Source organism: Oceanobacter sp. 5_MG-2023 (genome assembly GCF_030548165.1).
Lineage (GTDB): Bacteria > Pseudomonadota > Gammaproteobacteria > Pseudomonadales > Oceanobacteraceae > Oceanobacter.
In genome coordinates, this window is the sequence record NZ_JAUORS010000001.1 from 173,015 (window position 1) to 288,357 (window position 115,343).

The 115,343-nt window shown below is 53.2% G+C and carries 113 protein-coding genes (2 of these 113 running past the window's edge); 38 read left to right on the plus strand and 75 right to left on the minus strand.

Annotated features, from left to right (window positions below):
* The 3 genes from Q4551_RS00795 to Q4551_RS00805 all read left to right on the plus strand — a co-directional run.
* A protein-coding gene (locus Q4551_RS00795; RefSeq protein ID WP_303431201.1) for a 2Fe-2S iron-sulfur cluster-binding protein crosses the window boundary here: on the plus strand, positions 1-519 show its final stretch. It extends 549 nt beyond the left edge of the window; the window shows 519 of its 1,068 coding nt (coding positions 550-1,068); the start codon falls outside the window, past its left edge; its stop codon occupies positions 517-519.
* 122 nt (positions 520-641) lie between these two features.
* A complete protein-coding gene (locus Q4551_RS00800) occupies positions 642-1,478 on the plus strand; it encodes a mechanosensitive ion channel family protein (RefSeq protein ID WP_303431202.1) in 837 nt (278 codons plus the stop codon).
* A gap of 106 nt (positions 1,479-1,584) precedes the next feature.
* Complete coding sequence (locus tag Q4551_RS00805) at positions 1,585-2,829, plus strand: ABC transporter substrate-binding protein (RefSeq protein ID WP_303431203.1); 1,245 nt, start codon at positions 1,585-1,587, stop codon at positions 2,827-2,829.
* 53 nt (positions 2,830-2,882) lie between these two features.
* Here Q4551_RS00805 and Q4551_RS00810 read toward each other — a convergent pair whose 3' ends face one another.
* From Q4551_RS00810 to Q4551_RS00835, 6 genes are all read right to left on the minus strand, one after another.
* Positions 2,883-4,097, minus strand: coding sequence for a heme biosynthesis HemY N-terminal domain-containing protein (locus Q4551_RS00810; protein ID WP_303431204.1), 1,215 nt, complete (start codon positions 4,095-4,097; stop codon positions 2,883-2,885).
* Entirely contained in the window at positions 4,094-5,350 is a 1,257-nt protein-coding gene (locus Q4551_RS00815) for a uroporphyrinogen-III C-methyltransferase (protein ID WP_303431205.1), read from the minus strand. The genes Q4551_RS00810 and Q4551_RS00815 overlap by 4 nt, the downstream gene beginning before the upstream one ends.
* A gap of 45 nt (positions 5,351-5,395) precedes the next feature.
* Positions 5,396-6,139 carry a uroporphyrinogen-III synthase gene (locus Q4551_RS00820; protein WP_303431206.1) on the minus strand — a complete coding sequence of 248 codons (744 nt, stop codon included), beginning with the start codon at positions 6,137-6,139 and terminating at the stop codon, positions 5,396-5,398.
* 3 nt (positions 6,140-6,142) lie between these two features.
* The gene (gene hemC / locus Q4551_RS00825; protein ID WP_303431207.1) at positions 6,143-7,084 is read right to left on the minus strand and encodes a hydroxymethylbilane synthase; all 942 of its coding nucleotides are present in this window, start codon (positions 7,082-7,084) and stop codon (positions 6,143-6,145) included.
* A gap of 139 nt (positions 7,085-7,223) precedes the next feature.
* On the minus strand, positions 7,224-7,988 hold the full coding sequence (locus tag Q4551_RS00830; protein WP_303431208.1) for a LytTR family DNA-binding domain-containing protein: 765 nt from the start codon (positions 7,986-7,988) through the stop codon (positions 7,224-7,226).
* Positions 7,963-9,048, minus strand: coding sequence for a sensor histidine kinase (locus Q4551_RS00835; protein ID WP_303431209.1), 1,086 nt, complete (start codon positions 9,046-9,048; stop codon positions 7,963-7,965). The genes Q4551_RS00830 and Q4551_RS00835 overlap by 26 nt, the downstream gene beginning before the upstream one ends.
* 190 nt (positions 9,049-9,238) lie before the next feature.
* Between Q4551_RS00835 and argH the strand changes: the two genes are divergently transcribed.
* Together argH and Q4551_RS00845 are read left to right on the plus strand one after the other, a co-directional pair.
* Positions 9,239-10,636, plus strand: coding sequence for an argininosuccinate lyase (gene argH, locus Q4551_RS00840; protein WP_303431210.1), 1,398 nt, complete (start codon positions 9,239-9,241; stop codon positions 10,634-10,636).
* Between the two features lie 30 nt (positions 10,637-10,666).
* On the plus strand, positions 10,667-11,500 hold the full coding sequence (locus Q4551_RS00845; RefSeq protein ID WP_303431211.1) for a putative nucleotide-diphospho-sugar transferase: 834 nt from the start codon (positions 10,667-10,669) through the stop codon (positions 11,498-11,500).
* A 93-nt stretch (positions 11,501-11,593) separates the two neighbouring features.
* Here the strand turns inward: Q4551_RS00845 and Q4551_RS00850 are convergent, their stop codons facing one another.
* The gene (locus Q4551_RS00850) at positions 11,594-11,932 is read right to left on the minus strand and encodes a hypothetical protein (protein WP_303431212.1); all 339 of its coding nucleotides are present in this window, start codon (positions 11,930-11,932) and stop codon (positions 11,594-11,596) included.
* Positions 11,933-12,130: 198 nt separating this feature from the next.
* Between Q4551_RS00850 and Q4551_RS00855 the strand changes: the two genes are divergently transcribed.
* Entirely contained in the window at positions 12,131-13,039 is a 909-nt protein-coding gene (locus Q4551_RS00855; RefSeq protein ID WP_303431213.1) for a histone deacetylase, read from the plus strand.
* Positions 13,040-13,151: 112 nt separating this feature from the next.
* Here Q4551_RS00855 and Q4551_RS00860 read toward each other — a convergent pair whose 3' ends face one another.
* The 15 genes from Q4551_RS00860 to Q4551_RS00930 form a co-directional block, all read right to left on the minus strand.
* Positions 13,152-13,736 carry an outer membrane beta-barrel protein gene (locus Q4551_RS00860; RefSeq protein WP_303431215.1) on the minus strand — a complete coding sequence of 195 codons (585 nt, stop codon included), beginning with the start codon at positions 13,734-13,736 and terminating at the stop codon, positions 13,152-13,154.
* Between the two features lie 150 nt (positions 13,737-13,886).
* A complete protein-coding gene (locus Q4551_RS00865; protein ID WP_303431216.1) occupies positions 13,887-14,315 on the minus strand; it encodes a F0F1 ATP synthase subunit epsilon in 429 nt (142 codons plus the stop codon).
* Positions 14,316-14,373: 58 nt separating this feature from the next.
* On the minus strand, positions 14,374-15,768 hold the full coding sequence (atpD, locus tag Q4551_RS00870) for a F0F1 ATP synthase subunit beta (protein ID WP_303431218.1): 1,395 nt from the start codon (positions 15,766-15,768) through the stop codon (positions 14,374-14,376).
* A gap of 39 nt (positions 15,769-15,807) precedes the next feature.
* On the minus strand, positions 15,808-16,668 hold the full coding sequence (gene atpG, locus Q4551_RS00875) for a F0F1 ATP synthase subunit gamma (RefSeq protein ID WP_303431219.1): 861 nt from the start codon (positions 16,666-16,668) through the stop codon (positions 15,808-15,810).
* Positions 16,669-16,734: 66 nt separating this feature from the next.
* Entirely contained in the window at positions 16,735-18,273 is a 1,539-nt protein-coding gene (gene atpA, locus Q4551_RS00880) for a F0F1 ATP synthase subunit alpha (protein WP_303431220.1), read from the minus strand.
* A gap of 15 nt (positions 18,274-18,288) precedes the next feature.
* On the minus strand, positions 18,289-18,825 hold the full coding sequence (locus tag Q4551_RS00885; protein WP_303431222.1) for a F0F1 ATP synthase subunit delta: 537 nt from the start codon (positions 18,823-18,825) through the stop codon (positions 18,289-18,291).
* An 11-nt stretch (positions 18,826-18,836) separates the two neighbouring features.
* The gene (locus tag Q4551_RS00890) at positions 18,837-19,307 is read right to left on the minus strand and encodes a F0F1 ATP synthase subunit B (RefSeq protein ID WP_303431223.1); all 471 of its coding nucleotides are present in this window, start codon (positions 19,305-19,307) and stop codon (positions 18,837-18,839) included.
* A 67-nt stretch (positions 19,308-19,374) separates the two neighbouring features.
* Positions 19,375-19,602 (minus strand): F0F1 ATP synthase subunit C, encoded by a 228-nt coding sequence (atpE, locus tag Q4551_RS00895; protein ID WP_303431224.1) that lies wholly within the window; start codon positions 19,600-19,602, stop codon positions 19,375-19,377.
* Positions 19,603-19,670: 68 nt separating this feature from the next.
* The gene (gene atpB / locus Q4551_RS00900; protein WP_303431226.1) at positions 19,671-20,534 is read right to left on the minus strand and encodes a F0F1 ATP synthase subunit A; all 864 of its coding nucleotides are present in this window, start codon (positions 20,532-20,534) and stop codon (positions 19,671-19,673) included.
* 21 nt (positions 20,535-20,555) lie between these two features.
* Positions 20,556-20,924, minus strand: a complete 369-nt coding sequence (locus tag Q4551_RS00905) for a F0F1 ATP synthase subunit I (protein ID WP_303431227.1) — start codon at positions 20,922-20,924, stop codon at positions 20,556-20,558.
* A gap of 268 nt (positions 20,925-21,192) precedes the next feature.
* The gene (locus Q4551_RS00910; RefSeq protein WP_303431228.1) at positions 21,193-22,098 is read right to left on the minus strand and encodes a ParB/RepB/Spo0J family partition protein; all 906 of its coding nucleotides are present in this window, start codon (positions 22,096-22,098) and stop codon (positions 21,193-21,195) included.
* Between the two features lie 38 nt (positions 22,099-22,136).
* On the minus strand, positions 22,137-22,907 hold the full coding sequence (locus tag Q4551_RS00915) for a ParA family protein (protein ID WP_303431230.1): 771 nt from the start codon (positions 22,905-22,907) through the stop codon (positions 22,137-22,139).
* A 21-nt stretch (positions 22,908-22,928) separates the two neighbouring features.
* The gene (gene rsmG, locus Q4551_RS00920; RefSeq protein ID WP_368501342.1) at positions 22,929-23,609 is read right to left on the minus strand and encodes a 16S rRNA (guanine(527)-N(7))-methyltransferase RsmG; all 681 of its coding nucleotides are present in this window, start codon (positions 23,607-23,609) and stop codon (positions 22,929-22,931) included.
* A gap of 129 nt (positions 23,610-23,738) precedes the next feature.
* Positions 23,739-25,640, minus strand: a complete 1,902-nt coding sequence (mnmG, locus tag Q4551_RS00925; protein ID WP_303431231.1) for a tRNA uridine-5-carboxymethylaminomethyl(34) synthesis enzyme MnmG — start codon at positions 25,638-25,640, stop codon at positions 23,739-23,741.
* Between the two features lie 508 nt (positions 25,641-26,148).
* Positions 26,149-26,751: a hypothetical protein gene (locus tag Q4551_RS00930; RefSeq protein WP_303431232.1), complete on the minus strand. Its 603-nt coding sequence runs from the start codon at positions 26,749-26,751 to the stop codon at positions 26,149-26,151.
* A 613-nt stretch (positions 26,752-27,364) separates the two neighbouring features.
* On the opposite strand from Q4551_RS00930, the gene Q4551_RS00935 reads away from it, so the two are divergent.
* Positions 27,365-27,913, plus strand: a complete 549-nt coding sequence (locus Q4551_RS00935; protein WP_303431233.1) for a TetR/AcrR family transcriptional regulator — start codon at positions 27,365-27,367, stop codon at positions 27,911-27,913.
* Between the two features lie 292 nt (positions 27,914-28,205).
* Here Q4551_RS00935 and Q4551_RS16215 read toward each other — a convergent pair whose 3' ends face one another.
* From Q4551_RS16215 to rpmH, 6 genes are all read right to left on the minus strand, one after another.
* The gene (locus Q4551_RS16215; RefSeq protein WP_368501347.1) at positions 28,206-28,376 is read right to left on the minus strand and encodes an AAA family ATPase; all 171 of its coding nucleotides are present in this window, start codon (positions 28,374-28,376) and stop codon (positions 28,206-28,208) included.
* Positions 28,377-28,476: 100 nt separating this feature from the next.
* Entirely contained in the window at positions 28,477-29,871 is a 1,395-nt protein-coding gene (gene mnmE / locus Q4551_RS00940; protein ID WP_303431234.1) for a tRNA uridine-5-carboxymethylaminomethyl(34) synthesis GTPase MnmE, read from the minus strand.
* A gap of 93 nt (positions 29,872-29,964) precedes the next feature.
* On the minus strand, positions 29,965-31,614 hold the full coding sequence (yidC, locus tag Q4551_RS00945; protein ID WP_303431235.1) for a membrane protein insertase YidC: 1,650 nt from the start codon (positions 31,612-31,614) through the stop codon (positions 29,965-29,967).
* Positions 31,615-31,616: 2 nt separating this feature from the next.
* Complete coding sequence (yidD, locus tag Q4551_RS00950; RefSeq protein WP_303431236.1) at positions 31,617-31,913, minus strand: membrane protein insertion efficiency factor YidD; 297 nt, start codon at positions 31,911-31,913, stop codon at positions 31,617-31,619.
* A complete protein-coding gene (gene rnpA, locus Q4551_RS00955; protein ID WP_303431237.1) occupies positions 31,873-32,265 on the minus strand; it encodes a ribonuclease P protein component in 393 nt (130 codons plus the stop codon). Before rnpA ends, yidD begins: the two co-directional genes overlap by 41 nt.
* A 32-nt stretch (positions 32,266-32,297) precedes the next feature.
* The gene (rpmH, locus tag Q4551_RS00960) at positions 32,298-32,432 is read right to left on the minus strand and encodes a 50S ribosomal protein L34 (RefSeq protein ID WP_303431238.1); all 135 of its coding nucleotides are present in this window, start codon (positions 32,430-32,432) and stop codon (positions 32,298-32,300) included.
* A 522-nt stretch (positions 32,433-32,954) separates the two neighbouring features.
* Between rpmH and dnaA the strand changes: the two genes are divergently transcribed.
* The 5 genes from dnaA (at position 32,955) to fabV (ending at position 40,635) form a co-directional block, all read left to right on the plus strand.
* Positions 32,955-34,460: a chromosomal replication initiator protein DnaA gene (dnaA, locus tag Q4551_RS00965; RefSeq protein ID WP_303431239.1), complete on the plus strand. Its 1,506-nt coding sequence runs from the start codon at positions 32,955-32,957 to the stop codon at positions 34,458-34,460.
* A 16-nt stretch (positions 34,461-34,476) separates the two neighbouring features.
* The gene (gene dnaN, locus Q4551_RS00970; RefSeq protein WP_303431241.1) at positions 34,477-35,577 is read left to right on the plus strand and encodes a DNA polymerase III subunit beta; all 1,101 of its coding nucleotides are present in this window, start codon (positions 34,477-34,479) and stop codon (positions 35,575-35,577) included.
* A 6-nt stretch (positions 35,578-35,583) separates the two neighbouring features.
* Positions 35,584-36,675: a DNA replication/repair protein RecF gene (gene recF / locus Q4551_RS00975; protein WP_303431242.1), complete on the plus strand. Its 1,092-nt coding sequence runs from the start codon at positions 35,584-35,586 to the stop codon at positions 36,673-36,675.
* Between the two features lie 55 nt (positions 36,676-36,730).
* Positions 36,731-39,148 carry a DNA topoisomerase (ATP-hydrolyzing) subunit B gene (gyrB, locus tag Q4551_RS00980; RefSeq protein ID WP_303431243.1) on the plus strand — a complete coding sequence of 806 codons (2,418 nt, stop codon included), beginning with the start codon at positions 36,731-36,733 and terminating at the stop codon, positions 39,146-39,148.
* Positions 39,149-39,444: 296 nt separating this feature from the next.
* Positions 39,445-40,635, plus strand: coding sequence for an enoyl-ACP reductase FabV (gene fabV / locus Q4551_RS00985; protein ID WP_303431245.1), 1,191 nt, complete (start codon positions 39,445-39,447; stop codon positions 40,633-40,635).
* Positions 40,636-41,152: 517 nt separating this feature from the next.
* On the opposite strand, the gene Q4551_RS00990 is transcribed toward fabV, so the two are convergent.
* From Q4551_RS00990 to Q4551_RS01010, 5 genes are all read right to left on the minus strand, one after another.
* Entirely contained in the window at positions 41,153-41,977 is an 825-nt protein-coding gene (locus tag Q4551_RS00990; RefSeq protein ID WP_303431247.1) for a 1-acyl-sn-glycerol-3-phosphate acyltransferase, read from the minus strand.
* 207 nt (positions 41,978-42,184) lie between these two features.
* Positions 42,185-42,760 (minus strand): D-glycero-beta-D-manno-heptose 1,7-bisphosphate 7-phosphatase, encoded by a 576-nt coding sequence (gene gmhB / locus Q4551_RS00995; protein ID WP_303431248.1) that lies wholly within the window; start codon positions 42,758-42,760, stop codon positions 42,185-42,187.
* Between the two features lie 157 nt (positions 42,761-42,917).
* Entirely contained in the window at positions 42,918-44,996 is a 2,079-nt protein-coding gene (gene glyS, locus Q4551_RS01000) for a glycine--tRNA ligase subunit beta (protein WP_303431250.1), read from the minus strand.
* Positions 44,996-46,015, minus strand: a complete 1,020-nt coding sequence (glyQ, locus tag Q4551_RS01005; protein WP_303431252.1) for a glycine--tRNA ligase subunit alpha — start codon at positions 46,013-46,015, stop codon at positions 44,996-44,998. The genes glyS and glyQ overlap by 1 nt, the downstream gene beginning before the upstream one ends.
* A 208-nt stretch (positions 46,016-46,223) precedes the next feature.
* Entirely contained in the window at positions 46,224-46,877 is a 654-nt protein-coding gene (locus Q4551_RS01010; protein WP_303431253.1) for a sensor histidine kinase KdpD, read from the minus strand.
* A gap of 427 nt (positions 46,878-47,304) precedes the next feature.
* On the opposite strand from Q4551_RS01010, the gene Q4551_RS01015 reads away from it, so the two are divergent.
* On the plus strand, positions 47,305-48,186 hold the full coding sequence (locus Q4551_RS01015; protein WP_303431254.1) for a lysophospholipid acyltransferase family protein: 882 nt from the start codon (positions 47,305-47,307) through the stop codon (positions 48,184-48,186).
* Between the two features lie 26 nt (positions 48,187-48,212).
* Here the strand turns inward: Q4551_RS01015 and Q4551_RS01020 are convergent, their stop codons facing one another.
* From Q4551_RS01020 to def, 5 genes are read right to left on the minus strand one after another with little or no spacing between them, the layout of a single operon-like run.
* Positions 48,213-49,661: a TrkH family potassium uptake protein gene (locus Q4551_RS01020; RefSeq protein ID WP_303431255.1), complete on the minus strand. Its 1,449-nt coding sequence runs from the start codon at positions 49,659-49,661 to the stop codon at positions 48,213-48,215.
* A 30-nt stretch (positions 49,662-49,691) separates the two neighbouring features.
* On the minus strand, positions 49,692-51,065 hold the full coding sequence (gene trkA, locus Q4551_RS01025; protein ID WP_303431256.1) for a Trk system potassium transporter TrkA: 1,374 nt from the start codon (positions 51,063-51,065) through the stop codon (positions 49,692-49,694).
* Between the two features lie 2 nt (positions 51,066-51,067).
* Positions 51,068-52,444 (minus strand): 16S rRNA (cytosine(967)-C(5))-methyltransferase RsmB, encoded by a 1,377-nt coding sequence (gene rsmB / locus Q4551_RS01030; protein ID WP_303431257.1) that lies wholly within the window; start codon positions 52,442-52,444, stop codon positions 51,068-51,070.
* The gene (gene fmt, locus Q4551_RS01035) at positions 52,441-53,418 is read right to left on the minus strand and encodes a methionyl-tRNA formyltransferase (RefSeq protein ID WP_303431258.1); all 978 of its coding nucleotides are present in this window, start codon (positions 53,416-53,418) and stop codon (positions 52,441-52,443) included. Before fmt ends, rsmB begins: the two co-directional genes overlap by 4 nt.
* Positions 53,418-53,939: a peptide deformylase gene (gene def / locus Q4551_RS01040; protein ID WP_303431259.1), complete on the minus strand. Its 522-nt coding sequence runs from the start codon at positions 53,937-53,939 to the stop codon at positions 53,418-53,420. The genes fmt and def overlap by 1 nt, the downstream gene beginning before the upstream one ends.
* A 159-nt stretch (positions 53,940-54,098) precedes the next feature.
* Between def and Q4551_RS01045 the strand changes: the two genes are divergently transcribed.
* The 8 genes from Q4551_RS01045 to aroE all read left to right on the plus strand — a co-directional run bounded on the left by Q4551_RS01045 (position 54,099) and on the right by aroE (position 60,392).
* A complete protein-coding gene (locus Q4551_RS01045) occupies positions 54,099-55,157 on the plus strand; it encodes a LysM peptidoglycan-binding domain-containing protein (RefSeq protein ID WP_303431260.1) in 1,059 nt (352 codons plus the stop codon).
* A gap of 65 nt (positions 55,158-55,222) precedes the next feature.
* Complete coding sequence (dprA, locus tag Q4551_RS01050) at positions 55,223-56,332, plus strand: DNA-processing protein DprA (RefSeq protein WP_303431262.1); 1,110 nt, start codon at positions 55,223-55,225, stop codon at positions 56,330-56,332.
* A gap of 49 nt (positions 56,333-56,381) precedes the next feature.
* A complete protein-coding gene (locus Q4551_RS01055; RefSeq protein ID WP_303431263.1) occupies positions 56,382-56,831 on the plus strand; it encodes a hypothetical protein in 450 nt (149 codons plus the stop codon).
* 105 nt (positions 56,832-56,936) lie between these two features.
* A complete protein-coding gene (locus Q4551_RS01060) occupies positions 56,937-57,248 on the plus strand; it encodes a transcriptional regulator (RefSeq protein ID WP_303431264.1) in 312 nt (103 codons plus the stop codon).
* A complete protein-coding gene (locus Q4551_RS01065; protein ID WP_303431265.1) occupies positions 57,241-57,528 on the plus strand; it encodes a DNA-binding transcriptional regulator in 288 nt (95 codons plus the stop codon). The genes Q4551_RS01060 and Q4551_RS01065 overlap by 8 nt, the downstream gene beginning before the upstream one ends.
* 456 nt (positions 57,529-57,984) lie before the next feature.
* Positions 57,985-58,542, plus strand: a complete 558-nt coding sequence (locus tag Q4551_RS01070; protein WP_303431267.1) for an L-threonylcarbamoyladenylate synthase — start codon at positions 57,985-57,987, stop codon at positions 58,540-58,542.
* Positions 58,543-58,571: 29 nt separating this feature from the next.
* Positions 58,572-59,522, plus strand: a complete 951-nt coding sequence (hemF, locus tag Q4551_RS01075) for an oxygen-dependent coproporphyrinogen oxidase (protein WP_303431268.1) — start codon at positions 58,572-58,574, stop codon at positions 59,520-59,522.
* Between the two features lie 45 nt (positions 59,523-59,567).
* The gene (aroE, locus tag Q4551_RS01080; RefSeq protein WP_303431269.1) at positions 59,568-60,392 is read left to right on the plus strand and encodes a shikimate dehydrogenase; all 825 of its coding nucleotides are present in this window, start codon (positions 59,568-59,570) and stop codon (positions 60,390-60,392) included.
* A gap of 73 nt (positions 60,393-60,465) precedes the next feature.
* On the opposite strand, the gene Q4551_RS01085 is transcribed toward aroE, so the two are convergent.
* From Q4551_RS01085 to Q4551_RS01105, 5 genes are all read right to left on the minus strand, one after another.
* Positions 60,466-61,242, minus strand: a complete 777-nt coding sequence (locus Q4551_RS01085) for an HIRAN domain-containing protein (protein WP_303431270.1) — start codon at positions 61,240-61,242, stop codon at positions 60,466-60,468.
* 1 nt (position 61,243) lies between these two features.
* Positions 61,244-62,236, minus strand: coding sequence for a hypothetical protein (locus tag Q4551_RS01090; RefSeq protein ID WP_303431271.1), 993 nt, complete (start codon positions 62,234-62,236; stop codon positions 61,244-61,246).
* Between the two features lie 220 nt (positions 62,237-62,456).
* Entirely contained in the window at positions 62,457-64,220 is a 1,764-nt protein-coding gene (locus tag Q4551_RS01095) for a choice-of-anchor I family protein (protein ID WP_303431272.1), read from the minus strand.
* Between the two features lie 311 nt (positions 64,221-64,531).
* A complete protein-coding gene (locus tag Q4551_RS01100) occupies positions 64,532-65,254 on the minus strand; it encodes a YebC/PmpR family DNA-binding transcriptional regulator (protein WP_303431273.1) in 723 nt (240 codons plus the stop codon).
* Positions 65,255-65,456: 202 nt separating this feature from the next.
* The gene (locus Q4551_RS01105; protein WP_303431275.1) at positions 65,457-66,164 is read right to left on the minus strand and encodes a tRNA-uridine aminocarboxypropyltransferase; all 708 of its coding nucleotides are present in this window, start codon (positions 66,162-66,164) and stop codon (positions 65,457-65,459) included.
* 415 nt (positions 66,165-66,579) lie between these two features.
* On the opposite strand from Q4551_RS01105, the gene Q4551_RS01110 reads away from it, so the two are divergent.
* Both Q4551_RS01110 and Q4551_RS01115 read left to right on the plus strand, forming a co-directional pair.
* Positions 66,580-66,858, plus strand: a complete 279-nt coding sequence (locus Q4551_RS01110; protein ID WP_303431276.1) for a hypothetical protein — start codon at positions 66,580-66,582, stop codon at positions 66,856-66,858.
* A gap of 78 nt (positions 66,859-66,936) precedes the next feature.
* Positions 66,937-67,725: an HNH endonuclease gene (locus Q4551_RS01115; RefSeq protein ID WP_303431277.1), complete on the plus strand. Its 789-nt coding sequence runs from the start codon at positions 66,937-66,939 to the stop codon at positions 67,723-67,725.
* A gap of 367 nt (positions 67,726-68,092) precedes the next feature.
* Here Q4551_RS01115 and Q4551_RS01120 read toward each other — a convergent pair whose 3' ends face one another.
* From Q4551_RS01120 to Q4551_RS01190, 15 genes are all read right to left on the minus strand, one after another.
* On the minus strand, positions 68,093-68,983 hold the full coding sequence (locus Q4551_RS01120; protein WP_303431278.1) for an IS110 family transposase: 891 nt from the start codon (positions 68,981-68,983) through the stop codon (positions 68,093-68,095).
* Between the two features lie 3 nt (positions 68,984-68,986).
* Complete coding sequence (locus Q4551_RS01125; RefSeq protein ID WP_303431279.1) at positions 68,987-69,112, minus strand: hypothetical protein; 126 nt, start codon at positions 69,110-69,112, stop codon at positions 68,987-68,989.
* A gap of 456 nt (positions 69,113-69,568) precedes the next feature.
* Positions 69,569-70,081: a hypothetical protein gene (locus Q4551_RS01130; protein ID WP_303431280.1), complete on the minus strand. Its 513-nt coding sequence runs from the start codon at positions 70,079-70,081 to the stop codon at positions 69,569-69,571.
* A 2-nt stretch (positions 70,082-70,083) separates the two neighbouring features.
* Positions 70,084-70,782, minus strand: a complete 699-nt coding sequence (locus Q4551_RS01135) for a DUF3800 domain-containing protein (RefSeq protein WP_303431281.1) — start codon at positions 70,780-70,782, stop codon at positions 70,084-70,086.
* A gap of 9 nt (positions 70,783-70,791) precedes the next feature.
* Positions 70,792-72,543 carry an ATP-binding protein gene (locus Q4551_RS01140; protein ID WP_303431282.1) on the minus strand — a complete coding sequence of 584 codons (1,752 nt, stop codon included), beginning with the start codon at positions 72,541-72,543 and terminating at the stop codon, positions 70,792-70,794.
* A gap of 1 nt (position 72,544) precedes the next feature.
* Entirely contained in the window at positions 72,545-73,687 is a 1,143-nt protein-coding gene (locus Q4551_RS01145) for an SIR2 family protein (protein WP_303431283.1), read from the minus strand.
* A 209-nt stretch (positions 73,688-73,896) separates the two neighbouring features.
* Positions 73,897-74,703, minus strand: coding sequence for a sterol desaturase family protein (locus Q4551_RS01150; protein WP_303431284.1), 807 nt, complete (start codon positions 74,701-74,703; stop codon positions 73,897-73,899).
* A 41-nt stretch (positions 74,704-74,744) separates the two neighbouring features.
* Complete coding sequence (locus tag Q4551_RS01155; RefSeq protein ID WP_303431286.1) at positions 74,745-75,773, minus strand: methyltransferase domain-containing protein; 1,029 nt, start codon at positions 75,771-75,773, stop codon at positions 74,745-74,747.
* Between the two features lie 44 nt (positions 75,774-75,817).
* The gene (locus Q4551_RS01160; RefSeq protein WP_303431287.1) at positions 75,818-76,462 is read right to left on the minus strand and encodes a TIGR04282 family arsenosugar biosynthesis glycosyltransferase; all 645 of its coding nucleotides are present in this window, start codon (positions 76,460-76,462) and stop codon (positions 75,818-75,820) included.
* A complete protein-coding gene (locus Q4551_RS01165) occupies positions 76,459-77,208 on the minus strand; it encodes a TIGR04283 family arsenosugar biosynthesis glycosyltransferase (RefSeq protein WP_303431289.1) in 750 nt (249 codons plus the stop codon). The genes Q4551_RS01160 and Q4551_RS01165 overlap by 4 nt, the downstream gene beginning before the upstream one ends.
* Complete coding sequence (locus Q4551_RS01170; protein ID WP_303431290.1) at positions 77,177-78,202, minus strand: DUF547 domain-containing protein; 1,026 nt, start codon at positions 78,200-78,202, stop codon at positions 77,177-77,179. The genes Q4551_RS01165 and Q4551_RS01170 overlap by 32 nt, the downstream gene beginning before the upstream one ends.
* On the minus strand, positions 78,195-80,417 hold the full coding sequence (locus Q4551_RS01175) for an FAD-dependent oxidoreductase (RefSeq protein ID WP_303431291.1): 2,223 nt from the start codon (positions 80,415-80,417) through the stop codon (positions 78,195-78,197). The genes Q4551_RS01170 and Q4551_RS01175 overlap by 8 nt, the downstream gene beginning before the upstream one ends.
* Before the next feature lie 18 nt (positions 80,418-80,435).
* Complete coding sequence (gene arsS, locus Q4551_RS01180; protein WP_303431293.1) at positions 80,436-81,389, minus strand: arsenosugar biosynthesis radical SAM (seleno)protein ArsS; 954 nt, start codon at positions 81,387-81,389, stop codon at positions 80,436-80,438.
* Between the two features lie 458 nt (positions 81,390-81,847).
* Positions 81,848-82,489 (minus strand): LON peptidase substrate-binding domain-containing protein, encoded by a 642-nt coding sequence (locus Q4551_RS01185; protein WP_303431294.1) that lies wholly within the window; start codon positions 82,487-82,489, stop codon positions 81,848-81,850.
* A 127-nt stretch (positions 82,490-82,616) separates the two neighbouring features.
* Entirely contained in the window at positions 82,617-83,204 is a 588-nt protein-coding gene (locus Q4551_RS01190) for a gamma carbonic anhydrase family protein (protein WP_303431295.1), read from the minus strand.
* A gap of 146 nt (positions 83,205-83,350) precedes the next feature.
* On the opposite strand from Q4551_RS01190, the gene Q4551_RS01195 reads away from it, so the two are divergent.
* From Q4551_RS01195 to Q4551_RS01220, 6 genes are all read left to right on the plus strand, one after another.
* On the plus strand, positions 83,351-84,424 hold the full coding sequence (locus tag Q4551_RS01195; protein WP_303431296.1) for an alkene reductase: 1,074 nt from the start codon (positions 83,351-83,353) through the stop codon (positions 84,422-84,424).
* Between the two features lie 151 nt (positions 84,425-84,575).
* On the plus strand, positions 84,576-86,651 hold the full coding sequence (prlC, locus tag Q4551_RS01200; RefSeq protein WP_303431297.1) for an oligopeptidase A: 2,076 nt from the start codon (positions 84,576-84,578) through the stop codon (positions 86,649-86,651).
* Positions 86,651-86,932: a YheV family putative zinc ribbon protein gene (locus Q4551_RS01205; protein ID WP_303431298.1), complete on the plus strand. Its 282-nt coding sequence runs from the start codon at positions 86,651-86,653 to the stop codon at positions 86,930-86,932. Before prlC ends, Q4551_RS01205 begins: the two co-directional genes overlap by 1 nt.
* A gap of 126 nt (positions 86,933-87,058) precedes the next feature.
* Positions 87,059-88,744: a hypothetical protein gene (locus Q4551_RS01210; RefSeq protein ID WP_303431299.1), complete on the plus strand. Its 1,686-nt coding sequence runs from the start codon at positions 87,059-87,061 to the stop codon at positions 88,742-88,744.
* 79 nt (positions 88,745-88,823) lie between these two features.
* Positions 88,824-89,456 carry a penicillin-binding protein activator LpoB gene (locus tag Q4551_RS01215; RefSeq protein ID WP_303431301.1) on the plus strand — a complete coding sequence of 211 codons (633 nt, stop codon included), beginning with the start codon at positions 88,824-88,826 and terminating at the stop codon, positions 89,454-89,456.
* Between the two features lie 3 nt (positions 89,457-89,459).
* Complete coding sequence (locus tag Q4551_RS01220; protein WP_303431303.1) at positions 89,460-90,527, plus strand: hypothetical protein; 1,068 nt, start codon at positions 89,460-89,462, stop codon at positions 90,525-90,527.
* Between the two features lie 43 nt (positions 90,528-90,570).
* Here Q4551_RS01220 and Q4551_RS01225 read toward each other — a convergent pair whose 3' ends face one another.
* Positions 90,571-91,140, minus strand: coding sequence for a YceI family protein (locus Q4551_RS01225; protein WP_303431304.1), 570 nt, complete (start codon positions 91,138-91,140; stop codon positions 90,571-90,573).
* 77 nt (positions 91,141-91,217) lie between these two features.
* Positions 91,218-91,757 (minus strand): cytochrome b, encoded by a 540-nt coding sequence (locus Q4551_RS01230; RefSeq protein WP_303431305.1) that lies wholly within the window; start codon positions 91,755-91,757, stop codon positions 91,218-91,220.
* A gap of 180 nt (positions 91,758-91,937) precedes the next feature.
* On the opposite strand from Q4551_RS01230, the gene Q4551_RS01235 reads away from it, so the two are divergent.
* On the plus strand, positions 91,938-92,855 hold the full coding sequence (locus Q4551_RS01235; RefSeq protein WP_303431306.1) for a LysR family transcriptional regulator: 918 nt from the start codon (positions 91,938-91,940) through the stop codon (positions 92,853-92,855).
* On the opposite strand, the gene Q4551_RS01240 is transcribed toward Q4551_RS01235, so the two are convergent.
* The gene (locus Q4551_RS01240) at positions 92,852-93,442 is read right to left on the minus strand and encodes a hypothetical protein (protein ID WP_303431307.1); all 591 of its coding nucleotides are present in this window, start codon (positions 93,440-93,442) and stop codon (positions 92,852-92,854) included. The genes Q4551_RS01235 and Q4551_RS01240 overlap by 4 nt on opposite strands.
* Before the next feature lie 97 nt (positions 93,443-93,539).
* Positions 93,540-94,958 (minus strand): MATE family efflux transporter, encoded by a 1,419-nt coding sequence (locus tag Q4551_RS01245; RefSeq protein ID WP_303431308.1) that lies wholly within the window; start codon positions 94,956-94,958, stop codon positions 93,540-93,542.
* Positions 94,959-94,996: 38 nt separating this feature from the next.
* Here Q4551_RS01245 and Q4551_RS01250 point away from each other — a divergent pair, with 38 nt between their 5' ends.
* On the plus strand, positions 94,997-95,635 hold the full coding sequence (locus Q4551_RS01250; RefSeq protein ID WP_303431309.1) for an SCO family protein: 639 nt from the start codon (positions 94,997-94,999) through the stop codon (positions 95,633-95,635).
* A gap of 56 nt (positions 95,636-95,691) precedes the next feature.
* Here the strand turns inward: Q4551_RS01250 and znuB are convergent, their stop codons facing one another.
* Genes znuB through Q4551_RS01265 form a run of 3 tightly spaced genes read right to left on the minus strand, consistent with a single transcriptional unit; the run spans position 95,692 to position 97,749 of the window.
* Entirely contained in the window at positions 95,692-96,489 is a 798-nt protein-coding gene (gene znuB, locus Q4551_RS01255) for a zinc ABC transporter permease subunit ZnuB (RefSeq protein WP_303431310.1), read from the minus strand.
* On the minus strand, positions 96,486-97,253 hold the full coding sequence (locus tag Q4551_RS01260) for an ATP-binding cassette domain-containing protein (RefSeq protein ID WP_303431311.1): 768 nt from the start codon (positions 97,251-97,253) through the stop codon (positions 96,486-96,488). Before Q4551_RS01260 ends, znuB begins: the two co-directional genes overlap by 4 nt.
* Positions 97,246-97,749: a Fur family transcriptional regulator gene (locus Q4551_RS01265; RefSeq protein WP_303431312.1), complete on the minus strand. Its 504-nt coding sequence runs from the start codon at positions 97,747-97,749 to the stop codon at positions 97,246-97,248. The genes Q4551_RS01260 and Q4551_RS01265 overlap by 8 nt, the downstream gene beginning before the upstream one ends.
* 57 nt (positions 97,750-97,806) lie before the next feature.
* Between Q4551_RS01265 and Q4551_RS01270 the strand changes: the two genes are divergently transcribed.
* Both Q4551_RS01270 and glmU read left to right on the plus strand, forming a co-directional pair.
* Positions 97,807-98,781 (plus strand): metal ABC transporter solute-binding protein, Zn/Mn family, encoded by a 975-nt coding sequence (locus Q4551_RS01270; protein ID WP_303431313.1) that lies wholly within the window; start codon positions 97,807-97,809, stop codon positions 98,779-98,781.
* A gap of 187 nt (positions 98,782-98,968) precedes the next feature.
* Positions 98,969-100,372 carry a bifunctional UDP-N-acetylglucosamine diphosphorylase/glucosamine-1-phosphate N-acetyltransferase GlmU gene (gene glmU / locus Q4551_RS01275; RefSeq protein ID WP_303431314.1) on the plus strand — a complete coding sequence of 468 codons (1,404 nt, stop codon included), beginning with the start codon at positions 98,969-98,971 and terminating at the stop codon, positions 100,370-100,372.
* 122 nt (positions 100,373-100,494) lie between these two features.
* Here the strand turns inward: glmU and Q4551_RS01280 are convergent, their stop codons facing one another.
* Entirely contained in the window at positions 100,495-101,841 is a 1,347-nt protein-coding gene (locus Q4551_RS01280) for a TolC family outer membrane protein (RefSeq protein ID WP_303431315.1), read from the minus strand.
* A gap of 154 nt (positions 101,842-101,995) precedes the next feature.
* On the opposite strand from Q4551_RS01280, the gene Q4551_RS01285 reads away from it, so the two are divergent.
* The 5 genes from Q4551_RS01285 (at position 101,996) to parE (ending at position 106,633) form a co-directional block, all read left to right on the plus strand.
* Entirely contained in the window at positions 101,996-102,610 is a 615-nt protein-coding gene (locus Q4551_RS01285) for an NUDIX domain-containing protein (RefSeq protein WP_303431316.1), read from the plus strand.
* 42 nt (positions 102,611-102,652) lie between these two features.
* Positions 102,653-103,138, plus strand: coding sequence for a DUF1249 domain-containing protein (locus tag Q4551_RS01290; RefSeq protein WP_303431317.1), 486 nt, complete (start codon positions 102,653-102,655; stop codon positions 103,136-103,138).
* Between the two features lie 45 nt (positions 103,139-103,183).
* Positions 103,184-103,990, plus strand: coding sequence for a 3',5'-cyclic-AMP phosphodiesterase (gene cpdA, locus Q4551_RS01295; RefSeq protein ID WP_303431318.1), 807 nt, complete (start codon positions 103,184-103,186; stop codon positions 103,988-103,990).
* A 31-nt stretch (positions 103,991-104,021) separates the two neighbouring features.
* Complete coding sequence (locus Q4551_RS01300) at positions 104,022-104,630, plus strand: YqiA/YcfP family alpha/beta fold hydrolase (protein WP_303431394.1); 609 nt, start codon at positions 104,022-104,024, stop codon at positions 104,628-104,630.
* A 68-nt stretch (positions 104,631-104,698) separates the two neighbouring features.
* Complete coding sequence (gene parE, locus Q4551_RS01305; protein ID WP_303431319.1) at positions 104,699-106,633, plus strand: DNA topoisomerase IV subunit B; 1,935 nt, start codon at positions 104,699-104,701, stop codon at positions 106,631-106,633.
* A gap of 122 nt (positions 106,634-106,755) precedes the next feature.
* Here the strand turns inward: parE and Q4551_RS01310 are convergent, their stop codons facing one another.
* The 9 genes from Q4551_RS01310 to Q4551_RS01350 all read right to left on the minus strand — a co-directional run.
* The gene (locus Q4551_RS01310) at positions 106,756-107,694 is read right to left on the minus strand and encodes a TonB family protein (protein WP_303431321.1); all 939 of its coding nucleotides are present in this window, start codon (positions 107,692-107,694) and stop codon (positions 106,756-106,758) included.
* Entirely contained in the window at positions 107,691-108,194 is a 504-nt protein-coding gene (locus Q4551_RS01315; RefSeq protein ID WP_303431322.1) for a biopolymer transporter ExbD, read from the minus strand. The genes Q4551_RS01310 and Q4551_RS01315 overlap by 4 nt, the downstream gene beginning before the upstream one ends.
* On the minus strand, positions 108,191-108,712 hold the full coding sequence (locus Q4551_RS01320) for a biopolymer transporter ExbD (RefSeq protein ID WP_303431323.1): 522 nt from the start codon (positions 108,710-108,712) through the stop codon (positions 108,191-108,193). The genes Q4551_RS01315 and Q4551_RS01320 overlap by 4 nt, the downstream gene beginning before the upstream one ends.
* A gap of 13 nt (positions 108,713-108,725) precedes the next feature.
* Entirely contained in the window at positions 108,726-109,376 is a 651-nt protein-coding gene (locus tag Q4551_RS01325; RefSeq protein ID WP_303431324.1) for a MotA/TolQ/ExbB proton channel family protein, read from the minus strand.
* Positions 109,377-109,539: 163 nt separating this feature from the next.
* A complete protein-coding gene (locus Q4551_RS01330) occupies positions 109,540-109,836 on the minus strand; it encodes a hypothetical protein (protein WP_303431325.1) in 297 nt (98 codons plus the stop codon).
* Entirely contained in the window at positions 109,836-110,597 is a 762-nt protein-coding gene (locus tag Q4551_RS01335) for a tetratricopeptide repeat protein (protein ID WP_303431326.1), read from the minus strand. Before Q4551_RS01335 ends, Q4551_RS01330 begins: the two co-directional genes overlap by 1 nt.
* On the minus strand, positions 110,578-113,289 hold the full coding sequence (locus Q4551_RS01340) for a tetratricopeptide repeat protein (RefSeq protein WP_303431327.1): 2,712 nt from the start codon (positions 113,287-113,289) through the stop codon (positions 110,578-110,580). Before Q4551_RS01340 ends, Q4551_RS01335 begins: the two co-directional genes overlap by 20 nt.
* Positions 113,290-113,401: 112 nt before the next feature.
* Positions 113,402-115,333, minus strand: coding sequence for a hypothetical protein (locus Q4551_RS01345; RefSeq protein WP_303431328.1), 1,932 nt, complete (start codon positions 115,331-115,333; stop codon positions 113,402-113,404).
* Positions 115,334-115,336: 3 nt separating this feature from the next.
* Positions 115,337-115,343, minus strand: the end of a protein-coding gene (locus tag Q4551_RS01350; RefSeq protein ID WP_303431329.1) for a hypothetical protein. It continues 500 nt past the right edge of the window; 7 of the gene's 507 nt are visible here — the last part of the coding sequence; its start codon lies beyond the right edge, outside the window; its stop codon occupies positions 115,337-115,339.

Below are 115,343 nucleotides of genomic sequence, written 5' to 3' on the forward strand. Positions count from 1 at the left end.
GACACCGCCGCACAGGTGATCAAACAGCTGCAAACCCAGCCAACGATTTCAGCCACCTTGCCGATGGGTGACTGCTTTATCTCCCCCACCCAGCTGCGGGCCTGTGCTGGCAAACCGATCCTGCTGCTTGCGGCGGGCACCGGTTTTGCCCAGATCAAGGCACTGGCAGAAGGTATTCTGGCGCTGGCTCCGGCACAAGAAACCCACCTGTATTGGTCCAACCGCAGCGCTGACGGCTTCTATATGGCCGATTTACCCCAACAATGGGCACATGATCATCCCAATCTGCATTTCCATCCTATACTGGAAGAACAGGCCGATGGCTGGCACGGACGGGCTGGCTGGATCTATCAGGTGATACAGCACGACTTCAAAGACCTCTCCGGGGTCCATGTCTTTGCTTGCGGTTCCCCTAATATGGTCTACGGTACTCTAGAGCAATTGGAACCGCTGGGTCTTGGCGAGACCAATCTGCACTCCGATGTACTGGCTTATGCGCCACGGCCTCCCAAAGCCTGACCGACAAGACAGCCACATCAGCCGAGAATACACGCCGTTCTATTATTGACCGGCAATCACCGACCAGCGATGGCAAACCAGGCGAGGCTTTCCAGGCATCGCCAATCTATTGAGGAATATTTGTGGACTGGCTAAATCAATTCGGAAGTTCATTATCTACGGAAAACATCTGGGCAGAATATCTGCTGCCATGGGGTACCCAGATTGTTCTGGCGTTACTGATATTTTTTGCCGGCCGCATGGTCGCCAATCTGGTGCTGAAAGCCATCACCGGCATGATGGTCAAGGCCCGGGTTGAACCGATCCTGACAGATTTTGTAAGCACGGTACTGCGGGCACTGCTGATGGTGCTGGTGGTGGTGATCTCGCTGTCGCAGCTGGGTCTGGATACAACCTCACTGATCACCTTGCTGGGTGCCGCCGGCCTGGCAGTTGGTCTGGCCCTGAAGGATTCACTGTCGCATTTTGCTGCGGGTGTCATGCTGATTGTTTTCCGCCCGTTCAAGCTGGGGGATTACGTTGAAGTCGGTGGTGTCGCCGGTTCCGTCAACAAGATCACCATTTTCAGTACTCGTTTGAAAACTCCGGACAACCGGGTAGTCACCGTGCCCAACGCCAATGTTTTTGGTAACACCATGGTGAACTATTCGGAAGAACCAACCCGCCGTCTGGATATGGTCGTGGGTATTTCCTACGGCAGCGACCTGCTGCTGGCCAAAAAGATCATGACCGAGATGCTGGGTAATGACGAGCGTATCCTGAAAGACCCGGCCTTCACCGTAGCGGTGTCCGAGCTGGCCGATTCCTCCGTTAATTTTGTTGTACGCCCATGGGTAAAAGCAGCCGATTACTGGGTGGTTAAATGGGAACTGACGGAAGCCATCAAATTACGTTTTGACGCCGAAGGAATTGAAATTCCGTTCCCGCAAATGGACGTTCATCTCAACAAAGTCGATTAAGCAAGTTTCCCGCCTCTACACCCGCTCGATTATGCGACCAATGGCGTAACGCCTTGGTCGCTGAAAAGACTCAAGATGTAATAACAATAATAAGAAGGTTATCGCCATGTATCGTTGCTTTGTGCTCACCGCACTTGCGTTGTCTGCGCTCACCGCTCAGGCCGCCGACTCCATCAAACTGGGGTTGAACTACCCCTCGACTGGCCCCTATAAAGAACAGGGAATCGCCCAGGCCCGTGGTGCCTTGCTGGCCGTTGAGGAAATCAACGCCGCAGGTGGTGTGTTGGGCCGTCCACTGGAACTGATTACGGCCAATACCGCATCCAAGCCGGATAAAGCTGTCGAAAACGTCAAGCGGCTGTCGTCCCAAGGGGTCTCGATGCTGTTTGGTGGCTCTTCCAGTGCCGTGGCCATTGCCGCCGGTAAAGAGGCTGCCCGTCAGGGTCTGATCTATTTTGGCACCCTGACCTATGCCAACGAAACCACAGACGAGGAAGGCCATCGTTATATGTTTCGTGAAACCTACAACGCCTGGATGGCCGCCAAAGCACTGGCGTTTTATCTGAACCAGAGTCTGGCCGGTAAAAAAGTGTTTTATCTGACCGCCGACTACAGCTGGGGCCATTCCACCGAAGGCTCCCTGCGCACCTTCACCAATACCCAGGATAAAAACAAATACCCCGGCGTTCTGGTACCTTTTCCACGCCCGAAGCAGGCAGATATTGAAAGTGCTCTGGAAGCAGCAGAACGCGCCAATGCGGATGTGCTGATGCTGGTTCAGTTTGGTGACGATATGGCCAGCACGTTGAAGGCAGCCTATCGCATGGGCCTGAAAGACAAGATGACCATTGTGGTGCCCAACCTGACGCTGGGTATGGCCATCTCCGCCGGTGCTGGCATTCTGGAAGACGTTATTGGTGCCGTGCCCTGGACCTGGCAGGTGCCTTATCTGTACGGCTTTGAAAAGGGCCAGCAATTTGTTGAGCGCTTTGCCGATCGCTTCCAGAAATACCCTTCCAGCTCCGCTGCCTCGGCTTACAATATTGTCTATGAATTCAAAGCGGCGGTAGAACGCACCGGTAGCCTGAGTAGCAGCCGTCTGATTTCCGCTCTGGAAAACCACACCTATACCGGCGTCAAGGACCCACAGACCTGGCGCGATTTTGACCACCAGAGCGTACAGTCCGTGTATGTCGTCAAAGGCAAACACCGGGCGACGGTACTGGCAGACAAGTTTAATGAAGACTACTTTGAAGTCCTGCTGAGTATTCCGGGTAAGACGGCGGCCAAAACCTATGAAGAATGGTCAGCCACCCGACAGGCAGCGGGCAAGTCGCTCACGCTGAAATGATCGTATGATCGATCCGCTCAAGGGAGCGGATCGGGTTTGACCAGAGGTAAACACTAGCCGGACTGGCAGTCCTGCTGCGCCAGGGCTTGCTGGAAGTATCGGCTGGCACCAACATGATCCTGTTCTTGCACCAGTAACTTGCCCATTTCGGCGTTTAGTCCGGGCAGGTTTTTCAGCTTCAATCCCATCAGCAAAAACTCTCTGGCCCGCTCCGGTTGCTCAAGACGCAGCGCCAGGCGCGCCAGAATCAATAACAGTACCGGATCATTCGGCCGTTCCTGCAGTTGTTTTTCTGCAAAGAGGAAACGTCTGCGGGCATCCGCACCATTAAGTCTGGCGTAGGCCAGCAGCAAGTCATCACGCCAAACGTACGCCAGCCCGTTACGCAAATCCACTTCGGCCTGCTCATCCTCTCCCAGCTCATGCAGGGTATCGGTGTAGTGCAACAGAATATCCCCCTGACGGCGGCAGTGTCGGGGCATCGACTGATACAGTTTCTTCAAGGCCGCTACCGGGTCCTTGCTTTGCTGCGCCTTGGCTGTACGGTCGATCAGCTGCAAATAGACTTTTTCTTCCAGTTCCTTGAGCTTGCTTTCCGGAATTTTTCCGGCTTTGCCAGCCTTGCCCAGAATCGGCAGTAATTCGTGTAACGCCACCCAGTCTTCCAGATCCTGATACAGCCGCACCAGCAATTTAAGCAAGTAGCTATGACGGGGATAACGGTCGCGCAAGCTGACCAGAACCGCCAGGGCCTGCTCTTTGTGGCCGCGCGAGATCAGCAACTGGGCATGGGAAATACCAACCGCCAAATCAGCCCCGCGGGTGCTTTTACTGGCAGCACTCAAGAGCTCATCGGTGGTGTCGTGCTTGCCTTGTTCATACGCCGCACGGGCGGCGGCCAGATAGTTGATCAGCGGCATATCGGTATCAGTTGCCGAACGTGTCAGCAAACGTTCAGCCCTTGGCCACTGCCCCAATGCCAGCGACAACAGACCACGGGTGGTTTGCTTGCGGGCACGGGCGGTACGGCGACTGCGCCGCCATTCATTAAAACGCCAGTCGGAACCCAGCATCACCAGGCTGAAACGGAATAAGAAATACACCGCCACCAGCATGACGCCAAGCAGTAACAAAAAGAACCACAAGCTGGTTTCAAGGCTGTAATGATGCCAGCTCAGCAGGACATAACCTGAATCCTGCCCCGCCAGAGACCCTGCCCCCAGAGCCACCACCAGGGTAATTACAAAAAACAGCAACCAGCGCTTCATGGCTGTGCTCCTTGCGGCTCAGTGGTCGCCTTGGCAGCAGGAGCCACTGGCTGTTGCTCCGGGCTGTATTCTGTTTCATCCAGAACCATACGTGCACGCAGAGCCTGCAAGGATGCACTGATATCCGGTACCGCCGGACTCACCTGCCATTGTTGCAGCTCGCCCAGCAACTGGCGTAATGCCAGCACCGCCTGATCTTGCTTGGGCAAATAACGTTCAACCCAGCCTTTAACGCGGCCAAGGCTGTTGTCGTACAGGTTCTGATCGCCACGCAACATCGCTAGCTGGGCCTGTTCCAGCATCAGGTGGGCATTCTGTTGCAGGTAATAAGCCTGCTCCGGTGCCATGGGAATATCGACAGGGCTGTCCTGACGACGTATCCGTACCACCTGGGCAAGTCCTTGTTTCAGCTCATCAAACAGCTGCTGGTACCAGGCTTGAGCGGCTCCGGCCAGGGTTGTATTGGCGTCGGAGGCTGTTGATGGCAACCGCACTTGTGGCAACCAGTCAACCTGATCCAAAGAATCCTGCATCGCCTGCAAGCGGGCAATCGCACCGACCTTGTCGACACCGGGCACCCGGCGCAGCTGTTGGATCTCGCTGGCTATTTTAGTCCGGACGTTATCGTAGGCCGGGTTGTTGATTTCCAGCAGCACCTTGTCGGCAGCCACCAGCATGGCGGCCGCTCCGGTAACATCACGCTCCAGGTTCAGGCGTTGATTCGCCAATCGCAGCAGGTATTCCACTTCGGCCAGGAGCCAGTCCTGACGATCGGAACCGGCCAGCCCGGCCAGCCGTTGTTCATTATGCTGCGCCTGACGGGATACCGTGGCCAGCTGGTCTTGCAAAGCCCGATCACCGCTATCCTGTTGCTGCTGGCGCTGACCCAGTGTATTCAGGGTTTGGCGATCAGCCTGCGTCTGTTGTGCCATGCCTTGCAACTGCTGTTGCAGCTGGCCCAGCTGTTGATGCTGTTGCAACCCATACCAAACCACAGCCGCCGAGACGGCCAGTGACAGTAACACCAGAATAACCAGCAGCCAGATTGCCAATGACGATCGCCGTCCAGGGGTGTTTTCCTTGTCGGGTTTGCCTGCTTGCGCATCCGGTCGGGTCTTTTTCGACGCCGCTTTTTTATCCGTCGACGCCGTCGTTCTGTCGCTCGAGGCTGCGGGAGCTTGCTCTTTGTCCAGCGTTACCTGGGCGTCAGCACCCGCATCGTCTGTTGTTTGCTTGTCTTTGTTGTTGTCCACGTCTGTTTTCCTGTCACCGCCGCCGCTAGCGACCTGATTATCGGGTTACAGCTGCGCCGCCAGGCAGCTGAGCATGTCGTCATCCCTGGCACTGGCGGGAACCAATACCGGATCGTAGCCTTTGGCCCGTGCCTGTTCGGCAATCCGCTCACTGGGCAGTATCAGCCCGGCAATCCGGTTAGCCAACGTGGGCACCTGCCTTTCTATAATATCCAAGGCCTGGCCACTGCTGAGCAGCAGCCATGGACGGGTACCGAGTGTCACGTCCCAATCGTGACTGCTGTACTGCCGCGGTCGCCGTTCATACAGCTCGGCATAGTCGACACAAGCGCCACGCGCACGTAATGTCGTCGCCAGTGTTTCCCGACCACCAACACCCCGCCAGATCAGAATGCGTTGTTCTGCCACTTGCTGCAAGGCAGGTAATGCAAGCAGTCCTTCACTGTCATATCGGCTGGCCGGACAGCTGGCCTCCAGACCGTACTGCCAGAAGGGTTCGGTACTGGCTGGGCCAACACCATACCAGTGCACTCCCAGCGGTGGCTGGGGCCAATACGTATCCAGCCATTCCAGCCCCGACCGGGCTGCGTTGGCGCTGATGGCAATCACGTGCTGGTAGAGGTCGAGATCGAGCATCCGGGCACGGGCCAAACGCGCGTGCTCACTGTGCTCGGCCACCGCCTCAATCGCCATCAATGGCCGATGCAGACAGTAATAACCGGCCTGCTCCAGAGCGGCGATCAGGTGATCGGCCTGACCCTCGGGGCGGGTCACCAGAATCGTTGTCAAAGCCTAGCGTACCTCACGACCGTAGACTTCGGTCAGGATCTCGCCAGCCCCTTGGGCCAGCAGATGTTCTGCTGCCAGGATACCCAGTATCTCTGCATCGGCCCTGTTGCCCTGCTGTTCCGTGGTCAGCACCTTGCTGCCATCGACGGAGCCCACCAGCCCCCGCAAGGTCAGCTGGTCGCCTTGTAATTCTGCATAGGCGGCAATGGGCACCTGACAACCACCTTGCAAACGACGGTTCAAGGCCCGTTCGGCCAGCACACAGTCGGTGGTATCGGCATGGGCCAAAGGAGCGATCAGTGTCTGGGCAATCTCATCATCACAACGCCACTCAACCCCCAATGCGCCCTGGCCACCGGCAGGTAAGGACTGCTCGGCCGAGAGGGATGCCGTCAAGCGATCACCCATTTCCATCCGCAGCAGTCCGGCAGAAGCCAGAATAATGGCATCAAATTCACCGGCATCGAGTTTGCCCAGGCGCGTCTGGACGTTGCCACGCAGGGAGCGAATCTGTAAATCCGGCCGCTGTTGTTGCAACTGGCACTGACGCCGCAGGCTTGAGGTACCAACGACTGCCCCTTGTGGCAGTTCGTCGACACTGCTGTAGTTATTGGAGACAAAAGCGTCCAGAGGGGTTTCCCGCTCACAAATCACGCCCAGCTCCAGCCCTTCCGGAAATTCCATCGGCACGTCTTTCATTGAGTGCACGGCAATATCGGCACGGCCGTCCAGCATGGCGACTTCCAATTCCTTGACGAACAATCCTTTACCGCCAATTTTGGCCAGCGGTGTATCGAGAATCTTGTCACCCTGGGTGGAGAAGGTCACCAGTTCTACTTCCAGATCTTTATGCAAGGCCATCAAGCGGGCCTTGATATGTTCAGCCTGCCACAGGGCCAAAGGACTTTTACGGGTGGCAATACGGAGCAGACGAGCTGATGACATGATGATCCTTATTCGACGGGAAGTATGGTGGCCTGGCTGGCAGACCACCGATATGAGACATTTGCAAATCATACCAGTGCTGGCGCGTCAGCTGAAATTACCCGGATCAGCTAACCAGCAGGAAATACCGTGTTCAAGGCTAAAATGACTTCATTACCTTGCGCACATCCGGTAAATGGCGGCGACTAACCGCAACACCGTCTTTGATACCGTTCAGGTATACCACATGGCCTCGACCTTCCTGCGCTTCCAGTCGCACGATACGATCCCGCGCCACCAACGCACTGCGGTGGACCCGGACAAAGCGGTCGCCAAATTCTTCTTCGAGCTGACGCAGGCTATCATCGATCAATGTTTCGCCTTGTTCCTGAATGGCATTGACGTATTTCTGATCAGCCAGAAAGTAGCATATGTCTTCCAGCGGGATACGTTGCAAGCCCATATGAGTGCGGGCAGTCAGGTGCGTGCGTATTTTAGCTGTACCTTCGTCGTGCTCCGGTTTTTCTTCTGACAGATCCCGGCTTGCCAGTTCCCGGGCCTCCAGCCGCTCCCTGACCCGCTCCAATGCCCGCTGCAAATCCGCCGGACGTACCGGCTTGAGCAAGTAATCGATGGCGCTGACACCGAAGGCATCCAGAGCATGTTCATCAAATGCCGTACAAAAAACCACCAGCGGAGGCGTGTCATATTGCTGCAATGCCTGGGCGGTTTCCAGCCCGCTGCGGCCAGGCATCTGGATATCCAGCAGCAATACATCGGCACGGTGGTGCTCCAGCCATTGCAAGGTGGCATCCCCGCTCTCCAGTTCGACCACCAGTTCAAAATCCGGGTACTCTTTTAACAGACGTGCCAACCGGCCACGAGCCAGCGGCTCATCATCAACCAGCGCCAGGCGATAACTCATGGGTACGCTCTCCAGAATACAGTGGAATCATGATCCGCGCCTGGTACTCATCCGCCAGCTCCAGTGTCTGTAGCCGGGCAGAATCACCAAACAGGGTGTCCAGTCGGGCACGGATATTACGTTGGGCAATGCCATTACCCGGCTTGCTGCTGCCGGGAACCCGGGCATTCGCGACCATCAGCTCCCAGCCTCCCGTCACCGGGGTCAGCGAAATACGAATCCAGCCGCCGCCGACCAGGGGCTGAATGCCGTGGTAAACCGCATTTTCAAGCAATGGCTGGAGAATCAGGGTTGGCATAATAATCTCCGGCAAAGGGTCGGGGAGTTGCCACTCGATCGTCAGCCGTGCCCCCAGCCGGGTATGTTCGATATCCAGATAACGCTGGCCAAATTCAATTTCCTGCTCCAACGTCGATGGCGTGTCGTCGGCTTTCAGAACCACCCGGAACAATTGCGCCAGATCCAGCAGCATGTTTTCGGCTTTTTCCGGATCAATCACAATCAGCGCAGCGACGGTATTCAGTGTATTAAAAAAGAAATGCGGCCGAATATTGGCCTGTAACGCTGACAGCCGCGCCTTGAGCTCTGCCTGCGCCTGAATCCGCCACTGGCTCTGCACATAAAAGTAGCGTAATGCCAATGCAGTCACCAGGGCACTGACCAGCGCATTCCGGGCCAGCCAGAGCCAGTCGATGCTTCTCACACTGGTTGGCCACAACCAGTCCGCCATCAACCCCACACCCAGTGTCACCAGCTGCACCAATAACAGCGCCAGCACCGAAACCAGCATGACGTTCACCTGCACCAGCACAAATCGCAGCTGACACAACACCGCCACCGACAGCAAGGCCACCCACTGCACAAACAGCGAGACCAGGCCAAAACGTTCCCAGGAAAACGCCGCCAGCGACGATTCCATCAAGGTCAGAATCGCTACCAGGCCTTCACTGACCGCCAGCAAAAACAGGATTGCCCGGGTGTTACACAAATCGGGCAGGAAAAACGCATCCAGTAAACTGCGATCATGCTGATGGCTGACAGCGGATACGGTATCTGACATAGCTGATCCTCTGACCGTAAGGTAAAAACAGTACTAGTCTCGCTTTAGTCTCGGACGACAACAAGTATCTGCTCCACATTCCGGTTAAACCGTTGCCACGCCACAGGTATACTCTGCGGCTGGAAATTTTCTGTTGTGGCTGGCCAACGCCAATAGAGCCACAACATTTGCGTTTATTGAGGGGGAGTACATGACTGATCAATCCACCAATGCCTCGTGGGGCGGCCGTTTTTCTGAGCCAACCGATGCATTTGTTGCCCGTTACACTGCGTCAGTGGACTTTGACCAGCGCATGTACCGCCACGACATCCAGGGCTCGGTTGCCCACGCCCGCATGCTGGCCCACGTCGGAGTGCTGAGTAACGACGAGCGCGACGATATCATTCGTGGCCTGGAAGAAGTACGTATCGAGATTGAGCGCGGTGATTTCGACTGGTCGATCGCACTGGAAGACGTGCACATGAACATCGAGGCCGCACTGACTGCCAAGATCGGTATCACCGGCAAAAAACTGCACACCGGCCGCTCCCGTAACGATCAGGTTGCCACCGATATCCGCCTGTACTTGCGTGATGAAATCGATCTGATCAGTGCCGAACTGACCCGCCTGCAACAAGGCCTGATTGAACTGGCCAAGCGGGAAGCCGACACCATCATGCCGGGCTTCACCCACCTGCAAACCGCACAGCCAGTCACCTTTGGTCATCACCTGCTGGCCTGGAATGCGATGCTGGAACGGGACTACGCCCGCCTGCAGGATTGCCGCAAGCGGGTTAACCAGTTGCCTTTGGGTGCTGCAGCGCTGGCCGGTACGACTTACCCGATTGACCGTTGCTATACTGCCGAATTGCTCGGCTTTGACGCTCCCACTGAAAACAGTCTGGATTCTGTCTCCGATCGCGACTTCGCCATCGAATTCACCAGTGCCGCAGCGCTGATCATGATGCATATGTCACGCTTCTCGGAAGAGCTGGTGCTGTGGGCATCGGCGCAATTCCGCTTTATTGATTTGCCAGACCGCTTTTGCACCGGCTCATCCATCATGCCGCAGAAAAAGAACCCCGACGTTCCTGAACTGGTACGGGGCAAAACCGGCCGGGTCTATGGTCATCTGGTCAGCCTGCTGACACTGATGAAGTCCCAGCCACTGGCCTACAACAAGGACAATCAGGAAGACAAGGAACCCCTGTTCGATACCGTCGATACCTTGCGCGACAGCCTGCGAGCCTTCGCAGATATGGCTCCTCACCTGCAAGCACGTCGGGATGATATGCGGGATGCTGCCAAGCGGGGGTTCTCGACCGCCACCGATCTCGCCGATTACGTGGTACGCAAGGGTATTCCCTTCCGTGATGCCCACGAAATTGTTGGTAAAGCGGTGGCTTATGGCCTGGAGCAAGGCAAGGATCTCAGTGACATGACGCTGGAAGAACTGCAGCAGTTTTCCGATGAAATTACTGTCGATGTCTTTGATGTACTGACCCTGGAAGGCTCTGTTGCCGCTCGCGATCATATCGGCGGTACTGCGCCAGATCAGGTACGGGCAGCTGCGGTGCGGGCGCAGAATATGCTAGCATCCAGACCTTAGGTGTCCTGTTAGCAGGGAAGCGATATATTGATGAATGGATTTGTCTATGCAGCAACGGGCGATATTGGCTACACACAGCTAGCCATTCGCTCGGCTCGCAGTCTCAAGGCACAGTGCCCCGATTACCCGATCGACTTGTTCACAGATCAACCATGCGATGACGATGTTTTCGATCAGGTTCATGTGTATGAAGACTCCTGGTTTCGCGCCAAAATTGACGCGTTGCAGGATTCCCGCTTTGAAAAAACGGTTTATATCGATGCCGATACTTTTGTAATCGACGATATATCTGATGTGTTCTTTATCCTTGACCGTTTTGATATCGCGGCGGTACACGATCAGGCGCGAGCCAGTCACCATGGCCAGAGAATACATAAACTATCATTTCCTGAATCGTTTCCAGCCTTGAATAGTGGCGTTGTCGGAATACGAAAAACGGAAGAAACAACGGCCTTTCTCAATACCTGGAAGCGGTTAATGCAAGAGACTGGCAGTAATGCTGACCAGCCACTTTTTCGGGAGCTGATTTGGCTCTCTAACCTCCATGTACATATATTACCTACCGAATACAATGTCATGCACTTGCACTGGTTACGTATCACTAACCAGGCGCGAGGATTTCCGAAAATTATTCATAGCCCCAGCCTGCATCACTTTATTGATAAAGATGGCGAGGCCTGTCCGTCCTTGCTGAGCCTGCTGGGTTACAGAACCATGCGCAACCTGATTAAAACCTTTCGGGCCAAAGGTACTCACAATCTCGAAAAAGTCCCACAGGAATTTTTTCTCGGCAATCCATCAGACTACTCTTTGATCAACAAGATAAAGTACTTTGTCCTGTCCGATTATTTTTCAAAAAAATAGCATCGACGGTGACCAAGCAGCATAGCGGCACCTTTGTGTAGTCCCAGCCTAAGTCATGTTTTCTACCGGTACCCAGGTAGGCACCGGCGCATCTCAGACTTGTTGCTGCCGCTTTTTGAACCAGCCTTCCTGCCCGGCAATCGTGACCAGACGGAACACCAGCACGGCATGCATAACGCCGATCAACCCTGCCGGAGCATAGTCGTTGACGCTGAACATCTCCCATACTAGGGCCGGTAACACCAGAATCGGAAACCAGGCGATATAGCGGTAAAAGAATTTCTCAAAGCTGGAGATCGCTTGATTCTCTGTGGCTGTTTTCTTGTTTTTATTATCTTTTTTCACATCAACCTCGGAAAAATAGACGTTGCATCGCTGACTAAACAGTATGCTGGCAGACTGACAAAAGCCTGCTCTGGCGCTGCGTTGCACGTTCAGGAGCAAATCCTGACAGGCTTCTAATGGACCATACAAGCTATCAAATTGCCACTCGCCCTTGGTCGTAGGTCTGTTTAAAGGTCACGCATTGCCGGACAATATGCTAGTTTCTGATGCAGTACGGCGGCATAGTCCCACCGTTGGTTCAGCTACCCTACAGACTCTCTGCCGTTGGAACTCTGCCGGTTCATCATGAAATTGCCTATTGTTTATCACACCAACTATTCTTGCCCGTTCCCGGACAACCATCGCTTTGTCATGTCCAAGTTTGTGCGCCTGCACGACCATCTGTTACAGCAGGGTTATATCCACGATAATCTCTATCGGCCTGCCGCGGCTTCCATCGCCGACCTCGCCATTACCCACAGTCCGGTTTACCTGCAGGCTCTGGTTGACGATGCCATTGAGATGAAAGCCTGGCGACGCCTGGGCTTACCCTGGAGCCAGGGTTTGATAGACCGGACCCTGACCGCACCCAATGGCACCTTGCTGGCCGCCCGGCTGGCACTCCAGCATGGCATGGCCAGCCATCTCGCTGGCGGCACCCACCATGCTCATTATGATTTTGGCTCTGGTTTTTGCCTGGTCAACGATCTCGCCTATACCGCCCTGACTCTGCTGCAACGGCGAGAAGTCCAGCGTTTGCTGATTTTTGATCTGGATGTGCATCAGGGGGATGGCACTGCGGCTCTGCTGGAGCATGAGCCACGGGCATTTACTTGCTCGATTCACTGCGAGAAGAATTTTCCTTTCCGTAAACACCGCAGTGATCTTGATATTGGCCTTGGGCAATATCTCGATGATGCTGCCTATCTTACAGTTGTCAGGGACACCTTCGAACGCCTGATTCATGAACAGCAGCCAGAGCTGGTGATTTACGATGCCGGAGTTGATGTCTGGGAAGGGGATGAGCTCGGCCACCTGAATATAACCCTGGAGGGTATTCAGCAACGGGACCGCTGGGTGCTGGCATACTGCCAACAGCGCGGCATACCGGTTGTGACGGTCATTGGAGGTGGCTATGACAAGGATCACCAGCGCCTGGCAGAACGCCATGCCAGTGTGGTGAAAACCGCTTCCATACTGTTTGCTGAACAATAAGCAAACCCGCAGGTGTGTATGTACAGGTGTGATATTGATTGAACGCATAACAGATTAACAGATACAAAAACAGGCGCCATGGCGCCTGTTGCACATCATCTTCTGTCGTCAATCAGAACAGTATATGCGCCGCAAGATCGAAACCGCCCTGGGTAGATTGGGTTTCGTAGATGTGGTGGCCATCCTCCGCATCCTGCCAGCCAATCGACTTGAAGCCGTAACCCAGGTCAACATCCAGATGTTCATGGAACTGCCAGATTACGCCTGCGCCAAAGTTGAATGCAACGCCGGACAAGTCCTCACCATCGGCATAGTACTCTCCTGAATCATCGTAGGTGTACAACCCAAAGCCAATCAGCAGATAGGGTCTGACGACTTCGTAACGCCAAACAAACGAATAATCCACATCAAGGCCAGAGTATGATTCATCATCATAAAAATCGTTGTCATATTCTACATCAATGGTCGCCAAAGAGACTTCCAGGCGGTTGTCGTTATCAAACTGATAACCCAACCCGATCGATTGTTGCGAATACTCATAATCATAGGTAACAGAGTAACGACCTGATGTGTATTCCTCTTCTCCACTGCCGATAAAACCGGCTATTCCCACACCGGCATAAAACTGGCCAGCCATCACAGAGGATGAGGCAGCGACCATCAAGGGCAACAAGGCCCTGGAAAATACTTTGGACATAAGGACGCTCTCCTGAGCTTTGGGAACACGATATCGTATAAAATCGCACGAACAGGAGACAGAAAAATATTAACGGCCATCTGACATCCTGTCGGCAGAAAATAAAAAGCCCCCGAAGATTCGAGGGCTGCCGTCAAAAACAGGCGAAGCTTAGCGCTTGCCCAGTTTTTCACGGATTTGCTGAATGGTGCGCAGCTGGGCTGCGGCTTCAGCAAGCTGGGACAGAGCGCGGGAATAATCAAAGTCGGAACCTTGATTTGCCAGTGCTTGTTCAGCGTGTTTCTTGGCTTCCAGAGCGGCGGCTTCGTCAATATCGTGCGCACGAACTGCCGTATCAGCCAACACAGTCACCCGGTTTGGTTGAACTTCCAGATAACCACCAGAGACGTAAACAACCTCTTCGCTACCGCCTTGTCTGACGATACGAACCGGACCTGGTTTCAACGGGGTCAGCAAGGGCGCGTGGCCTGGTTCAATACCAAGCTCACCCATCAGGCCCGCAGCAATAACGCGCTCGACCAGACCGGAGAAGAGATTCTCTTCGGCACTGACAATATCGCAATGTACAGTGATCGCCATAAGGTATTCCTCAGGTTGAGGAGGTAAAGCCGGATGATTCCGGCCTTACCAGCCCGAATTACATGTTTTTGGCTTTTTCGACAGCTTCGTCGATCGTACCAACCATGTAGAAGGCTTGCTCTGGCAGGTCGTCGTAATCACCATTCAGGATACCCTGGAAACCACGGATGGTTTCTTTCAGTGATACATACTTGCCTGGCGCACCAGTAAACACTTCTGCCACATGGAATGGCTGGGACAGGAAGCGTTCGATTTTACGTGCACGAGCAACCAGCTGCTTGTCTTCGTCGGACAGTTCGTCCATACCCAGAATCGCAATGATGTCCTTCAGCTCTTTGTAGCGCTGCAGTACACCCTGAACGCCACGAGCGATGTCGTAGTGTTCGTTACCGATAACCAGTGGGTCCAGCTGACGGGAAGTAGAGTCCAGTGGATCGATCGCAGGGTAAATACCCTTGGATGCGATATCACGGCTCAGTACCACGGTGGAGTCCAAGTGGGCAAAGGTGGTTGCTGGCGATGGGTCAGTCAAGTCATCCGCAGGTACGTATACCGCCTGGATAGAAGTAATGGAACCGTTCTTGGTGGAGGTAATACGCTCCTGCAGAACACCCATTTCTTCAGCCAGAGTCGGCTGGTAACCTACTGCGGAAGGCATACGGCCCAGCAGTGCAGATACTTCGGTTCCCGCCAGGGTATAACGATAGATGTTGTCAACAAACAACAGTACGTCTTTACCTTCGTCACGGAATTTCTCTGCCATGGTCAGACCTGTCAGAGCCACACGCAGACGGTTGCCTGGGGGTTCGTTCATCTGGCCATAAACCATTGCTACTTTGGAAGCCGCTTTGTCATCCAGGTTTACAACCCCGGATTCCGCCATTTCGTAGTAGAAATCGTTACCTTCACGAGTCCGCTCACCAACACCTGCGAATACAGACAAACCGGAGTGAGCCTTTGCAATGTTGTTGATCAGTTCCATCATGTTTACGGTTTTACCAACACCGGCACCACCGAACAGTCCAACTTTACCACCCTTGGCGAACGGACAAACAAGGTCAATTACCTTGATGCCGGTTTCCAGCAGGTCAGTGGAGTTGGCTTGTTCGTCGAAGCCAGGTGCAGCACGGTGAATCGAATAACGTTCTTTCTCACCGATCTCGCCGCATTCATCAATAGGACGGCCAAGGACGTCCATGATGCGTCCCAATGTCTCAATACCAACCGGTACAGAGATTGGAGCGCCAGAGTTTGTTACCTGAAGGCCACGCTTGAGACCTTCTGTGGAGCCCATCGCAATAGTACGCACTACGCCATCACCCAGCTGTTGCTGAACTTCCAGAGTAGTTTCAGTACCATCAACGGTCAGGGCGTCGTAGACTTTGGGTACGCTGTCGCGTGGGAATTCCACGTCGATAACGGCACCGATAATCTGTACGATACGTCCGCTCATATTCGGTTCCTCTTAACCTTAAAACCTTCGTTCCCCGGCTTATACAGCCGCGGCGCCGCTAACGATTTCCGAAATTTCCTGGGTGATCGCTGCCTGACGAGCCTTGTTGTACAACAAATTCAGCTCGTTAATCATGTCGCCGGCGTTATCGGTGGCGTTCTTCATTGCCAACATACGCGCGGCCTGTTCACAGGCGTTGTTCTCAACCACACTCTGATACACTTGGGATTCGATGAAACGAACCAGCAAGCTGTCGATGATTTCCTCGGCAGCAGGTTCGTAGATATAATCCCATGAGTGATCCCGAGCGAATTCTTCATCTGCCTTCAGCGGCAATATTTGTTCCGCAACAGGTTGTTGGGTCATGGTGTTTACAAAACGATTGTGGACGATAAACAGACGATCAATCTTGCCTTCGTCAAATGCGTCCAGCATCACTTTTACCGAGCCGATCAGGCTGGCCAGTTCCGGCGCGTCACCCAAATGGGATTTTGCAGCCACAACATTGCCACCAAAACTGGAGAAAAACAGCGATGCCTTGGCACCGATAGAGCAGAAATCAACATCCACTCCTTCTCCTCTCCAGTTTTTTGTTTCCCGAGCAAGCAGCTTGAACAGATTATTGTTCAAACCACCACACAGGCCACGGTCGGAAGACACAACGATATAACCAACCCGTTTGACATCACGATCTTGCAGATAACGATGGCGGTATTCAGAAGTCGCGTTGGCCAGATGGCCAATTACGTTACGGATTTTTTCCGCGTAAGGGCGGCTTTTTTCCATACGCAGCTGAGCGCGACGCATTTTACTAACAGCCACTTTTTCCATGGCTGAAGTAATTTTCTGCGTGCTTTTTACACTCGTAATCTGCTCTTTAATTTCTTTACCGACTGCCATAACCAAGCTGCCTCACGTTGAAGGTTGAATCCTGCTGGCAACCATTACTGGTCGCCAGCGCCGGACTTACCAAGTCTGGGAGTTCTTGAAAGTTTCAATACACTCTTTCAGACTGGCCGCGATTTCGTTATTGAAGTCGCCCTTCACGTTGATCTTCGCCATCAGTTCAGCAAATTCGCTGTTGGCGTAGCTCAGCAGAGCAGCTTCAAAAGACTTGATCTTGGATACTTCAACGTCTTCCAGGAAGCCTTCGGTAGCAGCGTAAATCGACAATCCCATTTCTGCAGTGGACATCGGTGCATACTGACCTTGCTTCATCAGCTCGGTAACGGCTTTACCATGTTCCAGCTGTTTGCGAGTCGCTTCATCCAGGTCAGATGCGAACTGGGCGAATGCCGCCAATTCACGATACTGAGCCAAAGCCAGACGAATACCACCGCCCAGTTTCTTGATGATTTTGGTCTGCGCTGCACCACCAACACGAGAAACCGAAATACCGGCGTTCATCGCTGGACGTACGCCAGAGTTGAACAGGTTGGTTTCCAGGAAGATCTGACCATCGGTGATCGAAATCACGTTGGTTGGTACGAATGCCGAGACGTCACCGCCCTGGGTTTCAATGATTGGCAGAGCCGTCAGAGAACCGGTTTTGCCTTCAACACCGCTTACGCTTTTCACGTAATCAGGGTTAACGCGACAAGCACGTTCCAGCAAACGGGAGTGCAAATAGAAAACGTCACCAGGATATGCTTCACGACCCGGAGGACGTTTCAGCAACAATGAGATCTGACGGTAAGCCCAGGCTTGTTTGGTCAGGTCATCGTATACAATCAGGGCGTCTTCACCACGATCGAGGAAGTATTCTCCCATCGCACAGCCGGAATAGGGCGCCAGGAACTGCATTGCTGCAGGATCGGCAGCACCAGCAGCAACGATGATGGTATGTTCCATCGCGCCGTGCTCTTCCAGTTTACGAACGACGTTCGCAATGGAAGATTGCTTCTGGCCAATTGCAACGTAAACACATTTAACGCCGCTGCCTTTCTGGTTGATGATGGCATCAATCGCCATCGCTGACTTACCAGTCTGACGGTCACCAATGATCAGCTCACGCTGGCCACGGCCAACCGGCACCATGGAGTCAACCGCCTTGTAGCCTGTTGGCAGCGGCTGATCAACACCCTGACGAGCAATTACGCCAGGCGCAACGCGTTCAACAGGTGCCGAGGTGCTGGTCTCAATAGGACCTTTTCCGTCAATTGGGTGTCCCAGTGTGTTCACAACGCGACCCAGCATGGCTTCGCCGGTTGGAACTTCCAGGATACGGCCGGTACATTTCGCTTTCTGGCCTTCAGCCAGCGATTTGTATTCGCCCAGAATAACCGCGCCTACAGAGTCGCGTTCCAGGTTCATGGCCAGGCCGTATACACCGCCTTCAAATTCAATCATCTCACCGTACATTACGTCGGCAAGACCATGGATACGAACGATACCGTCGGATACGGATACAACGGTGCCCTCGTTCTGGGCTTGTGAAGTCACATCGAGACTTTCGATGCGCTTTTTGATGACTTCACTGATCTCGGATGGATTCAGTTGCTGCATGCATCGTCCCTCAAACTAGGATTTCATCGCTTCGGCCAACTTTGACAGCTTGCCTGTGAGTGAGCCGTCAATAACCAGGTCGCCTGCACGAATAATAGCGCCGCCGATGAGGGTCTCATCAACTTCGCTGGTCATGCGGACATCACGTTGCAGTTTGGCTTTAAGTGCCTGAGCGAGCTTGTTCGACTGTGCTTCGGTCAGTGCGTACGCAGAGGTCACTACGACATCTACTGCATTTTGCAGCTGGGCCTTCAGCTCTTCATAAAGAGCTGTAATTTCAGTCAACAGCGTCAGGCGCTTGTTTTCTGCCAGAACGTTTACCAGGTTTTTGGCTGCGTCATTAAGCTTTTCGCCACATACGTCAATCAAGGCTTGTGCTTGCTGTGCCGCAGTCAGAGAAGGATGTACCAGCACTTTCGCCATCTCGGCGTCGGATGCATATAAAGACAGCAGGGCCAGATCTTCTGACCATGCGTCCAGGGTTTTCTTCTCTTTTGCTTCAGCAAACACGGCCTTGGCGTATGGCCGAGCGAGAGTGGTTAATTCAGCCATGGCAACCTCGCTTAGAGTTCTTCAGTCAGTTGATTAAGCAGATCAGCATGAGCTGACGCATCGACTGACTTGCTCAGGATCTTGGTAGCGCCGGCAACAGCCAGCTCAGATACCTGTTTGCGCAGAACTTCTTTGGCACGGTTAACCTCTTGCTCAACTTCTGCTTGAGCAGCGGCTACCAGACGGTCACCCTCAGCGCGAGCGGTTTCTTTCGCTTCGTCGATGATTTGGTTGGCACGTTTGTTAGCCTGTTCGATGATTTCAGCCGCTTTTTCTTTGCTTTCACGCAGCTCGGAAATGGCTTTTTCCTGCGCCAGTTCCAGGTCACGTTCTGCACGGTTTGCTGCGTCCAGACCATCGGCAATTTTCTTTACACGTTCCTGCATTGCACTGGTCAAAGGCGGCCAGACAAATTTCATGCAGAACCAGACGAAAATCGCGAAGGCAATCAATTGACCGAGCATGGTCAGATTCATGTTCACGACGATTTACCTCTTACGAATTCGTTGGACAGGTTTCTTTCAAGACGATCAGGGATCGCTTGGATGATTAACCTGCTACAACGAAGATCAGGTACATCGCGATACCAACACCAATCATTGGAACAGCGTCCAGCAAACCAGCCATCAGGAAGGTTTTGGTCTGTAACTGAGGGCCCAGCTCAGGCTGACGGGCAGTACCTTCGATCAATTTACCACCCAGCAGGGCGAAACCGATACCAGTGCCGAGGGCACCCATACCAATCATGATTGAAGCAGCAATGTATACGAGTTCCATTAAAGACTCCTAAAGTTTAGTTACGTAGTTTGTTAAGGGTTAAATTTAAAATTGTCGGTCGATTCGCACTAGTGATCTTCGTGTGCCTGACTCAGGTAAACAATCGTCAGAACCATGAAGATAAATGCCTGTAGCGGAATCACCAGGATATGGAAGATTGCCCATGGCACGTTCAATACCCACTGCATATAGAACGGTAACAAGGCGATCAGAATAAACACAACCTCACCGGCGTACATGTTACCGAACAGTCGCAATGCCAAAGACAGTGGTTTGGTCAGTAAGCCCAGTACTTCCAGGAACAGGTTGAACGGGATCGCAATCGGGTGGTTAAAAGGTTTCAGGGTCAGTTCTCTGGTGAAGCCACCAATGCCCTTGACCTTGATGCTGTAGTAAATAATCAGCAGGAATACACCCAGCGACAGCCCCAGCGTTCCATTCGGGTCTGCGGTCGGTACGATCTTGAAGAATTCCAGCCCCATGGCATGAGCAATGCCGGGCACCAGATCAACTGGCAGCCATTTGAGGGAGTTCATCAGGAAGACCCAGACAAAAATCGTCAATGCCAACGGCGCAATCAATGGGTTTTTCCCATGAAATGTTTCCTTAACGGTGCCATCAACAAACTCAACCACTGCCTCAACAGAGTTCTGGAGCTTGCCAGGTACATCCGATGTAGCGTTTTTCGCCACTTTCCGGAACACCCACGCGAACAGGATACCCATAGCCAGAGACCAGCCGAGGGAATCCACGTGGATCGCCATGAAACCCATATCCTGAGCTTCCTGGCCGGTGTGCGCCATGGTCCAGGTATCGTGGGTCAGTACAGTTTCAGAACCATTCTTGTCGTGACGCACATACCCTTCGGGCAGTTTGCCAAATGTCAGATTGGTCAAATGATGAGCAATATACTCTTGGGAGTTTCCAGCCATCGTTCACTCTCAGTCCATAGTTTATAAATTGGCGACATGTGCTGAAGCGAGGTGCCCCAACTGCACTGTCATGAATCCTGCAAACAGTGCCAATGCATTCAGATGCTCAACCCGCTGGAAGATGACGATAAAACACAGCGCTGTCAGCAAAAACTTCCAGGATTCTCCCTGGTAGAGCGATTGTACAATCCTGCTGGCCGATCTGGCCCCGGTATAGCGGAATGCGCGCCAGACAAAGTAAGCGTTAGGCAGGGCACAGGCTAACCCGCCCAATAACGCCGACACGGCGGCTACATCACTATGTAACCAGGCAATCAAGGCAGAAATCAGCGTCAGGATCAGTTGTAAGATGACGATCCGATGCACAGGTGGACGCGGTACAGTAGACAACCTGATCTCACTAGTCGTTGAATTTCTGCTTTGGCCAGTGCGAAAGCGCGGTGATTATATGGGCAAGGTATCCGGCCTTCAACCAATTACCGGATCTATCTGTAATAAATTGGTCGTAGTGCTTTGGATGGTCTATGCACTATTGATACGTATCAATTCGGGCCATATGTCAAGCAAAACCCCTTGCTTGCACGGCTTTGTCTGGTCATTTGATCGCGTTGTTATTGTCCTTTCGCAGCAGAAATCATTTCCTTCAGATGTGACAGGCTTACTGCATATGGCTCAAAATGCCATCCAGCTCATCCAGGCTGGTGTAGTTGATCACCAGTTTTCCTTTCCCTTTGGCATTATGGCGAATGGACACACTGGCACCGAGGCGCTCTCCCAGCAGCCGCTCCAAGCGCTCGACATCGGGATCTGCAGGTGCAGGAACTGCGGCACTGGCTGATTGTTTTTGCTCATGGGCACGCACCAACGCTTCGGTTTGTCGTACCGTCAGGCCTTTGGCGACCACCTGGTCTGCTGCCTGGCTCTGCGCCTGATCACTCAGTCCCAGCAAGGCTCTGGCGTGGCCCATTTCCAGGTCGCCGTTTTCCAACAGGATTTTTACATCGGCGTTCAGGTTCATCAGCCGCAGCAAATTGGCCACGGTGGTACGGTTTTTTCCAACGGCCCGGGCAACTTCTTGCTGTGTCAGTTCAAATTCCTGCTGCAACCGGTGTAGTGCAATGGCTTCTTCCATCGGGTTGAGGTCTTCCCGCTGAATGTTTTCGATCAGCGCCATGGCAATGGCTGCGTCATCCGGCACATTCCGCACCAGCGCCGGAATTTGCGCCAGCCCGGCCAGACGACTGGCACGCCAGCGACGTTCTCCGGCGATGATTTCATAACGATCTTCCGAGCCCGTTAACAAACGCACCATGATTGGCTGCATCAGTCCTTGTGCCCGAATCGAGTCGGCCAGTTCTTCCAGAGCCTCTGGCTGAATATCCCGACGCGGCTGATACTGGCCTGGCTGAATCACATCCAGCGGCAAATAACTGAGGTCTTTATCGGCTGTGTCCCGCACCGGGCCGGCTGTTACCGACTCAGGGGTATCGTCATCCTGACCGGCATGCGACGCCGCCAACAGCGCATCAAGGCCACGCCCCAGGCCACGTTTACGTTTTATCATACCTTGATTCCGATCATGTCCGTTTTGAACATCTCTATTCAGGCCGTTACCACCCGGTGACGGCGATTCATTTCTCCGGCCAGGGCCAGGTAGGCCATGGCACCACGGGAATTACGGTCGTACAACAATGCCGGTATGCCGTAGCTGGGTGCTTCCGCCAGACGTACATTACGGGGGATGACGGTATCGTAAACCCGGTCACCGAAGTGGCTGATCAGTTGCGAGGAGACATCTTCGGTCAGGCTGTTGCGTGGGTCGTACATGGTACGCAGCAAACCTTCGATATACAGTTGTGGATTGTAGGCATCCTTGATCGAGTCGACGGTCTCCATCAGCGCACTCAGCCCTTCAAGGGCATAGTATTCACACTGCATCGGGATCAGTACCGCATCCGACGCAACCATTGCGTTAACGGTCAACATGCTGAGTGAGGGCGGGCAATCGATCAGGATATAATCGTAATTTGCTTGCACACTGGCCAATGCCTTGCGCAGCCGCTGCTCCCGACCGATAACATTGATCAACTCAACTTCCGCTGCGGTCAGGTCGCCATTGGAAGGAATCAGGTCATAGCCAGCCTCACCGGCGGGCACGATGGCTTCTTCTACTGTGCAGCGTTGCACCAGCACTTCGTACAACGAGGTTTCCAGTGCGTATTTGTCAATGCCGCTACCGGTGGTGGCATTACCCTGGGGGTCAAGATCAATCAGTAACACCCGGCGTTTGGTTGCCGCCAGTGAGGCAGCCAGGTTCACTGCCGTCGTCGTCTTGCCTACGCCACCTTTCTGATTGGTAATCGCCAGAATCATTGTCTTCGCTCTACAGGGATATTATTGATCAGTCGGTACATGGTCGTCGCCCGGCGCAGCGACCAATCGCAGCAGATGACGCTGACCTTCGACACCTGGCACTTCAATAATGGCAGCAGATGCCAACGTCACATCGGCAGGCAGAGCTTCAAGCTCTTCCTGGGGGTACTGGCCTTTCATGGCCAGATAGCAACCTTGCGGTGCCAGTAAATGACGGCACCAGATCACCATATCAGACAGCGAGGCAAATGCTCGACTGGCAATCATATCGAATGGCACCTCGGGATGATATGCCTCAACCCGATCATTCACGATAGTGACATTTTCCAGCCCTAGACTGGTACGAGCCTGGAACATAAAGCGCGTCTTTTTGCCGTTGCTATCGAGCAAGGTAAAGTGCCGTTGCGGATTCAGTATCGCCAGCACCATGCCTGGCAGGCCAGGGCCGGTACCCACATCCAGAATATGTGTTGCATCGCCAAGATGTGGCTGCACAGCAAGACTGTCGAGCAAGTGCAGGTCAACCATGACCGACGGCTCACGAATGGCGGTGAGGTTATACGCCTTGTTCCATTTGTGCAGCAGTTCCAGATAGCTCATCAACAGATCGCTGTGCTGATCACTCAGTTCGACATTCATCTGGGCAGCACCACGCACCAAGCGGGGGCGCAGTCCAGTTGGGAGAGAAGTTGCCATACTCATATATAAATGCCTTGAATCCTGCCAGGGGCGCGGATACTAGCACAAAGTCATCCGCGAATCGGAGCCAGCGACGTCAAAAGACCGAATGCACGGCAAGACTCCGGTACTTGTTGTTATTAAAGGCCAGTGTCAGGCCTCCATGCGATGCGCCATATTGCGTTTTTTCAGGTGAATCATGATCTGGCTGATCGCCGCTGGTGTCACCCCGGAAAGCCGTGAAGCAGCACCCAGGGTTTCCGGCTTGAGTTCAAACAGTTTCTGTTTCACTTCATTGGACAAGCCACCGATGGCATCGTAATTGAGGTCATCTGGCAGCAGCGTATTTTCATAACGCCGCAGTTGCTCGATATCTTCCAGCTGACGGGCTATATAGCCGTCGTACTTGGCCTGGATTTCCACTTGCTCGGCCACGCGCGGATCTTCACTGGATGGCTCGCCCTTGAGTCGGGCAATCATCGAATAGGTCAGGGCAGGGCGCTTGAGCAATTCGTGCAGATTGTATTCATGCGTAATCGCTGTTTCACCCAGTCCGGCCAAGGTCGCCGCTTCGGTGGAGCCGGGCTGTATCCAGGTGGTTTTCAAACGCTGTGCTTCGCGCTCAATCTGCTCTCGTTTTTCGCAAAAGGCCGCCCAGCGCTGATCACCAACAATACCAAGGTCACGACCAATCTCTGTCAGGCGCAGATCTGCGTTGTCTTCTCGCAGTATCAGGCGATACTCCGCCCGGCTGGTGAACATCCGGTACGGCTCTTTGGTGCCCATGGTGATCAGATCATCCACCAGCACGCCCATATAGGACTGATCACGACGTGGTACCCAGACGTCTTTTTCCAACGCCCGCAGCGCGGCATTCAAGCCTGCCAGCAAGCCCTGGGCACCGGCTTCTTCGTAACCTGTGGTGCCATTGATCTGACCGGCAAAAAACAGATTGTTGATACAGCGGGTCTCAAGGCTGTGTTTCAGTTGCTGCGGATCAAAATAATCGTATTCGATGGCATAACCCGGGCGCGTCACATGGGCCTGCTCAAAACCAGGGATGGAATGAATCAGATCCAGCTGAACATCAAACGGCAAACTGGTGGAAATACCGTTCGGGTACAGCTCATTGCTGTTTAACCCTTCTGGCTCAACAAAGACCTGATGGCTGCTTTTGTCTGCAAAGCGGGTGATCTTGTCTTCAATCGATGGGCAATAACGCGGGCCTATCCCTTCAATCACACCGGCGTACATGGGTGATCGATCAAGGTTGGCACGAATAATATCGTGGGTCCGTTCGTTGGTATGGGTAATGTAACAACTGACCTGCTCCGGATGCTCAGACAGCGACCCCATAAAGGACATCACCGGCAACGGCGTATCCCCCGGTTGTTCCTGCATCACGGAAAAATCCACACTGCGGCGGTCAATACGCGCCGGGGTGCCGGTTTTTAGCCGCCCGACAGCAAAAGGCATTTCCCGCAACCGTCGAGACAAAGCAGTAGAAGGCGGATCACCCGCACGGCCACCGCTGTGGTTTTCCATACCGATATGAATCAGGCCACCGAGGAAGGTACCCGTCGTCAACACCACGGACGTGGCATAAATCTTCATATTGGTGTGTGTCACCACGCCGCAAACGGTGCTGCCAACCCCATCACCATCCAGTATCAAATCATCACAAGAAGCCTGGAAAATATCCAGATTGGGCTGGTTTTCAACAATATGGCGAACAGCTGAACGATACAGAGCCCGATCAGCCTGGGCACGGGTAGCCCGTACCGCTGGCCCTTTGCGGCCGTTCAGGGTGCGAAATTGAATACCGCCGCGATCGGTTGCCCGTGCCATGGCGCCATCCAGTGCATCAATTTCTTTCACCAGATGACTTTTGCCAATACCGCCAATGGCTGGATTGCAGGACATCACTCCGACGGTGTCCGTGCTATGGGTCAGCAGCAGGGTCTTGCTACCGGTACGGGCCGACGCCAACGCAGCCTCTGTACCAGCATGACCACCACCTACCACAATCACGTCATATCGAACGGGGTATTCCACAGCCACCTCACCAAATCACAGGAATTACAAAAACGGGCGCGGATTATAGCAACTCCCTCAGCCCCCAGATAGAGCCTGTACAATATATAACCAGAACAACTATCCACAACCTTAAACACCCTGAATCGGGCTGTTTACAATGTTATCCACAGCCACCTCAAAACATAAATTTATCTTTTAAAATCAATATACTAGGCTGTTTATAAGAATCTTATAAACGCTAAAAAGCTAAAATAAGGCAAAAACCAGATAACAGTTATCCAGGGATAACCACCCCTTACACCATGGCTTTACCACATTTTCTAACAGGATTATCCACAAGCTGAAAACCTCAAACTCTCAAAACGATACTACCCACAGGGTGTCAACCAAACAGGCAGCCGCTCGCCGCCCACGGTCAATGAGATACAACACAAGGCAGGCTGACATTAATCAGCCAGAAAGAAAGGACTGGCGATCACAACAACCGCCAACAACAAGAAATAACGACCAAGGGGAAAAACGGGACCTAGCGGCTGTATTCCAGACGCAGCAATTCACTGTCAGAAGTGAAATAGAATTCCAGCATTCCCTCAGAAGTAATGGCTGCGTAGCCATCTACCGGGGTTGATACGGTAAAGAAATTGCAGCCAGAACGGCTGTAAATATGTGCTTTCAGCAGGGGATAGTCGGTATTCAGCAAAAAGAGTTCGCCATCAAAGCTGCAGCTGTCTGCACCCTGACCAACAAACTTGGCCCTGCCATCCACCTCGGTTATATAGAGGCTGGTCGTACCCGCCTGCCAAACACCCAGGGTATTCCACAAAGAAGAAGAGTTCTTCCAGCTGCCGTCGGCTTTCAGTGTTATGGCACCCGCATTCAGGCCGGTTGCATAAGTGCCCACAATCAGGCCGGTGCCATCGCTCTCATCAATCAGCAAGGCATCCACACCAACATTACTGGCTGTACCACTGGACATCATCTCGCCCTGCGCTTCATCGTTACCGGTGATCCAGCGGGATTCCAGACTCATGGAGACACTGCGCTCGGATGTGTCGTACTCAGCTGTACCGGTAAAACCACGGCTGTCATCAAAACCGTAGATATTGCCTTCGTATATCAAGAGCCGCACAGCGCCGCTTTGATCAAACTGACCGTCCCAAAAACCATTCAGCGCGATGGCACGATTATAAGAAGATTCATAGGCCTGATTATTACTTCCAGAAACACATCCGGAGCAACTCAATGCAGTCGTTATTATTGTTGTTATCGTGAAAACGCGCATGGCGATCCCTGGTAGATAAGCGGTTAGTTATCACAAGGAACAGCAACTTCCATCAGGAAAACTGTCCTGCAGCTAGCCTTTTCATCAAATATTCATAAAAATGTCAACAAAGATAGTGTTTTGCGTCACATTTAATGCCAAAAATGTGAACTTTTGCTAAATATGTCCTTTATCACCGGCTAATCACTGGTCTTCCCAAGAATGCCGGACATCCACCCCCCTATATCTGAAGGGGTCATATAAGCAACCGCCATGACTGCAGCATCTAACCGTTGCCAGGCTACCGGCAAGCTCGGGAACACAACCGGCTCAGAGGGTTGCCCAGGGCACAAAAGAGGCCATCAATACCGTTTTTTAGGCACCATTGCTCAAAAAACCGGCATATTTCTGATCCAGGCCATTCTATTGATTCCTAACACCCGATAGAATTTATCCAAGAGACATACAGGGAGAACGTGCCGTGAGCGATACCAGAGATCATCTCAAATCCATTGCGACTGATCAGATCTGCAAAAACAACCTGGCTGCAGCCAGTTTTCGAGAAATGGGCAAGGTAGCAGGGATCAAATCCAGCTCCGTGCATTATCACTTCAAAAGCCGGGACGCACTGTTACTGGAATTGGCTACCGACTACCAACAGGCTTTTTTTACGGAACTGCAACAGCGTACCGACGGCATCAGTAGCCCGCGGCAGCGACTGCAACATCTGTGCGACTTGTACATGGATCACTTCAGCAGCAATGGCCAGTGCCTTGCCCAGGCTTACAGCGCCGGTATGAACGAACTGACCGAAGACAGTCTGACAGCAATCCAGGCTTTTTATGATGCCTTGTACGAGTGGGTACTTGACTGCCTCAGCTCCGCCCGCTTCTTGCCGGTCTCTCGCGAAGCGCTGGCACGGGTCGTTGTATCTTCCTTGCAAGGTGCAATGGTTGCCGATCGTGTCCGGCCAGACACCCCTCATCTGGAGTCCGTCCGCGAATGGCTCGGGACATTGACCAGCCTTTGATAGACAAGGCTTTAAAAGTAAGCAACTGCTTACTTTTAAAGCTCTGGAATTCGCATAATATGCCCAACAATGAACTATCCAGCTTCTCAAAAATATTCCAAAAAATCTTCATACAAATAAACGCACTGATTCATTGATGATCTCTGTATCAGGCAATCCATCCGCCAGTAAACAACTCTGCTGCCAGGCGCCCTTGTTATCAGAAAGAAAGCACGGTATCGGCAACTGTTGCTGTTTCGCAATCAACAACAGTTTTTTGACAACGATAGTAAGAATGAGTCGCCATAAATATTTACATGCCCTTCGCGGCCAGTAACGCCAAAATATCGATCAGTTGCACAATGGCTGTTGGATGTAGCGCTGACTCGGGTTCATCAACAAAAACGACGGAAAAACGATTGCCTAACAGAGTATCCAGGATGGCTATTTTTTTGATGCCTTCGCTGTGCTGTGAATGGAGTATCTGGAGTTACCCTGCTTATCCCGATTAATCTCTGTATGCATTATATTACCGGAGTCAATGACGTTGGCTCCTGTTTTTGACCAGAACAAGACTCGCACCATCACTTGCCGATACAAAAAGATCCAAAAATCTTGCCCAGCAAGTCATCGGCACTGAATTCACCGGTAATCTCCCCCAGCGCTTTCTGAGCGTCGCGCAGGTCTTCGGCGAGGAGTTCCCCTGCTGCAAGCCCGGATAGCTGTTGTTGCCCCTGTTGCAGTGCGATACGGGCGCGTTCAAGGGCATCCAGATGGCGGCGTCGAGCCAAGAACCCGCCTTCGCCACCGGCATCAAACCCCATCACCTGTTTCAGATGCTGGCGCAAAGCGTCGATACCCAGTTGCTGACGGGCTGAAATCCGTAACACCGGAAAGGGGCCCTGGTTGTCCAGACCTGCAGTTTCGTTGGCAAGGTCGATCTTGTTGCGAATCACGGTCAGTCGACCGCTGCGAATCAGGGCGTCGGTTTCGGTGGCCAGACCCTGTTCGTCATAGAGTGCGTGCAGCAGTTGTTCCGGGCTGTGCTGGTCGCTTGTGGCGTCCATCATCAGCAGGATACGGTCGGCCTGGCGAATTTCGTCCCAGGCCCGCTGGATGCCGATACGTTCCACTTCGTCAGGGGCATCCCGCAGCCCTGCGGTATCCACTACGTGCAGAGGCATACCATCAATCTGGATATGTTCCTTCAGAACGTCGCGGGTGGTACCGGCAATGTCGGTCACGATCGCTCGCTCATGACCCGCCAGGGCGTTAAGCAGTGAGGACTTGCCAGCATTGGGACGTCCGGCAATCACGACGGTCATGCCTTCGCGCAGAATGGAGCCTCGGGTCGCTTCGGCCAGTACCTGTTCCAGCGCGGCCATAACCGTGACCAGTTTGGCGGCGACCTTGCCGTCGGAGAGAAAGTCGATTTCTTCTTCTGGAAAGTCCATCGCCGCTTCCACGTAGATACGCAGTTCGATCAGCTGATCGAGCAGCTGTTGTATGCGGCGGGAAAACTCTCCTTGCAATGAACGCAGGGCACAACGGGCCGCTTGTTCGGAGGCGGAATCAATCAGGTCGGCAATGGCTTCTGCCTGGGCCAGGTCCAGCTTGTCGTTCAGAAAAGCCCGTTCGGAAAACTCCCCCGGACGGGCCAGACGACAGCCCTGTGACACCAGTTCATTCAGCAACAAATCCAGCACCACCGGGCCGCCATGACCCTGGAATTCCACCACATCTTCGCCAGTAAACGAGTGGGGGCCGGGGAAAAAGAGGGTAATCCCTTCATCCAGAACGTCTCCGGAGGCAGCTTTCAGCGCACCATAATGGGCATGCCGGGGCCGGGGCTGATAACCAATCACCCGCTCTGCAATGGTTTGCGCTGCCGCGCCGGAAACTCGCACAATGCCAACGCCTCCACGGCCGGGAGCAGTGGCAATGGCGGCAATAGTGTCCTGATGAATGGTGTTACTCATGACAGCCTCACAGAGAGAAAGGGGATCGTTGCAGGTCGTCTTGCAGATACAAAAACGGGAGCCAATGGCTCCCGTGATCGCTGAAAACCAGCTTCAGCTGTTTTCTATCTGCTTGGTGATCACGTACTGCTGAGCAATCGACAGCAGATTGTTTACCACCCAGTACAGTACCAGACCAGCCGGGAACCAGAGGAAGAATACAGTCATCATCACTGGCATAAACTGCATCACCCGCGCCTGCATTGGATCTGGAGGGGTCGGGTTAAGACGCATCTGTACAAACATCGAAGCACCCATCAACAGCGGCAGAATGAAGTAAGGGTCCATCACCGACATGTCGGTAATCCAGAGTGCAAACGGTGCCTGACGCAGCTCAACCGATTCCATCAGTACCCAGTACAGAGAGATAAATACCGGCATCTGGATCAGCATTGGCAAGCAGCCACCGAGCGGATTGATCTTCTCTTTTTTGTACAGCGCCATCATTTCCTGGCCCAGTTTTTCACGGTTGTCGCCGTACTGTTCCTTGATCTGCTGCATTTTCGGGCCAACCTTGCGCATGTTGGCCATGGAGCGATAGCTCACTGCAGACGGGTAGAAAAACAGGATTTTCACACACAGGGTCAGCAGGATGATGGCCACACCCCAGTTGCCAACAATACTGTGGAAAAAGGTCAGCAAGAAGAACAACGGTTGGGCAATCCACCACAACCAGCCGTAATCGACGGTCAGTTCCAGGTGCGGTGCAATCTGTTCCAGCGAGTCCTGATCCTTGGGTCCAACATAGAGACTGGCACCGGTTTCACCGACAGTACCCGGTGCGACCACCATGGCCTGATCATAAAAACCGAAGATGTAGTTACCCTTGACGAAGCGACCATTGTAGGTGTGGGTCGCATCTTGTGACGGTACCCAGGCAGAGAGGAAATAATGCTGCAACATCGCAGCCCAGCCGCCTTCTTGCGGGTTTTTGTATACTTCGTCTTCAAGGTCATCGAAGGTGATTTTTTCGTAGCGATTTTCTTTGGTTGTCAAGGCAGCACCCAGATAGGCCTGCATGCCCATACCGCTACCAGCAGAAGGATCCGGAGAGGCATCCCGTTTCAGCTGGGCGTAAAACACCCCTTCCCATGGCTCGGATGAGTTGTTGTGAATCCGGTATTGCATGTCGATCAGGTAATTTCCCCGGTGAAAGGTAAATACTTTTTCGACCATACCCTTGTCTGTCTCGGTTGACAGCACAACCACCAGTTCATCGTCACCTTCGGTCAGCGTGTAGTCATTCTTTGCTGCACTGAAGAGCGCGCCACCATTGGTATCGATACCATCACGACCAATCAGGCCGCTTTGTGCCACGTAGGTACGGCGCTGGTTGTTTTCCAGCAATACAAACGGGATGTCCTTGGTTTCGATAGACGCCGGAAACTCCGGTAGCAACACTTCGGTCACTTCACCGCCGCGAGGGTTGATGGTTACTTGCAACACATCGGTCTTGATGCGGATCAGCTCACCGGATGGTGTCGGGGCACTCCCTGTGGAGCTGATCTGAGGTGCTTCCAGCTGCGGATGTTCCGCATCGGCTGTTACATCAGCAACGCTGGGTACATCCGGGATTGCCGGTGTTTCTGCCTGGATCGGCGCATCGATACGGGTTTTTTGCCCGTAATCGTCGTTCCAGGTAATGAAGATAAAATAGCTCGAAATGGCCAGGCCAAGGTATATAACCGTACGGCGGATATCCATGTTCAGGGTTTCCGTTGACAACAGTTGGAAGAATGTTTGGGTAAATCAGGTACCAGATCAACGCCGTGATCCCCCCAGGGGTGGCATCTGACCAAACGACGGATGGCGAGATAACCGCCACGCAAGGCACCGTATCGTGTTACCGCTTCAGCAGCATAAGACGAGCAGGTAGGGTAAAAACGACAGCGGGAGGGCAATAACGGACTGATGGCGTAGCGATAGCCGGCAATCAGCAACAGCAGTATTCGAGCTGCAAAACTAACGTCGCCGTCTTTTTTGATTGTTGCCGGACTTGCCATGGTTTGGTCGCTTTAATCGGAACCAGAGGGAGTCAATCATCTCACGTATCTGACGGTTGTCCAGTTCGGTAATTCCTGACCTCGCCAATACGACATAATCGTATGAACCCAGTTCGGGCTGGTGATGACGGAATGATTCCCGAATCAACCGTTTGACACGATTTCGATCGACAGCATGTCGAATTTGCTTCTTGGCTAACACAAACCCCAGACGCGGACGCTGTTGTTGGTTGCCAGAAGCAAGGACCAGCAATTGGGGAGTACTCCCGCGCCGTTCAGTATCATCAAAAACTCGTTTGAACTCAGCTGGTTTCAGCAATCGTGCATCACGGCCAAAGGTCAAATCGATCATCAGTAAACTGCGGTCGGGAGCTATCTGCCCGATCAGGCGCTCAGATTCTGACGGCCTTTGGCACGACGGCGAGTCAGGATCTGACGACCGCTTTTGGTAGCCATACGTGCACGGAAGCCGTGGTTGCGCTTGCGCTTCAGGACGCTTGGTTGAAATGTACGTTTCATATTCGGATACCCGGTTAATGTTTAGGGGTCAGTTTTTAAAGGGCGGCAATTGTATGAGAAAGCCGGATAAATGGCAATGACTGTTTCCTGACCAATTTTGATGACCGAATCGGTCAGCATAATTCCCCACAGTCCCAATATTATTATTTTGTATGAATTAGTGTTTGAAAAGAGATGGAGGACTGATGAAGTTATTATTATTACATCACGGTTTTTCTGTGGATAACCGGTCTAAGCTTTTGATTCCAATGAATTTATAGAGTTAATAACCAGGTCTTGTTCCAGTGATGAAGGTGGTATTAAGCTGACCGTAACCCGTGTGTGAAAGAGCAAGATATACCGTCGCTGTCTGATCGCCATCATTTGCTGTGGAGTAAATGGGTGATTACGGTCAGGTTTTCCACAGGTTGTTGGTTGGCAGTTTCGATGGTACTGAATTCACCCGCTGCGAGTCAGACTATTCTGTGGATAACTTCTGCCACTTTGGATACACTAGCGGCCTTGACCAAAACGTAAATTGAGGTGGGTGTGGCTGTTTTTTGGGATGAATGTTTACGGCATCTGGAGCATGAATTGCCGACCCAGCAGTACAACACCTGGATTCGACCTCTGATGGCGTCTGAGCAAAATCAGCGGTTGGTATTAAGTGCGCCAAACCGCTTTGTTCGGGATTGGGTCAAAGACAAATACCTGCAACGAATCCAGGAAATTCTTTCCGAGTTGAATGGCGGACGGCTGACTCACGTGGATCTGACCGTGGGTGAATCGCAGCCGATGTTTCGTGCGCCACCGCCTGCGCCGCGCCAGGCTGAACCACAGCCACCGGTGGCGCGTAATACGGCCTCCAGCTTTGCTGCCACTCGGGCACGAGCAGAAGATGATGAGCCAATGGTGGATGAATTCCAGCCGCCAGCGGTTACTGCCAAACCTCCGGTACAAATGCCTGTCAATACATCCGCGGCTTCCACTTCCCGCCGGGAAGTACAGGTAGAAGGAGGGGTAAAGCACCGTTCCTTCCTGAACCCGACATTTACCTTCCAGACTTTTGTTGAAGGTAAATCGAACCAGCTCGCCCACGCTGCAGCCCAGCAGGTTGCCGAAAACGCTGGCGGGTCGTACAACCCACTCTTTATATATGGTGGTGTTGGCCTGGGTAAAACCCACTTGATGCATGCGGTCGGCAATTATCTACAGTCAAAAAACCAGAACGCCAAGGTACTTTATGTACACTCCGAGCGTTTTGTACAGGATATGGTCAAGGCCCTGCAGCTGAATGCCATTAACGAATTCAAGCGTTTCTATCGCGGTCTGGATGCCTTGCTGATTGATGACATCCAGTTTTTCGCCGGTAAAGAGCGCTCCCAGGAAGAGTTCTTCCATACCTTCAACGCCTTGTTGGAAGGTGGTCAGCAAATGATTCTGACTTGTGACCGTTACCCAAAAGAAATTCATGGCCTTGAAGAGCGGTTGAAGAGTCGTTTTGGCTGGGGACTGACGGTCGGTGTTGAACCTCCCGAGCTTGAAACTCGGGTCGCCATCTTGATGAAAAAAGCAGAGCAAAGTGGGGTGCACTTACCCGATGATGCTGCTTTTTTTGTTGCCCAGCGCATTCGCTCCAATGTCCGGGAGTTGGAAGGTGCCCTGAAGCGAGTGATTGCCAGTGCGCAATTCACCGGCAGTGAAATCAACCTGCCGTTTATCAAGGAATCGCTGAAAGACCTGCTTGCTCTGCAAGAACGGCAAGTCAGTATTGATAATATCCAGCGGACCGTCGCCGAGTATTACAAAATCAAGATCTCTGATTTATCATCTAAGCGCCGAACACGATCGATCGCCCGCCCACGACAAGTGGCGATGGCGTTAAGCAAAGAGCTCACTAATCATAGTCTTCCCGAGATTGGCGAAGCCTTTGGTGGCAGAGATCATACGACGGTGTTGCACGCTTGTAGAAAAGTGAAAGAACTGCAACAAACCAACGCTGACGTTCTTGAAGATTACAAGAACCTGCTGCGTTCACTGACAACCTAGACCTGAGTGGAGAAACATGAAATTCGTAATCTCTAGGGAAGCTTTGCTACGCCCCCTGCAACTGGTGGCGGGTGTTGTTGAAAAACGACAGACGTTACCGGTGCTCTCCAATGTATTGTTGGAAGTGCGTGGTCAGCAGTTATCCCTGACAGGGACCGATCTCGAGGTCGAACTGGTTGGCCGGGTAACGCTTGACGAAGCCGGTGTTGAAGGTGCTGTTACTGTGCCCGGCAAAAAACTGATGGATATTTGCCGCTCCTTGCAGGACGGTGCCCAGATAGAAATTGCCCTTGATGACCAGCGCGTGAATATCCGCTCTGGTCGTTCACGTTTTACCTTGTCCTCCTTGCCTGCCAGCGAATTTCCTAACGTTGAATCGGTGGGTGAAGAAAAAAGCTTTACCATGAGCCAACAGGTGTTACGCCGGGCGCTGGATCGCACCAGCTTTGCCATGGCGCAACAGGACGTACGGTATTATCTTAACGGCATGCTGTTTGAAGTCAGCACTGACTCACTGCGTACCGTTGCAACCGACGGCCACCGCCTGGCGACCTGCCGTGTTGATATATCCGGGCCGGATGAAGCCAGCCAGATTATCTTGCCACGCAAAGGCGTGCTGGAATTGGCAAAACTGCTGACAGACGCCGAGATGAGCGTGACCTTGTCTTTGAGTGGTAATCACTTACGCACCCAAACCGAGAATTTCACTTTTATCTCCAAGCTGGTTGATGGCAAGTTTCCGGATTACACCCGGGTAATTCCAAAAAATGGAACCAACGTCATGCTGGCCGATCGCCAGGAATTACGCCAGGTATTTGCCCGGACGGCGATTCTTTCCAACGAAAAGTATCGTGGTGTACGTTTGGTGCTGGCTCCGGATTTATTGCAAGTGTTTGCCAATAACCCTGAACAAGAAGAAGCCGAAGAATCTGTAGCCGTTCATTACAGTGGCGACTCCCTTGAAATGGGCTTTAACGTTGCCTACCTGCTGGACGTTATGTCTGTTATCAGTAATGAAAACGTCAAACTGACGCTGTCCGACGCAAATAGCAGTGCACTTCTGGAAGAACCGGAAGGTGGCGACTCGCTTTACGTTGTGATGCCGATGCGCTTGTAGGTATTTATGCCGATTCGGCGTTTGTCCGTTCGCGGTGTCCGTAATCTGGCACCGCTGACGATTCAGCCTCATTCCCGTGTTAACTTTATTTATGGTGATAACGGCAGCGGTAAAAGCAGCTTGCTGGAATCCATCGCCTTGCTGTCTTCCGGCAAATCTTTCCGTTCCAATCAGATTAAACAGCTGATCCTGCACGATGCGGATCGGCTTGAGCTGGAATGCGAGATGGGCGAGCCTGATGAAGAAAAAACACAGAACCTGTACAGCCTCCGTTTACGTAATGGTGACGTACTGTTTCGCCTTGATGGATCGGTACTGACATCCCAGGCGCAGGTCGCCAGTTGCTTGCCGGTTCAAGTGATTGAGCCCAATACCTTCCGGTTACTGGTTGGATCTCCAGAAGACCGCCGCCAGTTTCTTGATTGGGGAGTGTTCCATGTGGAACCTGGCTTTATCGAAGAATGGCGGATCTTCCGTAAGGTACTAAAACAACGCAACAGCGTGCTGAAACAAAAAGAAACCAGCTGGCTGGATGTTTGGGATGATGGCTTTATGGAAGCCAGCGAAAAGATTCACCAGTATCGCCTGGCTTATCTGAAAGATTTTGTGCCTCGCTTTGAGACTACGCTGGCAGCACTCGATGAAAGCATCAAGGTAGGATTACATTATTATCCCGGCTGGGAAAAGGACAGCCAGCTCAAGGATATTCTGGCCCGACAGCAAGAGCGGGATTTACAGCTGGGCTATACTCAGTCTGGCCCACATCGGGCAGAGCTGCGTATTCGAGTGAATAAATTACCGGCAGCGGATGTACTGTCGCGAGGCCAGCAAAAAACAGTGGTGGCAGCACTGAAGCTTACCCAGGGAATTCTGTATAAGCAAAGCTGTGGTAATGCGCCTATTTACCTGGTCGATGACCTGGCCTCAGAGCTGGATTCCCGGCACCGTTTGGCTTTATGCCAGGTGCTGGAAGATTTAAAATGTCAGGTATTTATTACAAGTATAGAAAAGCAGCAACTGATGGACAGCTGGACCCCCTCCGACTTCAAGGTGTTTCATGTGGAACACGGCAAAATCGAAGAAGAAAGCCTTTCCTGATCACCTGATCCAACAAGCAGTTGTTGATGCTATTTCCGCCCAAGAGGAACACTGAATGAGTGAGCAGAGTTACGATTCGTCCAGTATTAAAGTACTGAAAGGCCTAGATGCCGTTCGCAAGCGCCCAGGCATGTATATCGGTGATACGGACGATGGCACCGGCCTGCATCATATGGTGTTTGAGGTGGTTGATAACTCCATTGATGAAGCCTTGGCGGGTTATTGTGACAGCGTTAATGTCGTTATTCACACGGACAATTCGGTATCGGTATCGGATAACGGCCGAGGTATCCCCACCGAGATTCACGAAGAAGAAGGTGTCTCTGCTGCGGAAGTGATTCTGACGGTACTGCATGCTGGCGGCAAGTTTGATGACAACAGCTATAAGGTTTCAGGTGGATTACACGGCGTGGGTGTTTCCGTCGTCAATGCGTTATCTGAAAGCCTGAAAATGACCATTCGCCGTGGTGGCAAACTGTTCGAACAGGAATACAGCCACGGTGTGCCAGATTACCCATTGCGGGAAGTGGGTGTCAGTGACACCACCGGCACCATGGTGACTTTTTTACCATCAAAAGAAACCTTCACCAAAACCGAATTCTCCTATGAGTACCTGGCCAAACGCCTGCGGGAATTATCCTTCCTGAACTCTGGTGTTCGCATTTATTTAAAAGATGAGCGAGTCGCCGATAAAGAAGACGTTTTTGAGTTTGAAGGTGGGTTAGCCTCCTTCGTAAAATATCTCAATGACGGCAAAACCGCCCTGAACGACGTTTTCCATTTTAATGCTGAGCGTGAAGACGGTATTGCTGTGGAAGTGGCGATGCAGTGGAACGACTCCTTCCAGGAAAATATCTTCTGCTACACCAACAACATTCCACAACGGGATGGTGGTAGTCACCTGGCCGGTTTCCGTGCGGCCCTGACGCGTACCCTGAATACCTATATTGAAAAAGAAGGTCTGGCGAAAAAAGCCAAAGTGGCTACCACTGGTGACGATGCCCGCGAAGGCCTGACCGCGATTATTTCGGTCAAGGTACCTGATCCAAAATTCAGCTCCCAGACCAAAGACAAGCTGGTATCTTCTGAAGTGAAACCTGCGGTGGAGCAGGAGATGGGACGCCTGTTCAGTGAATATCTGATGGAAAACCCGTCTCAGGCAAAAGACCTGGTTGGCAAAATGATCGATGCTGCCCGTGCTCGTGACGCCGCTCGTCGTGCTCGTGAAATGACACGCCGTAAAGGCGCATTGGATATTGCCGGTCTGCCTGGCAAGCTGGCGGACTGTCAGGAAAAAGATCCAGCCTTGTCAGAAGTCTACCTGGTGGAAGGGGACTCGGCCGGCGGCTCCGCCAAGCAAGGCCGGGATCGTCGTACTCAGGCAATTTTGCCGTTGAAAGGTAAAATCCTCAACGTTGAAAAAGCCCGCTTTGACAAAATGCTGTCGTCAGCAGAAGTCGGCACCCTGATTACTGCATTGGGCTGTGGCATTGGCCGGGAAGAATTTAACCCCGACAAATTGCGTTATCACAGCATTATTATCATGACCGATGCGGACGTGGATGGGGCGCACATCCGGACGCTGTTGCTGACCTTCTTCTTCCGCCAAATGCCAGAAATCATTGAACGTGGTCATGTGTATATTGCCCAGCCGCCGTTGTACAAAATCAAACGTGGCAAGCAAGAGCAGTACATCAAGGATGAAGAAGCGATGGAGGAGTACCTGACTCATATCGCTTTGGAAAAAGCCGCACTTCATCCGTCAGCGGATGCGCCAGCCATAACGGACACGGCTTTTGCTGAACTGGTTGCCGACTATCGGGCAGCACAAGAGATCGTACAGCGCTTGTCTGGCCTGATTCCTCAAGCCGTATTGCATCAGCTACTGACGCTGCCTGTTGTGGAAGCCTCTGCTCTGGGTGATGAAGCCTTTGTGAAAAACTGGGCTGCGCAGCTGGACGCAGTACTGCCGGATGCTGGCCGCAGTGGCAACCATTTCCACGTGGAACATATCCAGGATACTGAGCGTAACGAGTTTAATGTACTGGTTAAGGTCATTACTCATGGTGTGCCACGTGATTATATTCTCGATCGTGAATTTTTTACCGGTTCCGGTTATCGCAGATTGTCGATGATCAGCCAACGCCTGAGCGATACATTGGAAAGTGATGCCTATATTCAACGAGGGGAGCGTGTTTATCCTATCGTTGATTTCTGGGATGCAATTCAATGGCTGCTGAATGAAGCCAAAAAAGGCTTCAATATCCAGCGCTATAAAGGTCTGGGAGAGATGAACCCGGATCAATTGTGGGAGACCACCATGGACCCGAATACCCGTCGTATGCTGCGGGTTGGTATCGAGGATGCCATTTCCGCCGACAAGATGTTCACAACCCTGATGGGTGATGAAGTGGAACCGCGTCGCGCCTTTATCGAAGCCAATGCATTAAACGTAGCGAACCTGGATTTCTGATTTCTCCAGTGTTTATCAGGCCCCGGCGGAGGTATCTCGGTCGGGGCTTTTTTATTTCAGGCTTTTGAGTGGCAAGATTCTGTCACTGAAAAAACGCATCAAAAAATTTCATCCACTGAGTTATCCACAGAAATGTCCGGTCAGCAGGGGATGATTGACTCAATAGTGCTTGTCCCAAAGAGAGCTGCTATATAGTGGGTGGCAAGCTACAATAACCCAGCATTGGCCGAAGCCTGCTTGTTGCTGCCAGACGAGTGCTTCGGGTATCCCGTAATCCAGATCGACAGGAATGATTCATGATTATCAAACCGAGAGTGCGCGGTTTTATGTGTGTAACAACCCACCCAAGTGGTTGTGAAGCAAACGTTAAAGAGCAAATTGACTTTATCAAGGCACAGGGCAAGATCGATATGCCCAAGCGTGTCCTGGTGATTGGTGCTTCGACCGGTTATGGCCTGGCTGCACGTATTGCGGCTGCCTTTGGTGCAGGTGCATCCACACTCGGTGTGTTTTTTGAAAAAGAAGGAACAGAGAAAAAACCAGGCAGTGCTGGTTGGTACAACTCGGCGGCGTTCCATCAATTTGCTGAAGCCGATGGCTTGTATGCAAAAAGTATCAACGGTGATGCCTTTACCAATGCGATCAAGCAAAAAACCATCGACGCCATCAAGGCCGATATGGGTCAAGTCGACCTGGTTATTTACAGTCTGGCTGCTCCTCGTCGCCAGCACCCGGTAACCGGAGTTGTCCATAACTCGACCCTGAAACCCATCGGTAAAGACGTTACCCTGCGAGGTATCAATACCGATAAGGAAATCATTCAGGACTTCACCTTGCCAGCCGCTTCTCAAGAAGATATCGACAATACGGTTGCCGTTATGGGTGGTGAAGACTGGCAGATGTGGATCGATGCGCTGGATGCTGCCGGGGTATTGGCGGATGGTGCCAAAACATCTGCGTTTACCTACCTCGGCGACAAGGTAACCTGGGATCTGTACTGGGGCGGTACCATTGGCCAGGCGAAGCAAGATCTCGACAAACGAGTGATCGCTATCCGTGAAAAACTGGCGGCCAAAGGCGGCGATGCCCGGGTTGCTGTGTTAAAAGCCGTTGTGACACAAGCCAGCTCCGCCATTCCAATTATGCCACTGTACCTGTCGCTGCTATTCAAAGTGATGAAAGAGCAGGGTACTCACGAAGGCTGTATCGAACAGCTGTATCGCCTGTACAGCGAGTGCCTGTATTCAGATACTCCACGTCTGGATGATGAAGGACGTGCCCGGGTTGATGAACTGGAGCTGATTCCGGAAGTACAAAAAGCCGTTGAAGATGCCTGGGATACCATCACCACGGACACCATCGCGACCGATACCGACTTTGCCGGTTACAAGGCAGAGTTCTTGCGCCTGTTTGGTTTCGGCCTGGAAGGCGTAGACTACGAAGCCGATGTTAATCCGCTGGTCACCATCAAAGGCATGGTCGAGTAATTCGGACCATGCCTGAATGTTCCGGGCTTTGGTGTTCCGGGCCAGAGTGGGCGATTGAAAGCGGGGCTGAAGCCGGGGTGTAGGGTGTGTGAGTAGATCAGTGCCAGAGAATCAGACTGGTACTGGCAGACGATAAAGAGAGTGAAACGGCGACGTGTTTCACGTGAAACACACTCTTTAGCCAGCGATGATCAGCCAAGCCATCAAGACAAGAGCCAAGCCACACTGGCGACAGGCACACTCAGAAGAACAGTAAAAAAGCCGATGATTCCCAAAGAATCATCGGCTTTTTTATGGCTCTCTTGTTATGCGCTAAGCGATAGCGTGCAATATCCAAGTAAGGTCAGAATTCACGACAGGACGACCGGAACCATAAGCCCGAATGTTCCACATGGAACAGGATGGCCCAGAGTGAGCGCAACCAGGCGTCACAATATCCAGACCAATAAAAACGGCCCTCAGGTTAACCAGAGAGCCGTTGTTAAAACCAATCTGTGTGGTGTTTGCTGTGTGCTGGCTAGAAGCGCTTGCCGCTGGTCACGGCTTCCACATACTCACCCTGGAATGGCAGATCAGAAATACGATCGACCTGCTCGTTGATCCAGGTTTCAGTCAGTTCATTCAAGTCGGCAGTACTCATACCTGCGGTTTCGATGGGAGCACTGATCACCATACGAATAACCCCCGGCGATTTTACCCAATGAGTGTTGGGCCAATGCTCGGAAGAGTTATGGGCAATGGTGATAACAGGAGCAGCGGTTTTGGTCGCCAGCATGGCCCCTCCCTTGGAAAACAGCTTGCGCTTGCCCGAAGGAATACGGCTGCCTTCTGGAAAGACCAGCACGTGAATACCTGCCTTCAGCCGCACCTCACCTTGCTGAATGACTTGCTTGAGAGCGTTGGTCTTTTTATTACGATTAATAAAAATGGGTTGAATCAACTGTAAACCCCAGCCAAAAAACGGCAGGTAAGACAGCTCTTTCTTGACCACCTGCACGTGCGGGTAGATCAGTGTTGGCAGCATAAAGGTCTCCCAGGTGCTCTGGTGTTTGCTGATCAGCACATAGCCACGGCCATCGCTGGGAATATTTTCCCGGCCTTCGACCTCACAGCGAATACCTGCAATCCAGCGCAAACCAAAAATAACCAGGCGGCAATGAATGCCCATTACCCAATAGTTACGTGCCTTGAGCGGTAAAAAAGGGCCAATCAATAAACTGGGGATAAACCAGATAACGGTGACTACCGTCAGCCAAATGTAAAAAAGGATACTGCGTAGTTTATGGCTGAACGGTGAGTTTGGAACGTCGGCAGCGGCCGAATAACTGGAGCTGTTCATCATGCTGAAGAAGCCTTGTTGAAAATCAAACTGTCTGCGTGTTTATACCATTGCCATGAGGTTTTGATTGTTACGTCATTTCCTATGACTGTTTCCCTGTGGGCACGGGCACTGCACCGGACTCCAAGCAGATTGTGGGCTACAGGGCCTGCCAGCCAGACTACCTGACCCGGCTCCGACACACCAAGTATTCGTGAGGCTATCGAGCTATCAGTCAGGCCCGGTTATTGGGTTTTGATTTTCCGAATTGAGGAATTGATCTACCCAGGATGACAGATCATCAAACACGGCGGTATGGGCGAGTGTTGGGTGAGTGGCCAGCTTGTTTTCCGAGCCACGGCCCTTGCCGGTGCGCACCAGTATCGGTGTACATCCAGCTGCGGTACCGGCTTCGAGATCCCGGATAGAATCGCCGACCATGACAGCCCCTTGGGCGGAGACTCCCAGCACCTGTTCAATCTGATGGATCAGGCCAGGTAATGGCTTGCGGCAATCACACTGATCCCCAGGGCCATGGGGACACCAGGCAATATGGGCAAGATGACCGCCCTCGGCTTCAATCAAGGCATTCATTTTGCTGTGCATGGCATCGAGATCATCCTGATGGAAATAACCCCGGGCCAACCCCGACTGATTGGTGGCGACGGCTACCTGATAACCTGCCTGGCACAGGCGGCCGACGGCTTTGGCACTGCCGGGAATAGCGATCCATTCCGCGGCAGATTTGACGTAAGCATCGGAGTCCTGATTAAGGACGCCATCACGATCGAGAATAATCAGTGACATGGGATTGATCTCCGAGGGCATGGCACAGGCCAGTGTATCCATCATTCAGTGTGAGCGAACACACAAAAGCCCGGACCAGCCGGGCTTTTGTAGTCAGAGACAGACGATTGAGCCGCTTATATTGCTTGCCGTTGTCTGTGTGCCAGTTCAGCAGGTTTTAACCTTGCAGCAGGCTGATGTCAGCGATGGCAACAAACATCGCCCGTAGCTGCTTCAGCAGCGCCAGACGGTTGTTTTTGATCGCTTCGTCATCCGCCATCACCATGACATTATCAAAGAAGTTATCGACCACATCACGCAAGGTGGACAATACCGTCAAGGCACCTTCGTAATCGCCGCGTTTGATAACCGGGCCAACCAGATCGGCCAGCGCCGTGACTTCTTCAAACAGGGCTTTTTCCTGTACTTCCTGCAGCAGCTCGGCGTTGACTTCGGCTGTGATGGTATCGCCGCCGTTTTTGGCCAGAATATTGGAAACCCGTTTGTTGGCAGCGGCCAATGCCGCGGCTGATTCCAGCTGGCTGAAAGCGTGTACGGCTTTCACCCGACGGTCAATATCGAGCGGCTGGGTAATGCCGAGGGCACGGACCGAGAGGAACACATCCGCCGGAATATGCGCATCCTGGTACCAGGCACTGAAGCGGTCGAGCAGATACTCTGCCAGGGCAGCCTTGGTGTCGGCTTGTAATTCAATCGGCCAGTCATTGTCGAGTGCCCAGTCGAGCAGATCCGACAGATCGATATTGATCTTCTTTTCCACCAGAATACGTAATACACCGAGAGAGGCACGACGCAGGGCAAACGGGTCTTTGGAGCCGGTGGGCAGTTGGCCAATGCCAAACAGCCCGGCCAGTGAGTCCAGCCGGTCGGCCAACGCAATGGCAGTACCGGTTGCGGTATCGGGCAGTGCATCACCGGCAAAGGCGGGCATGTACTGCTCAATCATGGCGGCGGCGACATCGGCGTGTTCACCATCGTGCTCGGCGTAATATTTACCCGCCAGACCTTGCAGGTCGGTGAACTCGAATACCATGTTGGAGACCAGATCGTTTTTACACAATCGGGCGGCTCGCTCAACCAGAGCGGTATCAGCGTTCATGGCGCTGGCAATTTTCTGCCCCAGCGTTGAGATGCGGCGGGCCTTGTCGGCGATGGAGCCGAGGCTGTTGACCCAGACAACGTTCTCGAGCTTGTCGAAACGGCTCGCCAGCGGCTGCTTGCGGTCGGTATCCCAGAAGAATTTGGCATCGGCCAGACGTGGACGAATCACTCGCTCGTTGCCGGAAATCACCTGGGCCGGATCTTTTGATTCGATATTGGCGACGGTAATAAAGTTGTTCAGCAGCTGGCCATCTTTCATTACGTGGAAGTATTTCTGGTGCTCTTTCATGGAAGAGACCAGTGCTTCCGCCGGAACGGTCAGAAAGCTTTCATCAAATGAACCCGCCAGGGCGACAGGCCACTCATTAAGCGCGGTGACTTCTTCGAGCAAGTCGTCACTGATAACCGCTTCACCACCCAGTTTTTCACCGGCGGCTTTTACCTGTTTGGCAATCAGCTCCGAACGTTCGGCAAAACTGGCCATCACATAGGCAGCACGCAAGGTTTCTTCGTACTCGGCCGGTGAGTTGATACTTACTTCACCAGGTGCATGGAAGCGGTGACCCATGGAGGTGTTACCGGCTTGCAAGCCCAGTATTTCAGCGTCGACAACGGCGTTACCAAACAGCATCACCAACCATTGTACTGGCCGGACAAATTCAACCCGGGAGTCACCCCAGCGCATGCGCTTGGGAATCGGCAGCTTGTCGAGGCTGGTCTGTACGATGGCAGGCAGCAACTCAACCGTTTGTTTACCCTTGATCGTGCGCTGGATCATCAGCTTGCCAGCGTTTTTACCGGCAGATTCGGGAGCGGTTTGTAACTCACTGGCATCGACACCGGCACGGGCGGCAAAACCTGCCGCCGCCTTGGTCAGATTGCCGTCGGCATCGTAGGCGATTTTGGCCGGTGGGCCATAGAGGGTTTCCTGCTGATCGGCTTGTTGCTCGGCGAGGCCGGTAATACGCACGGCCATACGTCGTGGTGCAGCAAAAATGGTGACCTTGTCAGTCGTCAGGCAGGCGTCGTTCAGGCCATTGACGATGCCGTCGGCAAAGGCTTCCGACAGGCTTTTTAATGCCATGGGTGGCAGTTCTTCGGTACCCAGCTCTACCAGAAAATCTTGAGTGGCCATTATTTGTTCTCCCCAGCCGCTTGGGCTGCTTCTTTCTCAGCCTTCTTGCGTGCTTTTTCAGCGTCCTTTTCTTTATCGGCTAACCACTTGGCCAGCACTTCCTCACGAATACCGTCTTCGGCCAGCGGGAAGCCACGTTCGGCACGACTGTCGTAATAACAGTGAGCGACGGCACGGGCGAGGGTGCGAACACGCAGAATATAGCCCTGACGCTCGGTGACAGAAATCGCCCCGCGTGCATCCAGCAGGTTAAAGGTGTGCGAGGCTTTCAGGGTTTGTTCGTAGGCTGGCAGTGGCAGGTTGGCAGCGACCAGCTTGGTGCAGTCTTTTTCGTATTGATCGAAGGCCTGGAATAAAAAGTCGACATCGGCGAATTCAAAATTGTAGGTGGATTGCTCCACTTCGTTTTGATGGAAGACGTCGCCGTAGGTGACTGGCTCTCCGTCGGGGCCATAGGTCCAGACGAGGTCGTAGACCGAGTCGACTTCCTGCAGGTACATGGCGATCCGTTCGAGACCGTAGGTGATTTCACCCATGACCGGGAAACATTCCAACCCACCGGCTTGCTGGAAGTAGGTGAACTGGGTGACTTCCATACCGTTGAGCCAGACTTCCCAGCCCAGACCCCAGGCGCCCAGTGTTGGCGATTCCCAGTTGTCTTCTACAAAACGGATGTCGTGGATCAGGGTATCAACCCCAAGCACATTCAGAGAGCCAAGGTACAGCTCCTGGAAGTTGGCTGGGGAAGGCTTCATGACCACCTGGAACTGATAATAGTGCTGCAGGCGATTGGGGTTTTCACCGTAACGGCCATCGGTGGGACGACGGCTGGGCTGAACGTAGGCCGAGTTCCATTTTTCCGGGCCAATGGCGCGTAAAAAAGTGTGTACATGGAAAGTACCGGCCCCGACTTCGAGGTCCAGTGGCTGGTTGATAACACAGCCCTGATCGGACCAGTACTCTTGCAGGGCGGCAATCATGCCCTGAAAGGTTTTGACGTTATGGCGACTCTGACTCACAGCTTCTACCCCTGGGGAGATGTTCCTGAAAAACAAAGGCCGGGATTATAGCAGCGCTGGAGGTTGAAGACAGAGGCAATCCGTCATGAGGGTCTTGCAGGCCCTGGCAGAGGAACAAGGGATAGCCAGCCTGTACGGCGATCAACGGAACAGGCGCAGCGGATGCCGGCCAACCATCACTCTACCGGTCGGCGAAATCGAGCCGCTGTTAATGCTGTATATGAGGCAGAACAATACAGACTTCTGCGCCCCCTTTGGGCAGGTTGCCACAACTGACACGGCCTTGCTGCTCGCCTTGTTTGTGATGGCGGGCAATTTCACCGATCAGGTAAAGGCCGAGGCCACTGCCACCGTTTTTGGTGGTGATACGCTCGCCGTTCAGGATGCTTTGATCAAAACCGTGGCCGTTGTCTTCGACCCGGAAAACCAGCGTGTTGTTGCCGCTCTCGATGGCGGCACTGAGACGGATACGCGTGGCACCGGCCTGGGCGCTGTTGGTGATCAGCGTCACCAGTGCCATATGCACCAGATCTTCGCTGTAAAAACCCTGAATGGCTTCGTCGATGTTGTTTTCAAAACGAATATTGGGAAACTGCAACTGGGTTGAATCGATGGCATCGAGGACGGTGTCGTGGGGCCAGGCATCATCGAGGGGGAAATCACGCTCTTTTTCCATCCGGAACAGCGTCATCATCTGGATGGCGTCGTTTTGCAGGCGGCTGGTGTTCTGCAAAATCGGCTTGAGATAGGCATGGTAGCGTTCAGGAATATGCGTCAGCGCTTCCTGTTCGCACGCCAGCAGCGTTTGCAGCTGGTTTTTCAGGTCGTGGATGACCGCACCGATCATGTAATCAAATTTCATGAAGCAAGCTCCTGGAGCAAGCGAGTAAAGTGGTTCATCGAGCGCCGGGAGCGCACAAACGGTTCAGGGACAAGCGTTACACCATCTCGTCCGCGACCACTATGGATATCCGGGACAGATATCTGTGGCGTTAGCGATTTTGCCGTTTGCCGCCAGGGCAGTGCTCAGAGGCACTTTAGCGTTGAGGCGTGTCTCTGTCACCTCGTGCGGCCAGGATTCGTGATGGTGTCCCTCCGTGGATTGGCTGTCCAGCTTCTCAGTATAGACGATGCCGCTGTCTGGACAGGATTGAACCTTTATCGTCAACGTCATGCCAGTGTCATTTTGAGCCAGCTGCTATAACACTTGCCTGAATAAACACAGGTCGTACACTGCGCTTTTCAAGTCAGAACAGTGAGAAGCGGTGAAACAGATTACCGGATATTGGATGATTGGCCTTGTTCGCTTGCTGGGACTGCTGCCCTTGGGGCTGACCCAGCGTATTGGACGTGGCCTGGGCTGGCTGCTGTGGTTACGCCGCACCCGGTCACGGGAAGTGGCGCGGGTGAACCTGGCGTTGACGGCGCCGGATATGGACACCGCAGAGCGCGATCAATTACTGAAAAAAACCTTGCTGCACAACGGCATGACCGGTGCAGAGATGGGTGTTTTCTGGGGCAAGAATACGATCGATGTACTGAGCCTGATACGACGGGTGCATAACGCCAAACTGTTGGATGATGCCTTGGCCGACAGCCGGGGTGTCTTGATTCTGGCCCCTCATATTGGCAACTGGGAGCAGCTGAATACCTACCTCAGTAACCGCTGCCAGATCACCATCATGTTCAAGCCGGCAAAGAATCCGCAGTTTGATAGCTGGATGCGACAGCGTCGCCAGAACACCGGTGCGACACTGGTGCCGACCACGGCCGGAGGCGTACGGGCGCTGTTCAAAACGCTGCAGCAAGGGAGCGTGGCGGGCTTTTTGCCGGATCAGGAACCTGAGCGTCGCAGTGGCGTGATCGTCCCTTTTATGGGCGTTCCAACACTGACGCCGCGCATGCCCCACGAGCTGTTACAGCGGACCGGGGCACGGGCGTTAATGGCGTTTGCCTTGCGTCGCCCTGATGCCGAGGGGTTTGATGTGCACTTTCTGGAACCGGATGCCGATATCTACAGCAAGGATGCCGACGTTGCCTGCACCGCACTGAACCGCAGTGTCGAGCAAGTGGTCGCCATGGCACCGGAGCAATACCAGTGGACGTACAAACGCTTCAAGCGTCAGCCCGATGGCACCCCTAGCCCGTATAAAGCAGCCGGGGTACCCTGAGACAAGCGCCCGTGTTGCGGGCGCACTCAGCCGCGCCAGAACGATGGGCTGATCAGCACCAGCAAGGTAAAAATTTCCAGCCGCCCCAGCAGCATGGTGAGAGCGCAAATCCACTTGGCAGCATCACTGATATCACCGTAGTGAGTGGCCACTTCTCCAAGGCCCGGACCGAGGTTGTTGAGGCAGGCACCGACGGCGGAAAAGGCCGTTACGTGGTCGAGCCCGGTGGCCAGTAGCAGCAGCATCATCACCATGTAGGTGAGAACATACAGGGCAAAAAATCCCCACACGGCTTCCAGTACCCGTTCGGATACCGGCTGACGGCCGATTTTCACAGGAATCACGGCATTGGGGTGCACCAGCCGATTAATCTCACGATTTCCCTGTTTGAAAATCAGCAGCACCCGAATCACCTTCATACCGCCGCCGGTTGAACCGGCACAGCCCCCGATAAAGGCCATCATAAACAGCAATACGGGCAGGAAAATCGGCCAGGCAGAAAAGTCAGCGGTACTGAACCCCGTCGTGGTGGCCACGGTAACGGTTTCAAAAATACCGTAACGTACTGCCTCGGGCAGCTCGTAGGTGTTGGTCAGCCACAAGGCCGGAATGGTCAGGGCGATGCCTCCGGCCATCACGGCAAAGAAGAACTTGAGCTCGGAGTCGCGAATAAAATGCGACAGGGAGTGGTAGCGCCAGGCGTAAAAGTGCAGCGCAAAATTGAGTGATGAAGTCAGCATGAAAAAGACCGCAATCATCTCAATGGTGGCGCTGTCGAAGTAACCCATAGAGGCATCGTGGGTTGAAAATCCGCCAATCGCCACGGTGGAAAAACTGTGGCTGACGGCATCAAACGGCGTCATCCCCGCCAGCCAATAACCCAGCGCACAGGCAATGGTCAGGCTCAGATAAATATACCAGAGCGCCTTGGCGGTCTCGGTAATACGGGGTGTCAGTTTGGAGTCTTTCAGCGGCCCGGGTGTTTCGGCCCGGAACAGCTGCATGCCACCAATGCCCAGCATCGGCAGTACCGCAACGGCAAGCACAATAATCCCCATACCGCCGAGCCATTGCAGCTGCTGGCGATACCAGAGAATACTCTCGGGCAGCTGGTCGAGGCCGGTCATAATGGTCGCCCCGGTAGTGGTCCAGCCAGACAGCGATTCAAAAAAGGCGTCGGTAAAACTCAGCCCCGGGTTGTCCGACAGCATAAAGGGAAACGACCCCGACAACGCCAGCACAATCCAGAACAGCACGGTGATCACAAAACCGTCCCGGGTGCGCAGGTCGTGATGTTCATGGCGCACCGGCAGCCAGCATAAAAAGCCGAGGCCAAAGGTAATCGCCAGCGCACTGACAAACGCAGGCAGGGCATCATCGTTAAACCACAAAGAGACCAGAATAGGGGGCAGCATGGTCAAGCTGAACAACATCAGGAAGATACCCAATACCCGTGCAATCACGGAGATATGCATAATCCGGTTCGCCTTACGTCTGTATTTGTATTAGAAGAAACCAAGCCCAACCTGGAACAGCCGTTCCACATCAGCAATATGACGTTTATCCATCACAAACAGGATGACGTGATCATCCGATTCCACCACCACTTCCGAGGTCGCCATGATGACCTCTTCACCGCGAACGATGGCACCAATGGTCGTGCCGGGTGGCAGCTGGATTTCACGGATGGCCTTGCCGACCACCTTGGAAGAGTGGCTGTCACCATGGGCGATGGCCTCAATGGCTTCTGCGGCACCACGTCGCAACGAGTGCACATTCACTACGTCGCCGCGGCGTACGTGGGTGAGCAGGCTGCCAATGGTGGCCTGCTGGGGGGAGATGGCAACATCGATGGAGCCACCCTGCACCAGGTCGACATAGGCGGCCTTGTTGATCAGCGTCATGACCTTGCGGGCGCCGGAGCGTTTGGCCAATAACGACGACATGATATTGACCTCGTCATCGTTGGTCAGGGCGCAGAACACATCGGTATTCTCGATATTTTCTTCTTCCAGCAGCGCCTTGTCGGTGGCGGTGCCCAGCAGTACCACGGCGTGATTGAGGTTCTCGCTGAGGAAGCGGGCGCGGTCGCGGTTACGCTCCATGATCTTGATGTGATAGGTGGCTTCCAGCTCTTTGGCGAGGCGATAACCAATATTACCGCCCCCGGCAATGATAATGCGTTTGTAAGAGTCTTCGGTGCGGCGTAACTCGGACATCACCTTTTTGATGTGCGCGTTGGCAGCAACAAAAAACACCTCGTCATCGGCTTCGATAATGGTGTCACCCGTTGGCTCTATCGCCTTGCCGCGACGGAAGACCGCTGCCACCCGGGTGTCGACATCGGGCAAGTGGCTCTTTAATTGCTGGATTGCCTGACCCACCAGCGGGCCGCCGTAATAGGCGGTAACAGCCACCAGCTGCACGCGTTTGTCGGCAAAATCGAGCACTTGCAGCGCACCGGGATACTCCAGCAAGCGGCGTACGTAGTTGGTAACTACTTGCTCAGGGGAGATCAGTACATCGATCGGGAAGGCATCGACCCGGAACAAATCCGGTTGCTTCAGGTAGGCATTGGAGCGAATCCGGCTGATTTTGGTTGGCGTCCGGAATAACGAATAAGCCACCTGACAGGCCACCATATTGGTTTCATCCGAATTGGTGACGGCCACCAGCATATCGGCGTCATCGGCTCCGGCTTCGCGCAAGACATGAGGGTAAGAGCCATGACCGGAGACCGTCTTGATATCGATACGGTCCTGCAGCTCTCGCAGCCGTACCTGATCGGTATCCACCACCGTAATGTCATTGTGTTCGACGGCCAGGTTTTCAGCCAGGGTGCCGCCGACCTGGCCAGCGCCGAGAATAATAATTTTCATGGCTACACGGAGTCCCCATGGTCAGTGGCAGATGAAGTGGCAATGTCTTTGCGTAACAAGGCCATATAAAAGCCGTCGGTACTGTCGGCCGCAGGGAACAGCTGACGCCCGGCATTACAGGCGCTTCCCCACGGCTTGTCCAGTGACAAAAGCGTGACGTCAGAGTGACCAGCGGCAGTGGTGCGCTGGACAAAGGTTTCGATTTGCTGGCTGTTTTCCTGCGGCAATACCGAGCAGGTGGCATACAACAAGCGGCCACCGGGCTTGAGCATCGCCCAGCAGGCATCCAGCAAGAGTGCCTGAATTTCGGCCAACCGGGCGATATCTTCACGCCGCCGCAACAGCTTGATATCCGGGTGACGGCGGATAACGCCGGTGGCAGAGCAGGGAGCATCGAGCAAAATGGCATCAAACAACTGGCCATCCCACCATTGATCGGTCTCGGCAACATCAGCGCTGTGCAGCGTGGCTGACAGCTGTAGGCGGGCGAGGTTTTCTTCCACCCGGGCCATTCGGCCGGGTTCGAGGTCGACCGCCGTCAGATCGATATCGGCCAGCTCCAGCAAATGGCAGCTTTTGCCACCGGGAGCGGCGCACGCATCAAGAATCCGTTCCCCTGCCCGGGGCGCGAGCAAGTCAGCGGTCAGCTGAGCGGCTTCGTCCTGGACACTGACCGCACCTTCCATAAACCCGGGCAGCGTGGTGACATCGCAGCGCTCATTGAGGTAAATACCCTGGGGCGCAAACGGCGCCGGACGGGCTTCGATTCCGAGTGCTTGCAGCTGCTGCAAATATGCATCACGCTCACCCTGACGGCGATTGACCCGCAAGCACAACGGCGGCAGCTGATTATTGTTGTGCAGTATCTCGGGCCATTGCTCCGGCCAGGCTTTGGTCAGCATCTTGACCAGCCATTTGGGGTGGCTGGTGGCGGTGACCGGGTTGTCCGCCAGTTGGGCCGCCAGAGCGGTTTGCTCGCGCTGATAACGGCGCAAGCAGGCATTGATTACCCCTCGGGCCTGACCATGGCCCAGCTCATCGCAGGCCTCTACCGTCGCGTGTACGGCGGCATGGGCGGCCTTGTGCTGGATTTCGAGCTGGTAGAGACCCACAATCAGCAAACAGTGCAGCACTTCCTGCTCGTCGTTGAACGCATTGCTGAGCAAGATCTTGGCAATGGCATTGAGGCGGAAATAATAACGACAACTGCCCAGCAGCAAGTCGCGCAGGAACCCTCGGTCGACGTCTTCCACCTGGCCCTCCAGCGCCGGCATCAGCGTATTCAGTGACTGGCCGCCCTCGACCAGATACAAACCAATGGCGGCGAGGGCGCGCGGGTCATGGGTGGATGTCGACAATAGCGGATGTGTTCGGCTCAAAGGGAGGATGCCAGTACGTAGTGGGGTTGAAACAGATGTGGTTGACCATTGATCAGATCGGCCACGTTCATGGGTTTTTTACCGGCCAGCTGCACCCGAGTCAGGCGTAACAGGCCGCTGCCGCAGGCGATATCCAGCCCCTGGCTGCCGACGGCAACAATTGTTCCCGGTGTCAGGCTCTCCTGTATGGCACTCGGTGCGGCACTATCGGATGTCTCCAGTGCCTCTGCCGCCAGTACCCGGACACGATCCTGGTTTAACAGGGTGTAGGCCATCGGAAAGGGATTAAAGGCCCGTATGCGTAACGCCAGCTCAGTGGCGGGCTGCTGCCAGTCGATCAGGGCTTCTTGCTTGGTCAGCTTGTGGGCGTAGTTGGCCAGGGCATCGTCTTGCGCTTCAGGCGTCAGCGTACCGGCTTCTACCTGTTGCAGAGTGGCGAGCAAGGCCGGTGGCCCGAGTTCGGCCAGTCGATCGTGCAGGCTGCCACCGGTGTCATCGGGCAGAATAGCTGTGCTGACGATATTGAGCATGGCGCCGGTATCCAGACCGACGTCCATCTGCATGATGGTAATACCGGTGAGCGTGTCGCCCGCTTCAATACAACGCTGGATCGGTGCCGCGCCGCGCCAGCGAGGCAACAGCGAGGCATGCACATTGAGGCAACCGTAACGGGGAGTGTCCAGCACGACCTCTGGCAGAATCAGGCCATAGGCGACCACAACCATCAGATCGGCATTCAGGCTGGCGAGTTGCTCGACGCTGTCTGGCGTCTTGAAATTCAGCGGCTGGAATACCGGTATCTCGTGTTGCAGCGCCAACTGCTTGACCGGGCTGGGTTGCGGTTTTTTACCCCGTCCCGCTGGCCGGTCCGGTTGGCTATAAACCCCGACGATATCGTGTTCGCTTGCGAGCAACCCCTGCAAGTGGCTGGCGGCAAAGTCTGGTGTACCGGCAAAAACAATACGCAGGGCCATCAGCGTTTCCCCTGACGGGCTTCCGCCTTGTGTTTTTTCTCCAGCTTGTCCTTGATCCGATTACGCTTCAGCAAGGAAAGGTAATCGACCATCAGCTTGCCTTCGAGGTGATCGACTTCATGCTGGATGCAAACCGCCAACAGGCCGGTGCATTCCAGTTCGAACGGCTGGCCGTCCTTGTCGAGGGCTTTCACCAGACAGTGCTCGATGCGGGTCACGTCTTCATAAAAGCCGGGCACCGACAAACAGCCTTCCTGCATGGTTTCCAGCTCACCTTCGAGGACCTGGATCTCAGGATTGATAAACACCAGCGGTTCGGTCTTGTCTTCGCTCACATCAATCGTAATGATGCGTTCATGGACGTTGACCTGTGTCGCCGCCAGACCAATACCCGGGGCGTCATACATGGTGTCAAACATATCGTTGAGGATCGTGCGGATACGATCGTCAACCTGTGTGACCGGCGCGGCAACAGTGCGCAAACGCGGGTCGGGATACTCAAGTATTTCCAGAATGGCCATAGATCAACTGTGCTTATAGAACTTGGGGGTAGTGGCTTGTTAAACTTGCCCGGCTTGCAATTGCCGAGCGCGGGCTGGTGTTAACCTGTCCAGCTTAGCCTGCCACCACCCCGGTGAATACGATTAACGTTAGTATCGGAATGATAAAGGGAATAGAGGATGAGCAAAACCATCAAGCGCCTGCTGTTTGCCGCGCTGATTTGTATAACCGCGAATGTCTCGGCGTTGCAGTTGTTACCAGACGCCCCTCGTGAGTACGTGGTTGTTAAGGGCGATACCCTGTGGGATATCTCTGCCCGCTATACCAATGACCCTTGGATGTGGCCGGAAATCTGGTACCAGAATTCGCAAATCAGCAATCCACACCTGATTTTTCCTGGCGATGTGATTGGCCTGATGACAATCAACGGCGAAACCCGAGTGGGCATTGTCAGCCGTGGTGATGCCAGCCGCACCGTCAAACTCAGCCCGGGAACGGTTAAATTGCAGCCAACGGCGCGGATCGAATCAATTGAGTCGGCGATTCCGGCGATTCCGGTTGGTGCCATCCGGGGTTTCCTGCGTGAACACCGGGTAGTCGACGGTGATACTCTGACCAATGCACCACGCATTCTGTCAGGGGTGGATGACCACCTGCTGATGGGAGCCGGCAGCCGGGTGTATGCCCGCGGTGATTTCAAACTCCACAGCGCCGATGCCTTTGGCATCTTCCGTCAGGGTCAGTTGTATACCGACCCGGAAACCGAAGAGATTCTGGGTCTGGAAGCGATTGATATCGGCCTTGCCCGCGTCATTGCCCGTAATGGCGAGATTGGCACAGTAGAACTGGATCGTACCAACCAGCAAGTCGCTGTAGGTGACGTCTTGTTGCCCACCGAAGACCGCGAACTGATCACCCAGTATTTCCCCAAAAGCCCTAACGGCAAGGTCGCTGGTCAGATCCTGGCGGTTTCGGACGGCGTTTCCCAGGTCGGACAGTATGATGTTGTGGTCTTGAACCGGGGCGAACGGGATTACCTGGAACCCGGCGATGTGCTGATATTGAAAAAAGCCGGTGCGGTGGTGTTTGACCGGGCTGCCGACGAAAAAGTCGTGCTGCCAGAAGAGCGCGCAGGCAGCATGATGGTCTTCCGTACCTTCGAAAAACTGTCCTATGCCTTGATCATGCGGGCAACACGGCCATTAAAAGTTGGCGATAAATTCACCAGCCCTGAATAACAGCGCTGCAGGCCAGACCGTCAGACAGGCGTGTTAACGAACAGAAAACAGTAGGAGCCATGCTCATGGATGAGCGGTTAGCAGCCTGGTGGCGTCTGCGCCAGGTACGTGGGGTGGGCGTTACCACTCTCTATCAACTGCGCGAACAGCTGGGCAGCCTCGATGCGCTGCTTGCCTGCACCTCTGATGAGTTGTTGGCACTGGGGCTGCAACCGGCCGCGGTACAGCAATATCAGCAACAACCCCTCACCGATGTATTTTATGCCTTACTGGATTGGCAAGCAGAGCCGGGCCAGGGCGTACTGACCTGCGACGATTCCCGCTACCCAACAGCCCTGGCAAGCCTCAGTGATGCCCCATTGTGGCTTTATTGGCGCGGTAATCCGGCGCTGCTGCAACAACCGCTGGTGGCCATGGTCGGCAGTCGTAATCCCACCCCTTATGCCCGTGACTGGGCCAGACAGTGTGCTGCTGACCTGGCCCGGGCCGGTGTGTGCGTCGTGAGTGGTATGGCACTGGGCATTGACGCGGCGGCGCATCAGGGGGCGCTGGATAGTGGAGGCAGCACGGTAGCGGTGCTGGGTTGTGGTGCCGATGTGGTTTATCCCAAACGTCATCGGCAACTGTACAACCGAATACGCCAGCAAGGCCTGGTCTTGTCGGAGTTGCCAGTGGGTACCCAGCCCCAGGCATCCTTCTTTCCTGGCCGTAATCGGATCGTGAGTGGCTTGTGTCAGGCGGTTGTCGTGGTTGAAGCCGCGATCAAAAGCGGTTCGCTGATTACCGCCCGGCTGGCGGCCCAGCAAGGGCGGGAAGTCATGGCCTTGCCCGGTGCAGTCACCAACCCACTGGCCGCCGGTTGTCATCAGCTGATTCGTGATGGTGCACTGCTGGTGCGGGATGCCGAAGACATTCTGCAAGAGCTGGCGTTATTTGACCTGACGGCACCGTCAGCCCCGGTATCTGCATCGTCAACAGCCACAGCGACTCCGACCACAGCCAGCCCGGCGGCCCCCGCATTGGTAACGGAACTGGATTTTGCCTCGACCACCAGCCTTGATGTACTGGCCATTCGTACTGGCGAATCGGTCTCCTCGTTGATGGCGAATCTGCTGGAGCTGGAACTCGAAGGCTGGCTGGTACAGGAGCCGGGCGGCTATCGGCGTTTGCGCTGAGGGCTGGCCTGATTGGAGTCTAAGATACAGAGGGTTACCAAGGATTAATATGAAGAGGTCACATCACGAAATACTAAAGCATATATTTGATAATGATGATGTAGGGATAAAAGAGCTATCCTCAATAATGGTTCGAAAACACAATGATCATCGTGATTTTTATGCATTAGCTGCCTTGATCGATGCTGGTTACATCGGTTTTACAGGTCCGATTTTTAACAAAGAAGATGGAGCTCTGGATACTTATCAGCAGGTAAGATTGTTCCAGGCTTACTCCCAAGGTGACGAAAATCAAACCTATAAAGAAATAATGATTTTAGGTGAAAATGAAGATTCTTATTTATACGTGGCGGCGAAAGCTATTGAGTACTTTCATACAAGAGATGAATTAAGGAAGGGGTGGATTTTGACGGCAGTTTTGGCTTTTATATCTGCGGTTATTTCTGGGGTAATTATTAGTCGATTAACGGTTACAGCTATAGAAGTTATAGCGAAATAAACATAACAAATTTACCACTGTGCGGCAAATTTCCTGCAGTCAAAGGCAGTTACACTGCTTAATCACCCTCTTGCAAAATACGGCAATGCCGTATAGTGTGGTGCTATGATATTTATCGAAACCAGTGTTTTCACGAAACTTCTCTCAGATTACCTTTCAGATGAAGATTATCGTGCATTGCAGACTTACCTCATACAAAAGCCCGATGTTGGCGATATCGTCAAGGGTTCCGGTGGTGTTAGGAAGGTTCGCTGGGCTCCCGCTGGAAAGGGAAAAAGCGGTGGTGTTAGAGTTATCTACTATTGGAAGAGGCCTGATCATGAGATTTGGATGCTTACGATTTATAGTAAATCGGAGCGACCTACAATTCCTGGTCATGTTTTGAAACAAATTGCAGAGGCAATAGATCATGAGTAAGCGAGATATTGGTGCTGAGATTCTGGGTGGCATTAGAGAAATTCAGCAGTACAAGAAAGGTACGGTTCAATTAAAAACCACAGAGCTTTCGGAGCCTTCGCCACCGCAAGTGATCCGCTCAAAGCTCAAAATGTCTCAATCAGCATTTGCGGGGTTGCTGGGCGTTAGCATGCGTACGCTCCAAGATTGGGAGCAGGGCCGCCGCGAACCGCAAGGCCCGGCTGTGGCTCTTCTACGTATTGCAGAACAACACCCGGAAGTCTTTACTCAGCTGGACTAAACGTGTAACGAGCGTAGGCTGTCGGATAAATTTTCCGCTGCGTTCCAAATTTACCGCAGAGCACGGCGTTAGTTTGCCCACTGGATATAGTCAGTCGATGGGGAATTGTTGCTTCTGATGTAGAACTCGCATTACGCGAATTATTGAGGCTTCAACCTCGTAGGAAACGATCATTGAAATGTCGGGGATAATGAGCAGCCGTCCAGTGCGGTGTTGACAAATTTGAAAAGGACTCGTCATTTCGCTGCATTCGTCGCCTTGTCCTGAACAACGGCAATACTCGCGCAGAGCCGTGCAGGATTAAATATATGTCCCCCACACCGACGAAAGCGCAAGGATACCCAACAGCCAAACAATCTGCTCTCAATCAGCCAGCCAGCACGTTGCGCTGGCGGATGCTTGTCGAGCTTCCGGTGATGGGGTAGGGTTCGGCCAATTATCTTGCAGGAAAGCACCTTGTCTTTTTACCTTAATGCCTGGCATTTGCAGCAGGCGTGCCGTGCCGTGAACAGCGGTGGCGTGATTGCCTATCCGACCGAAGCCGTCTGGGGGCTGGGTTGTCACCCTGCGGATGAACGTGCGATCGAGCGGATACTGGCGTTAAAACAGCGGCCGTGGCAAAAAGGTCTGGTGGTGGTGGCTGCCTCGTTATCACAGCTGGATGACTGGCTCTTGCCGTTGAGCAGCAGTGATGAAGCTCAGGTGCGTGCCAGCTGGCCAGGGCCGGTGTCCTGGGTGTTGCCTTGCCGGGATGACGTCAGTCCGTTGTTACGGGGCGAGCATGCATCGCTGGCTGTGCGTATTGCCGATCATCCACTGGTGTCGGCCTTGTGCCAACAGGTCGGGCCACTGGTCTCGACCTCTGCCAATCCGGCCGGAGCCGAGCCTGCCCGCACGGCGCTGAAGGTGCGGCAGTATTTTGCCGACGATCTGGATTATTTACTGCCTGGTGTACTGGGCGGCCGTCGTCAACCTTCCGAAATTCGAACTCTGGACGGCACGCGCTTGCGCTGATGCCCGTCGACCCTCAGGAGCCTCTTTTAATGACCGATCATAGCCACTGCGACGTCGACGCAGTCAAAGCTTTTTTACTCGATTTACAGGATCGTATCTGCGCTGCACTGGAGCAGCAGGATGGCCAGGCCCGCTTCAGTGAAGACACCTGGGAGAGGGACGAAGCCGAGGGCAGCCTGCAGTTGCTTGGTGGTGGCCGTACCCGTGTGATTGCCAATGGGGCGGTGATTGAAAAAGGTGGGGTGAATTTCTCCCATGTGCGTGGGCAAACCTTGCCCGCATCGGCGACGGCCAACCGGCCGGAGTTGGCTGGACGCAGTTTTCAGGCATTGGGCGTCTCGCTGGTGATACACCCGGAAAACCCCTATGTGCCGACATCACACGCCAATGTACGGCTGTTTGTGGCCGAAAAACCCGGCGAAGCGCCGGTGTGGTGGTTTGGTGGTGGTCTGGATCTGACGCCGTTTTATCCATACGAAGAGGATGTGGTGCACTGGCACCAGACCGCCAAGGACGCCTGTGCCCCCTTTGGTGATGAAGTCTTCCCGAGATACAAACAGTGGTGTGACGAGTACTTTTTCCTCAAGCACCGCAACGAAACCCGAGGCGTTGGTGGCCTGTTTTTTGATGACCTCAACGAATGGGATGGCGAGCGTAATTTCGACAAAAGCTTTGCCTTTATGCAGGCGGTGGGTAATGCCTATATTGATGCCTATGTCCCGATTGTGGCGCGTCGCAAAGACCAGCCCTGGGGTGAGCGTGAGCGCAAGTTCCAGTGTTATCGCCGTGGCCGCTATGTCGAGTTTAATCTGGTGTTTGATCGTGGAACGATTTTTGGTTTGCAAACCGGTGGCCGTACTGAATCCATTCTGATGTCCTTGCCGCCGGTGGTGCACTGGGATTACGACTGGCAGCCAGAACCGGGATCGGCCGAAGCGCGTTTATACACCGACTTTTTGCCTCATAAAGACTGGGTCTGAGCACCGGGTTGACACACCATCGCCAGGATACGCAGGAGTTTCTGTATGACCGATCGTTACGCCGTTGTGGGCAATCCCATTGGGCACAGCAAGTCACCGCTGATACACACCGAGTTTGCGGCGCAAACCGGCGAAGACATTCTCTACACCGCGCTGTTATTCCCGCGCGATGGTTTTGAGCGCGACGCCCAGCTGTTTTTTGAACATGGTGGCGGTTGTGGCATGAATATCACCGTACCGTTCAAGGAAGAGGCCTATCAGCTCGCCGATGCCTATACCGACCGGGCCCGGCGAGCCGGTGCCGTCAACACCCTGAAAAAACAGCCGGATGGCTCGTTGCTGGGAGATAACACCGACGGTGCCGGACTGGTGCTGGATCTGAAACGACACCAGGTGCCATTGGCTGGGCAACGTATCTTGTTGTTGGGAGCCGGTGGTGCCGTTAAAGGTGTGCTGCAGCCCCTGCTGGAAGAACACCCGGCAGAGCTGGTGATCGCCAACCGCACGGTGAGTAAGGCGGAGCAACTGGCGGCAGATTTCAGTGATCTGGGCAACATCTGCGCCAGCGGTTTTGCTGGGTTGAGTGGGCCATTTGATCTGATTATCAACGGCACCTCTGCCAGCCTGGGAGGCGACTTGCCACCGCTGGCCGATGAGCTGGTAGCACATCACACCATCACCTACGACATGATGTACGGAGATCAGGCCACGGTATTCAACGCCTGGGCCGGTGCCCTCGGGGCAGCACAGACGATCGACGGTTTAGGGATGCTGGTCGGGCAGGCCGCAGAAGCGTTTTACGTCTGGCGTGGCAAGCGCCCGGATGTGGCTCCGGTGTTGTCGATGTTGCGGAACGACCGCCGTCGCTAGCGGCATGGTTCTTCTTCAGCGTGGATTCTGCTACTCAAGAGAGTACTGGCATAGCTGGTACACAGACGTTTTTTTATGTCTTTGTATTGGCCATCTCATGCTGACCACCAGAAGTGCTTGCGCACATCAATGCAGGTTTTTGCAGAGGGCTTTGTGCAATTTGGGTGAGTACATAAATCAGAGGTCGCTCCAGGCTGCCGTTGATACGAAAAACTTCTCCGGATATGTTTGCTCCTTGAGAAAGCATGCGATGGAACATATCAAGATGCCCTCTGGGGACATAGCCAAGTTTGTGGCCTGCGTGCTCAATGAGTATTGCATCGTTGTCCACTGAATTATCTGGCTCGATCACAAAGCGGATTGAATCACCCGCTTTTAATGTTTCTGCTTTAACTTCTGTCTCGTGCCGAAAACCGGCAATTTCAATCAGTATTTCAAATACTTCCGGAGGTTCGTCAAAAGGATGAACCAGCTCAAAACCATCATCTGGCAATTTGGCACCGCTATAACCGAGTAAAGCAAAATCACTTAGTTGTGCACCTTCCGGAATGGCTCGAAGGGCCATGTAGCGAGTAAAATCACGCCGACTACGTGGTGGCAGACGCCGGGTAAATGCCTCCATTACCTGATGTTCATGCCTTTCTTGTTGTAGCGGAAAAGCAGGATGACCCTGAAACCCCATTTGTTTGGCTTGTGTCATGTCGTGTTCAGCACTGTACTGCAACACTACCTTTTCACCTTGTTTTACTATTTGGCCCACACGAAATCGCGAGCGTTGTTGGCTCGCGCGCGCCTGCCAGTACAGCAGTAATCGTTGTGGCTCAACCAAGTGTTCGATGAAACGGTTCATGTCAGTTCTCCAGTGCCTGTAGCAGGCCATCTCTCCTTGTCAGGGTCAGCAAGGTAATAAAATCAGCCCGTTGCTGAGTCAATGGATGTGGCATATCAAAAAGAGTCATATCATGCAACGGCTGTCTGATTTCATCTTCGCACAGCCCTGTCAGGCGCTCTATCAGTATTGGTTTGATTCTGGGGAAATACTCACAATAGCGGACAACACCTTCGGTTAATGATAGGCGCTGGGTATCCTCGGAGTGCCAACGCATTTGGTGTCGGCCTCTGCGAATGTAACAGTCTAGCTGATGATGGTCGCGCATCATGTTCTGCATTTTGTCCCGCTGCAACTCGTGCCCGAGACTGGTGCCGTTATCAAAATAAGGAGCAAACCGTACAGGGGGATCTGTTTCTGACCAAATCAATCCCCAATTCTCTTGATGACGATCGGTATTGCCGATCAAGGCATCAAAACACAGGCACAATCCCCAATAATATTGCCAGTCGGATGCGAGGTATTTCTTGCGCTCCAATACCTTGCTCAGTTTGATTATAGTCGTCAGGTTGTGCTGTCGGCCCTTTTCCCGGTCATAGCCAGGAATAAGGCGCTGCATATATTCCCCGCCGGCAAAGAAGCGTTCTTCAGGGGAGTTGGGATAACCCAGAAACCACTCATTTAGCGTTCCTGGCTCGTTACGGGTTGAATCGATCGCTACAAACACAGGGGGAAGCCTGAGTTTCATCAGGCGCCCGATACGAAAAGCGATCACTTCGGCCCAGTACTGATCTGGATAACGTGATTGTTCCGGATTTCTGGCACTTTTGATGGATTCTTTAAACAGGTAGCGATGACCAGGAAGACAGAAATCAAATGGAGCTTTCATCGGGCACACGCGCAATGATTTCTCGCGCGCCCCAACGGGAAAGACTTCGTAGTCCTGATGGATATTCCAGTTTGCAATATCGATGATCTGATCAGGCTTCTGATAAACCTCTTGCCGATCAATCATGGCGTTGTTACTCCATTAAAAGACAAAATTCCTAACTGGTGTAATACGGCATACGATCGACAGACGATCTCTGTATGGCAAAGAAATAGTATCCATGAATCGAGGCTCTAACAACTTGTCGGTTTGCCCAGCAGATAGCCAGGGGGGACTACAGACGGTTATGGGAGACAGGCATAAAAAAACCGGCTATTCAGCCGGTTTTTTTCGAGCGTGGTGCGACTTACTTGAATTCGTACACGGTAGTAGTACCGGACACTTCGTTACCCACAATAACCAGGGCGTTACCGCTTGGGCTGTTGTCGGCAGAGACAAAGGCCAGACCTTCTGGAGCCAGATCGCCAGCTGCGCCAGCGGCCAGGTTGCCATCGTCGATTTCGTCGATATCAACAGAGAAGTCACGGTTCAGTTCGTAGGTTACAAACTGTGGTGCGAACGGGTTGCTGACGTTAAACACCATGATGCCACCCTGACGTTCGAGACCAATAAACGCGTAGGTTTCGCCGTTCACTTCACCCAGAGTCAGGCCTTCTGGCTCTGGCCCTTTGTTGTCGGAACGGTTGTCGATCTTGTTGTTGTCGTTGGAGGCGTTGAAGTAATAAGGCGTGGTATCGGCAACGGTTTGCTCGAACTGATCGCCAGAATCAAACACCAGGTCGCCTTCTGCATTCCAGATAGAGAACGAGCGCGCGCCGTAGACGTAGATTTCATCGATATCGCCGTCGTTGTCGGTATCGCCATCAACACCAGATACGGTCAGGCCACCCAGGCCAGCGTCGCCGTCTTGCAGTACGGCAATCTGGTCGGAAGTGAAGGCTGTGGTATCCAGGTTCAGGTCTTCCAGATCGGATTCTTCAGCAAAGCCATCGTAGTCCCGAGCATCACCTTCGTTGGCGGTAACGATATAGGTGTTGCCGTTAAACGAGTAAGAAGCGATGGAGTCCGGCATGTACATACCAAGCAGTGGTTGCTGTTCGATATTGGCAACCTCGTCTTCCTTGTTGGCATCCAGGCCGTTGCCTTGAACACTGTGGTCCTTGAAGCCCAGCGCTACTACGTCTGTTACCGTAGCGGTGGCGATGTCGACGATTGCCATGGCGTTGTTTTCTTGCAGCGATACAAAGGCCGTGCTGTTGTCGGCAGACACTGCAATATATTCTGGCTCCAGATCCTGGGCGACGGTGGCACCAGGGCCAAAGATACGGACGTCGTCATCAATCGGGGTGGCGCCATCAGTATTGAACGCAGAGAAGCCCGCGGTGCTGACGGTTGGTACGCCGTTGACGAGGCGGATGATGGAGACTGAACCCTCTGGGTCAACGGTGTAATCATCGTTGGGCTCGCCTTCGTTGGCGACCAGTACGGTGTTACCGTCGGGTGAGAAGGTGATCATATCTGGCAAGGCACCCACTTCAACAGAAGCAAGGAACGTCAGCGAGTCGCTGTTGTAGAAGTAAGCACGACCGTTGTCCTGTTTGGTATCTGCTTCGACGGCGAGGGCCAGAATGCCATTACTGACGGCAACGCTGTTAACACCACCGACTTCGAAGCCGGCTACACCGGCGTCTTCGGCAGAAATAGTGCCCAGCAGCGTTGGGGCGGATGGATCATTCAGGTCGAGCACGTCAACCGCGGCATTCCCTGAGTTGATCACAAACAGTTTGTTGGTGGTGCTGTCGAAGGCAACGATTTCAGCACCGCCATCGTCATAAATACCCGACTCATAACGGCCGACCTGAACCAGCTGACCACTGAAGCCATCAACACCATCGGTACCGTCAACACCATCGGTGCCGTCAACGCCATCGGTGCCATCAACACCATCGGTGCCGTCAACGCCATCGGTGCCATCAACACCATTGGTGCCGTCAACGCCATTAGTACCGTCAACACCATTGGTGCCGTCATCGCCATCAGAGCCACACGCAGCCAGCAGTGATGCCATTGCTACAGCCAGTGCCGTCTTCTTCATCATCTCAAGAGTCATTGCGATATCCTTTGTAAGCCAATGTTTTTTAAGGTCATATATGGTGCGTTAGCGTATGACTGTTTAATGACAGTGCTTTGACTCGGGTATGACAGTTGGATGACACTCAAATGGCAGAATGCTGACGCCATAAAGAGTTGCAGAGAGGCTAGGGAGCGGGTGTTGGAGTGGGTGTTACTGATCCATTAAAGAATCAATACAAGCGAGAAGTGGATCAGAACCGGGCAAGAAAACGGTAGCCGGTGTGGTGCGGCCAACAGCGGAACAACCGCCAGAGCTGGCGGCTGTTCAAGACCTGCAATCGCTGGGAATCAGCTTTCAAATTCACCGTTATGGTAGATTTCCTGCACATCTTCCAGATCGTTCATCAGATTGGCAAAACGCTCAAAGTGCTCGACATCGTCGGCGGCAATCGGGTGCGGCATCTGCGGCAGATAGGTGATTTCTTCCATTTCGAAATCAATATCCGGGCGCCAGCTGGTCAGAGCGGTTTTGGTTTTGAAAAACTCAGTAGGTGGCACCAGCACCGTTACCATGCCGTCTTCGCAGTCGATATCCGAGACATCGATATCCGCTTCCATCAGCATCTCCAGCGCGTCATCTTCGCTGTCATCGGCAAATACAAACATGGCGCGATGATCGAACATGTGTGAGACCGAGCCCTGGCTGCCCAGTTTGGCCTTGCATTTGGAGAACACACCGCGGATTTCACCGAAAGTACGGTTGGGGTTATCGGTCAGGGCGCTGATCAACACCATGGCCCCACCCGGAGCAATGCCTTCGTACAACGCGGGCTGGAAATCTTCGCCCGTGCCACCGTTGGCTTTGTCGATGGCCTTCTCGATCACGTGGGTCGGTACCTGGTCTTTCTTGGCCCGATCGATCAGGGAACGCAACGACAGGTTTGCCGATGGGTCGGTACCGCCCGCCTTGGCGGCTACATAAATTTCACGGCCATACTTGGAGTAGACCTTGGTTTTTGCCGCGGCCGTTTTGGCCATGGATTCTTTCCGGTTTTGATACGCTCTGCCCATGGGAATCAGTCTTTTCTTGGGTGAATAAGTCAAAAAACGCCCGAATTGTACCCATTGCAGCGGAAGCTGTCTTGTCGATCCGGCCGCAGGCCATGGATTTCCACCGCAAAGCCGACGTCTGTCAGTCGTTGCTGAATTATTCTGAGCGCCAGAAAACAGCCTTCTGACCGCTGATTAAATCCGCGGCTGGCCACATTACCGCTCAGTGACTGGGCTTGCCGGCCAGATAACGTTCACGGAACAGGTTGAAATATACCGCCAGACGAGCGCTGGCAACCGGTGCCTGCAACTGCTGCAGGATCTCGATCGTCACCTCAGCAGTACCCAATTGATAATCGTGCGCCGCTTCCCGTAACTGATAGTTGCCCGGAGCCTGTGGCTGAATACCCAACACCGGTAGATTAGCCAGACAGGGGCTACGGAACATCTTGCGCGCTTCCCGCCAGCTGCCATCCAGCAATACCAGCAGCGGTTTGCGCCGGGACTCCGCGGTCTGTGTACGGTATTGCTGCAACGCCGCGGGAGTATCGAGGCGACGGTGACTGTCGGCGTACTGGAACGGAAACACCAGTACAGGGGCATAAGCCGGATTGGTCAGCAACGCCAGCAAGGCCGGATCCGGCTCGGTGCGATTCCACAGAAAAGCGTGATTATCGCTTAATACATCCGCCACCAGACGGCCGCTGTTACTGGGTTTGTAGACCTCACCCTTATAAAAAATCAGACAAACGGCCGCTTCATCCGACGGCGCTGGCCGTTCTGAACACAAACACAAGGGCACCGACAGCAAACAATGCGGACAACGAACCATCCGCCCGCCACGGGCAATAAATGCCCGCCGGGACTGCGCCAACTCGCGCTGACGCAGACGAGTAACCGCATTTTCGAGCACAGGAGGAACATCAGACATGATCAGTACACGGGGAGAAAAGGGAGCGCATAGTGAGGCAAAGTGACCGCAGCGGCAAATTGTGGTTGCCTTATCGGGTAGAAGCGGGCCAGACCGCCGTCAGAAAACCGGGACAGAACAACGATTAAACAGCAGCGGTTAAACAGCGGTGTTGGGTGGTTGAACAACGATACCGGGGGATAGGGGATAGGGGATAGGTTCGGAGTATGAACCGGTATTGAACAGGCACAGAGCGGTTAAACAATAGCCCCGAGAGACAGAATAACGACAAAAACCACCACTACTCCCGATTTTATGACCAAACCAGGACACTCCAGCAAATACCTGCACCCAAATGGATGACAGCCAAGTACACTCCACCCTGGTACATCCACACCAGATTCAGGCACATCGCAGCAAACCAGCGGAGATCAGCATGCGCACCATCACCACCCAGGAATTTTTTGAAGAATATCGCCCCATACGTAACCCCCATAACGAACAGGCCGGACTGGATGGCTGCCTGATGGGACGTAGCGGACTGGAGTACGCCCGAGTGCTCGAAATCATGCAAGAGTCCCCCGAAAACGTTTGGACCTATGCCGATAGCGGCAGTGAAACACCGGTATTAAGCAGCGGCTTTACCTCCCTTAAAAGCCTGGGCTACGTGATTACCCGCGAGCCAGCGGACGTCTTTATCGAGGTTGTGGGGTAGCTTTTATCATCACGTGTTTGCTCCAGTGAGTTGCAGTGTTAGCCTGGATGTTTAGATCGATATTGAAAGGATTTTACTGTGGCTGCTAATTACTGGACTCGCGAACAACTACTGGTCGCCCTTTTTCTTTACTGCCGGATACCTTTTGGAAAAATTCATCGGCGTAATCCAGACATTATTTGCTACGCCCAGCTGATTGGGCGAACTCCCAGTGCACTTGCGATTAAGCTATTGAATCTTGCTAGCCTCGATCCCGTTATTAGAAATTCAGGCCGCACAGGTATGACGAACGTATCGAAAGCTGACAGAGCTATGTGGCAAGAGATGCACACCGATTGGGAGCAATTTGCACGCAGCTCACGCCAAGCAATCGAACAGTTGGATCAGAGCCAAGAAATAGTCAACGCCCTGAATCTAGAAATCGAGGAAGCCTGCGAAATACAAGGTGAGCCGGTGAGCTACACCGGTCACGACCGTATGATCACTACAACGGCCAGAGTCGGGCAGTCGCTGTTTCGCCAAGCAGTATTGAGCGCTTACCAAAACCGCTGTTGTATCAGTGGTTTATCGCACCCCAAGTTTTTGATTGCTAGCCATATTGTGCCGTGGCGTGAAGATCCTAAGCAGCGGTTAAATCCGCATAATGGGTTGTGCTTGTCTGTGTTACACGATCGGGCATTTGATCAAGGGTTATTAACCATTGCGGATGATCTGACGGTGATCATTTCGAGTCGATTAAAACAAAAACCAGATGCTTTTACCCAAGCAACATTGCTGGCATATGACGGTAAGCCGCTTGAGTTACCAGGGAAATTTCAGCCGGATATTCAGTTTTTGAAATACCATCAAGAAGACGTGTTTCATTGATATATCTTAGCTGTAGCCGTCGATAATGATCACAAGTAGTAAGAAGGAAAATAGATTAGCTAGCAGGGGACATATATAGACGCTTCCCCAATATCAAGGATGACTTGGCCCTGACACCTGCCATGTGCCCTTGATTTATTTCCCGTTAACCATCACTTGTTCGTTGCGATGACAGTGGCAGTTCTGACATATATTCGGCTTCTGTTCGGGATCAGCTCCCGCAGCCCTGATGAAATCCGAACCCTGGCACCTTTAACATCTACATCTATTCGATCTGGCCACGCCGATCGTGTCCCGCTCAGGCTCTAACAGGGACGGATTGCCCCGTTACATCATCAAACAACTACTACTCGATGGGTTCTTGCTTTCAAGCTGGATTAAAGACCGTTTGACGTCTCAAAACGCTCCAAATAATCCGCGCCAGTTTATGCGCAATGGCGACAACGCCCTTGTGCAATCCGCGACGCTGGACGATGTCTACCATCCAGCGCGCCAGATTTGTGTCTTCGTTTCGCTTGGCCCAGCGCAGTGTGTGACGTGCAGCCTGCACCAGTAATTTTCTCAAGTAGGCATCACCACGCTTGGTAATCCCTGACATAACCGATTTATGACCACTGGCCTTTTGTCTCGGCGTTAACCCCGTCCACGCCGCAAAATCCCGGCTGTTATGAAAGACCTCCGCATTGCCCACCGTACTCTTGATGGCCGTCGCGATATGAGCCCCGATTCCAGGGATAGAGATCAGGTTCTGGCATTGCTGATCCTGTTCGCCATAACGCTTTAATTCTTCGTTAATGTGATCAATCCGACGCGATAACAGGTCATATTCAGTCAATGTCCAATTCAACTCCGACTGCATCATGCCAGACAGCTCACCTTGTTCCAGAACCTCGCGCAACCCTTTAAGTACAGCATTGATTCCGACGGGGAAGATATAACCATAGTCCGTCAACAAACCGCGCATCTGATTGCAAAGCGCAGTGCGATCCTTGACCAGCCGTTCTCGCATTCGATGCAGGCTCTGCACATCCTGTTGACCCAATGACTTGATCGGTACAAACCGGATATTGGGTCTCATGGATGCTTCATAAATGGCCAGAGCATCGTTCTGATCGTTCTTGTTGCCCCGCACAAATGGCGTGACATGCTGGGCCGGAATCAACCGTACCTGATGGCCTTGTTGCTGAAATAACCTGGCCCAGTAATGCGAGGAATAACAGGCCTCCATGACGACTCTGGAGGGTGTTTGCTCCAGCATGAATTACCTGAATTTCTCCCGGCTGAGGCGTAACTGCTTCGATACCTTGTTGTGCCTGTGCCCGGAGACGATGCAGATCTGAAAAACAGACTTTGCAAGGTCGATGGCGATGGTACTAATATCATTCATGTGGACGCTCCTCATATTGACGTTTTGCTGGTAACAAAACCTTAGCGCATTTGACGCTGGATCATATGGGAAGCGTCCATCTCATCATCTATTGAATCCGGTGCTCACTCTGGGCTACCGGATGGTTTCGAATCACGAAGCCGACTTGCAGGCCTGACGGGTCAAGTCAAAAGTCGGCGACACCGAGTCGAGATCATCCGGCAGCCCTCGCGCAGAGCCGTGCAGGATTAAATAGATATCCCCAGTAGGCTCATCTGTCACGAGGGTATTATGTTTATAGATTAGGTGGGGAGAGATGGCCAGCAACAAAATGTTTGTGCAACGAGAATTAATGCAATACAGCTTGATGTTTCTGTCCATGAGCACCATAATTAATACAAGTTCTTCGGAACTGGTTGAACCTTTACCTAGCGTTTTGGTTTGTGGCTGCGCCTCAGTCGCCGATAAGACTGGGGCTTATCTCCCCTTTTTCGTTTCCACTAAAAAGCTCTTTCTCTTAATCCGGTCAAGATAGGCTTGGTCTGCTGGAAATGCTGTGACAAACCAATGTGGATCACCGACTTTCCTTGGGTCATTAAATACAACCACGTACTTTTCTTCAACAACGACCAGTGTTCTACGCTTTGCTATTTTACCGCGATCGGTTTGACGAGATTGACTGTAGCGCTGAACAGTTCCCGCAGATAGAGCTAGCACTTCTTTAATCCACATTATTCGTCTGGCGCGCTTTTTAGAAAAACCACCATCGTGAATACCTGCACTGGTTCGGTAATTAGTAGACTCAGTAAAGGCATGATCAAAAGCCCTCGCACCAAACTTGTAGGTTACACCGCACCAATCGGTAAACACTCTAGAATTATCATTTTCATCATGCACATAAGTTTCCAAATAGACTTGACGGTATTTCTCAATCAGCTCTTCTTCGGTATCGGCTTTTAGCCGCAGTTGCGGCCACAAACTTTCTGACACAGCTATCGTCCCTGCCAATTGAAGATGTTAAAGTTTCGCTCGCCTTTGGTTGTGGTGTAACGCAGGCTATCTTTCCCTAACGACTTCGCAAGCTCATCGACAAACCCTGATTTGAATACACTAGCATTAGGTCGATTCTGCATTTCGTTCCAACTATAGCCTACAGCCCCCATCAATAAATCAGCGAGTTGTATTAAAGGCTGATTATGGGACTCTACCGGCTCTAAACAGGCAAGCTTGGCACGGCCAGATAATTTATGAACCAAAATCTGACGTAGCTCCTCAAAGCGCGTGCTGCAAGAATTCTGCTGCCAATCTAGGTAGATATGATAAGTATCACCCGGTTGAAGCCAGTGAACCAGCAATTGGTAGTACAACTTGTAAAAGCCAAGCTCTTTATCTCCATCGTTCCACTGTTCGTGATTGAGCTGCCTGCGATCAACAACAATACATCGAAATGAAAGTGAGTTTTCTTCAGAAAACAACTGAATAAGACTTCGATAAAAGTCAGCCTTGTTAGGCGATAATTTTTTCCAACCAAATTCAGTCTTAATGCCGTACTTACTCATCAGACCATGCAAGCGCCCAACAATGCGGTGTTTTTCGTCACGAGGGCATTGCAGCGCACCAATAACAATATAGTGTTGAGACGGGTCTGAAGTATGGCGACTTTCGTCGCAATAGACGTTATAAATCGTCATTGTTCGTACTCAATTTAATAATTTACTTTGGTATCGCCACTTCGTAACTACCGCACCAATCTGCTCTATCGTCATCGCCTGTTGCTGCCAACCTTTATCGAAATTAACATCATTTGAGCGAGGCAACTGGTGATCAGATAAGCTGCGAATCATCACTCTAGTTGGTAACGTTGCTGCTTGACCGACAAATATCGCCTCTTGACGTCTTAAACCGGAAAGCATTTTGGTTAAACCGGACATCGAATCAGGTAACACACTACGAACATGCTCGCGGTCGGCATCATTGGTTATTCGAAGTACAATCCATGAATTACATTGCGACAATACCGTTGCCTCAACTTCACTCGGTCTTTGCGAAACTAATAACAGACCAACGCCATATTTTCGGCCTTCCTTCGCAATTCGACGAATTGCAGACTGCGCTGCTTCATACTGTGCCTCACCACGATTCGGCACGTATCGGTGTGCTTCTTCACACACCAAAAGTACTGGGCTATTTTGCCGTTCAGCTTCGGTTTGCCAGACTTTAAGCTGAAACACGATTCTCGCGATGGCAGCACTGGCAACACCAGCTACTTCATTAGGCACACCAGACAAGTCAACAATCTGCACTGTAGTTTGCTGTGTTAAGAATTGATTGACGATTGTTGGTAATGGATCTTCGGCGCCATCCCAACTTTCCATCATAAACTTGAGGCGACCATCTTTAAGTAATGAATCTATTTTGCGAATGACTTTGTTAAAATCTTCGTGATTCTTTTTATTGGCATCATTTGGCCTTTGCTGGTTAATGGCTCCGATCAGCCCTTCGGTATAAAGCTGACCATCTTTTTTCCCAAAATGATCAAGCCCATTGCTGTCACCAAGAATATAAGGGATAGGTGAATCCACTGTGAGTTGGCTCTTATCAAGCCCAAGCTCTTCAGCTGCTGCCTCACGAACCTCAATTAGGGCATTTTTAACAATGTTTGATTGTGAGGTTGCTGCAAACTCGGTCTTGCCGATAAACAAACTCAGTGACTCTTCTAAATCGAGTAACCAATATGGTAGTTTTAGCGAACCTTCATCGGTCGATAAACGTTGGTGTGCGGGGAACGCTTTGCCGTATTCATTATGAGGGTCAAGGATAATAATTTGCGGGTGCCAGTGCTCATGTTTTGCTATCTGGCCACGTTCGAGAATACTGTGAATAACTGCCGCCACAGTACCTGATTTACCGGCACCGGTAGAGCCTAGGATGGCAGTGTGCTTACCTAGTAATTCATTTAATTCAGCGTAACAAGGTGCACCGCCTGAGCCAACATGCTCACCAAGTTCAATAACCGCACCTTTGGCGTCACCGTAAATAAACCTAAGTTCTGATTTGGGTGTCAGATAAATAGTTTGTTGTGGTAGTGGATAAGTAGCAACACCGCGTTCAAACTCAAGAGCAAACTCATTTTCATCTTTTCTGCGCCACTCCCCTTCACCGAACAAATCAGCTTCAATTATTCGCTCATCTGAGGACGCGACAGGCAAGCCCTTTTCTAGCTGGTAGTCAGCCTTCATACGTAATCGACTGACTAACCCATAAATAGAGCGGCGGCCAAAATGAACTTTGATGATTGATCCAAACTGCCCAATCGGATAGTTTTCACCAGCAAATACACGGGACAAGTCTGAAATCGTAGGGTCGAGCTCGGCGATAATACGCGAACCATCCACCTCAATAATTTTACCGATAGAGAGATTCTCAATGGGTTTTATGTATTTGTTATCCATATCAAATACCTCCTTCAAGGATCTGGGTTAGGTTTTCAAACTTCCACCATTCAATGCTATTTTCTGAGGTTGCCTTATGGTCGGCGTGATAAAAACCTTTATCGGTAAAAATAAGTACTTGTTCGTTGATCGAGCTGTCTTCATACCAAGTTTTCAGTGCGCCACTAGGCTCAGAGTCGCTCGTAAACGCAATCACGGTTAAATTGCCATTTGAAGCCCTTAAACCGCGTTCGACTTCTAGGTTGATATGCGCATCACCAAAACTATAACCGGCGATCAACAAAACCCGTTGGCTACCACCTCGCGGGTTTAAAACAGCTCTTGCTCTGTGCATTAAATTTGCGTAGGGGTCGAGCTGAGTTTCACGGTATTTAGTCGATGCAGGCCAAATCATAATCTTCGCAGTTTGATCTTGACTGCGCTTCAAATGCGGGGCTATACGCAGTGGTGTTGATGAAGAAGTATGTTCAGCCCAATTGATGGAACCATGCAACTTAAATACTCGAGCATCTAGATTGTTCTGTTCAAACGTCGAAGGGTTCCACCATCCTGATACACCGCCTTCTAAACCATCGGCATATCTCAATTGTGATAGTGCGAGTGAGTCTTCAATTAACGTATCGTAGTTCATCACTAGATAATCGATGGTGCTCGGTAGGCTGTCTTTCCCCGGTCGCATTGGTCGATGCAAAGTCTGAACAAAACGCTCATGTACAGCAGAATCTACTTGACATTTAATTACATTAAAGATCGCTAGCTTTATCTCGTTGATCGCTTGTTCTAACTGAGCGTTACTATATTCAGCACCACCAATTGATACGGCGCCAGCAGCTACATTACGGTTTGCTCGCCGAGTAGTAATGGCATACCAATCGACGAGCTCGCTTAAGTAATCTTCTATGTGCGAAGCTGGATTTGCGTCAGCAAAAGAATTTTGTATGGCAATCAATATCTGCTTGGAATCAGCGGAGAGATTGTCATTTTTTAGTGCGCTTTCTGTTAGCTGGTTTGTTAATGGAAGACCAGCACAAACACTCGCCCCTGCACCTAATAGAACCGCTTTTGAGTGTGAAAGCAACTCTTCGAGTTTGTTGATTGCTGCTCTGAACTCTTTTTTTTCAAGAACCGTAGTATCTAATGTCATACTCCCTCCTTAGAGTTCGTTTTTAAAGGTAAAGTTGATGCTTTGAACGAACATACCAAGACTATTTTTTCATGATAACGCCTGGCCTGCCATGAGAACAGGAGAGGTAAAGGTGACCGCTGTAGAGCGGACTGATTGTCAGAGGCTATTTATTGATATAGCTATTCCCATTGAAAACTTCCCAATCCATTGCAATAAAACCGGCTGACTCACTCCCTGAATGGTTGTATTAATAACTGATCAATCCTTGAATCCTGAGGCTGTCGATATTGTTTCAGGCCAATGGTCATATTGAGGTGGCCATCCTTGGGTTGAGGGATGTAGGTGCCAAACAGCTGATCCCATACACTCAGGAAGAAGCCGAAGTTGGAGTGGGTTTCAGCCGGGTGCCATGAATGATGCACGCGGTGCATATCGGGGGTAACGATGATCCGTCGCAGGTGGCGGTCGAGGCGGTCGGGCAACCTGATGTTGGCGTGGTTAAACATGGCAGAGGCGTTCAGCAGGATTTCAAACAGCAGGACGGCCAGTGCCGGTAAGCCAAGCAGGGTGATAACGGCGGTTTTGATCAGCATCGACAGCAGTATTTCCAGCGGATGAAAACGCAGGGCGGTGGTGACGTCGATATCAAGATCGGCGTGGTGCATGCGGTGTAATCGCCATAATAACGGCACGGCGTGAAAAATCCGGTGTTGCGCCCAAATCAGGTAGTCCAATAGCAGGATGGTCGCAACCAGCAGCAGGGGGTTGGGCAGCTGTTCAAGCAGTGGGGTATGCAGTAGTCCCCAATGGTGTTGTTCGGCCAGCAGGGCGATGCCGACGGCAGCGGCAGGAAACAGCAGTCGCAGTATCAGGCTGTTGAGAACGACGAGGCCGAGGTTGTTGAGCCAGCGTTGTGGTTTGCTGGCGTGGAGCGGTCGGCGCGGCTGGAATATTTCCAGCAACGCCATCAACAACAAGACCCCAAAAAAGACGCTGGTACGGATGATCGGTTCATATGTCTGCCAGTCGGTCATGGTCTGTCCTGTGTGTCCTTGAGGTCTGTGTTGGCCGTCTGTCAGCAGCAGGCCTGGGTATTGGTGTCGGTTTCCGGTAGCGCATTGCCACAGCCTTCAAATAACCCGAAGTGCTGGCTGAAGTCACCGATAAAACGGAAATGTTCTGCAAAGCGGGTATCGTGCAGCATTTTCCAGGTGTTGCCGCACACCGGGAACAGGCGTCCGGCTTCGATGCGGTGATGGCTGTCCAGTTCAAAACAGTGAGGCGACAGGGTCTGGGTGCCGTTATAGATAACAGCCTGGCCATAGTCTTCACATTCACTTTCCAGCCCTTCGAGTTTGAACAGTCGATAGGTGGCGGAAGAGAAGCGTAAATTGCCGGTCGACAAGGCCAGGGCATCGTCGGTGATTTCCAGCGGGTGAGCCTCGACTAAACGCGGGTCAGCAAAGCCATTGGCTTTTGAGAGCCGCAGGAAATCCTGGGTATACAAGGCACCGCCCAGGCATTCGCCATATAACACCGGGTCGTTACGTACGGCAGCGGGGACGCGGCGGTCGGAATACACATCGGAGAAGAAAAATTCACCACCGGGTTTCAGCAGTTGGTGGACGCCTTTCAGTACGGCGGCTTTGTCGGGGGAGAGGTTGATCACGCAGTTGGAAACAATGACGTCGAATGACTCAGGTTCCAGACCGAGTTCGTCGAGTTTTTCGATAAAACCTTGAATAAAACGAACGTTGGAAAAACCAAATGCATCGGCGTGCCAGTCTTGATGTTGGCGTGCAACGGCCAGTTGTTCGTCGGTCATATCGACACCAATCACTTCACCTTCAGGCCCGGCCAGCTGAGCCAGGGCGTAAACATCACGACCGGCACCACAACCGAGGTCGAGAATCCGGCAGCCGCGTAATTGGGTTGGGCATACCAGTCCGCAGCCGTAGTAGCGGGTTAATACTTCCGGGTGAATGGCGGCCAGCAGGGGTTTGAGCCAGCCCGGCATGGCGGTTGGGTCGCAGCAGGCGGTGGTTTTCAGGTCGGCGGAGCTTTGTAGCTGTTTGCCGTAGTAGTCTTGAACGATGTCATGCATATCAGTGGCTCCGGAGCGGGGCTGGTTGTGAGGTCGATGGGTAATCAGCAGGCGTTGAGCGCTTCTGTCACCAGCCAGTGGCTGGGCAGATGACGCAGGTCGTCGGGTTCGTCGATATCGTGCAGCATGGGTTGTTCGGCCAGGGTGCGCTGGTCAGCCAGAATGCGTTCACGGCTGAGTTGTGCCACGGCGGCGGTACTCCAGGGCATATTGGTAAACAGGCTGTCCAGCGGTTGCCGTAATCCGAGCAAGGCATAGCCGCCATCGCTAACGGGCGTGAGGCAGGTGTCATGGCTATCGAGAGCATGTGCGGCTGCCTGTAAATGGTCACGGTTCAGGCCGGGGCAATCGGTGCCTATCAACAGTATGGCTTCACCGGCGGCGGTCGCACGGTGTACGACCCGGTTGAGGCGCTGGCCAAGATCGCCACCGCCTTGTTCACTGAGGGTGACGAGAGCTGGCAGTGCCAGAGTCGGCCAGATCGGATGGTGTACCGAAGGGCTGACACACAGTTCAACCGGGCCAATCCCGGCGGCCAGTGCTTCGGTGAGAGTATGTTGCAGCAGGTGCTGGGCCAGTTGGGCAGACCCCTGTTCTCCCAGGGCCGGAATCAGCCGGGTTTTGGCGTAACCCGGCAGTGGCGCTTTGGCCATGATTACCAGTCGTGTACGGGTGTTAGGTTTGCTCATGTTTTGTTGTATTCCTTTGCCAGTTGTTCTGCCGGAGCGCCGCGCCAGTAAGCCCAGCGTAACCGCCACATCAGGAAAATGGTGCGCCACACGCCATGTTGCAGCCAGCGGCGGCCTGAGGTGTGTACCTGGGCGCGCAGGCAGTGTGGGCGTTGTTGGCGCTTCAGGCGCTTGGACAGCTCGATATCTTCCATCAGTGGCTGGTCGGGAAACTGGCCAACGTGGTCGAACAAGGTACGGCTGACGAACATGGCCTGATCTCCGGTGGCAATACCACTCAGGCGAGAGCGCAGATTGATCAGGGTGGCAATCACCGTCAGCATCAGGGCGTCACCGCTGATCGTTACATCAAAACGTCCCCAAAGTGGTGATAAATGATGTTGAAGCAGTGGCTCGATCACCTGGTGTGGCTGTTCCGGTAGCCGGGTATCGGCATGCAGGAACAGCAGCAAGTGCCCTTGGGTATGCTGAGCGCCGGTGTTCATTTGTCTGGCCCGGCCACGGGCTGACGGTACTACCCGGAATCCGGCTTGGGTGGCAATGGCGACCGAATCGTCCCGGCTGCCGCCATCGACCAGCAAAACGTCGCAGCGGTGGCTGCCTATCTGTTCTCTAACGCGAGTCAGATGGGCCAGCAAGTCGGGCAGGGAGCCGGCTTCGTTCAGCATCGGGACGATGATGGACAGCACCGGGCTGTGCTCCGGTATCCGGTGCTCAGGGCAGGGTGCGGTTAAGTCGCCAGTCATAGTCCAGGTACTCGATGTCTTGTTGGCCTGCGTGCAAGCGTTGAATGGCGTCGTCTGGTAATGCCAGGGCGGCATGATAGTGAAGGAAGAAATCTTCCAGCCGTTGGTAGCCTTTCCAGCCCTGTTCAAAATCCTCGCGATACCATTTGAAAATCGAGGAGACTGCCAGAACGTCGCCATCGAGGCGGTTTTGCTGACGGTTGCTGAGGAACTGGCGCGTCTGCTCATTCAGCTGAATGTCGAGCTGGGCGCCGCTGTAGGCTTCTGCCCGTAAGGGCGGACAGCCTATGCTGGCGCAGTTCACGGCAAAGTGAATCAACGGGTTGTTGTAGCGTCCGGGCTGTCGAATCAGCGTGTGTTCAATATCATCCAGCGAGCGGGTTTGGCCCAATAAAGGGATGATTTTCTTGCTCCAGGGTGAGCTGAAAAAATTACCCAGGTCTTTGATGGAGTCCAGGTTGGGCCAAGAGGTCAGAATGCGTTCGACCGTCCAGGCGTTATAGGCATTGATCAGGAAGGCCAGTTGTTCGTCTTTGTGCCATTGCTGGAAATCGGCTTCTGATACGGTCGCGAGCGCTTCCAGATACTGCGTCAGTAACGGTCGTTCGGCATTGATGCCTTGATAATCCACCTGGGTGGATTGGCCATCGGCAGTGGTGTGTACATAACGGCTGAGCAGCTGATTCCATTGGGTATGGTCGAAGGCTGGTCCAGCTTCACTGTTGTCCATTGCTTGTTCGGTATGTACGGCTTGTCCGGCATTAACCGTTTGCCCGGCGTCGATAACCTGATCGCTGGCGTCAGGCTGGTCAGGCTGGTCAGGCTGGTCAGGTGTCGCGGTGTCAGCCTGGACAGGCAGTGAACCCAGCAGCGAGAACAGTAGGGCCAGGCCGCTGGCCATAACCCGTTTGGGCCGGCGTTGACGAGCGCCTCGCACTCCTGGTTCTGCCATTGGAGGATGAACTTGACGGTGAATCTCGTGAGTATCAGGCATTGCCGCGTCTCCAGTTATGGTAGCGTTCCAGCCAGGCCAGTACGCGCTCTGGTGCATGTGCCCGCTTCCATTCGCCAGCGACGTATTTATTGGCTTCGGCCCAGGTTGGGTAAGCGTGGATGGTGCCAAGCACCTTGTTGAGTCCCAGGTTGTGTTTCATGGCCAGTACAAATTCGGCCAGTAGATCGCCGCCATGCTCACCGACAATGGTGACGCCGAGAATGCGATCTTTACCCGGCACGGTCAGTACTTTGACAAAGCCATGGGCGGCACCGTCGGTGATGGCCCGATCGAGGTCGTCGAGGTTGTATTGGCTGATTTCGTAATCGATGCCTTGGGCTTTGGCTTCTTGCTCGTTGAGGCCAACCCGGGCAATTTCAGGGTCAAGAAAGGTCGTGGCCGGGATGACGCGATAATCGACGCGGAATTTCTTGAATGAGCCAAACAGTGCATTCACCGCAGCGTACCAGGCCTGGTGGGCGGCAACGTGGGTAAACTGATACGGCCCAGCCACATCCCCGGCGGCAAAGATATTGGGGTAGAGCGTTTCCAGATATTCGTTGGTGACCAGGGTGCGGTTGGTTTCGATATTAAGATTTTCGAGGCCATAGCCGTTCAGTCGGGCACTGCGGCCGATGGCACACAGTAGCTGGTCAAATTCCAGGGTGATTTCTGTCGTGTCCTGAGACGGCTTGGCCGGGTCATGGGCGACCAGAACAATACGCTTGCTAACGCCTGTTTCAGTCTCGACCTGTTCGCAACGCACGACGCGATGATGGGTCAGCAGCGTGACGCCATCTTGTTGTAATGAATCGGCAGCCAGGGTGGACACGTCTTCGTCTTCCCGTGCCAGAATGCGTGGGCCACGTTCAATTTGCGTAACCTGAGAGCCGAGACGGGCAAAGCTTTGGGCCAGCTCGCAGCCGATCGGGCCGCCTCCCAGTACCACCAAGCGTTTTGGGGCCTGGTCCAGCTGGGCAAAGGTGTCCCATAATGTATCGCTGGTGACGTAACCAACTTCATTCAGGCCAGGAATATCCGGGATCGTCGGGCGAGCGCCAGTGGCAATAATGACTGAACGGCTGGTCAGATGCTGAACCTCGTCTTCCCCACCGGTGGACGACGGGCGACGAATTTCAACGGTCCAGGGGTCAATCAGTTTGGCGTAACCCTGCATGACCTCAACACCGAGTTTGGTGTAACGTTCGACGCTGTCGTGGGGTTCGATGGCCTGAATCACCTGATGCACTCGTGCCATGATGGTACGGAACGAGAAGCGGGGGACGTCGGTTGCTGGTGTCTCTGCTGTCAGGCCATAGTGTTCGGCATGGCGAATCTGATGCGCGACCTTGGCGCTTTTGATCAGGGCCTTGCTGGGGACACAGCCATAGTTGAGGCAGTCCCCCCCCATCTTGTTGGCTTCAATCAGGGTCACTTTGGCTTTGACGGCGGCGGCGATATACGCCGATACCAAACCACCGGCACCGGCTCCAATCACTATCAGGTTACGGTCAAAATGACGGGGTTTTTTGTAGCCATCGTAGACACGTCTGGCTTTGATGACGGCCAGCAGTTTTTTGGCTAGCAACGGGAACAAGCCCAGCAGGGCAAAGGATAAAAGCAGCGATGGTGACAAGATGCCAGACAGGCTTTGCAGCTGCGATAACTGGGTGCCTGCGTTAACGTATACCGCCGTGCCGGCCAGCATGCCAAGCTGACTGACGCCGTAAAATGTGGCGGCCCGGACAGGGGTTAGTCCCATCAACAGGTTGATCAGAAAGAAGGGAAAGACCGGTACCAGACGCAAGGTAAACAGATAAAAAGCGCCGTCTTGGCGGATACCATCGTTAATGGCTTGCAGGCGCTCGCCAAAACGTTTTTGTACGGTGTCTTGCAATAGATAGCGTGAGGCGAGGAATGCCAGCGTGGCACCGATGGAGCTGGCGAACGATGCAATCAGCGTCCCCCAGCCTAATCCGAACAGGGCTCCTGCGGCAAGGGTCATGATCGCCGCGCCGGGTAGCGACAGGGCTGCCATCACGATATAGGCCAGCAGGAACAAACCGCCGCTGAGCAGAGGCTCCGCCTGACGCTGCTGTTCAAAATCGCTCAAGCCGTTTTTCAGGCCGTCGAGTGTCAGTAGCTGGTTCAGGTCGAAGTAAAAAAAGCTGCCAACCAGTGCCAGCGCCAACAGTATCAGGGAAAGCTTCTTCATCGGGTTCTCCAGGTTGGGCTAAAGTGCGCCGCCACAGCTGCTGCCTTGGCCTGCGGTACAACCGTAACAATGGTCGGCCACGGCGACCGGCTGGTTGTTCAGGTCGTGGGTCAACAAATCACGCAGGTGTCGGGTGGCATGGTCGGCTAACGGCATTTCAAGTTGTTGGTTAAAGTCGCAGTCGAACAGATTGCCCTGCCAGTCGACGCTGACGGTCGTGCGGCACATCACGCCAGCGAGGTTGTCGTCCTGATGGTGGCTTTTCAGCAGCTGCATATAGTCGGCAAACTGACCCTTGGAAATCAGCGTGGAACCAAAGCGTTTGATGGGCATATTGGCGAGCACAAACAGTTGGTTGAATTCGATATCAAAGTGTTGTTTCAGCTCGCGGCGATAGTCGGCTTCGAGGGCTTGTTGATTGGGCGGCAATACTGGGCCCTGAGGGTTAAATACCAGGTTCAGGGTCAGGCCACTGTTGGCTTTGCCGTAGCCCAGTTCGTTCAACAGCCGTAGTCCGGTGATGCTTTTATCGAAGACGCCATTCCCCCGTTGCTGGTCGACATTTTTCACCGAGTAGCAGGGCATGGAGGCGACAATCTCGACGCGGTGTTCGGCGAGAAATTGAGCCAGTTGTTCTTGCCCGGGTTCGCATAATACGGTGAGGTTGCAGCGGTCGATGACCTTGACGCCAGCGGCAGTGGCCTGGCTGACCAGATAACGGAAATCATCGTGTAATTCCGGTGCGCCACCAGTCAGGTCGAGGGTGTGAATCTGACGGGCTTTTAGTATCGGTACGATCAGGTCGATGGTCTCTCGGTCCATCATTTCGGTGCGGTTTGGCCCGGCGTTAACGTGACAGTGCAGGCAGCTGAGATTGCAGCGATAGCCCAGATTGACCTGCAATATTTCCAGCGGTTGGCGTTGCAGGGCAGGGAAGTCAGTCACTTCCAGCAAGGGGAGTGTCGCGTGCATAAAGGCTCCGGTTTTGGGTAATCAAGCGGCGTTAATCGGTTGTTATTTATAAGTGTGGTCGCTGCTCGGCGCGATTGCTTACAAATAAAGAGGTTTTTTTGCGACTGTTTATGCGCAACCAAACGACGGACAAGCCCCGGGAGCAGAATATCGGCCTGCAGCCTGGGGGTGTCACAGGGTGTTACGGTTCAGGTTGGCGCCTTTGTGGGGTAAGTGGGATGAGTGTGGTGCGCGTGGTGAGTGATTCGAAATCATCCGGTAGCCCAGAGTGAGCACCGGATTAAATAGATGTCCTCAGGACACTGCCCAGCCAAATAACCGCTTTATGGACAAGGCAATGACTCAGGTGATGTGAACGGGCGGTGTAAACCGTCTGTGTGGATAGAGGGGTGGGAGCAGAAAATAATTCCCTGGCGGCCCAATCAAAGAGCGATTGGGCGACGCTGCCAATCGCCAAATCAGTCAATGCCTAGCAGCAGTTCCAATGCGCGCTCGAGCCGGTCGGTAATGGTATCCATTGCCAGCAGTTGTTGCTGGGTGTCCGCATCAAAAGCAATCAGTCCAAACAGTTGGAAACTGAACTCGTTGACCGGTTTGGTTTGCCAGTCGTGGGCCTGGTACACCGCCTGGAATTCCGGTTGGCGGAAAGCCAGGATATCCAGCCGTTTGAGAATCCGCTGCTTGAGTTCCTCGTGGTAGTCGTGATCGTCCGGGTCGGCCTCGCGGTCCAGGAAGGGTTCGCAGTCGTAGACCATATAAGGCAGCGTCTGTTTTTCCGCGATAGCCCGGTAGCGTTGGCGAATATGAATATTAAGCAGCAAACGGCCATCGTCGAGGGCCTTGAGCAACTCTGGCTGACCTGCCGAAAATATCGGGTAAGGCTTGTAAGTCGCCTGGTTGGAATGCAGCGCAGTGTGCGGATCCTGATTGGGCTTGGCCGGGCTGAGCAGCTTTTGGGTATGGCAGATAGCAACCGGTGTCTGGGTATCAAGACAGTGCTGGATCATCTTGCGATAACGGGGTTCGAACACATGTAAGGGGAAGACGGTGCCAGGGAAGGTCACGCAGTCCGGGATGGGGAAGATACAGATATCGGTCATAAATGGTCTCCGGAACGGACGGGCATGTGCCCGTATAACGCTGGTCAGATTGGTCTGTTATACCCTGATGACTGCGGTTGGACGATGAAAGATTGTTACGGCGGGCAGCAGGCACCCGCCGCGAGGTTCAAGGCTGGTCGTACCCTTCAGTCAGGTGTTTGTCTTTCAGTTTGACGTAGTTACCGGCACCGTAGGTAAAGAAGCTGCGTTCCTTGGCGGTGATTTCCCGTACCGGTTTGGCCGGTGTTCCCATATAAACCCAGCCGCTTTTGAGGACCTTGCCCGGAGTGACGGTCGCGCCAGCGCCGACAATCACGTCGTCTTCGACAATGGCGCCGTCCATGATCATGGCTTTCATACCGACCAGCACGCGATTGCCGATGGTACAGCCGTGCAGCATGGCCTGGTGGCCGATGGTGACGTCGTCACCAATGATCAGCGGGTAGCCGCCGGGGTTGTAATCGCTGGCGTGGGTGATGTGGAGCACTGAGCCATCCTGCACACTGGTGCGGGCGCCGATGCGAATATGGTGCATATCGCCACGAATCACCGCCAGTGGCCAGACCGAGCTGTCGTCGCCCAGTTGCACGTCGCCAATAACGACGGCGCTGCGGTCAACAAAAACCCGTTGGCCCAAGTCTGGGGTTTGGCCCTGAAAACGGCGGACGCTGTTCATCGTGGTGTACTCCTGTGTGGTGGCTTGTCTGTTATGCATGCGGTGTTGCCAGGCGGAAACAATAATAGCTTTGTAGTGGTCTGTTGGTCTTCTGGTGCAACAATGTGTCTCGGGTCGGGTGGGTGAAACACGTCTTTACTGTACTTATATTAGCGCTTCCCCACCATTCTCTAGAGGTCTTGTTTATGTCGAATCTGGATGTGTTGTTTACGCCAGTGTCACTGGGTGACATTGAGTTGGCTAACCGTTTTGTGATGGCACCACTGACCCGTTGCCGGGCTGTAGGTCATCTGCCGAATGCATTAATGGCGGAATATTATGGACAACGGGCCAGTGCTGGTCTGGTGATTACAGAATGCACGATGGTCACGGAAGGAACGTCGGCGTTTGGAAATGACCCCGGCGTGTATGCTGCCGAGCAAGTGGATGCCTGGAAGCAAACGGCTGATGCCGTACATGCCCGTGGCGGCAAGGTGTTTATGCAGATCTGGCACGCGGGTCGTGCTGCTCATCCTTTGCTCAATCATGGTAAAGAAGCCGTGTCGGCGAGTGCCATTGCAATCGAAGACGAGGTGCATACCCCGGAAGGCAAGCAACCCTATACCGTGCCCCGAGCATTAACCACCACTGAGATTGCCGATATTGTGCAAGACTTCCGGCGGGCGGCAGCCAATGCCATCCGTGCGGGTTTTGATGGTGTGGAGGTACACGGTGCCAATGGCTATCTGATAGATCAGTTTCTGCGGGACAGTTCGAACCAGAGAACGGATGCGTATGGCGGCTCATTGGCAAACCGGGCTCGGCTGTTGTTCGACGTTCTGGATGCTGTCACCGCAGAAATCGGCAGTGGTCGAGTGGGGTTGCGCTTGTCGCCACTAAACAGTTTTAACAGCATGCGTGACAGTGCCCCGCTGGGCTGGATGCAATATCTGGCGACGGGGCTGAACCGCTACCAGCTGGCGTATTTACACGTTATGCGGGCGGATTTTTTTGGTATTCAAAGCGCCGACGTCGTGCCCGTGGCTCGTGAGTATTACAACGGCTCCTTGATCGTCAACATGGGCTACAGCCCGGAAGAAGCGGCGGCAACCCTCAGTACCCGTCACGCTGATGCCGTGGCCTTTGGTACCGGTTTGCTGGCCAACCCGGATTTACCAGCCCGGGTCAAAGCCGGTGCGGAACTGAATACACCGAATCCGGACACTTTTTACACCTCAGGGGCAGAGGGTTATACCGACTATCCATCAATGGATGCCTGAGCGGTCATTGCCCTGCGGCCAGCGTCGCTTGACGTGGTTGCGGGGCGATTGTCTTCATAGTCAAAATATATCGTTACAGGATTCTGCTTGAATTGTGGCTACTTGCCCCAAATACTCTGTGTATTGCCCTCTCGATTACGGATGACTATTCATGACCAATCCTTTGCTTGAAGATTCGCTGTTGCCTGCGTTTTCGGCGATTCAGCCTGAGCATGTACAGCCTGCTATTGAATTCCTGCTGAACCGCAATCGTGAGCGCATGGCGCAATTGCTGGCCGACCTCAAGACATCGGGTGAAACCCCTGGTTGGGACACCCTGGTGGCACCACTGGAGCAGTGGGATGACGAACTGAGCAAGGCCTGGTCGCCGGTGGGTCATTTGAATGGCGTGAATAACTCGGATGAACTGCGGGAAGCCTATAACGCCTGCCTGCCGTTATTGAGTCAGTACAGCACTGAAGTCGGCCAGAATGCAGAACTGTGTAATGCCTACAAAGCGCTGCAAGCGTCGGACGAATTTGCCACCTTGAGTGTCCAGCAGCAAACCACCATCAATAACGAATTGCGGGATTTTCACCTGGCGGGTGTCGATTTGCCCGCCGAGAAAAAACAGCGTTTTGGTGCTATCAGCCAGCGCTTGTCGGAAATCACCAGCAAGTTCAGCGAGAACGTTCTGGATGCCACCCACGCCTGGCATAAACAGATTACGGATGAGGCCGAGCTGGCCGGGCTGCCGGATAGTGCCAAGTCATTGCTGGCGCAACTGGCGCAGCAGAAAGAACTGGAAGGTTATCTGATCACACTGGATTTTCCTTCGTTTTACCCGGTGCTGACCTACGCCGACAATCGTGAGTTGCGCCGTGAGGTGTACACCGCCAACGTCACGCGGGCATCCGATGTGGGCCCAAATGCGGGTGAGTTTGATAACTCCGCCCTGATGCTGGAAATCCTGCAACTGCGTTATGAGCAGGCCCAATTATTGGGTTATGAAAGCTACGCGGCGTTGTCGCTGGCCAGCAAAATGGCTGACACTCCGGATCAGGTGCTGGAATTCCTGAACGATCTGGCGCAAAAAGCCAAGCCTCAGGCGGAGCGTGAAATTGCCGAGCTGAAGCAGTTTGCGCTGGAAGAATATGGCGCCGATGACTTGCAACCCTGGGATGTTGGCTACTACGCCGAGAAACTGCGGCAGCAGCGTTATGCCTTGTCGCAGGAAGATATTCGTCCTTATCTGCCGGTTGATACTGTCATCAAAGGCATGTTTGAAACCGTCTCACGGCTGTTCGAGCTGGAGTTTGTGGAACAGCAGACGTTTGACCGTTACCACCCGGATGTCCGCTTTTTTGAGATTCACAAAGACGGCCAGCATCTGGCGTCTTTTTATCTGGATCTGTACGCCCGGGCGAAAAAACGCGGCGGTGCCTGGATGGATGTCTGCCGTACCCGGCGTCATACCAGTACCGGGCTGCAATTGCCGGTGGCGTATCTGGTATGTAACTTCACTCCACCAGTGGGCGAGCAACCGGCGTTGTTGACCCATGATGAACTGACCACGCTGTTCCACGAATTTGGTCATGGCTTGCACCATATGCTGACGCGTATGGATGTGGCGGCGGTGAGTGGTATTTCCGGGGTTGCCTGGGATGCCGTGGAGCTGCCGAGCCAGTTTCTGGAGAACTGGTGTTACGAGCCAGAGGCGCTGGCGTTTATTTCCGGACACTATCAAACCGGTGAGCCGTTGCCAAAAGCATTGCTCGATAAGTTATTGGCTGCCAAAAACTTCCAGAGCGCGATGGGCACCATGCGGCAAATTGAATTTGCCTTGTTTGATTTCCGTTTGCACCACGAATTTCGTGAGCAGGGTGCCGATGTCCAGGCGTTACTGGACGATGTGCGTCGCCAGGTTACCGTGGTACCAACCGTGCCGTTCAGTCGTTTCCAGCATGGCTTTACCCATATTTTTGCCGGTGGTTATGCTGCCGGGTATTACTCCTACAAATGGGCGGAAGTATTAAGTGCCGACGCCTTTTCCCGCTTCGAAGAAGAAGGGATCTTTAATAAACACACCGGCTTGAGTTTTCTTGATGAAATTCTCAGCCAGGGCGGCAGCCGCACAGCGGCGCAGTTGTTCGAAAACTTCCGGGGCCGGGCGCCATCGGTTGAACCCTTGCTGCGTCACTGTGGTATCGACCTGTCACAATCCGCTACTGAAGAAGAGATTGCCTGATGACTGCAATTCGACGTCCACGCCGCTTTATTGCCGGGGCGGTATGCCCCAAATGTGCTGAAATGGACCGGCTGGTGATGTTCACCAATGAAGCCGGTGAAGAAGTCCGCGAATGTGTCAGTTGTGGCTATACCCAAACCACTTCGGAACAGGTGCTGGAAGATGAACAGAACAACCTGGCGACCGAGCTGACCACCCGGGTCTCGCCGCTGGATGGCAAGGCACTGCTGGATGATGAAGAGCAGCCGCTCAAAATTATCGGTCTGACCCCCGACCCCTGAGTTCTGTACCCGGGAGCTGGCAATGAGCCTCGGGTCTGTGTGTATACGTAAGGAAACGCATTTTAAACTTGGTCACGGCGATCGGGATGGTTAGACTGGCCATCTTCCAACACGGAGTCGTTTGTTGTGATCAAGTGGCAGGTGCGCAATATATTGCCGATATTATTCTTGCTGTTGCTGCAAGGCTGCGCCACGTATGGGGCCGGTCTGGGCGCAGTATTGGAAGACGTCAAGCAAGGCAATTTTGCTGCGTCAGAAGCGCAGCTCAAGCAGGCGCTTTCTCCTGGCGGCAGCGACCGCTTGCTCTATTACCTCGAACTTGGCGTGATCCGCCACCTGAATGCCGATTATCGCGGCAGCAATCAGGCCTTCGAACAGGCTGAACGTATCAGTGAACAGCTGGAAACCACCAGCCTGGTAAACAGCACACTGGCAATGTTCAGTAATGCCCGGCAGGCGGACTACGCTGGCCAACCCCACGAAAAACTGTTGATCAATTATTTCAAGGCACTGAACTATCTGGCGTTGGCCGCTGGGCAGGAAGGTCGTAATGAACGCCTGGATGCCCTGGATGGTGCCCGGGTTGAAGCGCGGCGCTTGATTCTCAAACTGAATGATATGCGAGACCAGCAGGGCAGTTACGCCGAGCAAGCCGAACAGGACAGCGGTACGCTCGCGCTGCTGAACGACGTATTCAGTGCGTTATCCGGCAGTGTGATCAACGAAGATAACCTCACGTATCGAGATGATGCGTTGGCGCATTACCTCACCGGCCTCAGTTTTGAAATGAATCGCGAGTACGATGACGCCCGTATCAGCTACCAGCGCGCCGCGGAAACCTATGAGCAGGGCTACGCCAAACAATATCGGCTGGGTAACGGCATGGCTCAGCAAGCCTGGCTGGATAGTGCCCGGATGATGGCCCTGGCTGGTGGCTACGATTCCGAACTGGCGCGCCTGAAACAGGACAAGCTGACCTCGGCCCAGCGTCAGCAGCTGGAGCAGTTTGATCCGCAGCAGGCGCAGGTGGTTGTGATTGAACACAAAGGGCTGGCCCCGGAGCTGGAAGAACTCAACGTCAATATGTGGGCCGACCCGTATACCCGTTCACTCAAGCTGCAGCCCTATTTGTTGGCCAATGACTCGGATGCCTGGGCCTGGTTCTATTTGCTCTACTCCGACAAGGGTGTTTACAACATCCTGACGGCGTACCTGGATGGCACGCAGTATGGTTTCAGCTTTAGCCCGTTTACCAAGACCATATTGCTCGGGCCGGCCTGGCAACAGTTGGAAAGCCTCGGTCTCGACAAGGCGATTGGTTCTTCGTTACGGGTAACCGTGCCTTACTATCGACGTATCACGCCATTGGGAGGCTCTACCTTGACGGTGAACACTTCCGGTCAGGAGCAGTCGTTGGTGATGGACAAGGCGGCCAGTCCAGCCCAGCTGGCACTGCAGCAACGCTTGCTGCACTCTTCGGCAGACATCCAGCAAGCACTGGCGCGCTCAGCCTTGAAAGCCGTCTCGGCCCAGGCGGTGGGTGACAGTGTGGATTCACAGGGGCTGGTGTCGTTTATTGGCAAAATGGCCGCGCAATTAACCGAAGCCGCGGAAACCCGCAGCTGGTTGCTGTTGCCCAACGATATTCGTATCCGCCGGGTGATGCTGCCCGCTGGCGATAATGAACTGACACTGACGTCGACACTGGAACCTGGAGTGGTCGACCGTCATCAAACCCGGATGACATTACAGGCGGGCGAGATTGCCTTGTGGCAGGTACGGTCGCTGGGGAATATATCAACAAGCAAATAATCGGCGCCTGTTATGGTTGGCAGTGCGCCGATGATCAATTCAGACCGGCAAATAGTTGTCGAAAAGGGAGAGGATGACCATGTTTAGTAGATTTCGCACGTCCCCGTTGATCACATCACCACGGACGGTGTTACTCGGTTGTGTGGTACTTGCCACGGCTACAGTGAGTGGTTGTGGCAGTACCGAAGTCAAGCGGGTCGACAGCAACGAAGAGATCGCCTTGAGTGATCGCTGGAATGCGACCGACTCTCGCCTGGTGGCCGAAGAAATGGTGACCGACATGGTGTCGTTCCCCTGGGCGACCGAATTTGAAATGGATCATGGTCGCAACCCGACGGTGATTATCCAGCGTATCAGCAATAAATCCCACGAGCATATTGCCGTCGATACCTTTATCAACGACATCAAGCGCAGCATTATCCGCTCCGGTAAAGCCAGTTTTGTGGCGAGTGGCGAAGAGCGTGAATCGGTACGGGATGAACGTTCGGATCAGGAGCTGAATGCCAAGGACGCCAAGTCTCAAGGGCAAGAAAAAGCCGCGGATTATGCGCTGTCCGGGACGCTGAATTCGATCGTGGACCAGGCCGATAAAGAGCGTGTCACTTTTTATCAGGTGGATCTGAAACTGATCGATATGGAGTCCAATATCGAGGTCTGGAATGGTCAGAAGAAGATTCAGAAATATCAGAAAAAGTCGTCATTCGGGCTGTAATTCATGACTAATCAAACACGCCTCTCGATGTTCAAAAACCTGGCGGCGGCAAGCTGTTGTCTGCTGCTGGTGGCGTGTGCCTCCACGCCCAGGCAAACAACAGACAGCCTGGCGGAGACCAGCACCGGCCAGCGGCCAGACGGCATGCCGGACTGGGCACTGACGCCACCTTCTGCTGCCGGGATGGCGTACGGGGTTGGCAGTATCGAGGTGTATGGTGACCCGGTCAGTGCCATCAAGCGTGCCAGCGAGCTGGCGCGGGTTGATCTGGTTAGCCAGTTACGGGTGACAATCAGCGGTGATTTTTCGTCGACGGTGACAGAAACATCAGGCAGCGACAAGGAAACCCGGGTGCAGCGTAATGTCAGTCAATACGCCCGCAGTCAGGTGGCCGAGGTACAGCTGGACGAGGTAACGATTACCGATGCCTCCGTCGCGGGCGGTTATGCTTACGCGTTGGCAGAACTGGATCGCACCGCGGCAGCAGCCCGCTTGCGCCAGCAGATGTCGGAAATAGAACAGCAGCTGGACCAGTACACCGATGTTGCGCCGCAAGGCGATACCTTGCAGCAGCTGCGTGTGATGTTGCCGGTATTGGGGCTGATAGCTGAGCGCCAGGCCTTTGCTGACAAACTCGGGCTGGTCAGTGTCCAGCATCAGATCCCGGCACTGTCTGCAGAGCATCAAGCCTTGCAGCAACGGGTTTATAGCTTGCTGGATCAGTTGACGGTACGGATATCCTTTGACAATGACGATGCCCGCCTGATGCAGGGTGAACTGATCGAAACGCTGGCATCACAGGGCTTGCGGGTACAGACCCAGGGTAATACCGATCTGGTTTTTGCGGTCAGTGCTGAACGCAGTTCGCGGCAGCAGGGCGGCCGTTTTTATGCCTTTGTGCAGGCGCGTATCACCATTGCGGATAGTCAGAGCCGGGTGTTGTCGTCATTCAGTGACACAGCGCGAGGTGTATCCGGGCTGGAAACCAAGGCCTGGCAGGGGGCTGCGAGTGCTGTGGCCGACCAGTTGCAACAGGAATTGGCCAAAACCCTGGCGGAGCGGTTGCGCTAAAACAGATACCGGCTCCTGCAACAGGAGCCGGTATCCCGTTGTCTTACTGACGAATACCTTCGATATACAGCTCCAGATCGACGGGCAGATTCCCCAGCGGGCCATCCATTTTGTAGTCCTTCAGCATGATCGTGGTTGAGCCACTGAAACCGGCACGGTAGCCACCCCATGGATCATCACCTTCACCAACCTGGCTGACTGGAAAGGTAATGCTTTTGGTGACGCCATGGAAATTAAAATCACCGCTCAGTTCGCCAGTGCCAGCCCCTGTTGGTTTATAACCGGTGCTTTTGAACGACGCTGTGGGGTACTGGTCGGTAGACAGGAAGTCTTTGCTGCGCAGGTGTTTGTCACGCTCGGCATGGTTGGAGTCGATTGAAGCGGTATCAATCTTGATTTCGATCTCGGTATTCGCCGGTTTGGTTTTGTCCCAGTCGAAGTTGCCTTCAAAGGTATTAAAGCGGCCGGTCAGCCAGCTGTAACCCAGGTGTTTGACCTTGAACTGGATGGAGGCATGGGCACCCTTGGTATCCACAATGTACTCCGCCGCGTTGGCGACGGTAGCGGTCATGGCCGCGGCAGATACGGACAGAGCAATAAGCAGTTTTTTCATAGTGGGGTCCTTGATCCGGGGATCGTCAGTCGTTCATTAAATGGTGTATTCAATCGCGTGTATGGATGCTGTCGGTCTTATGGCCGCAGCATGCGTTTCAGGGTGTTGTCCTTGTTGATGACATGATGTTTCAGGGCTGCAAGGGCATGCAGCGCCACCATGCCGGCCAGTGACCACGCCAGCAGCTCATGAATCTGTCCGGCAATTTCTTCCTGGCTGCCGCGGTCTGTGAGGGTGGCGGGCACAGAAAACAGACCAAAAACGTCCACCGCCCGGCCATCGGCGGTCGAAATCAGGTAGCCGCTGACAAACAGCGCCGCCATCACCAGATACAAACCCAAGTGCATCCAATGGGCGGCTTTGTTTGCAATGGCCTTGTCCGCCAGACCGGTGGGGACGGTGTTGAGCTGACGCCAGATCAGTCGGGCAAGAAAGACCAGCGCCAACAGCACGCCCACGGCTTTATGAAATTCCAGCGAGCCGTGATACCAGTTGTCGTAATAGGTCAGCTCAACCATATAAAGGCCAAGCCCGAACATGCCAATCACTCCCAGCGCCATCAGCCAGTGCAGGGCAATGGCAACCAGTCCGTAGCGATTCGGGGTATTTAGGATCATGGCAGGTTCTCTGTTCAGCTCGGGTTGATTCGGCACTGCATCAGGGAGTGCTGATGTCGCCATTTTCAAGGTAAATGATAACGCTATACATTACGTACAATTGAATACGCCAAACAGAGCGATTACTCGACAACTATTGTGCAAAAATGCACAGAACTAAAGGGATGGGAGTAATAAGCTGTGCAAAAAGATAGCTTCAGTTGGGACGATTTATACGTTGCGTATCGAGTGGCGGAAATCGGGACGTTGAGTCAAACCGCGGAGCAACTGGGGGTGAATCACTCGACCGTGCTGCGCCGCCTCTCACGCCTGGAACAGCAGTTAGGGGTAAAGCTGTTTATCCGCCATCAGCGAGGTTATCGACTCACCGATGCCGGGCAACTGATGCGGGAACGTATGCAACCGGTTGCTGATGAAATGCTGCGACTGCAGACGAGTCTGACGGCGTTTGATGCATCGCCACCAGGGACGTTGCGGATTTCAACGGTGTCGGATTTTTCGTTGTTTTTTGCCCCCTTGTTGCATGACTTTCGCGAGCAGTATCCACAAACCCGGGTTCAGCTGGTGGCAACGGACGATAAGATGTCGCTGGCCAGTGGTGATGTGCATGTGGCGATCCGGATGGGGCAGCAGCCACAAGAGCCGGATTTGATTGCACGGAAACTGTTACCGGTTGAGATGGAATTCTACGCCGCCGACCGTTATATCCAGCGTTATGGCATGCCGGCCTCGCTGGCTGATGTGAATCGTCATCAATGGGTGTTGCCATCGGGTAACAAGCGGCATATTCCCGGTATTCGGCAATTGTTGGCAGCCCTGGATAGCCGGCAAATTGTGTTTGAGAGCAACAGCTTTACCGATATTCACTCTGCGGTGTCGGCAGGGATGGGCATTGGCCCGGTGGGGGCTCTGCAACGGATAGGCAGTCGTGATGCGTCACTGCAGCAGGTCGACTTTGGCGTTGTAATGGAGCCGTCGTATATGTGGTTCGTGTACCACAAGGATATGCGTGGGAGTGGCAGAATTCAGGCGTTACAGAAATTTATTGTTGAGCGATTACAGCTCATGGCAGCCCGTGCGATCAGCCACCCGCGCTAGAGTAACTGGCTCGGGGTACCTAGTTTGGCCGACAGACAAGGCCAGGGTTGGCAGATGCGGGTGATGGTTGAGCGGGTTGTGGCGATCGCGGGATATTGGCGCACCAACTGATCCGGGCAGTAGGTCAATGCATCGACTTGTGCGTCAATCCGGAGCGCATCGTCCCCCAGTAGCGTATGAATCACAATATTGGCGGTTGACGGGTCATGATCCAGCAAGGGCCGGCCATGGTGATGAATAAACGCATCGCTGCAGGCTTCCAGCATCCTCAGGGTAAAATAGGCGTGGCATAGTGAGACCATATTGGCAGAGGTGTTTGCCGGGAGCGAGCGATCCAGGTAGGGCAAGTTGTGTTCGATACGCTGATACAGACGTGGCGCCCGTTGCTCAAGCTGGTCCTGGATCAGGCGCTGGTAAACACAGTAAGCCATACTGTATTGGGATAGTTGGCTGACAGCGGCCTCGCTGGCGAGGTGGACAATACGGCTCAGATTATTGAGGTTGGCAGTAATACGCATTTCCAGTTCCGATGCAGGCAGGTGGTTGTGCTGTTCTCGCAGGCGGTGGGCCATGGGTGTCATTTTCACCTCTGATTCTTTTTATATCAATAAAATCAAATACTTACTGATTTCAAATTGAGCTGATAAAAAAAGTATAGACAAGATTGGCAAACTGGCCAGTCGATTAGTGGGCCGGTGCGAAAGAGACAGGTTGGCGATAGAGCTGAATTGCGAACCGGGTCACAAATACCGCCCGGGCCAACAGAAAGGCGTAAAAACTTAGCCACAAGCCGGTATTACCCAGATCCGTGGTCAGCCACCAGAGCGGCATAAAGACCAGCAAGGCTGCAGCCAACATGGCATTACGCATGGTATGAGTGGCCCCGGCACCGATACACAAACCATCCAGCCAATAACTCCAGAAGCCTGCCAGAGGTAATCCGACCAGCCAGATTTGATACTCGTCCAGCAGAGGCAGCAGTGCCGTGTTATCAGTGAGCAGTGGCCATAACCAGCTGCCTGCTGCGGCAAAAAGCAGGCTCAGCAATACGGCGAGTAATACGGAATTGACGCCAGTAATCAGAATGATACGACGAACATTGGCAGACTGATCCTGCTGCGACTGATTGGGTGGGGGCGACTTGTGTGTGGTTTGACTGGCAGACGCTTGTGCCAGGGTTTGCCCGGTCAGGCTTTCCGCGGCGTGAGCGATGCCATCCAGGGCATTGGAAATCAGCATCAGTAAGGTGATGATCAGGCTGTTGGCCGCCAGAATCAGCTCTCCCTGACGTGCCCCCTGGGCGTTAAAAAATGCAAACAGCAATAATAGGGTCAAGGTACGGACAAACAGCTGGTGGTTGATGCGGATCATGGGTTGCAGTTGCTGCCAGGAAGGGCGCTGGAGCCAATACTGTTTGGCCCGGAGGAGCAGGGGTTGATCGGCACTGTTTGTTTGTCGCAAAACAAACCAGAGACCGGTGGCAAGACCGATATAATCAGCCATCACGCTACCGAGAGCCACGCCGTCGGTGGTCATATCCATACCATAGACAAACAGGGCGTCGAGACTGCCGTTGGCCAGATTGGTGATGGTCATGATGATCAGTGGTACGCGGGTCTGGCCTCGACCAATAAACCAGCCCAGCAGAGCGTATTGGGCAAAAACAGCCGGTACCGAGATCACCCGAATACTGAGGTACAGCTGGGCGCCATCTGATACGGCAGGAGTGGCTCCCATCCAGGGAATCACCAGAGGTAACAGCAACCAGCCACACAGGCCAATAATGGCACTCAGAGGGATGGCCAGCCAGAATGCATGCCCCAACACATCAACCTGCTCTGTGGCCGAGCGGCTGCGAGCTGTCAAGGCTGTTGTGCCCATGCGCAGAAAACCGAAGCTCCAGCACAGCAGTGTAAAAAGTTGAGCGCCAATCGACACCGCACCAAGATACGCTGCATCAGGTAGATGCCCCAGAATGGCACTGTCGACCAGTCCCAGTAACGGGACGGTGATATTGCTTAACATAACTGGCCAGGCAATGGTCAGAATGCGACCTTGTGTCGCGGCCCAGCCAGTCGCAGGCGCAGCAGGTGTCAATGGCATGACTGATATACTCAATACTCAGAAACAGGAGAATGACAATGAACAACCGGGTGTCTTCAGCGTCTCGTCTCGGCGCTATCTTACTCTTCGTGGTGTTGGCTGTATCGGCTGTAGTGGGCACATTGGCAGCTCGTCTGACCGACCCTGCTACTCGATTGGGTTCTACCAGTGGCATGATGTTATTTCAGAGCGGCAGTCCAGTTTCAGACTTCGAATTTATTGACCAGCATGGTGAGCGGCGTGATCAGCGCAGTTTCTCCTCTGGCTGGAAGCTGGTGTTTTTTGGCTATACGTTCTGTCCGGATATTTGCCCGACCACATTGGCGGACCTGAATCGGGTGTGGAAGGCATTGCCTGACGAGACGCTTCAGCATCTGGAAGTGGTCTTTGTGTCGGTAGATCCTCAGCGCGACCGGCCGGCCAGTCTGGCACCTTACCTGCAATATTTTAATCCAGCGTTTGTAGGGCTGACGGGTAATCCCCAGGCCTTGTCATTGCTGGCGCAGGAGATCAACGGATTTTATGCCAGGGTTGATCGTGGTGATGCACCGTATCTGATGGATCATTCGGCCAACCTGATGCTGGTCGATGCGGATTGGCAGTTTCGTGGTTATATCGAACCGCCATTCCGGCCTGACCGCTTAATCCCGATTTTGACGGCTATTGTTGATAGATAACAAAATGGCGGATATTGGCCCGGTACAGTACGTTACAGTACGATACGAAAAGAACCTCACCGCCGGTTAACGGCGGTGCTGGCAACAAACAGCAGGGTGGCCGCGACGACAACACTGGGGCCAGCGGGGGTGTCCCACCAGAACGAGGCCGACATGCCCATCAGTACCGATACCAACCCGATCAGACTGGCGAACAGGGCCATCTGCTCAGGGGTGCGGGATAAACTGCGAGCTGCTGCTGGCGGGATAATCAGCATGGCGCTGACCAGCAGAATGCCAACAATTTTCATGGCCAGGGCAATCACCAGCGCCAGCATCAGAATCAGTAATAATTGCAGTCGAGCCACCGGGTAGCCATCAATAGCGGCCAGCTCCGGGCTGACAGTCGTTGCCAGCAAGCCGCGCCATTGCCAGATAATCAGGCCGATACAGATTACAGCCGCTATCGCTACCATCAGTGTATCGGTGCTGGTGACAGCCAGTAGATCACCAAACAAATAACCCATCAGATCCACTCGCACATCATGGGCCAGACTCAGAACGACGAGTCCAACGGCCAGCATGCTGTGCGAAATAATCCCCAGTAACGTATCCGAAGACAGAGAGGCAATACGTTGCATCGGATACAGTAACAAGGCCAGTACCACCGAGCTGAGCAGCAAGGCCAGGGTCGGGTTGATATCGGAAATCACACCCAGGGTAATGCCCAGCAGCGCGCCATGGGCCAGGGTGTCGCCGAAAAACGCCATGCGTCGCCATACAACAAAGCTGCCCAGAGGCCCGGTGACGCAGGAGAGCAACAAGCCGCTGAGTAATGGCATTAACCACCAGTAAGATATCATCAGTGCATTCATGGCTGGCGGGTTTCCGCTGTTGAGTCGTCATCGGTATGGCCAACGAGGCAATGCTGGTGGTCATGGTGATGGGTGTAGTGAGCGATTGGCGCCGTACGTTGGCCAAACAGTTGTTGGTAAGCATCACTGACGGAGACCAGGTCGGGATGGCCGGAACAACAAATATGGCCATTCATACAGATCACTTCATCCGTCGCTGCCATGACCAGATGCAAATCGTGGGAAATCATCAGCACCCCACAGCCGAGTTCGTCACGCAATGTTGGGATCAGCCGGTAGAGCTCATGCTGCCCCTGGACGTCTACCCCTTGCACAGGCTCATCCAGTACCAACAGGTCGGGTTTCAGCAGCAGGGCCCGGGCCAGCAAGACGCGCTGCCATTCGCCACCGGACAAGTCCTGGATATCCTGATTGACCAGGAGCTGAATACCCAGGCGATTGAGCCAGCCATGAATGGCACTGTCCTGGGCACTGCGAGCCAGACGCAGAAAACCGAGTACGGTGAGAGGCAACCTTGGTTCCAGTTGCAGATGCTGTGGCATATAACCAATCGTCAGCGGCTTGCGACGCCAAACGGAGCCGGAGTCGACTTTCTCCAGCCCCAGTAAAATACGGATCAGGGTCGATTTACCACAGCCATTAGGGCCGATCAGGGTCAGAATCTCGCCGGCGTGCAGCTCCAGGGAAATATCCGTCAGCACCTGTTTATGACGACGCTTGAGATTCAAACCAGTCGCTTTTAATAGCAGAGGACGATCAGGCATGATCATTGGCCGTGGTTTCCCCAGATGCTGGCTGACAGCTCGGGCATAAGCCGGTCAGTTCGGTCAACTGGTGGTGCACCTGCACTCCCAGCACCTGTTCGACTTGTCGGGTTAATGCATTCAGCTTGTCGTTGGGCAGCTCCTGGGCCTGGCCACAGTGTTCACAGATAAAAAAACACACTGGGTGATTGGCTCCCGGATGATTACAGCCTACATAGGCATTTAATGAATGCAGCCGGTGTACCAGTCCCAGATCGAGCAAGAAATCCAGTGCCCGGTACACCGTCGGAGGTGCAGAGTTGAAGCCATCATTGGCGAGGGCTGGCAGCAGTTCATAGGCACCAACCGGCTTATGGCTTTGCCAGATCAGTTCCAGCACCCGTTGGCGGACTTTGGTCAGGCGTGCTCCCTTGTCATGGCACAAGGATTGGGCCTGGCTCAGCGCATTGGCGACACAATGCGAATGATTGTGGGGTTGGTACACATTCTGACTCATGGAAGGTCAACCTTAGGTTATAATGTTGCAATATTACGAAAGACTGAACGAGACACAATGAACAAAGTGATATTTTTACTGTTATTGGTACTTCTTGGCGCCTCCACACCAGCGTTTGCCGCTGCAGATATGGACGATGCCCTTACATCCGAAAGCCGGATGCCATCCGTGTTGGCCAGTGTGCACCCGCTGGCGCTGGTCGCGGCTTCTGTCGTTCCGGCAGAGCGGCTGAATGTGCTGGTGCCTCCGGGGATGACACCCCATGATTTTGCCCTGCGCCCTTCGGATATCGACCTGATCCAGAATGCTGACATTATTCTGTGGGCCGGGCCGGTGACTGAGCCGTACCTGAAAGGCTTTGCCAACCGCTGGCCCGACAAAATATGGATCAACGTGGCGGAACTGGGGCAAGACAGCCCGATTCAGGACCCCCACTGGTGGCTGTCGCCCAGCGTTATGAAGTTGGCGCAGCAGCAGCTGGCAGAGCAGGTCGGGCGAGATTCGGCAACTTTTGCGGCAGCCGTCGATCTGGCGGTGGCCGAAAGCCGAACCCTGTTGGCCCCTGTGCGGCAGCGTGGCTTTTTTGTTTTTCATCGCGCTTACGACCATTGGGTCGCGGCACTGGGCTTGAACCAGGTGGGTTATTTCACCCTTAGCCCGGAACAGAAGCCGGGTATCCGCACCTTGCAGACCATGCGTTCACAGTTAATGAGTGGCGAGGTGGTCTGCGTCTTCAGTGAACCGGAATTCTCACCGGCCTTGGTGGATCGTATTGTTGAAGGCATTACGGTCGGTCGTGGTGAACTGGATCCGATGGGACTGCAAGTCGAGATTGCCAGCGATGCCTATCCTGCACTCTTGATGGATATGGCACACCGCGCCAGGACTTGTCTGGAAGCGGTCGCAATGGATAAGGCCGGTGTTCTGGAGTGGGAAACCGAGATCGACAAAGCGTCGCCGGGCCCGGATGATCCGGAAGACGAAGCGAGTGATCACCACCATCATCATGAATCCGATCACCACCATGAATAATCATGGCTGATCGTTGTTTTACCCCGGGTTTGGGCTTATGGCGCAGACCCGGCAATTCCCTGCGTGGATGACCCTTGCTTGAGGCGGCGGGTTTGATATTCAGCCAACTGCGTTTTGGAAGCGCGCTGCAACAACCTGCTAGAATGATGCTTAATTCAGGTAGCCACCCGGTAAGCGAGCACTCATCATGTCTCAGCCCTCTTCTTCGATCGATCTCCCGCTAGCAATTGTTACCCTGGCCGCAGGCAAGGGTTCTCGGATGAAATCCGATTTACCCAAAGTGTTACACCCGCTGGCTGGCAAGCCGATGTTGCAGCATGTGCTCGACAGTGCCAGTCAACTGGCCGGTGCGCGTCAGTATGTGGTGATTGGTCATGGGGCAGAACAGGTGCAGGCCGCGATGACACAAGATGTTTGCTGGGTCATGCAATCACAGCAGCAAGGTACCGGCCATGCGGTTGCCCAGGCGATGCCCGAAGTGCCGGATGACGCTGTCGTACTGGTACTGTATGGCGATGTGCCGCTGATTAGCACATCAACCTTGTCTGCTCTGTTGGCGGAGACTCACGCATCGGCCGAACAAACCGGCGGGTTGGCATTGCTGACGATCGAGCTGGCGGATGCGACGGGTTATGGCCGTATCGTACGGGATGACAGTGGCAATATTCAGGCGATTGTCGAACACAAGGATGCGACGCAAGAGCAACGGACTATCCGGGAAGTGAATACCGGTATTCTGGCGGTGGCAGCCAGTCATCTGAAGCGTTGGTTGCCGCTCTTGTCAGATAGCAATGTGCAGGGTGAGTATTATCTAACGGATATTGTTGCGCTGGCGGTGGCGGAAGGTACGGCGGTACGGGCGATTCATCCCCAGTATGGGCACGAGGTGCAGGGGGTGAATGATCGCTTGCAGCTGGCCGGTCTCGAACGGGTGTTTCAGCGACAGCAAGCGGATGAGCTGATGCGGCTCGGGGTGGCGCTGGCCGACCCGGCACGGTTGGATATTCGGGGTTCACTGACGGTGGGCCAGGATGTGTCGATTGATGTGGGGTGTATTTTTGAAGGTGATGTCGTGCTGGGAGACGGCGTCAGTATTGGTCCTTATTGTGTGATACGAAACAGCCAGTTGGCGGCCTCAACCCAGGTTGAGGCCTATTGTCATCTCGATGACGCGGCCGTGGCGCAGACATGTACCATTGGTCCTTATGCCCGGTTACGGCCGGGGGCGGAGCTGGCCGACGGTGCCAAGGTTGGCAATTTTTGCGAAGTAAAAAAATCACGTATCGGAGCCGGCTCCAAGGTCAACCATCTCAGTTATATCGGTAATGCCGATGTTGGCGTCGGTGTGAATATCGGTGCTGGTACCATTACCTGTAATTACGATGGGGTGAACAAGGCAACGACGCGTATCGGGGATAATGCCTTTATCGGTTCCAATTCAGCCCTGGTGGCACCGGTCGAGATCGGTGCCAACACCACGATTGGTGCCGGGTCTGTGATTGTCAGGGAAGTGACTGATCAGCAATTGGCGATTGCACGGGGCAAGCAGCGCAATATCGATGGTTGGCAGCGGCCGCAGAAAAAGTCCTGATTACTGTGCGACGATAAAAAAGACAGACAATAAAAAGCCGGAAAGTTGTTCCGGCTTTTTATTGTCTGTCTGCTATGGATATGGATGACAGGAACCGGTATGACCCGTTTGCCCTGTCAGAGCTAGCTTTCCAGCCAGCTGTTTAATACATCGATATCCTGTTCGCTCAGAGTACCGGCATAAAATTTCAGGTTAAGCAGGTTGATAATGTAGTCGTAGCGGGCATTGGCGTAGTCGCGTTGGGCGCTGAACAGGTTCTTTTGGGCATCCAGCACTTCAACGATATTACGGGTTCCTACCTGGTAGCCAGTTTCTGTGGCTTTCAGAGCACTTTCAGCCGAGGTAATGGATTGTTTGCGGGCATCGATATTTTGCACGCTGGTCTGCAGCTGACGAAACAGGCTGCGGATATTCTGTTTTACACCGCGACGTTGCTGCTCGAGCTGATAATCAGCGGTTGCCAGATTGCTGGCCGACTGTTTGCTTTGTGCGTACAGAGAACCACCGGTAAACAGCGGCATGGATACGGTCAGGCCAATGGTGCCAACGGTTGAGTCGGTTGGATCGGTGGTGTAAGTGGGTGCCACGTCCGAGATGGTGTAACTGGCACTGAGGTCGACGGTTGGCAAACGGTTGGAACGGGTTGCGTTACGTTGCAGGCGAACCCCTTCTTTTTGCGCAATCGCCATACGGATGCCCGCGTATTTTTCCAGGCCGGATTCAACCCAGCTGGAAACATCTGCCGGGGCTGGCATTTGCATGCTGATGTCATCCTGCAGGCTGGCAACCTGATCGTAGCGTTGGCCGGTCAGGACTTCCAATGCCTCATAACTGATATCCAGGGCGGCTTGCAGGCTCAGCAAGTTGACATAGGTGAGGTCATAAATCGCCTGTGCTTCATGGACATCGGTAATGGCAATCAGGCCAACATCAAAGCGTTGCTGGGTTTGTTCCAGTGAGCGTTTGACGGCACGTTCTTCTGCTTTGGCTGTTTCGAGATTATCTGCTGCCCGCAATATATTGAAATAGGCCTGTGCCGTACGGAGCAGCAACTGTTGTTCCGCCAGTTGCAGTTGGGATTCGTAGCTACTGTCTATGGTTTTGGCAGCTTGATAGGTGTACCAGCTGTTGAGATTGAACAGGGTTTGGGAGGCGGACAGCTGCAGCGCGCCCAGTTCATAATCGGCGGTGCTGGTTGATACCGAGTAGTCATTGTTATTAATGATACTGATGATGCTGGCACTCTCAGCTTCGACATCATAATGGGTATAGCTATAGCTGGCCTGGGCTTGTGGCAAAATGGCACCACGAGCAATCGTCACATTGTAGCCATTTGCTTCCCGCTCTGTTCTGGCAGCGGCGATTTCAGCGTCGTTGCTGGCCGCTTGGCGGTAAATGGTGCTAAGGTCACTCGCGGTAGCGATACTGGATACAAGTACCAGGGTTGAGATGGAAAGCAGTTTTTTCATGACAAAACCTTTGCTGAATCCTGGAAAATAGACTGCCATTGAGTCTATCAGAAAAAAACTGATGGGCTGTCTTGGCATTGTGCATGCGTTCAGAACAGTGCGTGCCTCCCGCGAAGCTTAAGTATTCTTGTTGAGTAATATAGTCAGGTCAAGCATGGATAATAACAAATCGACTCCTGGCCATAAGGACTGGGAATTAACGCATAAAGAAGTGGCGTATCAGGGCTTTTTCCGTATTGAGCGGTTGTGGTTGCGGCACAAAACATTCGCCGGTGGCTGGACCGACACCTTCAGTCGGGAGTTGTTTGAACGCGGCGAAGTGGTGTGCGTGCTGTTATATGACCCGCAACGGGATGTGTTGGTTTTCACGGAGCAGTTTCGCGTAGGGGCCATCGGTGCGGATAATACGCCCTGGCTGACCGAGTTGGTGGCGGGCATGGTAGAAGCCGGTGAGTCGGTGGAAGATGTCGCTGCCCGTGAGACGATGGAAGAGGCCGGCTGTCGGTTTGAGCGATTGTTGCCTATCTGCAGCTACTGGTCTTCTCCTGGTGGTACCAGTGAGCGGGTGCATCTCTTTTGCGGATTACTGGACAGTCGGGGTGTTGAAGGGATTCATGGACTGCCAGAAGAACATGAAGATATCCGGCTGCGGCCCATGAGTTTTGAGGACGCCTGGCAGGCGTTCGAAGCTGGAGAAATTGACAACGCGGCCACTATTATCGCGCTGCAATGGATGAAAATTCATCACAGTGAGCTAAGTCAGTACTAACCGGGTATTGGCTTTATCGACTGTATCACCTTGATTGTGATTATGAACAACCGTATACGACAGCGTTATATTCCTGACCTCACGGTCTTGTCTTCTTTGGGGCAAGCGAACTATGCCCGGCTGCAAAAACTAGTGACAGATCACACTGTAGGAGTGGAACATGCGTACAGCATGAGTAATGGCTCGCAGCCTGCCAGCAGAATATCCGTTAAAATCGAGGAAAATCACCGCTATACCACGATGTTGAAAGTGTCTCAGATGGATGAGGCCAAGCGCTGGGTTGCTCCGCCAGTCATGACGGTTCGTATGTATCATGATGTGTGCATGGCGGAAGTGATTGGTTATCAGAACGAGCGGGTTGGTGAAGGGCGATATGATTATCCGAATGACCAGATGCGGCTGCCTGATGAAAAAACGCAGTTAAACCGCTTTCTGGCTGACTGGCTGGAACATTGTATGAAATTCGGACATATTGACCAGTCAGTGGCTTTGAGTTCTGGAAGTCATTCTCCAGCTGACGGCGTGTAGGGAATCTCGGTTGTTGGATCGCCTGTTATTTGATGGGAGTGGCGTTTGGTCTTTTTTGATAGAGCATCAACTTTCCGGTTGATCCAGATTACAGATACCCATTTGTGTGCTCTGAGAAGCGGCCACTTGTTGGGCATGAATACGCTGGACAGCTTGCGCTGTGTTCTGGACATTATTCGTGCTGGACACCTGAACGCTGATGCCATGCTAGTCACAGGGGATATTTCCCAGGATGGCAGCATTGGATCCTATCGCTGCTTACAGGCTGAACTCGCGCCTTTGGCAATACCCAGTTTCTGGATTCCCGGCAATCATGACGACCTCACGGCAATGGCGACTGTCACAGCTGGTACAACACTGCAAGATCGCATACTGCGCACACCGCACTGGCAAGTGATTATGCTCGACAGCAGCGTATCCGGGCAGGTGTACGGTGAGCTGGCTGACAGCGAGTTGGCCCGGTTGGAAGCGATCCTGACGCAATCCCCTGATTTGCATACGCTGGTGTGCTTTCACCATCACCCTGTGTTTATGGATTGTCGCTGGATTGACAGTATCGGTCTGCGTAACGCAGGGGATCTGATGGCGATTGTCTCGCGTTTCTCCAATGTACGGGGATTGCTCTGGGGGCATGTGCATCAGGAAAGTGATCAGATAGAGGGTGATTTACGCTTGTTATCGACACCCTCGACGTGTGTCCAGTTTGCCCCCAGGACGGATGAATTTACCATCGATCGATTGAGCCCGGGGTTTCGCTGGCTGGATCTGTTGCCTGATGGCCGTATCGAGAGCGATATCAAGCGGGTTGAGCATATAGAGTTTGAAGTCGATTATTCGGTTAAGGGATACTGACGCCCCTTCTTGTTCAGGAACGTTCTTGACCGTGATTACCCTCGATAGCATTGGATGCTTGTACTTACATGGTTTTCTTAGTTCACCACAGTCGCTGAAGGCGCAAGAAACTCTGGCCTATTTTCGGCAGCAAGGCCTGGAAGCATCATTACGATTACCTGAATTGCACTTTGCCCCGGCAGAAGCCATCGCACAGGCCGCCGATCAACTGCAGCAACTGCAGCAGCGCCATGAACATGTGTTTGTTATTGGCAGTTCTCTGGGTGGATTCTATGCGACCTGGTTGGCACAGAACTATCAAATTCCAGCCATTCTGGTTAACCCTGCTGTTAGGCCTCATCAGTTGTTCCGACATTATCTTGGCCCTCATCAGCACTACCATAGTGGTGAGACGTTTGAAGTGACAGAGTCATATCTCCAGCAGCTGGTTGCATTGGAAGTAACTGAGATTGCCTATCCTGAGGATATGTTGCTGCTGTTGCAAACGGCCGATGAGACGCTGGATTATCGCTACGCGGCTGATTTGTATCGGGCTTGTCCGGGATGGAACCAGGCCGGTGGTTCTCATGGATTTGATAGTTATCAACAGTTCTTGCCGCGCATTATGGCATTTGTCAGCCACCGTTTCCGGTTGCGTTGAGCGGCGGGTGAATGATACCCGATGGCTGGGTATACTCCGTGCCTGCCGTACCGTTAACAGAGGTCAACATGTCTGACACCCGCAAAACATCTGGTCAATACACCGCCGCATCCATTGAAGTTCTGAGTGGACTGGATCCGGTGCGCAAACGTCCGGGCATGTATACGGATACCACGCGTCCTAATCATCTGGCTCAGGAAGTGATTGATAATTCGGTGGATGAGGCTCTGGCTGGCCATGCCTCGCGTATTGATGTCACATTGCATGCTGATGGCTCCATGACAGTACAGGATGACGGCCGAGGTATGCCAACAGATATCCATCCGGAACATGGCGTTTCTGGTGTTGAGTTAATCCTTGGCCAGCTGCATGCCGGAGGGAAGTTCTCTAACGACAGTTACCAGTTTTCTGGTGGGTTGCACGGTGTTGGGGTTTCGGTTGTCAATGCCTTGTCCAAGGCATTGGAGGTGACAATCTGGCGAGATGGCCAGGTGCACCGCATCGGCTTCAAGGATGGTTATAAGGTAACCGACTTGCAGGTGGTTGACCGTTGCGGCAAGAAAAAAACCGGTACCAGCGTGCGCTTTATGCCGGATGAATCGTATTTTGATAGCCCTCGCTTTTCTATTGTACGGCTGAAGCATGTATTACGGGCGAAAGCGGTGTTATGCCCGGGCTTGCGTATTGTCTTTGTGGCTCCTGACAGTGCCGATAATGCGGAATGGTATTACGAAGATGGCCTCAAGGATTATCTGGTAAGTGCCGCCAGTGGTTATGAGGTGTTACCCACAACCCCTTTTACTGGTGTTATGTCAGGCCCCAGTGAAGGAGTTGATTGGGCGGTACACTGGTTGCCGGAGGGAGGTGAGTTATTGCAAGAGAGCTACGTCAATCTGATTCCTACAGCTCAGGGTGGCACACACGTCAACGGCTTCCGTTCAGGATTGTTGGATGCCTTGCGGGAGTTTTGTGAGTACCGCAATCTGCTGCCAAGAGGCATCAAACTGACGCCGGATGATTTGTGGGAACGCTGCTCCTATGTTGTCTCAGCCAAGTTGACCGATCCCCAGTTTGCTGGACAGACCAAGGAGCGACTGTCTTCACGGGAAGCCTCGGCCTTTATTTCTGGTGTGGTGAAAGATGCGTTTGCCTTATGGCTGAATGACCACATTCCTGCTGCGGAGCAGTTGGCAGAGCTGGCGATCAGTAGCGCTCAAAGCCGATTACGCAAATCGAAAAAAGTAGCTCGCAAAAAGATTACCCAAGGCCCTGCACTTCCTGGCAAGCTGGCGGACTGTACCGGACAGGATGGGGAGCGGACGGAGTTGTTTCTGGTCGAGGGTGACTCCGCCGGTGGTTCTGCCAAGCAGGCCCGGGACCGGGAATTTCAGGCGATCATGCCGCTACGCGGCAAAATTCTTAATACCTGGGAGGTCGATTCGGATCAGATTCTGGCCTCACAGGAAGTCCATCATATTGCCATTGCTTTGGGTATTGACCCTGGCTCGAATGATCTTTCCGGCTTGCGATATGGCAAGGTCTGCATACTGGCTGATGCTGACTCGGATGGTTTGCATATTGCGACCTTGTTGTGTGCGCTATTTTTACGCCATTTCCCGGCACTGGTATCCGAAGGTCATGTGTATGTGGCAATGCCTCCTCTGTATCGGATCGACATTGGCAAGGATGTCTATTACGCGCTGGATGAGGCCGAGCGCAGTGGCATTCTCGAGCGTATCGGCGCAGAGAAAAAGCGTGGCAAGATCAACGTGCAACGATTCAAGGGATTGGGTGAAATGAATCCGATGCAGCTGCGAGAAACGACCATGGATCCGGATACCCGTCGATTGGTGCAATTGGTGCTGGAAGAAGATGATCCAGAAGAAGAAGTACAGCAAACCTCCGAGACACTGGAATTGATGGATATGCTGCTAGCCAAAAAACGAGCCGGTGATCGCAAGATCTGGCTTGAACGCCGTGGTAACGAGGCTGAGCTGGCATAACAATTCTGAAGGAAAATGGCAGTCCGGGTATGGATAGGTCGGGTTGAATACAGCAAACAACAAAAACAAATAAGGGCTGCAAATGCAGCCCTTATTCTTATGCAACGTACAGTATCCGGTTATTACGGGACAAAGTTGATGGGGAACTCAACACTGGTCACCTCGACTTCCGGACGATCCTTGAATCGCATACGACGGCATTGTGACAGCAGACGTTTATGCAGAGCTTCATCGTTCAGCTCGCTGCGACCAATTTCACACGACTGAACTGTACCCGAAGGGGTAATTTTCAGAGCCAATACCACGGTACCTGCCAGCGTAGGGTCTTTCTGCTGAGCTCGGCGATAGGCATTGAAGAAGCTTTGTTTGCTGGTTTCAAACACCAAACGCATTTCTTCCTGAGTCCGATTGCTGCCGGCTTCCTCTGTCTTGCGAATTTCTTCGCTGGAAACTGCAACAGCCGTTGTCGTACGTTCACCAAGCTGCTCGCCACTGGTAGCTGCTGTCAGGGTTGACTCATCAATACCGCTTAAGGCAATGACAGCATTCGGATCAACAACACTACCAGCACTGACTGCGGTGCTACCAACGTTGCTCAAAGCCGCACTGCTGGTATCCAGCTTGACGTTCGGAATGGCAGCTGCCAAAGCAGCCAACGAGTTCAGAGCATCACTACCCAGTGCTTCTTTTACCTTCTCCTGAGCTTTTTTACGTTCTTCTGGCTTGGCTTCTACCTTGGGTACAGGCTTGGGCCTAGGCTTCGGTACGTCGGCAACTTCAGGTTTAGGCACCTCCGGTTTTGGTTCTTCTACTTTCTCTTCCGGCGGTGGCGGCGGTGGCGGTGGCGGCGTTGGTTTCCTCTGTTCCAGCAATTTTGCCAGTGCAGGTGGGATCTTTTCCAACTCACTCCGATCCGGTTCCGGTACATCCATCATCGGGATCAGAATACCCAGTACTGTTGTGAACAGCAGGGCTATCACCAGAATCGAGATGTAACGCTTACCGCCAGTATCTACCCAGGGTAAGATCGGCTCGTGTCGATTAACGAGGGCTTCACTCATGGGGCACCCCCATCGACCTTATTGACGGCCAGAGAAATATTACTGAAAGTTGCTTTTGAACATGTGTTCATTACTTTCTTCAGCAAAGCGTATGGCGTGTCTTTGTCACCCACAACGGTGATATACCGACCCAACTCCAGCAGTTCTGGTGAGAGAGGTGAACGTTCGGCCATATACTGCAGCTCGGTAAGGAGTGCATCAATGGTTTCACCTTCAGACGCTTCAACCTGAGGTATGGTAACAATAGACCGACCCTGAACCAGAATCTCTTGCTTGTTCACCATCACGACCAGATTTTCGTCTGGCGTGTTTTCAGCAATGGAGTTCGGCAGCTCAATCTGTTCACTATCTTCAACTTTCACGTCGTTCTGGTTCACCATAAGGAAAAATACCAGAATGGTGAAAATATCCATCAGCGACGTCAGATTAAGAGTTGCTTCCCCTTTCTTGCGCTTATGGTTGCGATCCATGCGCTTGGCGCGGCGGGACGTCTTCTTCATTGTGTCACCTCCGTTGTGGTCGCCAGGTCAGGTGCTGCACCCAGAGAAATATCAGGGAACAGGGCTGCATCAACCACTGACGTTACAACAACGGCAGGGTATATACGAACCGCATCCATCACTGATACCAGAGTCTGATAATCAATTCCTGCTTCAGGAAGCAGGCTGATGTCGGTTTTTTGAGCAAATACAGGATCTTTTTTGATCTCTTGCAGGATGGTTGACAGTCCTTCCAGGTCATAGCTTGCGCCTTCTTCCTTCGGGAATGTCGCGTGCACCACCGTCTGCAACAGATAGCTATGAGAAACTTGTATGCTGTCTGAGCGGATGATGACCTCTAGCGTCACATCTTTTGGGTCTACAACAGTAGGCTGATCGCCCGCCGGCAACTTGAGATCGATTACGGCCAGTTGTGAGAACACCATGTTCATCAGCAGTACTGGTACCAATACGATCATCAGGTTCATAAAAGATGTAACGTTGAGCTCCGCCTGTTCTTGATTGCGTTGGCGTCTCATTGGAAATTACATCTCACTTGTTGCCGGTAGTGGATTGACCTTGCTTGCGCTCGGTAATGATGTTCAGGAACTTCACTCCGGCCATTTCAATGCTGTCGACAATTTCATTGGTTTTGGTTTGCAGGTAGGTATGCAGCAACAGCAGCGGAATAGCAGCCATCAAACCAAATGCGGTGGTGTTCATCGCAACCGAGATACTTTGTGACAGCAGCGTGGCTTTTTCTGCCGGAGCTGCGTTGGCAACCGCGGTAAAGGCCGCGATCAGACCCATAATGGTACCCAGCAGTCCCATCAAGGTGGCAATGTTTGCCATGGTGGCAACATATTGAGTACGTTTTTCAAGCTGTGGAACAGCTTCCATCAAGCCTTCTTCAAGAGCATATTCGATTTCTTCGCGACGTTGGCTGCCAGGAATACGAGCAATGGCAGCAGAGAAGATATCGCCCAGTTTGGTGCTGGACTCATTGGCATAGTTCAGAGCCGCACGCATATCACGGCTTTCAAGCATTGGCAGGATTTCATCAAACGTCTTGCGATTACTTGATTTTTCTCTTGTCAAATAGATCAAACGCTCCAGTGCAATGGCAACACCTACTGCCATGATGAAGCCAATCGGGTACATAAATACGCCGCCTTCTTGAAAAAAACGTACGATGGAATCCATAGAATTTCCCCCAGATTTATTACGTGGTAGATAGTATTTTACTGTTATCTTCCAAGCTGTTATCGGTATTTAACAGCAAGAAAATTGCATTTAATCGACAACCGGCCAATAAAAACAGTCGATATGACTTATTTTTTTCCAGCCTTCGCGATCCTTGTGTTAGTTAGTTCGCTTTCCTTTCCGTTGCCTGATCACCAAAACCGTCTCTGAAACGCCTGGCATATTCCACTTCAAGATGAAACTGCTTCGGTTGTAACGGCTCGAAGCGTTCTTCTTCATAGCCAGTGAGCGGTTCGAACGGTATTTCCACGTCGGGTGTATCTCTCCACGAAGTAATCGTCATCATGCCAGCGTCTTCAGAATTACCAAGAATGGATATACCTTCCAATTGAATGACGTCGGCTGCGAAAACACTTGTCGGGGTAATCAGAGCCAGTAAAGTGAATAACCATATTTTCATCAGGAGTCTCCTTCCGAATCCACAGCAGCCTCTGTTGGTTGCGGCTCTTCTGGTTGATCGGATGTTTCATCAGCTTGCGGGTTCGAGTCTTCTGTTGCAGTGGCTGCCGCATCTGTATCAGGTGCTGGAGTACTGGGAACCCGTTTGGCAAGATCCTGTATCCATATATTTAACAGTGGATCTTCCTCTGTATTCAACTGCTGTGCTGTCCGGTATTGCAGCAGCGCCTTGCCATACTGCCTCATATACAGGTCATACAAAATCCCGAGATTGTAATGCAAATCGGGATTGGGTGCAGAACACTGAATGGCTTTGGAGTAGCTTTCCTCGGCCAAGGTAAAATCACCTAGTTCCCGTGCAACTGGCCCCATGGCCTGAAATGCCGCACAGAATTCACTATCCAGAGTCAAAGCCTGCTCGATGCTGGCTTTGGCTCCTTCAAAATCCTCGGTCTGATATTGTGACAGCCCAAGATTAACCCAGACACCAGGGTAGTCCGGGGTCCGTTCCGACATAATGGTCCAGTGTTTCAGGGCCTGATCATAGCGCTGGGATTTGAGCAGCAACAAACCATGCTTGAAGAAACCAAGGGTTTCAGCATCAAGGCCTGCGTTTGCAGAGTCTTCTTGCCCAGAGGCATCGGTCTCTTCTTCTGCTGTTGTTTCCTGTTCTGGTTCGGTGGCCTCGTCGCCACTCTTCATCAGCGAGCTACAACCTGCCAGCGTCATCACCAAGAGAAAACTAGCGAATCTCACTAACATAGCTCAATTCCTTTTCTTTCTTGCGGTATTGGGTCGGTGCCAGGTCAGCCATGACATCGAAGCTCTTTTTAACCCACTCATCATAAATACCATCATAGGTACGGTTGATGTTCTTGAGATGAACGTCCATCGCAGCCTGCTCGAAGGGGTAAGACTGGTCTTCCAGCAAGAACTGGTACTCTTCCAGCTCCAGTTCATCCAGGCCTTTGGGTCGCTCAGACTCTAACAATGCCTTGCTCAGCTGAGTGTACAGCTGACCGATCCGGTAGGTCGAAGAGGTCGTGAACTCAAGCACTCCCATTGCCACGGCCTGGGTATACAGGGCTTGGGCTTCTTGCATGGCCTTGTTTTTGGCCGGAATACTCTCGTTCAGCGGCAGGGTCAGTGGCAGATTCACGTATTTTTCCCGTGCGAATTCAGCCAGCTCGTAGGAAGCCCCTGCAGCCAGGTATTTTGACCGCTCTGTTTGCTTGTTACCCGCTTCAGCATTCAGACTGATAATCTTGTCGAGCCAGTAGCGGCGTTTTTCTTCGTCTTTTTCGCTGCTTTCCATGCCGTACAGTTGTTCCAGTTTGTAGCGAGACTCAATGGCCGGATCAAAAGGCTCGGAATAGTTGTTGGCATAGCGCTTGAACATCACAATGGCGCTGCCAATATCTCCAGCTTTCTCATAATATTCACCGGCCTGGAAGGCTGCAATACGCTGTTCTTCCTCATCTTCGCTGGTGCGCCACACATCCGCCAAAGCATTGGCTGCGGCTGACCATTTCTCCTGTTTCTCATAGGTGAAAATCAGCTTTTTGGGAATATCCTGGCTGAGTTTGTGATCCGGATACTTGTTCTGGAATGTGTTGAGCGCTTCTTCTGCGCCCGCATAATCTTCCACTTCAAACAGCAAGGTGATGGCATCGTATTCTGCAATAATGGAGTTTTCGCTGCCTGGCGTGACGTCACTGATACGGTTCCAGCTGGAAGCCGCCAGTTCATAGTTACCTTCTTCACGGGCTTTTTCACCCTGCTTATAGATCGAGGCGGCGACTTTTTCACGAATATCATTGCGGACATCAGGGTCGATATCGCTATATTTCAACGCTTCCTGAAGCGATTCTTCTGCTTCTTCGTAATAGCCCAGTTCAAAGGCGGCGTGACCGCGAACCAGTGCTGCACCATAACGATAGTTGTCCGCAAGGCTGTCCTGAATATCCCAGGCCGTACGGGATACAATCAGTGCTTCTTCGTAATTCTTGTCAGCAAGAAACAGTTCAGAGGTACTGACCAGCACCTTGCCACGTTCTTCGTGATCCGGGAATGTGCGTACAAAGCGCATGGAGTTTTCTGCACTTTGCTGCCGCCATGCCGTCGCTTCTTCAGCATCATCCGGCTGGTATTTGTTGTATGCCAAAACGGTCGCGTAAGCAGCTTCCGGTGCCAGCTCATGATCAGGGTAATCGTAGGCTACGATCTGGTAATGGTCGCGAGCCTGTTGATAATTACCCAGTTCATAGGCGATTTCTGCCAACAGGAAGTGAGCTTCCGGTGCATCTTTTGCGTCTGGGACACTGCGTAAATAAACGTCATACCATTTGGCGGCTGCAGCGTAGCGTTCGGCTTTTTCTTCATCACCCTCGGTTTGTTGCGCCCAGCCATGGTTGAATTTGGCCAGATCCATAATGTAGACAGCAAGTGGCTCACGGATGGTGTCGCGTACGGCATCGTCATGATTGGCCCAGTAGTCACTGTCGATACCAAAGCGATCGATATAATCCGCTTCACGTTCCCGTTGCAGTACCGGATAACCCGCGAGGGTATATTGTTCAATCATGCGTTGGAAATACAGTGGCGCCTGCTCGCTGTCCGGATAGCGTTCGATGTACGCGGTCAGAGCAGATGCACCACTTTGATAATATTTTTGGTCGTAGTAATAATCCGCCAGGCGGTTGTAAATCAGGTATTCGTAATGGCGGTGGCCATACTCATCAAAAAACTCACCGATTTCTTCCCACTCTCCGCCATAGCTGAAGGTAACGGCCATGGTGTAAATGCTGTCTTTCAGGATCTCTAGACTGGCACCTGTGGCGTTATCAATACTATTCTGGTCCGGATAGTCTTCATCCAGCAAACGGGCAAAGGCAATCTGGCTGTCATCGTAACGGCTCTGTTTGAACAGCGACCAGCCCAGCATATAACCTGCATTACTGTAGTATTTGTTGCCGGTACGGCCGTACTCAATCAGGCGTCGAAATGATTGTTCCGCTGCGACATAGTCTTTCATGGCATAGCGTAATTCACCGAGGCGGAATTCGGCATCCAGATAATAGATAGAATCCGGGTATTGTTCCGCCAATTGCTGGAAGGCCTCGGCTGTGTCTTCCGGCTGCATGGCTATGCTGTAGGCTTTGGCCAGCTGGTAGAGAATTTCGTCATTGCCTTCACTATCAGGGTGCTCTTCCAGGATGGCTTTAAATTCCTGAATAGAAGCAGCGAGTTCTTCAGGATCAACGTCTTTCTCTTCCTCGGAAAGGAGATCATCACCAGCCCAGGCAGCTTCTTGTTCATGCAAGCGCAGTGCGGCAATGCGTCGAGAAGCCAGCACTTCGTACTGGTGTTGATCTGCTACTTCAATATAAGCCCGATAACGAGCCACCACGTCTTCATTGGTGACGATCAGTGGCTCATTGGATGGTGCTTTCAATCCGTAATATGTGAGATCCGATATGGTGCCAGCCTGGTGTGGTTGTACCTGGGCACAGCCAGCAGTTACAAGCAGACAGGAGACGACAGAGGACCATATCAGTGAGCGCTGGTCAGTCATATTCACCCAGGCCTCCGCTGTTGGTGTTGCGACGTAACTCGCCATCGTAAAGTCGTGCGATCGACAAACGGGTAGTCGCGAGATAATCCTTGAGTCGGTCTTTCAACATGCCGATATGGCTCTGAGCAACGGTGACAATCTGCTGCTGCTGTTTGGTGTGAAGTGCTGTTAGTGTCTGCTCCAGTGCGCCGAGCTTGTTCGATACTGCATCGATCGTTGCCAGGTGCTCTTCTGATCTGGCATGAAAAGCGCCGGCCTGTGCCAATAACTCATTAATATTGGTCAGTTGAGTATTCAGATCCTGATATTGCTGTTCCAGAACAAGTTGCTGTTTCTGGAGTGCCCAGGCCCGCTGTGGCTGGGCTTTGGTCAGCTGCCACAGCGTGATGCCCTGCAGGATACTTGCCTGTGTTTGTACATCCTGTTCCATAGAGGTGCCATCTTTGGATTCATTGGTAATGGCCTCCAACTGATCCAGCCTGTTCCGCTCAGGTTGTATTGCAAACCCCAACGGTTGGTTGCGGTGCGCTTGTATCTGATGATTGATCTGTATGATTTGTTGTTGTAGCTGTTTGGTGTTGTCTGCTACTTGGGCCAGATGATCAGATTCAACCACTTCCAGGTAAATTGCCTGATTGGCGAGCTTGTCGGCTCTTGCGATTGACAGGTGTTGCTGCTGTTGCTGAACCCACCCAAGCATGCTGCGAATATCGATCAGACGTTGCTGTTCTTGCAAGAATGCACTGGTGCTCAGCAAACCTTCGAGATGACGACTGGTTGATGATGAGGCAACCCCCTGGAGGTCGGGGCTAAGTATGTTGTCAGAAGCGTCGGACTGTCGCTCTTCCCAATGGCTGACCCACTGGGAAAGTGTGTCAATATTGTTGAGCTGGTCAAGTTGCTCAAGTGCTTCGGTCATACGTTTTTCTGTGTATTCATAAACCGGTAACGATGGCACTCCGCCATTCATCAGCTCGGCAACGTAAGAGGTCGCCATTAATGATTCGAGTGTATGAATGTTGAGTAAAGGAAAGTGCTCTTGCAAGACCCTCCATGGCTGTAAGGCCTGGTCGTATTGCCAGCGTTTTGATAGTGCCCAGCCATATTGCAGTAGCGCATCAGAGGTATAAGGACCGTCTTTGGAGACCAGCCGCAAGTAACTGATCGCCTCATCGTAATGCTTGTTGCGTAATTCATACTTGCCGGCTGTCAGGCGAAAGCGGTCATTCAGTGCCGATTGTTGCTGGTCTTCTGCTTCATCAACAAGAAATTCGCCAACCCATTGCTGTAAGTCTTTGGAAGAGATGCCCAGTCGCATTTTTGCCAGCATCAGGTTGTAACCCGCAAACCGGTACCATTCACTCTCCTCGTCAATCAAATCAAACGCTTGTTCGGCTTGTGTTATCTGATCGCGGTTGGCGTGTGAGGTGGCAGCAATAAATGCCGCTTCCGATGTGTCCGTCGGGTTTAGCAAGGCATCGTTGGCCATGGCTCGACCAATCAGCCGACCGGCTTGTAGCCAGTCATTTCTGTCGGAGGCGTTACGAGCCAGCATGAACCAGGTATTTCCCATTCCTGGAGAGAGGCCAAGAGCCGGGTCGTTAAGCAAGACGTTGGCATAAGAGTCCATTCCCAACTCTGACAAGCCTGCTGGAAGGGTGTACATGATATCCATATCTGAGAGCGTGGGTTCTGCATCATCATCGGTTATGGCGTCCAGCGGTGTGCTGGTCAGATAATGAAAAAAATACACGCGTTTGCCCAGCTCATGATTCAATATCTCAAGCGGGGTCTTGGGTGCCGGAACAGAGGCACTCAGTGTGGATATAAGGCCGTTGTCTGGCGCCGTAGGCTGTGCGCAGGCCGTACTGCTTACCCAAGCGGTAGCCGCTACGGCCAGAGCGAGTAATCCTGACTTTTGCATGACTTACCAA

Bases quoted from the DNA above. Each gene is read 5' to 3' on its own strand.
- Q4551_RS01125 (WP_303431279.1), bottom strand. From the start codon at position 69,112: ATGAATGATATTAGTACCATCGCCATCGACCTTGCAAAGTCTGTTTTT.
- glmU (WP_303431314.1), top strand. From the start codon at position 98,969: ATGTCTCAGCCCTCTTCTTCGATCGATCTCCCGCTAGCAATTGTTACC.
- prlC (WP_303431297.1), top strand. From the start codon at position 84,576: ATGACCAATCCTTTGCTTGAAGATTCGCTGTTGCCTGCGTTTTCGGCG.
- rpmH (WP_303431238.1), bottom strand. From the start codon at position 32,432: ATGAAACGTACATTTCAACCAAGCGTCCTGAAGCGCAAGCGCAACCAC.
- Q4551_RS00865 (WP_303431216.1), bottom strand. From the start codon at position 14,315: ATGGCGATCACTGTACATTGCGATATTGTCAGTGCCGAAGAGAATCTC.
- Q4551_RS01095 (WP_303431272.1), bottom strand. From the start codon at position 64,220: ATGACTCTTGAGATGATGAAGAAGACGGCACTGGCTGTAGCAATGGCA.
- gyrB (WP_303431243.1), top strand. From the start codon at position 36,731: ATGAGTGAGCAGAGTTACGATTCGTCCAGTATTAAAGTACTGAAAGGC.
- Q4551_RS01085 (WP_303431270.1), bottom strand. From the start codon at position 61,242: ATGAACCGTTTCATCGAACACTTGGTTGAGCCACAACGATTACTGCTG.
- Q4551_RS01345 (WP_303431328.1), bottom strand. From the start codon at position 115,333: ATGCAAAAGTCAGGATTACTCGCTCTGGCCGTAGCGGCTACCGCTTGG.
- arsS (WP_303431293.1), bottom strand. From the start codon at position 81,389: ATGCACGCGACACTCCCCTTGCTGGAAGTGACTGACTTCCCTGCCCTG.
- Q4551_RS01330 (WP_303431325.1), bottom strand. From the start codon at position 109,836: ATGAAAATATGGTTATTCACTTTACTGGCTCTGATTACCCCGACAAGT.
- Q4551_RS01145 (WP_303431283.1), bottom strand. From the start codon at position 73,687: ATGACATTAGATACTACGGTTCTTGAAAAAAAAGAGTTCAGAGCAGCA.
- Q4551_RS01015 (WP_303431254.1), top strand. From the start codon at position 47,305: ATGATTGGCCTTGTTCGCTTGCTGGGACTGCTGCCCTTGGGGCTGACC.
- Q4551_RS01265 (WP_303431312.1), bottom strand. From the start codon at position 97,749: ATGAGTCAGAATGTGTACCAACCCCACAATCATTCGCATTGTGTCGCC.
- Q4551_RS01140 (WP_303431282.1), bottom strand. From the start codon at position 72,543: ATGGATAACAAATACATAAAACCCATTGAGAATCTCTCTATCGGTAAA.
- Q4551_RS00845 (WP_303431211.1), top strand. From the start codon at position 10,667: ATGAATGGATTTGTCTATGCAGCAACGGGCGATATTGGCTACACACAG.
- glyS (WP_303431250.1), bottom strand. From the start codon at position 44,996: ATGGCCACTCAAGATTTTCTGGTAGAGCTGGGTACCGAAGAACTGCCA.
- Q4551_RS01215 (WP_303431301.1), top strand. From the start codon at position 88,824: ATGTTTAGTAGATTTCGCACGTCCCCGTTGATCACATCACCACGGACG.
- dprA (WP_303431262.1), top strand. From the start codon at position 55,223: ATGGATGAGCGGTTAGCAGCCTGGTGGCGTCTGCGCCAGGTACGTGGG.
- znuB (WP_303431310.1), bottom strand. From the start codon at position 96,489: ATGAATGCACTGATGATATCTTACTGGTGGTTAATGCCATTACTCAGC.
- Q4551_RS01060 (WP_303431264.1), top strand. From the start codon at position 56,937: ATGATATTTATCGAAACCAGTGTTTTCACGAAACTTCTCTCAGATTAC.
- fmt (WP_303431258.1), bottom strand. From the start codon at position 53,418: ATGGCCCTGCGTATTGTTTTTGCCGGTACACCAGACTTTGCCGCCAGC.
- Q4551_RS01150 (WP_303431284.1), bottom strand. From the start codon at position 74,703: ATGACCGACTGGCAGACATATGAACCGATCATCCGTACCAGCGTCTTT.
- rsmG (WP_368501342.1), bottom strand. From the start codon at position 23,609: ATGAGTATGGCAACTTCTCTCCCAACTGGACTGCGCCCCCGCTTGGTG.
- atpA (WP_303431220.1), bottom strand. From the start codon at position 18,273: ATGCAGCAACTGAATCCATCCGAGATCAGTGAAGTCATCAAAAAGCGC.
- Q4551_RS01110 (WP_303431276.1), top strand. From the start codon at position 66,580: ATGCGCACCATCACCACCCAGGAATTTTTTGAAGAATATCGCCCCATA.
- Q4551_RS01205 (WP_303431298.1), top strand. From the start codon at position 86,651: ATGACTGCAATTCGACGTCCACGCCGCTTTATTGCCGGGGCGGTATGC.
- Q4551_RS01220 (WP_303431303.1), top strand. From the start codon at position 89,460: ATGACTAATCAAACACGCCTCTCGATGTTCAAAAACCTGGCGGCGGCA.
- parE (WP_303431319.1), top strand. From the start codon at position 104,699: ATGTCTGACACCCGCAAAACATCTGGTCAATACACCGCCGCATCCATT.
- Q4551_RS00855 (WP_303431213.1), top strand. From the start codon at position 12,131: ATGAAATTGCCTATTGTTTATCACACCAACTATTCTTGCCCGTTCCCG.
- Q4551_RS01055 (WP_303431263.1), top strand. From the start codon at position 56,382: ATGAAGAGGTCACATCACGAAATACTAAAGCATATATTTGATAATGAT.
- yidC (WP_303431235.1), bottom strand. From the start codon at position 31,614: ATGGATATCCGCCGTACGGTTATATACCTTGGCCTGGCCATTTCGAGC.
- Q4551_RS00835 (WP_303431209.1), bottom strand. From the start codon at position 9,048: ATGTCAGATACCGTATCCGCTGTCAGCCATCAGCATGATCGCAGTTTA.
- gmhB (WP_303431248.1), bottom strand. From the start codon at position 42,760: ATGTCACTGATTATTCTCGATCGTGATGGCGTCCTTAATCAGGACTCC.
- Q4551_RS01160 (WP_303431287.1), bottom strand. From the start codon at position 76,462: ATGAGCAAACCTAACACCCGTACACGACTGGTAATCATGGCCAAAGCG.
- Q4551_RS00830 (WP_303431208.1), bottom strand. From the start codon at position 7,988: ATGAGTTATCGCCTGGCGCTGGTTGATGATGAGCCGCTGGCTCGTGGC.
- Q4551_RS01045 (WP_303431260.1), top strand. From the start codon at position 54,099: ATGAGCAAAACCATCAAGCGCCTGCTGTTTGCCGCGCTGATTTGTATA.
- Q4551_RS01315 (WP_303431322.1), bottom strand. From the start codon at position 108,194: ATGAAGAAGACGTCCCGCCGCGCCAAGCGCATGGATCGCAACCATAAG.
- Q4551_RS00885 (WP_303431222.1), bottom strand. From the start codon at position 18,825: ATGGCTGAATTAACCACTCTCGCTCGGCCATACGCCAAGGCCGTGTTT.
- dnaN (WP_303431241.1), top strand. From the start codon at position 34,477: ATGAAATTCGTAATCTCTAGGGAAGCTTTGCTACGCCCCCTGCAACTG.
- Q4551_RS01260 (WP_303431311.1), bottom strand. From the start codon at position 97,253: ATGCCTGATCGTCCTCTGCTATTAAAAGCGACTGGTTTGAATCTCAAG.
- Q4551_RS01010 (WP_303431253.1), bottom strand. From the start codon at position 46,877: ATGAAATTTGATTACATGATCGGTGCGGTCATCCACGACCTGAAAAAC.
- yidD (WP_303431236.1), bottom strand. From the start codon at position 31,913: ATGGCAAGTCCGGCAACAATCAAAAAAGACGGCGACGTTAGTTTTGCA.
- fabV (WP_303431245.1), top strand. From the start codon at position 39,445: ATGATTATCAAACCGAGAGTGCGCGGTTTTATGTGTGTAACAACCCAC.
- Q4551_RS01120 (WP_303431278.1), bottom strand. From the start codon at position 68,983: ATGCTGGAGCAAACACCCTCCAGAGTCGTCATGGAGGCCTGTTATTCC.
- Q4551_RS01165 (WP_303431289.1), bottom strand. From the start codon at position 77,208: ATGACTGGCGACTTAACCGCACCCTGCCCTGAGCACCGGATACCGGAG.
- Q4551_RS01100 (WP_303431273.1), bottom strand. From the start codon at position 65,254: ATGGGCAGAGCGTATCAAAACCGGAAAGAATCCATGGCCAAAACGGCC.
- def (WP_303431259.1), bottom strand. From the start codon at position 53,939: ATGGCCATTCTGGAAATACTTGAGTATCCCGACCCGCGTTTGCGCACT.
- Q4551_RS01270 (WP_303431313.1), top strand. From the start codon at position 97,807: ATGAACAAAGTGATATTTTTACTGTTATTGGTACTTCTTGGCGCCTCC.
- Q4551_RS01325 (WP_303431324.1), bottom strand. From the start codon at position 109,376: ATGGATTCCATCGTACGTTTTTTTCAAGAAGGCGGCGTATTTATGTAC.
- Q4551_RS01135 (WP_303431281.1), bottom strand. From the start codon at position 70,782: ATGACGATTTATAACGTCTATTGCGACGAAAGTCGCCATACTTCAGAC.
- atpG (WP_303431219.1), bottom strand. From the start codon at position 16,668: ATGGCAGTCGGTAAAGAAATTAAAGAGCAGATTACGAGTGTAAAAAGC.
- atpD (WP_303431218.1), bottom strand. From the start codon at position 15,768: ATGAGCGGACGTATCGTACAGATTATCGGTGCCGTTATCGACGTGGAA.
- hemC (WP_303431207.1), bottom strand. From the start codon at position 7,084: ATGTCATCAGCTCGTCTGCTCCGTATTGCCACCCGTAAAAGTCCTTTG.
- Q4551_RS01175 (WP_303431291.1), bottom strand. From the start codon at position 80,417: ATGAAGAAGCTTTCCCTGATACTGTTGGCGCTGGCACTGGTTGGCAGC.
- atpE (WP_303431224.1), bottom strand. From the start codon at position 19,602: ATGGAACTCGTATACATTGCTGCTTCAATCATGATTGGTATGGGTGCC.
- Q4551_RS01020 (WP_303431255.1), bottom strand. From the start codon at position 49,661: ATGCATATCTCCGTGATTGCACGGGTATTGGGTATCTTCCTGATGTTG.
- Q4551_RS00910 (WP_303431228.1), bottom strand. From the start codon at position 22,098: ATGATAAAACGTAAACGTGGCCTGGGGCGTGGCCTTGATGCGCTGTTG.
- Q4551_RS01290 (WP_303431317.1), top strand. From the start codon at position 102,653: ATGAACAACCGTATACGACAGCGTTATATTCCTGACCTCACGGTCTTG.
- recF (WP_303431242.1), top strand. From the start codon at position 35,584: ATGCCGATTCGGCGTTTGTCCGTTCGCGGTGTCCGTAATCTGGCACCG.
- Q4551_RS01280 (WP_303431315.1), bottom strand. From the start codon at position 101,841: ATGAAAAAACTGCTTTCCATCTCAACCCTGGTACTTGTATCCAGTATC.
- Q4551_RS00805 (WP_303431203.1), top strand. From the start codon at position 1,585: ATGTATCGTTGCTTTGTGCTCACCGCACTTGCGTTGTCTGCGCTCACC.
- rnpA (WP_303431237.1), bottom strand. From the start codon at position 32,265: ATGATCGATTTGACCTTTGGCCGTGATGCACGATTGCTGAAACCAGCT.
- Q4551_RS01185 (WP_303431294.1), bottom strand. From the start codon at position 82,489: ATGACCGATATCTGTATCTTCCCCATCCCGGACTGCGTGACCTTCCCT.
- Q4551_RS01320 (WP_303431323.1), bottom strand. From the start codon at position 108,712: ATGAGACGCCAACGCAATCAAGAACAGGCGGAGCTCAACGTTACATCT.
- Q4551_RS01155 (WP_303431286.1), bottom strand. From the start codon at position 75,773: ATGCATGACATCGTTCAAGACTACTACGGCAAACAGCTACAAAGCTCC.
- trkA (WP_303431256.1), bottom strand. From the start codon at position 51,065: ATGAAAATTATTATTCTCGGCGCTGGCCAGGTCGGCGGCACCCTGGCT.
- Q4551_RS01245 (WP_303431308.1), bottom strand. From the start codon at position 94,958: ATGCCATTGACACCTGCTGCGCCTGCGACTGGCTGGGCCGCGACACAA.
- argH (WP_303431210.1), top strand. From the start codon at position 9,239: ATGACTGATCAATCCACCAATGCCTCGTGGGGCGGCCGTTTTTCTGAG.
- hemF (WP_303431268.1), top strand. From the start codon at position 58,572: ATGACCGATCATAGCCACTGCGACGTCGACGCAGTCAAAGCTTTTTTA.
- Q4551_RS01195 (WP_303431296.1), top strand. From the start codon at position 83,351: ATGTCGAATCTGGATGTGTTGTTTACGCCAGTGTCACTGGGTGACATT.
- atpB (WP_303431226.1), bottom strand. From the start codon at position 20,534: ATGGCTGGAAACTCCCAAGAGTATATTGCTCATCATTTGACCAATCTG.
- Q4551_RS01170 (WP_303431290.1), bottom strand. From the start codon at position 78,202: ATGCCTGATACTCACGAGATTCACCGTCAAGTTCATCCTCCAATGGCA.
- Q4551_RS00915 (WP_303431230.1), bottom strand. From the start codon at position 22,907: ATGATTCTGGCGATTACCAATCAGAAAGGTGGCGTAGGCAAGACGACG.
- Q4551_RS01225 (WP_303431304.1), bottom strand. From the start codon at position 91,140: ATGAAAAAACTGCTTATTGCTCTGTCCGTATCTGCCGCGGCCATGACC.
- Q4551_RS00860 (WP_303431215.1), bottom strand. From the start codon at position 13,736: ATGTCCAAAGTATTTTCCAGGGCCTTGTTGCCCTTGATGGTCGCTGCC.
- Q4551_RS01310 (WP_303431321.1), bottom strand. From the start codon at position 107,694: ATGAGTGAAGCCCTCGTTAATCGACACGAGCCGATCTTACCCTGGGTA.
- mnmE (WP_303431234.1), bottom strand. From the start codon at position 29,871: ATGAGTAACACCATTCATCAGGACACTATTGCCGCCATTGCCACTGCT.
- Q4551_RS01190 (WP_303431295.1), bottom strand. From the start codon at position 83,204: ATGCATAACAGACAAGCCACCACACAGGAGTACACCACGATGAACAGC.
- Q4551_RS01335 (WP_303431326.1), bottom strand. From the start codon at position 110,597: ATGTTAGTGAGATTCGCTAGTTTTCTCTTGGTGATGACGCTGGCAGGT.
- aroE (WP_303431269.1), top strand. From the start codon at position 59,568: ATGACCGATCGTTACGCCGTTGTGGGCAATCCCATTGGGCACAGCAAG.
- Q4551_RS01090 (WP_303431271.1), bottom strand. From the start codon at position 62,236: ATGATTGATCGGCAAGAGGTTTATCAGAAGCCTGATCAGATCATCGAT.
- Q4551_RS01105 (WP_303431275.1), bottom strand. From the start codon at position 66,164: ATGTCTGATGTTCCTCCTGTGCTCGAAAATGCGGTTACTCGTCTGCGT.
- Q4551_RS01065 (WP_303431265.1), top strand. From the start codon at position 57,241: ATGAGTAAGCGAGATATTGGTGCTGAGATTCTGGGTGGCATTAGAGAA.
- Q4551_RS01230 (WP_303431305.1), bottom strand. From the start codon at position 91,757: ATGATCCTAAATACCCCGAATCGCTACGGACTGGTTGCCATTGCCCTG.
- Q4551_RS01285 (WP_303431316.1), top strand. From the start codon at position 101,996: ATGGATAATAACAAATCGACTCCTGGCCATAAGGACTGGGAATTAACG.
- Q4551_RS00810 (WP_303431204.1), bottom strand. From the start codon at position 4,097: ATGAAGCGCTGGTTGCTGTTTTTTGTAATTACCCTGGTGGTGGCTCTG.
- Q4551_RS00990 (WP_303431247.1), bottom strand. From the start codon at position 41,977: ATGATGAACAGCTCCAGTTATTCGGCCGCTGCCGACGTTCCAAACTCA.
- Q4551_RS01250 (WP_303431309.1), top strand. From the start codon at position 94,997: ATGAACAACCGGGTGTCTTCAGCGTCTCGTCTCGGCGCTATCTTACTC.